Source organism: Ancylobacter terrae, assembly GCF_045108345.1.
GTDB lineage: Bacteria > Pseudomonadota > Alphaproteobacteria > Rhizobiales > Xanthobacteraceae > Ancylobacter.
Window position 1 is genome coordinate 392204 of record NZ_JBJGXH010000002.1, and the last position, 107479, is coordinate 499682.

89 protein-coding genes, 2 tRNA genes and 1 pseudogene (1 of these 92 only partly in view) are annotated in these 107479 nt (G+C 69.1%); 58 read left to right on the forward strand and 34 right to left on the reverse strand.

Going from position 1 to position 107479, the window contains the following annotated elements:
* A protein-coding gene (locus ACEUEL_RS16140; RefSeq protein WP_405707428.1) for an SDR family NAD(P)-dependent oxidoreductase crosses the window boundary here: on the reverse strand, positions 1 to 308 show its 5' portion. It extends 484 nt beyond the left edge of the window; only the first 308 of its 792 coding nucleotides appear in the window; it begins with the start codon at positions 306 to 308; the stop codon falls past the left edge of the window.
* 188 nt (positions 309 to 496) lie between these two features.
* Here ACEUEL_RS16140 and ACEUEL_RS16145 point away from each other — a divergent pair, with 188 nt between their 5' ends.
* Complete coding sequence (locus tag ACEUEL_RS16145; protein WP_405707430.1) at positions 497 to 1453, forward strand: LysR family transcriptional regulator; 957 nt, start codon at positions 497 to 499, stop codon at positions 1451 to 1453.
* On the opposite strand, the gene ACEUEL_RS16150 is transcribed toward ACEUEL_RS16145, so the two are convergent.
* The 3 genes and pseudogenes from ACEUEL_RS16150 to ACEUEL_RS16160 all read right to left on the reverse strand — a co-directional run bounded on the left by ACEUEL_RS16150 (position 1432) and on the right by ACEUEL_RS16160 (position 3107).
* On the reverse strand, positions 1432 to 1797 hold the full coding sequence (locus tag ACEUEL_RS16150) for an oxidoreductase (RefSeq protein WP_405707608.1): 366 nt from the start codon (positions 1795 to 1797) through the stop codon (positions 1432 to 1434). The two genes, ACEUEL_RS16145 and ACEUEL_RS16150, sit on opposite strands and share 22 nt — an antisense overlap.
* A 207-nt stretch (positions 1798 to 2004) precedes the next feature.
* Positions 2005 to 2301 (reverse strand): annotated as a pseudogene (locus tag ACEUEL_RS16155) (SDR family NAD(P)-dependent oxidoreductase); the annotation flags it as partial.
* A gap of 122 nt (positions 2302 to 2423) precedes the next feature.
* Positions 2424 to 3107: a GntR family transcriptional regulator gene (locus ACEUEL_RS16160; protein ID WP_405707432.1), complete on the reverse strand. Its 684-nt coding sequence runs from the start codon at positions 3105 to 3107 to the stop codon at positions 2424 to 2426.
* Between the two features lie 209 nt (positions 3108 to 3316).
* Between ACEUEL_RS16160 and ACEUEL_RS16165 the strand changes: the two genes are divergently transcribed.
* The 13 genes from ACEUEL_RS16165 to ACEUEL_RS16225 all read left to right on the forward strand — a co-directional run bounded on the left by ACEUEL_RS16165 (position 3317) and on the right by ACEUEL_RS16225 (position 16791).
* Positions 3317 to 4099: an SDR family oxidoreductase gene (locus ACEUEL_RS16165; protein WP_405707433.1), complete on the forward strand. Its 783-nt coding sequence runs from the start codon at positions 3317 to 3319 to the stop codon at positions 4097 to 4099.
* 17 nt (positions 4100 to 4116) lie between these two features.
* Entirely contained in the window at positions 4117 to 5250 is a 1134-nt protein-coding gene (locus tag ACEUEL_RS16170; protein ID WP_405707435.1) for a pyridoxal phosphate-dependent aminotransferase, read from the forward strand.
* A gap of 12 nt (positions 5251 to 5262) precedes the next feature.
* Positions 5263 to 6144: an alpha/beta fold hydrolase gene (locus tag ACEUEL_RS16175; RefSeq protein WP_405707437.1), complete on the forward strand. Its 882-nt coding sequence runs from the start codon at positions 5263 to 5265 to the stop codon at positions 6142 to 6144.
* 7 nt (positions 6145 to 6151) lie between these two features.
* Positions 6152 to 7435 carry a Zn-dependent hydrolase gene (locus ACEUEL_RS16180; protein ID WP_405707439.1) on the forward strand — a complete coding sequence of 428 codons (1284 nt, stop codon included), beginning with the start codon at positions 6152 to 6154 and terminating at the stop codon, positions 7433 to 7435.
* Positions 7432 to 8937: an aldehyde dehydrogenase family protein gene (locus ACEUEL_RS16185; protein ID WP_405707441.1), complete on the forward strand. Its 1506-nt coding sequence runs from the start codon at positions 7432 to 7434 to the stop codon at positions 8935 to 8937. Before ACEUEL_RS16180 ends, ACEUEL_RS16185 begins: the two co-directional genes overlap by 4 nt.
* On the forward strand, positions 8934 to 9728 hold the full coding sequence (locus tag ACEUEL_RS16190; protein WP_405707443.1) for an ABC transporter ATP-binding protein: 795 nt from the start codon (positions 8934 to 8936) through the stop codon (positions 9726 to 9728). The genes ACEUEL_RS16185 and ACEUEL_RS16190 overlap by 4 nt, the downstream gene beginning before the upstream one ends.
* Positions 9712 to 10521: an ABC transporter permease gene (locus tag ACEUEL_RS16195; RefSeq protein WP_405707444.1), complete on the forward strand. Its 810-nt coding sequence runs from the start codon at positions 9712 to 9714 to the stop codon at positions 10519 to 10521. Before ACEUEL_RS16190 ends, ACEUEL_RS16195 begins: the two co-directional genes overlap by 17 nt.
* A gap of 23 nt (positions 10522 to 10544) precedes the next feature.
* The gene (locus ACEUEL_RS16200; protein ID WP_405707446.1) at positions 10545 to 11552 is read left to right on the forward strand and encodes an ABC transporter substrate-binding protein; all 1008 of its coding nucleotides are present in this window, start codon (positions 10545 to 10547) and stop codon (positions 11550 to 11552) included.
* 10 nt (positions 11553 to 11562) lie between these two features.
* Positions 11563 to 12501 (forward strand): ABC transporter substrate-binding protein, encoded by a 939-nt coding sequence (locus ACEUEL_RS16205; RefSeq protein WP_405707448.1) that lies wholly within the window; start codon positions 11563 to 11565, stop codon positions 12499 to 12501.
* 17 nt (positions 12502 to 12518) lie between these two features.
* Positions 12519 to 13655 (forward strand): NAD(P)/FAD-dependent oxidoreductase, encoded by a 1137-nt coding sequence (locus ACEUEL_RS16210; protein WP_405707450.1) that lies wholly within the window; start codon positions 12519 to 12521, stop codon positions 13653 to 13655.
* Positions 13652 to 13918 (forward strand): 2Fe-2S iron-sulfur cluster-binding protein, encoded by a 267-nt coding sequence (locus tag ACEUEL_RS16215; RefSeq protein ID WP_405707452.1) that lies wholly within the window; start codon positions 13652 to 13654, stop codon positions 13916 to 13918. The genes ACEUEL_RS16210 and ACEUEL_RS16215 overlap by 4 nt, the downstream gene beginning before the upstream one ends.
* Entirely contained in the window at positions 13915 to 15354 is a 1440-nt protein-coding gene (locus ACEUEL_RS16220; protein WP_405707454.1) for an FAD-dependent oxidoreductase, read from the forward strand. The genes ACEUEL_RS16215 and ACEUEL_RS16220 overlap by 4 nt, the downstream gene beginning before the upstream one ends.
* Before the next feature lie 819 nt (positions 15355 to 16173).
* Positions 16174 to 16791: a hypothetical protein gene (locus ACEUEL_RS16225; protein WP_405707456.1), complete on the forward strand. Its 618-nt coding sequence runs from the start codon at positions 16174 to 16176 to the stop codon at positions 16789 to 16791.
* Positions 16792 to 17777: 986 nt separating this feature from the next.
* Here ACEUEL_RS16225 and ACEUEL_RS16230 read toward each other — a convergent pair.
* The gene (locus ACEUEL_RS16230) at positions 17778 to 18446 is read right to left on the reverse strand and encodes a hypothetical protein (RefSeq protein WP_405707458.1); all 669 of its coding nucleotides are present in this window, start codon (positions 18444 to 18446) and stop codon (positions 17778 to 17780) included.
* A gap of 35 nt (positions 18447 to 18481) precedes the next feature.
* A complete protein-coding gene (locus ACEUEL_RS16235; protein ID WP_405707460.1) occupies positions 18482 to 19027 on the reverse strand; it encodes a hypothetical protein in 546 nt (181 codons plus the stop codon).
* A 498-nt stretch (positions 19028 to 19525) separates the two neighbouring features.
* Between ACEUEL_RS16235 and ACEUEL_RS16240 the strand changes: the two genes are divergently transcribed.
* Positions 19526 to 20200 carry an RraA family protein gene (locus ACEUEL_RS16240; protein WP_405707461.1) on the forward strand — a complete coding sequence of 225 codons (675 nt, stop codon included), beginning with the start codon at positions 19526 to 19528 and terminating at the stop codon, positions 20198 to 20200.
* A gap of 19 nt (positions 20201 to 20219) precedes the next feature.
* On the opposite strand, the gene ACEUEL_RS16245 is transcribed toward ACEUEL_RS16240, so the two are convergent.
* Positions 20220 to 21179: a LysR family transcriptional regulator gene (locus ACEUEL_RS16245; protein ID WP_405707463.1), complete on the reverse strand. Its 960-nt coding sequence runs from the start codon at positions 21177 to 21179 to the stop codon at positions 20220 to 20222.
* A gap of 252 nt (positions 21180 to 21431) precedes the next feature.
* Here ACEUEL_RS16245 and ACEUEL_RS16250 point away from each other — a divergent pair, with 252 nt between their 5' ends.
* From ACEUEL_RS16250 to ACEUEL_RS16290, 9 genes are all read left to right on the forward strand, one after another.
* Entirely contained in the window at positions 21432 to 22571 is a 1140-nt protein-coding gene (locus tag ACEUEL_RS16250; RefSeq protein WP_405707465.1) for an ABC transporter substrate-binding protein, read from the forward strand.
* 20 nt (positions 22572 to 22591) lie between these two features.
* Positions 22592 to 24316, forward strand: coding sequence for an ABC transporter permease (locus ACEUEL_RS16255; RefSeq protein WP_405707467.1), 1725 nt, complete (start codon positions 22592 to 22594; stop codon positions 24314 to 24316).
* Positions 24309 to 25415, forward strand: coding sequence for an ABC transporter ATP-binding protein (locus ACEUEL_RS16260; protein WP_405707469.1), 1107 nt, complete (start codon positions 24309 to 24311; stop codon positions 25413 to 25415). The genes ACEUEL_RS16255 and ACEUEL_RS16260 overlap by 8 nt, the downstream gene beginning before the upstream one ends.
* Complete coding sequence (locus tag ACEUEL_RS16265; protein WP_405707471.1) at positions 25415 to 26341, forward strand: HpcH/HpaI aldolase/citrate lyase family protein; 927 nt, start codon at positions 25415 to 25417, stop codon at positions 26339 to 26341. The genes ACEUEL_RS16260 and ACEUEL_RS16265 overlap by 1 nt, the downstream gene beginning before the upstream one ends.
* A gap of 61 nt (positions 26342 to 26402) precedes the next feature.
* Positions 26403 to 27671, forward strand: coding sequence for a CaiB/BaiF CoA transferase family protein (locus ACEUEL_RS16270; protein ID WP_405707473.1), 1269 nt, complete (start codon positions 26403 to 26405; stop codon positions 27669 to 27671).
* Positions 27672 to 27718: 47 nt separating this feature from the next.
* Complete coding sequence (locus ACEUEL_RS16275) at positions 27719 to 28831, forward strand: ABC transporter substrate-binding protein (RefSeq protein WP_405707474.1); 1113 nt, start codon at positions 27719 to 27721, stop codon at positions 28829 to 28831.
* Positions 28832 to 28849: 18 nt separating this feature from the next.
* Positions 28850 to 30619 (forward strand): ABC transporter permease, encoded by a 1770-nt coding sequence (locus ACEUEL_RS16280; RefSeq protein WP_405707475.1) that lies wholly within the window; start codon positions 28850 to 28852, stop codon positions 30617 to 30619.
* A gap of 41 nt (positions 30620 to 30660) precedes the next feature.
* Entirely contained in the window at positions 30661 to 31626 is a 966-nt protein-coding gene (locus tag ACEUEL_RS16285) for a hydroxymethylglutaryl-CoA lyase (protein ID WP_405707477.1), read from the forward strand.
* A 5-nt stretch (positions 31627 to 31631) separates the two neighbouring features.
* Positions 31632 to 32495, forward strand: a complete 864-nt coding sequence (locus ACEUEL_RS16290) for an alpha/beta fold hydrolase (RefSeq protein ID WP_405707610.1) — start codon at positions 31632 to 31634, stop codon at positions 32493 to 32495.
* A gap of 11 nt (positions 32496 to 32506) precedes the next feature.
* Here the strand turns inward: ACEUEL_RS16290 and ACEUEL_RS16295 are convergent, their stop codons facing one another.
* Positions 32507 to 33136, reverse strand: a complete 630-nt coding sequence (locus ACEUEL_RS16295; RefSeq protein WP_405707479.1) for an RraA family protein — start codon at positions 33134 to 33136, stop codon at positions 32507 to 32509.
* A 116-nt stretch (positions 33137 to 33252) separates the two neighbouring features.
* On the opposite strand from ACEUEL_RS16295, the gene ACEUEL_RS16300 reads away from it, so the two are divergent.
* From ACEUEL_RS16300 to ACEUEL_RS16325, 6 genes are all read left to right on the forward strand, one after another.
* Positions 33253 to 34158 carry a LysR family transcriptional regulator gene (locus ACEUEL_RS16300; protein WP_405707481.1) on the forward strand — a complete coding sequence of 302 codons (906 nt, stop codon included), beginning with the start codon at positions 33253 to 33255 and terminating at the stop codon, positions 34156 to 34158.
* 94 nt (positions 34159 to 34252) lie between these two features.
* Positions 34253 to 35479 carry a CaiB/BaiF CoA transferase family protein gene (locus tag ACEUEL_RS16305; RefSeq protein ID WP_405707483.1) on the forward strand — a complete coding sequence of 409 codons (1227 nt, stop codon included), beginning with the start codon at positions 34253 to 34255 and terminating at the stop codon, positions 35477 to 35479.
* 46 nt (positions 35480 to 35525) lie between these two features.
* A complete protein-coding gene (locus ACEUEL_RS16310) occupies positions 35526 to 36491 on the forward strand; it encodes a Bug family tripartite tricarboxylate transporter substrate binding protein (RefSeq protein ID WP_405707485.1) in 966 nt (321 codons plus the stop codon).
* Complete coding sequence (locus ACEUEL_RS16315; protein ID WP_405707487.1) at positions 36488 to 36991, forward strand: tripartite tricarboxylate transporter TctB family protein; 504 nt, start codon at positions 36488 to 36490, stop codon at positions 36989 to 36991. Before ACEUEL_RS16310 ends, ACEUEL_RS16315 begins: the two co-directional genes overlap by 4 nt.
* Positions 36973 to 38520 (forward strand): tripartite tricarboxylate transporter permease, encoded by a 1548-nt coding sequence (locus tag ACEUEL_RS16320; RefSeq protein WP_405707489.1) that lies wholly within the window; start codon positions 36973 to 36975, stop codon positions 38518 to 38520. Before ACEUEL_RS16315 ends, ACEUEL_RS16320 begins: the two co-directional genes overlap by 19 nt.
* The gene (locus ACEUEL_RS16325) at positions 38517 to 39479 is read left to right on the forward strand and encodes a hydroxymethylglutaryl-CoA lyase (protein ID WP_405707491.1); all 963 of its coding nucleotides are present in this window, start codon (positions 38517 to 38519) and stop codon (positions 39477 to 39479) included. Before ACEUEL_RS16320 ends, ACEUEL_RS16325 begins: the two co-directional genes overlap by 4 nt.
* A 771-nt stretch (positions 39480 to 40250) precedes the next feature.
* Here the strand turns inward: ACEUEL_RS16325 and ACEUEL_RS16330 are convergent.
* The 4 genes from ACEUEL_RS16330 to ACEUEL_RS16345 all read right to left on the reverse strand — a co-directional run bounded on the left by ACEUEL_RS16330 (position 40251) and on the right by ACEUEL_RS16345 (position 43631).
* Positions 40251 to 40490 carry a helix-turn-helix domain-containing protein gene (locus tag ACEUEL_RS16330; protein WP_405707492.1) on the reverse strand — a complete coding sequence of 80 codons (240 nt, stop codon included), beginning with the start codon at positions 40488 to 40490 and terminating at the stop codon, positions 40251 to 40253.
* A gap of 227 nt (positions 40491 to 40717) precedes the next feature.
* Positions 40718 to 41980 carry a tyrosine-type recombinase/integrase gene (locus ACEUEL_RS16335; protein ID WP_405707493.1) on the reverse strand — a complete coding sequence of 421 codons (1263 nt, stop codon included), beginning with the start codon at positions 41978 to 41980 and terminating at the stop codon, positions 40718 to 40720.
* A 137-nt stretch (positions 41981 to 42117) separates the two neighbouring features.
* A tRNA-Ser gene (locus ACEUEL_RS16340) sits at positions 42118 to 42207 on the reverse strand.
* Between the two features lie 437 nt (positions 42208 to 42644).
* Positions 42645 to 43631 (reverse strand): zinc-dependent alcohol dehydrogenase family protein, encoded by a 987-nt coding sequence (locus ACEUEL_RS16345; RefSeq protein WP_405707611.1) that lies wholly within the window; start codon positions 43629 to 43631, stop codon positions 42645 to 42647.
* A 60-nt stretch (positions 43632 to 43691) separates the two neighbouring features.
* Here ACEUEL_RS16345 and ACEUEL_RS16350 point away from each other — a divergent pair, with 60 nt between their 5' ends.
* A complete protein-coding gene (locus ACEUEL_RS16350; RefSeq protein WP_405707495.1) occupies positions 43692 to 44465 on the forward strand; it encodes an alpha/beta fold hydrolase in 774 nt (257 codons plus the stop codon).
* A gap of 43 nt (positions 44466 to 44508) precedes the next feature.
* On the opposite strand, the gene ACEUEL_RS16355 is transcribed toward ACEUEL_RS16350, so the two are convergent.
* The 3 genes from ACEUEL_RS16355 to ACEUEL_RS16365 all read right to left on the reverse strand — a co-directional run bounded on the left by ACEUEL_RS16355 (position 44509) and on the right by ACEUEL_RS16365 (position 50478).
* Positions 44509 to 46869 carry a DNA translocase FtsK gene (locus ACEUEL_RS16355; RefSeq protein ID WP_405707497.1) on the reverse strand — a complete coding sequence of 787 codons (2361 nt, stop codon included), beginning with the start codon at positions 46867 to 46869 and terminating at the stop codon, positions 44509 to 44511.
* 224 nt (positions 46870 to 47093) lie between these two features.
* On the reverse strand, positions 47094 to 49277 hold the full coding sequence (locus ACEUEL_RS16360) for a putative bifunctional diguanylate cyclase/phosphodiesterase (RefSeq protein ID WP_405707498.1): 2184 nt from the start codon (positions 49275 to 49277) through the stop codon (positions 47094 to 47096).
* Positions 49278 to 49542: 265 nt separating this feature from the next.
* On the reverse strand, positions 49543 to 50478 hold the full coding sequence (locus tag ACEUEL_RS16365; protein ID WP_405707500.1) for a transglycosylase SLT domain-containing protein: 936 nt from the start codon (positions 50476 to 50478) through the stop codon (positions 49543 to 49545).
* A 173-nt stretch (positions 50479 to 50651) separates the two neighbouring features.
* Between ACEUEL_RS16365 and ACEUEL_RS16370 the strand changes: the two genes are divergently transcribed.
* Complete coding sequence (locus tag ACEUEL_RS16370; protein WP_405707502.1) at positions 50652 to 50855, forward strand: hypothetical protein; 204 nt, start codon at positions 50652 to 50654, stop codon at positions 50853 to 50855.
* Positions 50856 to 50985: 130 nt separating this feature from the next.
* Here the strand turns inward: ACEUEL_RS16370 and ACEUEL_RS16375 are convergent, their stop codons facing one another.
* Both ACEUEL_RS16375 and ACEUEL_RS16380 read right to left on the reverse strand, forming a co-directional pair.
* Positions 50986 to 55263 carry a translocation/assembly module TamB domain-containing protein gene (locus tag ACEUEL_RS16375; RefSeq protein ID WP_405707504.1) on the reverse strand — a complete coding sequence of 1426 codons (4278 nt, stop codon included), beginning with the start codon at positions 55261 to 55263 and terminating at the stop codon, positions 50986 to 50988.
* A complete protein-coding gene (locus tag ACEUEL_RS16380) occupies positions 55263 to 57176 on the reverse strand; it encodes an autotransporter assembly complex protein TamA (protein ID WP_405707506.1) in 1914 nt (637 codons plus the stop codon). The genes ACEUEL_RS16375 and ACEUEL_RS16380 overlap by 1 nt, the downstream gene beginning before the upstream one ends.
* 375 nt (positions 57177 to 57551) lie before the next feature.
* On the opposite strand from ACEUEL_RS16380, the gene ACEUEL_RS16385 reads away from it, so the two are divergent.
* Positions 57552 to 57995 carry a BA14K family protein gene (locus ACEUEL_RS16385; protein WP_405707613.1) on the forward strand — a complete coding sequence of 148 codons (444 nt, stop codon included), beginning with the start codon at positions 57552 to 57554 and terminating at the stop codon, positions 57993 to 57995.
* A gap of 10 nt (positions 57996 to 58005) precedes the next feature.
* On the opposite strand, the gene ACEUEL_RS16390 is transcribed toward ACEUEL_RS16385, so the two are convergent.
* The gene (locus tag ACEUEL_RS16390) at positions 58006 to 59619 is read right to left on the reverse strand and encodes an acyl-CoA synthetase (RefSeq protein WP_405707508.1); all 1614 of its coding nucleotides are present in this window, start codon (positions 59617 to 59619) and stop codon (positions 58006 to 58008) included.
* Positions 59620 to 59846: 227 nt separating this feature from the next.
* Between ACEUEL_RS16390 and ACEUEL_RS16395 the strand changes: the two genes are divergently transcribed.
* From ACEUEL_RS16395 to ACEUEL_RS16425, 7 genes are all read left to right on the forward strand, one after another.
* The gene (locus tag ACEUEL_RS16395) at positions 59847 to 60155 is read left to right on the forward strand and encodes a DUF485 domain-containing protein (RefSeq protein ID WP_405707510.1); all 309 of its coding nucleotides are present in this window, start codon (positions 59847 to 59849) and stop codon (positions 60153 to 60155) included.
* Positions 60152 to 61879, forward strand: a complete 1728-nt coding sequence (locus ACEUEL_RS16400; protein WP_405707511.1) for a cation acetate symporter — start codon at positions 60152 to 60154, stop codon at positions 61877 to 61879. The genes ACEUEL_RS16395 and ACEUEL_RS16400 overlap by 4 nt, the downstream gene beginning before the upstream one ends.
* 178 nt (positions 61880 to 62057) lie before the next feature.
* Complete coding sequence (locus ACEUEL_RS16405; RefSeq protein WP_405707513.1) at positions 62058 to 63401, forward strand: putative nucleotidyltransferase substrate binding domain-containing protein; 1344 nt, start codon at positions 62058 to 62060, stop codon at positions 63399 to 63401.
* Positions 63398 to 63619 carry a hypothetical protein gene (locus ACEUEL_RS16410; protein ID WP_405707515.1) on the forward strand — a complete coding sequence of 74 codons (222 nt, stop codon included), beginning with the start codon at positions 63398 to 63400 and terminating at the stop codon, positions 63617 to 63619. The genes ACEUEL_RS16405 and ACEUEL_RS16410 overlap by 4 nt, the downstream gene beginning before the upstream one ends.
* Positions 63620 to 63710: 91 nt before the next feature.
* A complete protein-coding gene (locus ACEUEL_RS16415) occupies positions 63711 to 66482 on the forward strand; it encodes an ATP-binding protein (protein WP_405707516.1) in 2772 nt (923 codons plus the stop codon).
* 8 nt (positions 66483 to 66490) lie between these two features.
* A complete protein-coding gene (locus ACEUEL_RS16420) occupies positions 66491 to 66844 on the forward strand; it encodes a response regulator transcription factor (RefSeq protein ID WP_405707518.1) in 354 nt (117 codons plus the stop codon).
* 17 nt (positions 66845 to 66861) lie between these two features.
* Positions 66862 to 68994, forward strand: coding sequence for an exonuclease domain-containing protein (locus ACEUEL_RS16425; protein ID WP_405707520.1), 2133 nt, complete (start codon positions 66862 to 66864; stop codon positions 68992 to 68994).
* 13 nt (positions 68995 to 69007) lie between these two features.
* Here the strand turns inward: ACEUEL_RS16425 and ACEUEL_RS16430 are convergent, their stop codons facing one another.
* Complete coding sequence (locus ACEUEL_RS16430) at positions 69008 to 70009, reverse strand: LysR family transcriptional regulator (protein WP_405707522.1); 1002 nt, start codon at positions 70007 to 70009, stop codon at positions 69008 to 69010.
* Between the two features lie 89 nt (positions 70010 to 70098).
* Here ACEUEL_RS16430 and ACEUEL_RS16435 point away from each other — a divergent pair, with 89 nt between their 5' ends.
* The 5 genes from ACEUEL_RS16435 to ACEUEL_RS16455 are packed head-to-tail and all read left to right on the forward strand — an operon-like array spanning position 70099 to position 76637.
* The gene (locus tag ACEUEL_RS16435) at positions 70099 to 71433 is read left to right on the forward strand and encodes an aromatic ring-hydroxylating oxygenase subunit alpha (protein WP_405707523.1); all 1335 of its coding nucleotides are present in this window, start codon (positions 70099 to 70101) and stop codon (positions 71431 to 71433) included.
* Positions 71430 to 72704, forward strand: a complete 1275-nt coding sequence (locus tag ACEUEL_RS16440; RefSeq protein ID WP_405707525.1) for a cystathionine gamma-synthase family protein — start codon at positions 71430 to 71432, stop codon at positions 72702 to 72704. Before ACEUEL_RS16435 ends, ACEUEL_RS16440 begins: the two co-directional genes overlap by 4 nt.
* Positions 72701 to 74296: an FAD-dependent oxidoreductase gene (locus ACEUEL_RS16445; RefSeq protein ID WP_405707527.1), complete on the forward strand. Its 1596-nt coding sequence runs from the start codon at positions 72701 to 72703 to the stop codon at positions 74294 to 74296. Before ACEUEL_RS16440 ends, ACEUEL_RS16445 begins: the two co-directional genes overlap by 4 nt.
* An 11-nt stretch (positions 74297 to 74307) precedes the next feature.
* Positions 74308 to 75480, forward strand: a complete 1173-nt coding sequence (locus tag ACEUEL_RS16450) for an NAD(P)/FAD-dependent oxidoreductase (protein WP_405707528.1) — start codon at positions 74308 to 74310, stop codon at positions 75478 to 75480.
* A complete protein-coding gene (locus ACEUEL_RS16455) occupies positions 75480 to 76637 on the forward strand; it encodes an NAD(P)/FAD-dependent oxidoreductase (RefSeq protein WP_405707530.1) in 1158 nt (385 codons plus the stop codon). Before ACEUEL_RS16450 ends, ACEUEL_RS16455 begins: the two co-directional genes overlap by 1 nt.
* Before the next feature lie 12 nt (positions 76638 to 76649).
* Here the strand turns inward: ACEUEL_RS16455 and ACEUEL_RS16460 are convergent, their stop codons facing one another.
* Positions 76650 to 77498 carry a helix-turn-helix domain-containing protein gene (locus tag ACEUEL_RS16460; RefSeq protein WP_405707531.1) on the reverse strand — a complete coding sequence of 283 codons (849 nt, stop codon included), beginning with the start codon at positions 77496 to 77498 and terminating at the stop codon, positions 76650 to 76652.
* 198 nt (positions 77499 to 77696) lie between these two features.
* Between ACEUEL_RS16460 and ACEUEL_RS16465 the strand changes: the two genes are divergently transcribed.
* Positions 77697 to 78569 (forward strand): fatty acid desaturase, encoded by an 873-nt coding sequence (locus ACEUEL_RS16465; protein WP_405707533.1) that lies wholly within the window; start codon positions 77697 to 77699, stop codon positions 78567 to 78569.
* The gene (locus tag ACEUEL_RS16470; protein WP_405707535.1) at positions 78566 to 79489 is read left to right on the forward strand and encodes a DMT family transporter; all 924 of its coding nucleotides are present in this window, start codon (positions 78566 to 78568) and stop codon (positions 79487 to 79489) included. The genes ACEUEL_RS16465 and ACEUEL_RS16470 overlap by 4 nt, the downstream gene beginning before the upstream one ends.
* 3 nt (positions 79490 to 79492) lie before the next feature.
* On the opposite strand, the gene ACEUEL_RS16475 is transcribed toward ACEUEL_RS16470, so the two are convergent.
* From ACEUEL_RS16475 to ACEUEL_RS16490, 4 genes are all read right to left on the reverse strand, one after another.
* Positions 79493 to 81514 (reverse strand): ABC transporter ATP-binding protein, encoded by a 2022-nt coding sequence (locus ACEUEL_RS16475; protein WP_405707536.1) that lies wholly within the window; start codon positions 81512 to 81514, stop codon positions 79493 to 79495.
* Between the two features lie 26 nt (positions 81515 to 81540).
* Positions 81541 to 82344 (reverse strand): ABC transporter permease, encoded by an 804-nt coding sequence (locus ACEUEL_RS16480; protein ID WP_405707615.1) that lies wholly within the window; start codon positions 82342 to 82344, stop codon positions 81541 to 81543.
* A gap of 65 nt (positions 82345 to 82409) precedes the next feature.
* Positions 82410 to 83375: an ABC transporter permease gene (locus ACEUEL_RS16485; RefSeq protein WP_405707538.1), complete on the reverse strand. Its 966-nt coding sequence runs from the start codon at positions 83373 to 83375 to the stop codon at positions 82410 to 82412.
* 7 nt (positions 83376 to 83382) lie between these two features.
* Positions 83383 to 85041 (reverse strand): ABC transporter substrate-binding protein, encoded by a 1659-nt coding sequence (locus ACEUEL_RS16490; protein WP_405707540.1) that lies wholly within the window; start codon positions 85039 to 85041, stop codon positions 83383 to 83385.
* 164 nt (positions 85042 to 85205) lie between these two features.
* On the opposite strand from ACEUEL_RS16490, the gene solA reads away from it, so the two are divergent.
* On the forward strand, positions 85206 to 86351 hold the full coding sequence (gene solA, locus ACEUEL_RS16495; RefSeq protein ID WP_405707541.1) for an N-methyl-L-tryptophan oxidase: 1146 nt from the start codon (positions 85206 to 85208) through the stop codon (positions 86349 to 86351).
* A gap of 9 nt (positions 86352 to 86360) precedes the next feature.
* On the opposite strand, the gene pheT is transcribed toward solA, so the two are convergent.
* From pheT to ACEUEL_RS16525, 6 genes are all read right to left on the reverse strand, one after another.
* On the reverse strand, positions 86361 to 88766 hold the full coding sequence (gene pheT, locus ACEUEL_RS16500; protein WP_405707543.1) for a phenylalanine--tRNA ligase subunit beta: 2406 nt from the start codon (positions 88764 to 88766) through the stop codon (positions 86361 to 86363).
* 15 nt (positions 88767 to 88781) lie between these two features.
* Positions 88782 to 89327, reverse strand: coding sequence for a hypothetical protein (locus tag ACEUEL_RS16505; RefSeq protein ID WP_405707544.1), 546 nt, complete (start codon positions 89325 to 89327; stop codon positions 88782 to 88784).
* Positions 89324 to 90424, reverse strand: coding sequence for a phenylalanine--tRNA ligase subunit alpha (pheS, locus tag ACEUEL_RS16510; RefSeq protein ID WP_405707545.1), 1101 nt, complete (start codon positions 90422 to 90424; stop codon positions 89324 to 89326). Before pheS ends, ACEUEL_RS16505 begins: the two co-directional genes overlap by 4 nt.
* A 279-nt stretch (positions 90425 to 90703) precedes the next feature.
* The gene (gene rplT, locus ACEUEL_RS16515) at positions 90704 to 91072 is read right to left on the reverse strand and encodes a 50S ribosomal protein L20 (RefSeq protein WP_405707547.1); all 369 of its coding nucleotides are present in this window, start codon (positions 91070 to 91072) and stop codon (positions 90704 to 90706) included.
* A gap of 31 nt (positions 91073 to 91103) precedes the next feature.
* The gene (rpmI, locus tag ACEUEL_RS16520; protein ID WP_405707548.1) at positions 91104 to 91304 is read right to left on the reverse strand and encodes a 50S ribosomal protein L35; all 201 of its coding nucleotides are present in this window, start codon (positions 91302 to 91304) and stop codon (positions 91104 to 91106) included.
* A 195-nt stretch (positions 91305 to 91499) separates the two neighbouring features.
* Positions 91500 to 92402, reverse strand: coding sequence for an SH3 domain-containing protein (locus ACEUEL_RS16525; protein WP_405707549.1), 903 nt, complete (start codon positions 92400 to 92402; stop codon positions 91500 to 91502).
* 216 nt (positions 92403 to 92618) lie between these two features.
* Between ACEUEL_RS16525 and ACEUEL_RS16530 the strand changes: the two genes are divergently transcribed.
* Positions 92619 to 93425 (forward strand): undecaprenyl-diphosphate phosphatase, encoded by an 807-nt coding sequence (locus ACEUEL_RS16530; RefSeq protein ID WP_405707551.1) that lies wholly within the window; start codon positions 92619 to 92621, stop codon positions 93423 to 93425.
* A 77-nt stretch (positions 93426 to 93502) separates the two neighbouring features.
* Here ACEUEL_RS16530 and ACEUEL_RS16535 read toward each other — a convergent pair whose 3' ends face one another.
* A complete protein-coding gene (locus ACEUEL_RS16535; protein ID WP_405707553.1) occupies positions 93503 to 94510 on the reverse strand; it encodes a complex I NDUFA9 subunit family protein in 1008 nt (335 codons plus the stop codon).
* 443 nt (positions 94511 to 94953) lie between these two features.
* Here ACEUEL_RS16535 and ACEUEL_RS16540 point away from each other — a divergent pair.
* Positions 94954 to 95038, forward strand: a tRNA-Leu gene (locus ACEUEL_RS16540).
* A gap of 163 nt (positions 95039 to 95201) precedes the next feature.
* Here the strand turns inward: ACEUEL_RS16540 and ACEUEL_RS16545 are convergent.
* On the reverse strand, positions 95202 to 96170 hold the full coding sequence (locus ACEUEL_RS16545; protein ID WP_405707555.1) for an SH3 domain-containing protein: 969 nt from the start codon (positions 96168 to 96170) through the stop codon (positions 95202 to 95204).
* A gap of 484 nt (positions 96171 to 96654) precedes the next feature.
* Between ACEUEL_RS16545 and ACEUEL_RS16550 the strand changes: the two genes are divergently transcribed.
* Positions 96655 to 97284, forward strand: a complete 630-nt coding sequence (locus ACEUEL_RS16550) for a cytochrome c oxidase assembly protein (RefSeq protein WP_405707557.1) — start codon at positions 96655 to 96657, stop codon at positions 97282 to 97284.
* Entirely contained in the window at positions 97281 to 97787 is a 507-nt protein-coding gene (locus tag ACEUEL_RS16555) for a CopD family protein (RefSeq protein ID WP_405707558.1), read from the forward strand. The genes ACEUEL_RS16550 and ACEUEL_RS16555 overlap by 4 nt, the downstream gene beginning before the upstream one ends.
* Here ACEUEL_RS16555 and ACEUEL_RS16560 read toward each other — a convergent pair.
* Positions 97748 to 98257 carry a DUF2231 domain-containing protein gene (locus tag ACEUEL_RS16560; protein WP_405707559.1) on the reverse strand — a complete coding sequence of 170 codons (510 nt, stop codon included), beginning with the start codon at positions 98255 to 98257 and terminating at the stop codon, positions 97748 to 97750. The genes ACEUEL_RS16555 and ACEUEL_RS16560 overlap by 40 nt on opposite strands.
* A gap of 33 nt (positions 98258 to 98290) precedes the next feature.
* Here ACEUEL_RS16560 and coxB point away from each other — a divergent pair, with 33 nt between their 5' ends.
* The 5 genes from coxB (at position 98291) to mdoH (ending at position 105659) form a co-directional block, all read left to right on the forward strand.
* On the forward strand, positions 98291 to 98950 hold the full coding sequence (gene coxB / locus ACEUEL_RS16565; protein ID WP_405707561.1) for a cytochrome c oxidase subunit II: 660 nt from the start codon (positions 98291 to 98293) through the stop codon (positions 98948 to 98950).
* Positions 98947 to 101490 (forward strand): cytochrome c oxidase subunit I, encoded by a 2544-nt coding sequence (gene ctaD, locus ACEUEL_RS16570; RefSeq protein ID WP_405707562.1) that lies wholly within the window; start codon positions 98947 to 98949, stop codon positions 101488 to 101490. Before coxB ends, ctaD begins: the two co-directional genes overlap by 4 nt.
* Positions 101487 to 101813, forward strand: a complete 327-nt coding sequence (locus ACEUEL_RS16575) for a hypothetical protein (protein WP_405707563.1) — start codon at positions 101487 to 101489, stop codon at positions 101811 to 101813. The genes ctaD and ACEUEL_RS16575 overlap by 4 nt, the downstream gene beginning before the upstream one ends.
* A 130-nt stretch (positions 101814 to 101943) precedes the next feature.
* The gene (locus tag ACEUEL_RS16580) at positions 101944 to 103467 is read left to right on the forward strand and encodes a glucan biosynthesis protein (RefSeq protein ID WP_405707565.1); all 1524 of its coding nucleotides are present in this window, start codon (positions 101944 to 101946) and stop codon (positions 103465 to 103467) included.
* Positions 103455 to 105659, forward strand: coding sequence for a glucans biosynthesis glucosyltransferase MdoH (gene mdoH / locus ACEUEL_RS16585; protein ID WP_405707567.1), 2205 nt, complete (start codon positions 103455 to 103457; stop codon positions 105657 to 105659). The genes ACEUEL_RS16580 and mdoH overlap by 13 nt, the downstream gene beginning before the upstream one ends.
* Positions 105660 to 105689: 30 nt before the next feature.
* Here the strand turns inward: mdoH and ACEUEL_RS16590 are convergent, their stop codons facing one another.
* Positions 105690 to 105992, reverse strand: a complete 303-nt coding sequence (locus ACEUEL_RS16590; RefSeq protein ID WP_405707568.1) for a hypothetical protein — start codon at positions 105990 to 105992, stop codon at positions 105690 to 105692.
* 691 nt (positions 105993 to 106683) lie between these two features.
* Between ACEUEL_RS16590 and ACEUEL_RS16595 the strand changes: the two genes are divergently transcribed.
* A complete protein-coding gene (locus ACEUEL_RS16595) occupies positions 106684 to 107193 on the forward strand; it encodes a hypothetical protein (protein ID WP_405707570.1) in 510 nt (169 codons plus the stop codon).
* Positions 107194 to 107479 lie beyond the last annotated feature (286 nt).

Below are 107479 nucleotides of genomic sequence, written 5' to 3' on the forward strand. Positions count from 1 at the left end.
TCGGTCTCCTGGAAGGCACCGCCGGCATGGATGCCGGCGTTGTTGACGAGCACGTCGAGCCGGCCGTGGCGCTCCCCGATCCGCCCGGCGAGGCGGGCGGCGGCGTCGTCGTCGGTCATGTCCAGCACCACGGGCTCCGCCGCACGACCTTCGGCACTGAGCGCACCGGCGACGCTCCCGGCAGCGGCGCCGTCGCGATCGGCGAGAATGACGTGACCGCCCTCGGTGGCGAGCCGGCGCGCAATGGCGGCGCCGATCCCGGAGCCCGCCCCGGTGACGAGAACCACCTTACCGACGAAGCGGTCCATCTCAATTCTCCGCAGCCTGCCGCCCTGCCGGCGGGCCGGGCCATCGGCAGACTAGGAAGCCGGGCGCGGCTTCGAGAATGCGTCGTCCGGCACGTCGGGTGTGACGAAAATTCCGGACGGTGCTGATGTAAGCTCCGCCGTCCCAGCCGGCGCAGACCGGCGGGCGGGAGACCTGTCAGGAGGCGAGCATGGTCGATCGCGCGGGCGAGATGGAGGCGTTCGTGCGCTCCGTGGAACTCGGCAGCTTCTCGGCGGCGGCGCGCAGCCTGCAACTGACGCCGTCCGCCATCAGCAAGCTGGTCACGCGGCTGGAGGACCGGCTCGGCGTGCGCCTCGTGCTGCGCTCCGCGCGCGGACTGCAGCTGACGCCGGAGGGCGAGGCCTTCTTCGACCGGGCGTCGCGGATCGTCGGCGACATCGAGGAAGCCGAGCGCACCGTCTCCTCGGGCGCCGACCAGCCGCGCGGCCCCTTGCGCGTCAACGCCAACATCCCCTTCGCCACGCATTGCGTGATTCCGCTGCTGCCGGCCTTCCTCGTGCGCTATCCCGGGGTGACGGTCGACCTGTCGCTCACCGACTTCATGGTCGATCTGGTCGGGGAGCGGGCCGACGTGGCGATCCGCACCGGCGTGCTGCGCGATTCCAGCCTCAAGGCGCGCAAGCTGATCGAGAGCCGGCGGGTGGTCGTCGCCGCGCCCGCCTATCTCGCCCGCCACGGCACGCCGCAGACGCCGGCCGAGCTGGAGCGCCACAACTGCCTGAACTTCAACTTCCGCCGCAGCCTCGACGAGTGGCCCTTCCTCGAGACGCCCGCGGACGGCGGCAAGGCGGTGCTGGGCGGCAAGATGGTCCGGACCCTGCCGGTGACCGGCAACATGAAGGCCAATAACGGCGAGACCATGCGCCTGCTGGCCATCGCCGGCGTCGGCTTCGCCCGGCTGTCGCGCTTCCATGTCGGCCACGACATCGCGGAAGGTCGGCTCGTTCCGGTGCTCGAGGACTACAATCCGGGCGACGTGGAGCCGGTGCACGCGGTCTATATCGGCCACGAGCACCTCTCCAATCGCATCCGGGTGTTCGTCGATTTCCTCGCGGCCCAGCTCGCCCGCCGGTCCGAGCCGGATTACCTCGCGGCGACGCCGTAGACGGGATAGTCGTCATAGCCGGCCGCGCCGCCGCCGAAGAAGGTCTTCGGATCGGGCGTGTTGAGCGGCAGGCCCTCGGCGATGCGCCGCGGCAGGTCGGGATTGGCGAGGAACGGGCGGCCGAAGGTGACGAGATCGGCCAGCCCCTGCTCGATCAGCGCTTCTCCGCGTTCGGGCGTGTAGCGCCCCGCGACGATGATCGTGCCGGGGAAACGCTTGCGCAGCGCCTGCCGGTAGTCGCGCGGGACGAGGGGTGCGTCGTCCCAGTCCGCCTCGGCGAGGTGGAGATAGGCGATGCCGGCGCGGTGGAGCGCCTCGGCCGCCAGCAGACTGGTGGCGACCATATCTCCGGATCCTCCATATCCTGCAGGGTGACGTGCGGCGAGAGGCGGACGCCGAGGCGCTCCGGCCCGGTCTCGCCGGCCACGGCCGCCACCACCTCGTCGAGGAAGCGCAGGCGGTTCGACGGCAGGCACGGAGCGTTGGAGGAAGATGCCCACCGCCTCCTCGCGGCCGGAGCCGTAGCTGGCGGCGAGCGAATCGAGGAACCCGCCCGGCCGATCCCACAGTGCGGTGCGGATATGGGCGGGCGAGACGACGTTCGAACGAACCCCCCTGGGCGTGAACTCGCGCGCGAGGCCTTTCGGCAGCATGCGCACCGCGGCCTTAGAGATCGAATAGTCCGGCAGCAGCGGATGCGGCATGCGCCCGGCTTCCGAGCAGCAATGCAGGACCACCCCGCGCCCGCGCACAAGCATCGACATCTTCGGTCGCCTGCAACTGCGCTTCGGTCGCCGGACCACCCCGCGCCCGCGCGCATGGACGGCGATAAAGGCACCATCAGGCATGCCCGGATAAAAACTTTGTATGCCAAATCCGTCGCCGCGGCCTTCCGAGACGTCCAACCCACCCACGGCGATTTCCGCGCGCCACTGCGGCCTGCACCTATTTTCTGCAGGTCGAGGAAAGATTAGGCGCTCTTCGTCGCTTGGAGAAAGTGCAGGAAGTCCGTCAAGTCCTCGCCGAGCAGGGCGACATGCCCTTGCATGCGCTGGCTCGCGAGCATGGAATCGCCGGCAACAATGGCGTCGAGAATGCCCTGATGTTCGGGGATGGAGGAGGGCATCCGGCCCGGCCGATAGGTCACATAATGGCGGTAGGCCGAGGTTTTCAGCGTTGCCGCGCGCAGAAGCTCCTGCAGCACGCGGTTCTGGCTGGCCTCCGCGATCATGCCGTGAAAATCGTTATTGGCTTCGAAAAAGGCCTGGACATCCGAGCGCCGCGCAGAGTCGACACAGCGCTCGTGAATGGCTTGCAGCTGGCGATGATGCTCGGGACGCGCGCGGCGGGCGGCCTGCGCGGCGGCGAGCGCTTCCAGATTGGCGACGACGGTGAAGCCGTCGAGCAGCTCCGCGACGGAAAGCTCCGCCACGACCGCCCCGCTCCGCCCGCGCACGGTGACCAGACCGCTCGCGACAAGGCGTTGAATGGCTTCGCGAATCGGCGTTCGGGAGACGTCGAATTCTTCCGCCAGCTGACGCTCGTCCAGCCGGTCGCCAGGCCTGCGGGCGCCGCGCAGGATGTCCCCCTCAAGGAGATCGGCAATTTCCGCCGCACGGGAAACGAAGGCAAGGGGTGCCGACGTGCGATCCATGTATGCCAAACTCCGATTTCCTCACAGCGTCGCGCGCCGGGCGCTGCCTGAGTTTTCATCGTTCTAGGTGAAGCGCGGGGGTGTGACCAGCCCGATACTGATTGACGGCGTGAGGATGTTATGAAAGTTTGGCATGCCAAAATCAATTATTGGCATGCCAAACTTCCGATAGAGCATGCCAGACGCAGCCGAGAATGGCGGGGTTGGATATGAAGCTTGGACTGGAGGGTAAGGCCGTCCTCATCACCGGGGCGTCCAAGGGCATCGGGCGCGCCACGGCGCTGTCGTTCGCCGCCGAGGGCTGCTCGCTGCACCTCGCCGCGCGCTCCGCCGCCGAGCTTGAGGCGAACCGCGACCACATCGTGCGCGAGTTCGGCGTGGAGGTTGCCATCCATCCCGGCGACCTTTCCGACACCGCCGTTCTGGACGAACTCGGCCGCCGCTGCGGCGATGTCGACATCCTCGTCAACAATGCCGGCGACATCCCCCCGGGCGACCTGATGACCGTCACCGACGAGCTCTGGCGCCGCAGCTGGGACCTCAAGGTTCATGGCTATATCTACCTCACCCGCTTGCTCTATCCGCGCATGCAGGAACGCGGCCACGGCGTGATCGTCAACGATATCGGCAATTCCGGCGAGAACTGGGACGCCAACTACATCGCCGGCGCCTCGGCCAATGCGAGCCTGATGGCCTTTACCCGCGCTCTCGGCGGCGTGAGCCTCGACCATGGGGTGCGGGTGGTGGGGGTCAATCCCGGGCCGGTCGCGACCGATCGCATGATCAAGCTGATGAAGCGCCGCTCGGTCGACTGGTATGACGACGAAAGCCGTTGGGAAGAGCTGTTTGCCAAATACCCGGGCAAGCGGCCCGCCTCCGCCGAGGAGGTCGCGGATCTGATGGTATTCCTGGCGTCACCCCGCGCCGGGTACATCACCGGCACCATCGTCACCATCGACGGCGGCATCGCGTCCCGCCGGTCCATCATCTGAGCGTCGAGGGGCACGCCATGCACCGGTTCGAGCGGCGCAACCAGCATTTCGACCGGCTCGTCGCCAATGCCGCGCTGCGCTGGATGGGGCAGAACACCAATCATTATCCCGCTCACCCCGAGGTGCGCGCGGCGATGGTGGACTGCATCGACGGCGACCACTTCCATGCCTACGCTCCCCCCCTGGGGCTGGAGGAGCTGCGCCAGGGAGTGATCGAGGATCTCGGCCTGCCCGGCCAGGCCGCGCTCATCACCGACGGCGCCGTCTCCGGGCTCTATCATGTCTGCCGCACCCTGCTCGGCCCCGGCGACACCCTCGTGACCACCGATCCCACCTGGGCCTGGCCGATGGCCTTCGCCCGCGAGGCGGGGGCCGCCGTCGTGCAGATTCCGATCTATGGCGCCGAGCACGGCTATCGTCTGGCACCGGAGCGGCTGCGCGCGGCGATCGATGACACGACACGCGTGATCTACATCGTCGATCCCAACAACCCGCTCGGCACCTGCTGCACGGCCGAGGAAATCGCCGAGATCGCGGAGATCGCCCGTTCCGCAGGGGCGTGGCTCATCCACGACTGCACCTATCGCGACTTCGCCTATGGCCATCATCTGGCCGCCCACCACTACCCCGAGCGCACCATCACCGTGTGGAGCTTTTCGAAGTGGTTGGGCTTTGCGGGTCTGCGTGTCGGCGCGCTGGTGGCCCATCCCGACGTGATGGAGCGGCTCGCCGTCGCGCCGCCGAACAATCTCGGCTCCAGCATACTCGCCCAGCGCGGCGCCATTGCCGGGCTGAAGGTGAAAGGCGAGTGGTTCGGCGAGGTGCTCGCCAAGCAGCGGCACAGCCAGCAGCGCGTGCGCGAAGCAGCCGAGGCCATTGCAGGCTTGCACGTGCCGGTCTTTCCGTCGAACGGCAACTTCCTGATCATCGAATGTGAAGGCGCCGGCATCCGGCCCGAGGCGCTGGTCGCGGCGCTGGACCGGCGCAACATTCAGATCCGGCAGGGCAGCTACCACACCAAGGCCTTCGGCGACCGTTTCGTGAAGGTCAGCGTCACCGTGCCCAACCTCTGGATCGACGAGTTCTGTGCCGCCCTGCCGTGGGCGGTCGAGACCGCGCGCGGGATGAACGCGCCGGCCGAGCTGTTCTGAGCGGAGGGGATCATGGCCAGCATCCGGACCAGCGACGGCGTCGGGCTCCATGTCGAGGAGGCGGGCAGCGGCATCCCGGTGATCTTCGTCCACGAGTTCGGTGGCGATCATCGCAGCTGGGAGCCGCAGATGCGGTTTTTCGCCCGGCGCTACCGCTGCATCACCTTCGGCGCGCGCGGCTACCCGCCCTCCGACGTGCCGGAGAGCGTCGAGGCCTATTCGCAGTCCCGCGCCGCGCGCGACATCGCCGACGTGCTGACCGGGCTCGGGATCGAGAAGGCACATGTGGTCGGCCTGTCGATGGGCGGCTTCGCGGCGCTTCATTTCGGGCTCGATTTCCCCGACCGGGCGCTGTCGCTGGTCGCGGCCGGCACCGGCTACGGCGCGGAGATCGAGCACGAGGCCTATTTCCGCGGTGTCTCCGAGACGGTGGCGGCCAGTTTCCTCGAACAGGGCAGCGCGCAGTTCTCGCTCACCTATGCCGAGGGCGCCTCGCGCGTTCAGTTCCAGAACAAGGATCCGCGCGGCTGGGCGGAGTTCCAGCGCTGGCTCGGCGAGCATTCGGCACTCGGCGCCGCCAACACCATGCGCGGCGTGCAGGTGCGGCGTCCCTCGCTTTATGCGCTGGAAGAGCGGTTCCGAGCGATGGCAGTGCCGACGCTGGTGATCGCGGGCGACGAGGACGATCACTGCCTGCAGCCGGGCATCTTCCTCAAGCGCGTAATCCCCGCCTGCGGCCTGATGGTCATGCCCAAGGCCGGGCACACGCTCAATCTGGAGGAGCCCGCCGCCTTCAACGCGGCGCTCGCCGAATTCTTCGCCATGGTCGAGGCCGGGGCGTGGAAGCCGCGCGATCCGCGCGCCAATCCCGCCCAGATCATGCGGACGAGGTAGCCCGTCAATGCTGAAGACGGCCGGTCGTCTTGCTGCTCGTGTCGATCAGGACCGCCTGTGGGCGCGCCACATGGCGCTCGGCCGCATCGGCGCCTTCGGCCAGACCGGCGTCAACCGGCCGGCGCTGTCGCCGCTCGACGGGAAGGCCCGCCGGCAGGTGGTCGACTGGGGCCGCGCGATCGGCCTCGCCGCCAGCGTCGATCCCATCGCCAACCTGTTCCTGGAACTGCCCGGCACGGATCCCGCCCTGGCGCCGGTGCTGATCGGCTCCCACCTCGACAGCCAGCCGACCGGTGGCCGCTTCGACGGGGTGTTTGGCGTTCTCGCGGCGCTGGAAGTCATGGAAGCACTGGTCGCCGCTGGGGTGGCACCGCGCCGCACGGTGATTCTGGTGGCGTGGACCAATGAGGAGGGCTCGCGCTTCGCACCGGGCATGATGGGCTCGGCCGCCTTTGCCGGTGCGAGGGCTCTGGAGCCGATCCTCGAGCTGCGCGATGCCGAGGGCATTTGCGTGAAAGAGGCGCTCGCCGCCCTCGCCGCGACCGAGACGGACCTGTCCCGCCGCCCCCTCGGTTTTCGCCCCGCCGCCTATGTCGAGCCGCATATCGAACAGGGGCCGGTGCTGGAAGCCGCGGGCAAGACTATCGGCATCGTCTCCGGCATTCAGGGCAAACGCACCTTTCGCGTGACGATCGAGGGTGCCGAGGCCCATGCCGGCACCGAGCCCCATGCCAGCCGGCGGGACGCGCTGCTGGCAGCGGTTGATGTGGTCAGCGCCCTTGCCCGTCATTTCCACGATCCCGAGGATATGACCCGGTTCACCGTCGGGCGCTTCACTGTCACGCCCAACGCGCCGTCGGTGGTGCCGAGCCGGGTCATCTTCTCGATCGATCTGCGCCACCCCGACGCCGGCACGCTGCAGGCACTGGGCGACGCCATTGACGACATCAGCCGCGCAAGCGCGGGCCGCTGCGACGTGGCGGTCGAGCCGCTGCTCCATGACCCGCCGCTGACATTCGCGCCGCGGCTCCGGGAGAAGATGGCCGATTTCGCGGAGAAGCTCGGCCTGCGCTTCCAGCACATGGCCTCCGGCGCCGGGCACGACGCCCGCCATCTCGCGCGGGTCGGCCCGGCGGCGATGATCTTCGTGCCCTGCAAGGACGGGATCAGCCACAACGAAGCCGAAAGTGCCCTGCCGGGCGATCTCCACGCCGGCGCGCAACTGCTCGCCGAGACCGTGGAATGGCTGGCGCAGGCCAGTAACGTGGATATCGAGGAACTGGCGACATGACCCCTGCCGGCACGAGGGATGTACCGGTCTATGGCCTGCACTACGGGGGAGGGTGGCGCGCGGCTCATGGCAGCAAGACGCTTGAGATCCGCAGCCCCGCGAGCCGTGCCCTGCTCGCCGTGGTGCCTGACGCCGATGCCGAGGATGTCGCCGCCGCGGCGCAAGCGGCGCAGGAGGGCCTCGAGCGGTGGAGCCGGCTCGACGTCTTCGAGCGCGCCCGCCACCTGCACGCACTCGCCGCGCTGATCCGTCAGCGTGTGCCCGACCTCGCGGAGCTGGAATCGGCGATAACCGGCCGACCCATCCGGGAGATGCGTGCGCAGATGGGGCGCATCCCCGAATGGATCGAGTATTTCGCCTCGATTGCGCTGGGCCTTGAAGGCGAATCCAACCGGGTAAAGGGCGACATCGTCACCCTCACCCACCGCGAGCCGTTCGGCGTGTGCGCGCTGCTCACGCCGTGGAACCACCCGATCCTGATCCTCGTGAAGAAGTTCGCGGCGGCGCTCGCGGCGGGAAACACCTGCCTCGTGAAGCCCTCGGAGCTCGCTCCGGTCTCGACGCTGATCTTCGCGCAATGGTGCCATGAGGCCGGCCTGCCGGACGGGGTCATCAGCGTGGTGACCGGCGGGGCCGAGGCCGGGGCCCTCGTTTGTGCCCATCCCGCCGTGCAGCGGATCGATCTCACCGGCGGCACAACCACCGGCCGACGTGTCGCCGCGGCGGCGGCCGAGCGGCTGGTGCCCTGCACACTGGAGCTCGGCGGCAAGGCGCCGATCCTCGTCTTCGAGGATGCCGATATCGAGGAGGCAGCCTCCGGCGCGGCGTTCGCGGCCTTCATCGCTTCCGGCCAGACCTGCGTCTCCGCCACGCGCTTCCTTGTGGCCGAGCCGATCTACGAGCGCTTCCTCGCGGCGTTCGGGTCGCGCATCGCGCGGCTGAAGCTGGGCGATCCCGCCGACCCGTCCACCGATGTCGGCCCGGTTATCTCGCAGGCCTCCTGCGCACGCGCCTATGACCACATGGACGCCGCACGGGCCGCCGGCGCCCGGCTCGTCGCGGGCGGCGAGCGGCCGGCCCTGCCGGCTCCGCTCGACCAGGGCTTCTATGTGCCGCCGACTCTGTTTGCGGACGTCACGCCGTCCATGCGCCTCTTCCGCGAGGAGGTGTTCGGACCGATCGTCTGCGCCAGCCCGTTCCGTGACGAGGCCGAGGCGCTCGCGCTCGCCAATGACAGCCCCTATGCGCTGGGCGCTGCCGTATGGACCCGCGACGTCGCCCGTGCGCACCGCGTGGCTTTGCAGGTCCGGGCCGGCGTCGTCTGGGTCAACGACCACCACAAGAACGATCCGCGCTCGATCTGGGGCGGGTATGGCGAAAGCGGCTATGGCAAGGAGAACGGCTGGGATGCGCTGGAGAGCTATATGCGCAAACGCAGCGTGGTGATCCGCACCGCGCCCGCCTTCGACGACTGGTTCGCCGGCGGGAGGCGCTACGGATGAGCGCTGCACCCCTCCTCTCCTTCCGCGGCCTCGACGTCGTCTTCGCCGGCGAGGGCGGCACCGCGCCGGTCACGGCGCTGAAGAACATCGACCTCGACATCGAGGCCGGCCAGTTCGTCTCCCTGATCGGGCCGTCCGGTTGCGGCAAGAGCACGCTGCTGCGCATCGCCGCCGACCTGATCCCGCCGGCGGCGGGCCGCGTCGAGGTGGCGGGCCACCCACCGGCGGAAGCGCGGCTGCGCCGCGAGATCGGCTTCGTGTTCCAGGATTCGGCGCTGCTCGAATGGCGGCGGATCCTGCCCAACGTCGCCCTGCCGCTGGAATTGCAGGGCGTGCCGAAGGACCAGCGGACCGCGAGGGCCCGCGCCCTGCTGGAACTGGTCGGTATCGCGGCCTTCGAAAACGCCTGGCCGCGCCAGCTTTCCGGCGGCATGCGCCAGCGCGCCGCCATCGCCCGCGCCATGTCGACCTCGCCGCGCGTGATGCTGATGGACGAGCCGTTCGGCGCGCTCGACCAGATCACCCGCGACCGCCTCAACCTCGAACTGTCGCAACTCGCCGAGCGGGAGGCGATGACCGTCGTTTTCGTCACCCACTCCATCCAGGAGGCGATCTTCCTGTCCGACAAGGTGGTGGTGATGACGCCGCGCCCGGGCCGCATCACCCGCATCATCGACGTCGACCTGCCGCATCCGCGCCGGCTCGACGTGCGCGAGACCGACCGCTTCGTCGAACTGTGCCGTCTCGGGGAACGTCTGCTGTCGGAGGGGTTCCATGACGATGGGCACTGAGCGCAGGACCCCGACGCGTTCGCGGATCGGCGCGCTGCTTGCCGCCGGCGCGCCCTGCGCCATCACCACCGTGGTGCTCCTCCTCGCGTGGGAAGTCGCGGTCGAGATCACCGGCGTGCCGGCCTACTTCATCCCGGCACCGAGCCGCATCTGGGCGGCCTTCATCTCGGGAAACGCCTCGCTCGGCTACCACACGGCGATCACCGCGTTCGAGGCGGTGGCGGGCTTCGTCATCGGCTCGGCATTCGGCGCGCTGCTCGGCGTCGTCTTCGCCTATTCGCGCATCGTGGCGCGCAGCCTGATGCCCTACGTGATTGCCTCCAACACCATCCCGGTCGTCGCCATCGCCCCGATCATCATGCTGTGGTTCGGCTCGGGCATCACCGCCAAGGTGGCGGTCACCGCCTTCCTGTCCTTCTTCCCCCTCGCCCTCAACATGATGAAGGGGCTGCAATCGTACGACCGCACGGTGATGGAGGTGTTCCACGTCGCCGCGGCGACGCCGGCGCAGCGCTTCTTCAAGATGCGCCTGCCGAGCGCCCTGCCCTACATCTTCGTGGGACTGAAGCTCAACGTCACCTTCAGCGTGATCGGCGCCATCGTCGCCGAGTTCATCCAGTCGGATCGCGGGCTCGGCTTCGTCATCATGACCGCCTACCGCACCCTCAACATGCCCCGATTGTGGGCGGCCATGCTGGCCTCCGCCCTGCTGGGCATTTTCCTCTTCGTGCTGGTCGCGGCCATCGAGCGATGGCTGATCCCGTGGCACAGCTCGATGCGCGAAGCCCCATAAAAACCGGACAGAGGAACGGCAACATGACGAAGTGGAAGCATGCCGTCGCGGCAGCGACAGCCTTGTTCATGGTACCCGCCATCGCGGCGGCGGACGACACGATGCGCCTCGAATGGGTGATGCAGGGCCAGTTCGCCGGCCCGATCGTCGCGCTGGAGAAGGGCTACTACAAAGAGGCCGGCATCGACCTGAAGCTGCTGCCGGCCGGCCCGGACCTGAAGCCGGCGATCACCGTGGCGCAGGGCACCGACACGTTCGGCATCGGCCACCCCAACCAGGTGATCAGCGCCCGCGCCAACGACGTGCCGCTCGTCACCGTGCTCCAGCTCGGCCAGAAGAGCGCGACCACCTACATTGCCCGCAAGGACAGCGGCATCAAGAAGGTCGAGGACATGCCCGGCCATTCGGTCGGCCTGTGGTTCGGCGGCGACGAGCAGGAATTCATGGCGATGCTGCGCGCCGCCAAGGTCGATCCGTCGAAGGTGAACATCATCTCGCAGGGCTTCGACATCGTCGGCTGGCTGAACAAGCAGTATGAGGTGATGCAGGTCACCCGCTACAACGAGCTGCAGCTGGTCTATGCCGAGGGCTACAAGCCGGAAGACCTGGTCTTCCTCAATGCCGAGGATTATGGCGTCGCCTTCGTCAATACCGGCGTCTTCGCCAATGAGGAGACGATCAAGAAGTACCCCGCGAAGGTGCAGGCGATGGTCGATGCCACGCTGCGCGGCTGGCAGGAAGCCCTCGCCGACCCGGAAGCCGCCGCCAAGATCGTCGTGAAGTACAATGGCGAACTGACGGTGCCCTCGCAGGTCGCGCAGATCAAGGCGATGGGTGACATCTTCTGCGCCGGCCCGACCCTGAAGGGCGAGCTCGGCATGACCGATCCCGCCACCTGGGAGCGGATCCAGAAGGTGCTGCTCGAAGCAAAGCTGATCGACGCCCCGATCAAGCTGGAGCAGGGCTATACCAACGCGTTCTGGGAAAAGGCCCCGGCCGCCTACAAGAAGATCAACTGCCCGGTGAAGTGAGGACGGTCCCATGTCGCGCGAGGTCCGCCTGAGGCTGCTCTGGCATCCCCAGGCCCAGTTCATCGGCTATCTCCTGGCCGAGCATAGCGGCATCGCGCGGCGACGCGGCATCGCGCTCACCTGCGAGCCGATCGACTTCCGGCAGGGCGGCATGGCCGCCCTGCTCGAGGGGGCCTGCGATCTGGCGATCGCCAGCCCCGCCCATCTCGTCGAGAGCACGGCCCCCGAGCGGCTCGCCTTCCTGATGGCGGTGCAGCAGGCAAGCCCGCTGGTCTATCCGGTGCGCCGGAGTTCCGGCATCACCTCGCCGGCCGGCCTCGCCGGGCGGACGGCCGCGGTATGGCCGGGCGGCGAGGATCTCGAATTCCGCTGGATGCTGCGCAAGGCTGGCCTCGATCCGGCGCGCGTGCGCCGCCTGCCGACCGCCGACACCGTGGAGGCGCTGGTCTCGGGCGCGGCCGACTGCGCGCAGATGACCATCTATCACGAGCTGCACGAGATGGAGCATCGCGGCCTGCCGCTCGACGCGGTGACGCTGTTCCGGCCCGACGACTACGGCGCGATGCTGCTGAAGGACGGTGTGATTGCCCGCAGCGACTGGATCGGCGTCGAGGACGCGCTGCTGCAGGATCTGGTCGAAGTGTTCCTCGAGGGCTGGCAGCGTGCCTTCAGCGATCCCGACGAGGCGGTCGCGCTCTGTTGCAAATTGCGGCCGGATATGAGCGAGGCCCATCACCGCACCCAGCTCGGCCACATGCGCGACCTCGCCGCCAGCGGCCCGGCGCTCACGCAAGGTTTCGCCGTGCCGGACGCGCTGCATGTGCGCCGCGCGCTCGACGCCATGGAAGAGGTGGACGGGCACGCGCCGGCGGTCGAGCCTGAACACATCGCCGTGGCCCGCTACTGGGCGGCGGCGCCGGCCGCGCTCAAGGCCATGGCATGGGCCTAGAGGCCAGCCATATCGTCGTGGTCGGCGCCGGCATCGTCGGCGCCGCGACGGCGTTGGCGCTCGCGGAGCGGGGCGCGCGCGTCACCCTTCTGGAGCGGGCGTCACCCGGCTCGGCGGTTTCCGGTGCCAGCCTTGCCTGCCTCGGCACCCACATGAATTCCGAGATCGAACTGCCACAGCTCATCTGGGCGACCCGGCGCTGGGCGCTGTGGGATCAACGTTTTCACGGCGCGTTTCATTACCGGCGCTGCGGCCAGATCCGCTTCATCGATCATGAGGCCGATATCCCAACCACCGAGCGCTGGATCGCGCTTGAGCGTTCGGCCGGTCTGTCGGCCTCCCTCCTCACTGCGGAACAGGTGCGCGAGATCGAGCCGGCTCTCACCGGGCCCATCCTCGCGGCGAGTTGGTCGCCCGACGACGCGCTGGTAAACCCGTTCCTGTCGGTACGCACACTGCTCCGGGCGGCGATGGACGCCGGTGCGGAGCTGCGCCACCACCAGAGCGTGCTCGCCCTAGACACGCGGGGCGAGCGCGTGTGCGGCGTTCGCACCGCCGACGAAACCATCTCTGCCGATGCGGTGGTGGTCGCGGGGGGGCCCTGGGCCGCGGATCTCGTGGCACCGCTTGGCGTGTCGCTGCCCATCGTCCCGCGTAAGGCGCAATGCCTTGCCACCGTCGCCCAGCCGCCGACCATTCGCGGCGTGGTCGGCGCCTGCAAGTCGGAACAGGGCGGCGTCCACGGCGGCTATACCCAGATCCAGCAATCGGAAGCCGGCCAGATCCTGTTCAACACGGTGCTGGAAGGCGGCGAATCCGCACCCGGCGCGCAGAACGCCATTCCCCCGGTCGATCTGCGCTTCGTCAGCGATTCCATCGCGACTCTGCTGCGGCTATTCCCCGGTCTGCGCGGCACCGATGTCCTGCGCTCCTGGGTCCGCTTCGAAGCGGTCACGCCGGACGATCGCTTCATCGCCGGGCCGGTAGGGCCGCCGGGGCTGTACATGGCCGCCGGCGACAATGGCACCGGCTTTCTGCGCGCGCCCGTCATCGCCGAGATCATCGCGGCCGCACTGGAGGGGCGGAGCGGCGATGTCGATCCCTCCCCCTATGATCCGCTGCGCTTCTCGACCGGGCGGGAGACATTCGCATGACCGCCTCACCTGATGCCATCGACATCGAAGTCGACGGACAGCGCATGCGCGTTCCCGTGGGCGCCAATCTGGGCGCGATGCTGCACCAGCACTTTGCCGGCCATCTGCGGGACACCGCGAGCGGCGCGCCGCGTGGCCTGTTCTGCGGCATGGGCGTCTGCTTCGACTGCGTCGCGCTGGTCGACTGCGTCCCGACCCGGACCTGCCTCACCACCGTCGCGCCCGGCATGGTCGTCAGGCGGCAGATGAGGGCGACGTCATGACCGGGCGCAGCGCCGAGACCCTCGACTGCGAGATCTGCGTCGTGGGCGGCGGCCCGGCCGGACTTTCGGCAGCTCTGGCGGCACGCGAGGCCGGGGCCCAGGTCGTGCTGCTGGATCTGTTCGACCGGCCGGGCGGACAATATTTCATGCAACCGCCTCATCCGGTGTCGGGGCTGGCCGCCGCCCAGGTGGCGCAGGGGCGGGCACTGATCAACGAGGTGCGCGCGAGCGGCGTCGTGATCCGTTCCGGCGTCGAGGTGTTCGGCGCAGACGGGGTCTCGACGCTGCTCGCGCGGCAGGGAAAGCAGGCTCTGGTGGTGCGCGCAAAGGCCCTGGTGCTGGCCACGGGCGCGCATGAGCGTGCCTCGCCTTTCCCGGGCTGGACCCTGCCGGGGGTGATGAATCCCGGCGCAGCGCAGCGTCTCGTCAAGATGCACGGCATCACGCCGGGAAAGCGCGTGGTTCTCGCCGGCTGCGGCCCCTTCCTTCTGGTGGTGGCCGCCCAGTTGCATCACGCCGGCTGCGAGGTTGTCCGCGTGGTGGAAGCGAGCCCCTCGCCCCTCGGCCTTGCCGCCACGTTGCTGCGCTTTCCCTCCCGCTGGGCCGAGGCGGCCGGACTGCTGCGCGCGGTGGCTCCGCTGTGGTCGCGGTTTCGCTTCGGCCGCGTCGTCGCCGAGGCGATGGGCGAGGGTCATGTCCGCCGCGTCCGCTTCGCCTTTCTGGACAGGGAGGGGGGCCTCGGCGCCGATGATCCGGAGACGATCGACGACATCGACGCGTTGCTGGTGGGGTATGGCTTCCGGCCCTCCGTCGAAATCGCCGCCCTGCTTGGTTGTTCGTTGCGCCATGACTGGAACGCCGGCGGGCACCATGTCGTGATCGACGAGGCGAACGGGGCGACCAGTGTGCCCAGTGTGTTTGCCGCGGGCGAGATCACGGGTGTCGCCGGAGCCCATCCCGCCCTTGCCGGCGGCGCACGCGCGGGTGCGACGGCGGCACGCTTCGTCGGTCGGCCCGCCGGCCATCCGCCACCGTCCGCCGCGGGCCGTGCCGACCGCTTCGCCAAAGCCCTGCGCCACGCCTTCCGCGTGCCTTACGCCGCACTGGGTCAGCTCCCGGACGCGGAAACGCTGCTGTGCCGCTGCGAGGAGGTCCGTGCCACCGATGTGGCCGCTGCCCTGCAGGACGGTGGGTGCGACGCCCATGGCGTGAAAATGTGGACGCGGGCCGGAATGGGTCTGTGCCAGGGACGAATCTGCGGTTTCGGACTGTCTGTCTATGCCGCGCAGCGGGCAGGTCTCGATCCCGCGTCCTTCGGCGCCAACGCCTCTCGCTTCCCGGCGCGGCCGGCCCCGCTGGAAGTCCTCGCCGACGCAACAGCCGCCGCCATCGCCCCCCCGCACGGCGGTCTTACTGACAGCGCCTCGGGGGATTGAGACGCCCGGGCCTTGCAAACCAGCGGCAGGGTTGGCGAGCAGCGAGCGACCGGAAAGCGAACTGTTCGCCGCGGCCTGTGACGCAGGCTGCTCTTAGCGCACGTCAGCAACCGCTCGTGTCCGTAGGTGATGGAGGGGAGCTTGCTAGAGTCCTCGTGCCGCAAATAGTGCCGGCGATTAATTTTGGGCGTCGATTAAGCTGGCGTCGATTTTGTTGCTTCGCTTGCGACCCGATACACCCTTCGGAGGAAGCCTTGCCTGAATTCTCGCCTCGGCCAAATCCGCTTCTCAAACATGCCACGGGGCGGCATGCCCAAGAAATTAGCCGCATCAATTTTCCTCATTTCAGGATTTCTCTCGAGTTCTGATGCAAGCGATGCAATCGCATCGACCCTAGACCTCTCTGTTTTAAGTGATTGCTTTTCCGATTTATTCATAAGCGCCGGGTAAAATAATTTCAAGAATAAATAATATAGAGATTTATCTATCTCAATATCAGACCATGCATTATCGGGCGCTCCGCAATCTATGACGGCAATTGCTTTGGCCATATCCCCATACAGCGAAACGGGTTCGATTCGGTTATCTTCGAGGTCGAAGCCTCTGGTTCCTCGATGCGGTCCAAGACGTGGTCGACGAGGTATGGCGGAGTATAGAAGACGCCTTTGTCCTTCTTGCGCTGCAGCCCCTGAAGCGCGACGAAGCGCTCGTAGAGGGCCGAGATCGTCTCGGTCCGGACCACGCGATACGAGACGTCGAAGAAGCTGAGCTGTCTTGCCCCGCTCCTCAGTTTCTCACCCGCACGCAGGACGCAATGACGTGCTCAGGCTCCGCAGGGAAGTCTGGACGCAGGGCGTAGCGCCCTTCCTCGTCATTGTCATGACTGACAGGGTCCTAGTATGCTCTGGCTTCGAGCCTCCTTCACGCAGGCCACATGTCGTTCGCGACGAGTTTCTTCAGAACGAGAGGCTGGCGCAGCTTTCCGCTGGACGCCTGCTTTCTTCGGTTACCTGGCGGGATTTCAACATTACCGCCTCATCGATGGTGGACAACGAGCTGCTGGCAGCGATCCAGCAGCTCAGCAAGCAGGTCCGGCAGGACAACGCTGCCCTGGCCGACCGGCCCAACCTCGTGAGCGCGCTAATCGGGCGCTTCCTGTACCTCTACGTGTTGATCGATCGCGGCATCGTCTCGCAGCGCTGGCTTGACGCGGCTGCCGCGGGAAGCCGCGGCGTCAGCGACTTTATTTCCGACGCACTGTCTGCCGCGAGGCTGGGGGGAGCTCGGCTCTGGGGACGGGACGATGCGTTTGTCGTGTTCGATGCGCTCGACAGCGCTATCAACGGTTCGGTATTCCCCATCGTAGGCGGATCGGAGGTTGCTGGACGACGGATCCTGCAGGCTGATCCATCCGCGCCAGCAGCGGTCGCGACGTAAACGACCGCCTTGAGTCGACCAGTCGCGGAGCCATCCTCCATGGCGAACACGCCGGAGACGCCGATCGTTTTCAAAGCTTCGCGAATCGCATGTGGCAGCTGTCGGCCGTCCTGGACGTCGGCAGATGTAAGAAAGGTGTTGGAGGCGCTATAGCCCAGCCCCTCACACACCGCATCGAGACGGCGGGCCAAGTCGTCAGTGTTCAAACTTCCATCTTCCACCGCTTCGCGCCATCTATCGAAAAATTATGCTGATGCCGCGGTTAACATAATACTAACATATTGAAAATTAAAGTAAAATTTTGTTTTGAGGAAAGCTCAGCAGGCTCAGCCACTTAGAGGGTGAAGGAGGTCTTTCGTCTGGCGGGCCGTGTCGAAACGGGTACCCGCGAAGCGATCAGGATGAAAGCGTGCTGAAGTCCTGTTCGAAGAGACGCGTTGAGTGACGATCATCGCAAGGCTCCACCTGCGGGTGATCGCTTAGCGGAACACGGCGCTTGCGCCAGTTCTTAATGCCCGCTTCCGGCCAGTGACCCAATGTCCGGTCATGGCGCATCCAAGACCCGTAAAGCGGTAAGCTGCAACGTCTGCTTTCAGGAAATCGCAGGTCAGATCTCTACGGCCGAGATGGGGGCGCAAAGCCGCCATTCGCATCGGCGTGCCAAGATGACCGCTAAGGTTGGAGAGCGGCTTAGGGGCTCGCGCAATCCCCACCTCACACCCACTCTCCGCACCCGTCCTCCGGTCGGACGCCGGGCCACTGTGCGGCGGCGCTGACGACGCGGCCGGCATTGTCGATGGTCGGGCCAGGGAGAGCGCGGCGGCAGATACCGACCGCATCGGGGCGGGCGGCGTCGAAGAATCGGCGGCCTGAGCAGCGGCCGTGAAGCGGCTCGCCGGCCTCGTACTCTCCGCAGCAGTCGGTGGCACGGACCTCAATCCACATGCCCCGTGCCGAGCGGGCGCCGCTGGCGTCGAGGCCGGCCATTAGGGCAGGCTTGCGCAGGTGCCCTTGGTCGCGACCTCTCCTGCCCGGAAGAAGCGGCAGGAGCCGCAGCGCTCGCCGGTAGCCTTCGTAGGCATCGTCTCCGGCAGCACCACAGCCGGGCTCTCCAGCATCGGCAAGGGTTCGCCGCGCAGGAAGCAGCCGAGCCAGGCGGGTAGCTCCGGCACCTCGCCCGTCTCCACCGCGCGGATCAGGTCATGGGCGGTGTCGAGCGGCTGCCACTTCCCCCCGCGCGACGCCGCGCCCGGCGCCGGGGAGCGCTCGGCGCGCAGAGCAATGCCGGCGGGCAGGTGGTCGGGATCGAAGGTAACGTCATCCGAGCGACGGAAGTAGAAGATCGAGGCGCCGCCCGGCGTCACAGTGACCGGGCATACCGCGCCATAGCCGGCCAGCATGTCTATGAACGCCGACGCTGCGCCCGGCTCGACCTCAAGGCCGATCAGCTTGGCGCTGGCGAGTTCGATCGCCGGCAGGGCGCGATGGTCGAGCTTGAGAACCGTGCCCAGCACATCGGAGCGGGCGGAGGCGTCGTAATTGCTTCCGACCGGGCTGCCGTCCGGCAAGACGATGCGGGTTACCAGTCCGGCCTTGGCGCAGCGGAAGGCGGCCTGATGGTTGGCCGCGACGATGCCGATTTCCTCGGGTGTCATGACAATGCTCGCTTTCGGGAGAGGGGGAATGAAACTCAGTTCGCGGAAGCGGCGGGGCGGCGCGTATCGCCCTTGTGCAGCCAAGCCTTGAAGTCGGGCAGGCTCATGCGGGTGACCGCGCCCATGCCCTTCCAGCCGGGGGCGTAGTTGGCCCGGTAGGCGCGCCCGGCCTGCTCCACTGTGGCGTAGCCGAGCATGACCTTGTGCTCGTCGAAGCGGCCGGTGGCGGGGTTGCGCTGATCGATGATGAAGACGGGAGCGGCATCGCCGATGTCGGCTGTGCCCTCCTTCACGAAAACGTCGAGGTGATCCTTGTCCCGGCCGATCGTGCCGCGGATGTAGCCGTAATGGCTCTTCATCTCGACCGACCACGGCTTGCCCTGCGGATCGACGCCGCGGCGCTCGGAGCCCTTGGGATTTTCGATGCTGATATCGAGCTCGCCGAGCCTGAGATGCCCGAGCCGGTAGTTGCCCGCCTCCTTCTGGGCGGGCGTCGGCTCGGGATGGGCGTTGGTCTGTGAGGTCGCCTCGTGGGCGGCAGCATCGCGCGCGGCAACCTGCCGGTCGATGGCGCGTTCCACCTCCCGGCGCTCGCGCTCGATTCTCACGCGCTCGGCGGCGTCTGCCGCCTTGGCCCGCTGCGCTAGAATCGTCAGGCTGCGTCGCAGATCGGAATAGCTGGGGCCGGTGATCTACGCCAGCCGCCCGTTCAATGCCCGCTAGACGCCTCCGGCGCGCCCCGTAGCTGATAAAGGCTAAGGCTTCGTGGCCTCCGGTGTTCTGGTTGGCGCGGCGCGACATGAAGGCGCCGGCCGATCCGCCGCAATGCCATGCCCGAGCGCCCCGATGCCCGGTCTGCGGGAAGGTCGTCGGGCACGAGCCGGCACAGGCAGCGTGGCTCGCTTATGGATTTGCCCTGGATCAAAGGCTCCGCGAGGTTTCCCCGCCAAGCCACGGCGACTGAGCGATCAGATTATAAATCGATTGAGACAATTAATTACTCTTTCGTGCTCATACGTCATATAGAACGTAATTCGTATTGAAAAATTCAAATGCTGACTTATAGGGATCGAAGTTAGATGATAGGCCTGCGAATAAGGAAGAGAAGGCAAGCAGTTTCTTGGGGATTGATCGAGAAATATCGGTGTTTACCGGTGGCTAACGTCAGCGATAACATGTGCCGCCTGTCGGCCGGCGGTGCGCGACTGCGGCCGATGCATGATGGCTCGCCGCTGGCCGGGCCTGCCGTGACGGTCAAGGCCCCGCCGGGCGATAACCTCTTCCTGCACAAGGCGCTTGATCTTGCCGAGCCCGGCGACGTTATCGTGGTCGATGCCGGCGGCGATCTCACCAACTCGCTATTCGGCGAGATGATGGCGGCCCATGCCATCGCGCGGAAGATCGGCGGGTTGGTCATCAATGGCGCGGTGCGCGATGCCGCCGCGCTGCGCGAGAGCTCGCTGCCCGTCTTCGCCGCTGGCGTCACCCATCGCGGTCCCTACAAGAACGGCCCGGGCGAGATCAACGTGCCGATCGCGATCGACGGCATGGTTGTCGAGCCCGGCGATCTCATCCTCGGCGACGAGGATGGCGTGTTGTGCGTGCCCCATGATGCCGCCGAGGAGGTCTACGCCCGGTCTCTGGCCAAGCAGGCCGCCGAGGCGGCGCACATCGAGGATATCCGGCGGGGCCGCAGCGATCGCAGCTGGATCGACGTCACGCTCCAAAAGCTCGGCTGCTTGATCGAACCCTGAGCGTGGCGGACAAGGCGGCTCAGTCTCCTGACGCGTCCTTGTATCGGGCCACGACGCCCGCCCCGGCAGCTTCCGCGCTGTTCAGCAGCGCCGCTATGAGCTGGCGGGACGCCACCGACAGCACCGTCCGCTCCAGCCGGCACAGCAGGATGTCGCGGCGTAATTGCGGCTCGGTGAGCGGGCGGAACACCAGCTCGCCCAGCGACGAACGCGGGATGGAGAGCAGCGGCAGGGCGGCGATGACGTCGTTCTGCCGGATCAGCGCCATCACCGAATGGGTGTTGCGCACCTTGTAGGCGGTGGAGGAGAGCTGAATCGCCACATCCGGCACCACGGCCGCCACCGAGCGGATCTGCGTCTCGTAGCCCATGTTGAAGATCTCCTGACCGGACAGGTCCTCCCACCGCAACGGGCGGTCGAGTCGAGCCAGCGGGTGGTCGGCGCGGCAGAACAGGCCGATCGGATCGCTGAAGAGCAGTTCGGTGACGATCTCGGGCACCTCGAAGGTCGAGGCGCCTGAGAGGCCGAATTCCGCCTCTCCCTCCAGCACTTTGCGGCGCACGCCTTCCGAGTGGTCCTCGCCGACGTCGACGCCGACATTCGGGTAGCGCGCCTTGAACGCCGCGAGGGCTTCCGGCAGCACGGAACTCGCGATCGAGGCGATGGACGCCATAGTGACGCGCCCGCCTTGTCCGGCGTGGATCGCCCGCAGCGACGACATCGCCCCGTCCAGCTCGCGCACGATCCGCTCCGCCGCCGGCAGGAAATCGGACCCGCAGGCGGTCAGTTCGACGCGGCGCGTGGTGCGCTCGAACAGGGCGACGCCGAGTTGCTCCTCGAGATGGCGGATGCATGTCGTGAGCGCGGGTTGCGACAGACCTATGGCCTCCGCCGCCCGCGTGAAGGCGCCGAAGCGCGCCACGGAAATGAAGGCGCGTATCTGGCGCAGGGTCACGCCATTGGCCGATCCCACCGACATCGATTTCCTCCAAGGCTCGGCGCTATTCCGCGCCGTTCTGGGCCCGGTGGCGCGCCCCGCGGGAGGGAAGGGCACCTATCCGGCTTCGAGATAAATCGATTGAATAAATCGAATTGTAAAGCCGACCCCATGCCAACAAATATAGACCTAAGAAATCAGCTTGAGAGCCGCTGCTGCGGCGCGCGTCTCTTTTAGTAGATCGCTGCCAGCGATCAACAAATAAAGCAATAAAACAACATTAGGGAAGAAATCATGAAAAAGCTCTCGCGGCGCGCCTTCATCGCGCGCGCCGGTGCCTCCGCTGCCGGCCTGTTCGCCCTCGGCATGCCGCTGCGCGCTGTCTCCGCTGCGGCCGAGGCGGTACCGGCCGGCTATGCCCCCGACTACGCCGACATCATCGCCGGCGCCAAGGCCGAAGGGCGCCTGCTCGTCTATTCGAACATGTCGCTGCATAACTGGAAGGCCGTGATCGAGGGCTTCAGTGCCCGGTTTCCCGGCATCAAGGTCGACATGCTCGATGTCGGCTCGCGCGAATCCGTTGAACGCTACCTCGCCGAGGCGGCCACCGGCGTCGCGACGGCCGACCTGATCGCCACCGCCTCCCAGCCCGGCTGGATCGATATGCATCAGCGCAAGGAAATGCTGGACTACGTCTCGCCGGAAGCCGGCGCCTGGCCGGCATGGTCGCGTCCCTTTCCCGGTCTCTACACCATCTCCACCGATCCGCTTGTCTTTGCATGGAACGCGCTGCAGGTGCCCGCCGCCGAGCGCAGCAAGACCTTTGCCGACTTCGCGCAGGCGGCGACGCGCAACAAGACGCGCTGGGCCAACCGGGTGACGACCTATTCCCCGCTCACTTCTCCCTTTGGCTACGTCACCCACTGGTATTTCATCAAGCATCACGGCGAGCGCGGCTGGGATTACCTGCGGGCGATCGGCGCGCTGCCGCCGCGGCTCGAGAACACCGGCGGTCCGCAGATGGAGAAGGTCACCTCGGGCGAATACGTGGCGTCCTACTTCATGTCGGGCATCACCGCCTGGCCGCGCATGGAGGACCCGGCCCGCGCCAAGTTCCTCGACTGGAACTACATCGGCGACGGCCAGCCGCTGATGATGCGCGGCATCGCCATCCCGCGCGTCTCGAAGAACCCCAATGCCGCCAAGCTGATGCTCGACCATATCCTCTCCGCCGAGGGTCAACTCGCCTTCGGACGTGGCGGCCTCACCCCGGCCCGGCCCGGCCTGAAGCCCGGCAACGGCGTGCGCGCCACCTATAGCTCCGTCGTCGAGGCGGTGGGCGAGAAGAACGCCATCCTGCTCGGCTACGACCTCGCCCTGATGCAGGAATACGACGCCTTCCAGGCCAAACTGCGCGACGTCTATCAGCGCTGAACCGCGACGGGACCGCCGCTATGAATGCCCTCGCCCAGGCCGCTGCCACGGATCGGCTGGAGGAACCACGCATCGGCGAAGTGCCGATCCAGTTCGGCCTCGCCGCGCTCACTGTGGCGCTGGTCGCCGCGCCGGTGCTGCCGATCGTCTACCAGGCCTTCATCGACCGGGCACTCTACGATGCCGGGCAGCAGCTCACCCTCGGCAACTTCACCCGGCTGTTCGGCTCCGACGGCTTCTGGCGGATGGCCGGGGAAACCCTTCTGTTCGGCGTTCTGGCAACCGCCATCGCGCAGCTGGTCGGCACCGGGGCGGCGATCCTTGTCGGGCGGACGGACATCCCCGCCGGCCGGTTTCTCGGCGAGGTGTTCCTCTGGCCGCTCTACGTTTCCTCGCTCATCCTCGCCTTTGCCTGGGCGACGGTCTACGGGCCTTCCGGCTATGTCAGCCAGTGGATCGAAGCTACATTCGGCACGCTGCCGTGGAATCTCTATAGCCGGCTCGGCATGAGCCTCGTCGCTGGCGTCGCGCTGGCGCCAGTCTCCTTCATCTACGGCCAGTCCTCGGCCGGGGCGACCGACCCGTCGCTGGAAGAGGCCGCCCGCATCGCCGGCGCGGGCAAGCTCGCGACGCTGCTCAACGTCATCCTGCCCTTGATGCGGCCCTCGCTGTTCTTCTCCACCATCCTCATCTTCACCAGTTCGATCGAGATCCTGTCGATCCCTCTGGTGTTCGGCACGCCCGCCGGGCTCGAGGTGTTCTCCACCTTCCTCTACCAGAAGGTCGGCAATGCCGCGGTGCCGGATTACGCCATTGCCGCGGCGGCGGCGCTGATCCTCATCGCCATTATCTGCGGATTGATCGCGCTGCAGAACCGCGTGCTCGGCTCGACCCGCAAGTATGTGACGATCGGCGGCAAGGCGACACGCCCCCGCCCGTTCCAGCTCGGCGGCATGCGCTGGCCCTGTTTCGCCCTGCTCGGCTTCTACGTGCTGGCGGCGGTGCTGGTGCCGCTCGGCATCCTGGTGCTGCGCGCCTTCGTCAGCTTCCTGCACCCACTGGCGCCGCTGGCAGAGGTGGCGACGCTCGATAATTTCCGCGCGCTGTGGGAATTCCCGGTCTACGGCCGCTCAATCGTCAACTCGCTGGTTATCGCCCTGTTCGGCGGCGCCATGGCGACCGCGCTGGTGCTGATGATCGCCATCGTCGTGCACCGCTCCGAATTCCCGCTGCGGCGCCCGCTGCTCTATGTCGCGCTGATGCCGCGAGCGATCCCCGGCCTCATCGCCGGCATCGGCTTCTTCTACGCCGTGGCGCTCATCCCCGGCTTCGCGGCGCTGCGCAGCACGGTCGTCATCCTGATGATCGCCTTCACCATGGCCACCATCCCGCTCGGCTACGGCGCCATCGCCCCGATGCTGCACAAGATCGGCCCGGAGCTCGACCGCGCGGCGCGGGTGCAGGGCGCGAGCTGGTTGACCACAATGACGCGCATCGTCATCCCGCTGATGCGCCCGGCGTACATCGCCTGCTTCGCGATCCTCTTCATCTCCTTCTTCAAGGAATACTCGACGGCGGTGTTTCTCTACGCGCCGGGCAGCGAAGTCATCGGCACCACGCTGCTGCAGTTCTGGACGCAGGGCCATATCGGCTACGTCGCGTCGCTCTCCACCATCCAGATCGTGATCATCGCGGCCTGCGTCGCCGCGGCACGCAGCCTGTTCGGAGTGAAGGTCCATGGCTGAACTCGTCATCAGCAATCTCGAAAAGCGCTTCGGCACCTTTGTCGCGGTGGAGGATTTCTCGCTTCACGTGCGGGATGGCGAGTTCGTCAGCCTGCTCGGCCCCTCCGGCTGCGGCAAGTCGACCACGCTCGCGGCCATTGCCGGGCTCGACCGGCCGACCGGGGGCAGCATCCGCATCGGCGCCAAGGTCTGTTACGACGGCGACCGCAAGCTGTTCCTGCCGCCGGAGGATCGCGGCTGCGGGCTAGTGTTCCAGAGCTATGCGCTCTGGCCGCACATGACGGTAGCGCAGAACGTCGCCTTCCCCTTGAAGTTGCGCAAGGTGCGCGGCGCCGAGCAGGCCCGCCGCATCGCCGAGGTGCTCGCCCTGGTCGAGATGGAGAGCTATGCCGGCCGCTACCCCCATGAGCTCTCCGGCGGCCAGCAGCAGCGCGCCGCGCTGGCGCGCACGCTGGTCTACAATCCCGACATCCTGCTGCTCGACGAGCCGCTGTCGAACCTGGACGCCAAGCTGCGCGACCGCGCCCGCATCTGGCTCGGCGAGCTGCGCACCAAGCTGCGCATGACCACGATCTACGTCACCCACGACCAGGTCGAGGCGCTGGCGCTGTCCGATCGCATCGTAGTGCTGAACAAGGGCCGCATCGCCCAGCTCGGCACACCGCAGGAGATCTACGAGAACCCGGCCGATCCGTTCGTCGCGGACTTCATCGGCACGACCAACTTCATCCGCGGAGAGACGCTGGCCTGCGCCATGGGCGGCGGCCGCGCGATCCGGCTCGACGACGGGCAGGTGCTGGAGTTCCAGGCCGACGGCAGCGCCGCTTTGGGCGAGCGCGTCACCTTCGCCCTGCGCCCCACCCAGATGGTTCTGCTCGCCGGGGGCGAGCCGCCGGTCGGCGGCAGCGTCCTGAAGGCGGCAGTGGTCAGCCAGTCCTACATCGGCGGGCGCTGGCAGCTCGCCCTCGACATCGCCGGCAATCCCGTGCGCATCGACCGCGACGACCGCCACGACGGCGGCATCGCCCATATTTGGGTGCCGCGGGATGGCGGCGTGGTGTTCACGGGCGGCGCCGATGCCGGGCGGGCGCTGCACTGATGGGCCCGCACAGCCGTTTCCCGACCCTGCGCCGTTCCAGCCTCACCGTGCCGCTGAGCTCCGAGCGCTTCATCGCCAAGGCCCATCTGCGCGGGGCCGACGCCATCACGCTCGACCTCGAGGACGGCGTCGCCCCCGCGGCCAAGCCGGCCGCGCGCGAGCGGCTGCCGAGCGCGGTGGCGGAGGTCGGGCGCGGCGGCGCGGATGTCGGGGTGCGCATCAACCGTCCGCTGGCGCTCGCCGCGCGCGACATCGAGGCCGCAGTGATCCCCGGCGTCAGCTATCTCGCCCTCGCCAAGGTGCAGAGCCCCGACCACATCGCCCTGCTCGCCGAGCTGGTCGCGGAGCTCGAAGCCGAGCGCGGGCTGCCGAGCGGTGGCATCGGCTTCACCGCCGCGATCGAGACGCCTCAGGCGCTGGCGCGGGTGAACGAGATCGCGCACGCGCATCCGCGGCTGTTTGGTATCGGGCTCGGCAGCGAGGATTTCGCCGCCGCCTGCGGCATGGAGCCCACCGCCGAGACGCTGTTCGTCCCCAAGCAGATGGTGGTGATGGCCGCCCGCGCGGCTGGCATCGTCCCTCTCGGCTTCATCGGCACGGTGGCCGATTACACCGACCTCGAGGGCCTGCGCGAGGTGGTGCGGCGCTCGCGGCTGCTCGGGTTCCGCGGTGCCAGCGCCATCCATCCCGACCAAATTCCGGTGCTGAATGCCGGCTTCGGCCCGGCGCCCGGCGAGGTCGAGCGGGCGCAGGCCATCCTCGCGCTGGACGATGGGGCCGCGCGCGAGGGCCGGGGCGCCTTCGCGTTCGAGGGGCGCATGGTCGACAAGCCCGTGGTCGACCGCGCCCGCGAGACCGTCGCGCTCGCCATAGCCATCGAGCAGCGCGAGGCGCGCGCGGCGTGCCGCACCCAGCCCCATCCCTAGAACCTCCCGGCGTGCCGACCGCGTGTGGCACATCCCGACCCTGCACCAGAGGCGACGACCGATGCCCGTTCACCAGCGCTCCTTCAACCCCGCCGCCAAGGGCCCGCTCGACGGGGTCCGCGTCGTCGATCTCAGCCGCCTCGTCTCCGGCAACACGGCCACCATGGTGCTGGCCGATCTCGGCGCGGAGGTCATCAAGATCGAGGGACCGGCCGGGGATTCGCTGCGCGCCTGGCGGCGCAAGGGCATCTCCACCCACTGGAAGATGCTCGGCCGTAACAAGAAGAGCCTCGGCCTCGACCTGCGCCGGCCCGGCGCGCTGGAGGTGCTGAAGGCGCTGCTGGCGGAGGCCTCGCTGCTGGTCGAGAACTTCCGGCCGGGCACTCTGGAGAAGATCGGGCTCGCGCCGGAGGTGCTCTGGCAGATCAACCCCGCACTGGTCGTCCTGCGCATCTCCGGCTGGGGCCAGAGCGGGCCCTACCGCAACCGCCCCGGCTTCGGCACGCTGATCGAGGGCATGTGCGGCTTCGCGGCGGCGAACGGCTTTCCTGATCGCGAGCCGGTGCTGCCGCCGGGCCCGGTGGCCGACACCATGTCCGGCTTCACGGCGGCGGCGGCGGCGCTGGCGGCACTGCGGCACGTCGAAGTCTCGGGCGGCAGTGGGCAGGTCATCGATCAGTCGCTGTTCAATCCGCTCTACATCAGCCAGGGGCCGCAGGCGGCCAATTACAGGCTCACCGGCACGGTCCGCGAGCGCAACAGCAACAGTGCGCAGTACACCGTGCCCCGCGGGCTGTTCAAGACCGCCGACGACAAGTGGGTCTCGCTCTCCGCCTCGATGGAACCGATGCCGCGCCGCGTCTTCGAGGCCATCGGCAAGGGCCATCTCAACGCCGATCCGAACTACAACACCGCCGAAGCCCGCGCCGCCCGCAAGGACGAGATTCTTGGCTGGGTCGCCGACTTCATCCGGACGATGCCGCAGGCCGAGGCGGTCGCCTTCTTCGAGGCGCGCGAGGTGACCGTAGCGCCAATCTACGACATTTCGCAGATCCTCGAGGACCCGCATTTCCAGCACACGGAGTCGGTGGTCGACCTGCCCGACGACGAGATGGGCCTCATCACCATGTTCGGCTTCGTCAACCAGCTGAGCGGCACGCCGGCGGAGTTCTACCGCCCGGCGCCCCGCATCGGCGAGCACAATGACGCGATACTCAACGAACTTGGCTTTCCCGCTGCCCAGCTTGTGGCACTGCAGGAATCCGGCGCGCTCCACACCGGCGCGCCGGCCGGCCGGGAAAGCGCGGAGGCACTGCCCGCACCGGCCTGAGAACGCCGGGTGGTCCACGAAATAACAACGAACACCGGGAGGACATGATGAAATACCAGATACGGGCGCTCGCGCTGGCCGCTGGCCTGTGGACGACGGGCACGGCAGCGGGACTGGCCGCCTGGCAGCCGCCGGCCGGCTACCCCGCCGACTACGGCACCCTCCTCAAGGCGGCCGAGGCCGAAAAGTCGCTGCTGATCTACACGAACATGGAGGCGACCCAGTGGGAGGGCGCCATCCAGCTGCTCAAGGAGCGGGTGCCGGGGATCGATGTCCGCCTGCTAGAACTCAACAGTGGCGAGATCGGCGCGCGCTACGCTGCGGAAACCGCGGCCGGCATGCCGACCGCCGACCTGCTGGTGACGACGGACGTCGCCACCTGGGTCGAGCTGATGCAGAAGGACCGCATCGAGCCCTACGTCTCGTCGGAAGCCGACATCTACCCGGCTTGGAGCAAGCCGGCACCGGGGCTCTACACCATCGCCGCCGATCCGATGATGTTCATGTGGAACAAGGCCCTGCTGCCGGAGAATCTGGTTCCGTCGAGCTTCGCCGACCTCGCCGCCAAGGTGGCGGCCAACCCGGCGGTGTTCAAGAACAAGCTCACCTCCTACAACCCCACCACGCCCTACGGCTACAATGCCGCCTACGCTTTCGTCGATCGGCACGGCGAGAAGGGCTGGGAATGGCTCAAGGTGGTGGCGCCGATGACACGCCCCGACGGCACTGGCCCGATGATCGAGAAGGTCACGGCCGGCGAATATGTCCTCGCCTACTTCATGGGGGCGGGCGCCGCACGCCTCGCGCTGAAGAATCCCCAGCGGGCCGCCCTGCTCGGCCTGAAGCCGATCGCCGACGGCAGCCCGCTGGTGCTGCGCGGCGCCGGCATCCCGAAGAACGCGGCGCGCAAGAACGCGGCGAAGGCGATGCTCGACGTGCTGCTCTCCAAGCCCGGCCAGATCAGCCTGGGCCTGCGCGCCCGCACGCCGGTGCGGCCCGACGTCACCTCGGCGGACGTTGACGGCGAGCTCACCTATGCCGACGTGGTGAAGACGCTCGGCGAGGCCAACGTCATCCCCGTCGCCTTCGATCCGAAGATGGCGTCGAACACCGCATTCGATGCCTTCCAGGCCGCCTACAAGAAGGCCGCCGGCAAGTAGCGGCCGAGCGGAACAGGCATGGCCGAGGGAGATACCGAGGTGAGCATGGATACCGGCGCCATCGCGCGCGCCCTGCCGGTCGAGCCCGGGGGCCGACCGAGGCTCCCGGCGGGGCTTGGCGCCGCCGCGATCCAGTACGCGCTGGCGCTCGTCACCCTCCTGGTCGTGGTCGGGCCGATCGTGCCCATCCTGTACCAGGCGGTCATCGACCGGCCGATCTACGATGCCGGCGGCCTGCTGACGCTCGGCAATTTCGGCCGCCTGTTCGGCCACGAGGCGTTCGCCGGCGTCGTCTACAACTCGCTCGTCTTCTCTTTCTTCTCCACCCTGATTTCGCAGGGCCTCGGCGCGGTGCTGGCGATCCTGATCGGGCGAACCAACGTTCCTGGCGCGCGGGTGTTCGGCAGCCTGGTGCTCTGGCCGATCTTCATTTCCGGGCTCGTCTTCACCTTTGGCTGGTTCGTCGCCTATGGCCCTACTGGCTACCTCACCATGTATGTGAAGCTCGCCGTCGGCATCGAGCCGTGGAACCTCTACAGCCTCACCGGCATGGCGATCATCTCGGGCATCTCGTCGGTGCCGATCACGGTGCTGTTCTGCCTCAGCTCGTCGGCGCTGGCAGACACGTCGCTGGAGGACGCCGCGCGCGTGTGCGGTGCCCGGCCGCTGCGGATCCTGCGGACGGTGACGCTGCCCATGCTGGCACCCGCCATCGCCTACAGCGGCATACTGAACTTCCTCAACGCGCTGGAGACGCTGTCCATCCCGCTGCTGCTGGGCGAGCCGGCCGGCATCCGCATGTTCATGTCCTTCATCTATGCCGAAGGCATCGAGCGCCCCAAGCCGGATTACGGCCTGGTCGGCGCGGCCACCGTGGTGCTGCTGGTCATCGTCGGCCTGCTGATCCTCCTGCAGGAGCGCCTGCTCGGCAACACGCGCCGCTTCGTCACGGTGGGCGGCAAGGCCGGCCTGCGGCGGCAATTCGATCTCGGCACCTCGCGCTGGCCCGCCTTCGCCCTGCTCGCGCTCTATGCCGGCTTCGGCATCGTGATGCCGATGATGTTCGTCTTCCTGCGCGGCTTCGTCAGCTTCATCTCGCCGCTGGTGCCGTTCTGGCAGGTTCTCACGCTGGAGAACTTCGCCCAGGCGCTGACCCTGCCGGGCAATATCCGCGCCCTGTGGAACACGCTGCTGCTCTCGGTAGTGGGCGGCGCGGTGGCCACCCTCGGCTACGCCTTGGTAACCATCGTGGTGCACCGCTCCCAGTTCCGCTTCCGCGGCATCCTTAAGCTGGTCGCGCTGCTGCCGCGCGGGGTGCCCGGCATGATCGCCGGCCTCGGCGTGTTCTACGCCCTGCTGGCCATCCCGGCGATCCAGCACCTCGCCGGCACGATCTGGATCATCGGGCTCGCCTATCTCGCGCGCTATATCCCCACCGGCTACGGCGCCATGTCGCCAGCGCTGCTGCAGATCGGCCCGGACCTCGACCGCTCCGCCCGCGTCATGGGCGCCTCATGGTGGCAGTCCTGCCGGGCGGTGATCCTGCCGCTGCTGCGCCCGGCCATGCTGGCCTCCTACTGCCTGCTGTTCATCGCCTTCCTGAAGGAATACGCCACCGCCGTGTTCCTCTTCGCACCGGGCACGGAAGTGCTCGGCACGGCGATGCTGCGCTACTGGGCCAATGGCGATATCGGCCCTATGGCGGCGCTGTCAGCCATCCAGATCGCGATCACCCTCGTCTTCCTCGCGCTTGCCCACCGTATTCCCGGCGTCAGCCTCGTGCGCTGAGGCGCCCCCGGCCCCCGCCCCTTCCTCCCCGGAGAGTTTCCATGTCCCACCTGCCGTCCACCGTCGTCATCAACGAGGACGGACCACGTGAGGGCTTCCAGATGGAAAGCGCCGCGATTCCGACCGCCAACAAGATCGCGCTGATCGACGCCCTCGCCGCCACGGGCATCAGGGAAATCCAGATCGCCTCCTTCGTCAGCCCCCGCAAGGTGCCCTCGATGGCCGACGCCGAGGCGGTGGTGGCCGGCGTGAGGCCACGCGAGGGCGTCGCCTTCACCGGGCTCTATCTCAATGAGCAGGGGCTGAGGCGCGCGCTCGCCACCGGGCGGCTGCACATCGAGGGCGGCATCAGCCTGTGCGCCTCCGCCGCCTTCCTGCGCCGCAACCAGAACGCGACGCCCGCGAGCCAGCGCGAGGCGCGGCGCGCCATGATCGGCGTGTTCCAGGAGGCGGGGGTGCAAATCCTGCGCGGCAGCGTCAGTGCCGCCTTCGGCTGCAACTTCGAGGGCGACATCCCGCTGGAGCGCCTGCTGGCGACGGTGCGCGCGGTGTTCGCCATCGCCGAGGAGTTCGACATCGAACTGGAGGAACTCGGGCTCTCCGACACCATGGCCTGGGCCAATCCGCAGCAGATCCGGCGCACCATCGGCGCGCTGCGCGATGCCTATCCCGAGATCCGGCTCTGCCTGCATCTCCACGACACCCGCGGGCTGGCGCTGGCCAACGCGCTGGCCGGGCTGGAGATGGGCGTGCGCCATTTCGACAGTTCGGTCGGCGGGCTTGGCGGCTGCCCCTTCGCGGCGCACAAGGGGGCGGCGGGCAATCTGTGCACCGAGGATTTCGTGCTGATGTGCGAGGAAATGGGCGTGCGCACCGGGATCGACCTCGACCGCCTCGTCGAGGCCGCCCTGCTGGCCGAGCGCATCGTCGGCCATCCCCTGCCCGGCTCGGTGATGCGTGGGGGTTCGCTCTCGGCCCTGCGCCGGCGGGCGGCGGGAGCCGCGTGACCGCTATGCCGGCGGATGGCACAGCCGCCCACACCTCGCCCGCCGAGACCGTCGCCGCGATCGCCTGCCGCGCCCGCCGGTTCGAGACGCGCCTGGCCGACCACCCGCTGGTGTGGCGCGGCTGGGGCCGGGGCCGGCCGCTGGTGCTGCTGCACGGCGGCTACGGTTCCTGGACGCACTGGATCGCGAATGTCGAAGCCCTCGCGACCCGCCATTTCGTGCTGGCGCCCGACCTTCCGGGCTTTGGCGAATCCGGCGACCCGGACGATCCCGCGACGGCGGAGGGCGTGGCTACGCCGGTGCTCGCGGGACTTGATCGGATCATCGGCGGGCAGACCGCGTTCGACATCGCGGCCTTCTCCTTCGGCGGCTCGGTGGCGGGCGTGATCGCGGCCAGGCTCGGTTCGCGGGTGGGCCGGCTTGCGCTGGTCGGCAGCGGCGGCCTGCGGCTCGGCCGGGCCGAGCCCGTGGCGCTGACCAGCACGCGCGGGGTGGAGGATGCGGCGGCGATCGACACCATCCATCGCGCCAATCTGGCGGCGTTCATGCTCCACCGTGCCGAGAGCGTGGACGACCTCGCGGCGTATGTGCAGGCGCAGAATGTTGCGCGCGCCCGGGTGAAGAGCCGGCGCATCTCGCGCATGGGCGTCCTGCACGACCTGCTGCCGCGGATTCCCGCCCGGCTAATCGGCATCTGGGGCGAGGAAGACGCCATCGCGCGCGGGCACCTCGACGCGCGCGAGTCGCTGCTGAAAGCGTGCGATCCCCGTGCCGCCTTCCACCGCGTTCCCGAGGCCGGGCACTGGGTCCAGTATGAACGGGCACCGGCGGTCAACGCCATCCTGGCGCAGGAACTCGGCGGCACCTGATCTCGGCGATGTCAGCCGCGGGCGTAGGCGCCGTCATAGAGCCCGGCACGGATGCTGGCGATCGCCGCCTCCTCGCGCCGGATCTGGGCATGGGCGCGGGCGAGGAGGGCCGGTGCCTCCTCCAGGCTGAACGACACTACGCCATCGGCATCGCCCACCACGATGTCGCCGGGCGAGACCACCCAGCCGCCGAGCGCGACGGGAACGTTGATCTGGCCGGGGCCGTTCTTGTAAGGCCCGCGATGGATTACCGAGCGGGCAAAGCACGGGAAATCCGAATCGCGGAATGCCTCGACATCGCGAATGGCGCCATCGATGACGAAGCCGGCCGCGCCGCGCGACAGCGCGATCTCCTTCATGATCTCGCCAATCAGCGCTCGCCCGACATCGCCCGCGCCATCCACCACGATGACTTCTCCCGGCCGCACGATCTCCAGCGCCTTGTGGATGAACAGATTGTCGCCGCCGCGCGTGCGCACCGTCAGTGCCCGCCCGCACATGCGCGCGCCGCTGTAATAGGGCCCTATGCCGACCGGGCCGGACAGCCGGTCCAGATTGTCGCTGAGGATTGAGGTCGGGATCGCGCGGAACGCATCCACGAGATTCGCCGGCTCAGACGGAAGGGGAGCGGTAGCGGGCATGGCGTATCCTCCAGCTGCGCGCGGCCTTCACGCGGCCGGACGGTGGCAATTGAGCTAACACCGCTGCGCAATCGACAAAAACGATTTAAAGTCATGGTGAATCATCGCCAAAGGAGATGGCATTGATCACCCTCAAGCAGCTTGAAGCGTTCTACTGGATCGTCCAGCTGCGCACCTTCGATCGGGCCGCCGCGCGGCTGAACACCACCCAGTCGGCGATCTCCAAGCGTATCCAGGAGCTGGAGGCCGCCGCCGGGGTCGCCGTGTTCGACCGCCGCCAGCGCGGGGTCCGGCTGACCCTGCAGGGGGAACGGCTCCTGATGATCGCGGAGGAGATGCTGGAACTCGGCCGCCGGGCGGCGGCGCTGAGCCAGTCCCCGGGCTTTCCTGCCCGCAGCCTGAATGTGGGCGTCACCGAGCTCACCGCCCTCACCTGGCTGCCGCGCCTCGTCACCGAGTTCCGCCACCGCCACGGTCCGGCGGAAATCCGCCCGGAGGTCGGCAAGAGCCGCAACCTGATCGACCGGCTCCAGGAGGGCACCATCGACCTGATCATCGTGCCGGAGGTACTGGTGCCCTCCGACATCGTGGCGGTGCCGCTTCAGGAGGTCGCCAATGCCTGGCTGGCCAAGCCGGAATTGATGCGTCATTCCGGCGTGCTGTCGGTGACGACGCTGGCCGACTACCCGATCCTGATGCAGGAGCGCTCGTCGGTTTACTCGATGACGCTCACCCGCTGGCTCAAGGGCCAGGGCGTGGTCCTTCCCAACGTGATGACCTGCAACAGCCTGGTGGCGCTCATCGGCATGACCGTGGCCGGGCTCGGCATCAGCTACTTGCCGCGCCGCTGCTTCCAGGATCTGGTCGACGCCGGCAAGCTGATCGAGCTCGACACCGAGCCGGGGCCGCCCCGCATCCCCTATGTCGCCATGTACCGCGACGAAAGCGCCTCCTCCTTCACCGCCTCGGTCACCGAACTCGCAAGGGAGGCGTGCGATTTCAGCCGCCCATTCCAGAACTAATTTATCACCTGTGAGAATGTATGGATATGAAATTTAATCGCTTGTGGAGATGATGCGCGCGCCTATCGTCCCCGGAGACAGAGGGAACACATCCTTGAGCCAAGCACCGCCGCGCCCATCAACCTCGACCGGAGCCACCCGGCTGCTCGCCGGCTACCGTGTCATCGACCTCTCGAGCATGCTGGCCGGACCCTATTGCGGCTACCAGCTTGCCCTGCTCGGCGCCGAGGTGATCAAAGTTGAGGCGCCCGGCGATGGCGATCTCGCCCGCCTGTTCGGCGCCGACGCCGAGCTCGGCCAGCAGCGCATGGGCGCCTCCTACCTCGCCCAGAATGCCGGCAAGGCCTCCATCGTGCTCGACCTGAAGGCGAGCGAGGATCGGGCCACCTTTCTTGACCTCGTCCGCGAGGCCGACGTGGTGCTGGAGAACTACCGTCCGGGCGTGATGGATCGCCTCGGCCTCGGCTACGCGGCGTTGAAGGCAATCAAGCCCGACCTCGTTTTCTGTGCCATCTCCGGGTTCGGCGCGACCGGGCCGATGCGACATCGCGCCGCCTACGACCAGATCATCCAGGGCTATGCCGGCGTGATGGACGCCACCGGCACACCCGACTCCGGCCCGGTGCGGGTCGGTTTCCCGATCTGCGACATTCTCGGCGGGCTCAATGCCGCCTTCGCCATTGCCGCCGCACTGGCCCACCGCGCGACCTCGGGCGAGGGCGCGTACATCGATGTCTCGCTGATGGAATCGACCATGAGCGCGCTCGCCTGGGCCGCCTCCAACTACCTCATCGCCGGACGGGAGCCCTCGCGGCTCGGCAACGACAACGTCGCGGCGAGCCCCTCGGGCCTGTTCCGCACCGGGCGGGGCGGGCTCAACATCTCCGCCAACAAGCAGAAGCAGTTCGAGGCGCTGTGCACCGCCATCGGCCGGGCCGAACTGATCGACGATCCCCGCTTCGTGCTCCGGCCCGACCGCCTGAAGAACCGCGCCGCGCTGACGGCCGAGATCGAGGCCACGCTGCTGCATCGCCCCGCCGCCGAGTGGGAGGAGATTCTGGCCGCCGCCGGCGTGCCGGTCGGCCGGGTGCTCACCGTCGCCGAGGCGCTGAACCATCCGCACATCGCCGAGCGTGAGTTCCTGCACGAATTCGCCAACATGCCGATGCCGAGCGGCCGGCCGCTGACCATCCTGCGCGGCGGCTTCCGGGTGAACGGCGCCTCGCCCACAGTCGACCTGCCGCCGCCCGCGCTTGATGCACAGCGCGAGCCCATTCTTCGCAAGGCGCGCGAGACCCGCCACCTTGCCGCCAGCACCTGATCCCCGCAAAGGGGACGCCCGGGAGGACATCATGGGGAGGAAACACATGGAACGTCGCAGCTTCCTGAAGATGGCGGCCGCGCTCGCCGCCCTGCCGGCGACCGGCACGCTCGCCCGCGCGCAGGACTTCGCCCAGCTCAAGATCCTGATCCCCAGCGGGCCGGGCGGCGGCTGGGACATTACCGGCCGCACTGTCGACAAGGTGCTGCGCGGCGCCGGCCTGGTCGGCTCCTCCCGCATCACCAACGTCGCCGGCGCCGGCGGCACGGTGGGCCTTGCCACCTTCGTCAACCAGTACCGGCGCGATCCCGCCGCGCTGATGGTCGGCGGGCTGGTGATGGTCACCAACATCCTGTCGAACAAATCGCCGGTGAACCTCACCAATGTCACGCCCATCGCGCGCCTCACCGGCGAGTTCCAGGCGGTCGCTGTGCCGGCGAATTCGCCCTTCAAGACGCTCGGCGACCTCGTCGCCGCGTTCAAGGCCGACCCGCAGAAGGTCTCCTGGGTCGGCGGCTCGGCCGGTGGCACCGATCACATCGTCGCGGCCCTCATCGCCGCGCAGCTCGGTATCCCGGCAACCGCCCTCACCTATGTCGGTTATCCCTCCGGCGGCGAGATCCAGGCGGCGGTCCTCGGCGGACAGGCCAGCGTCGGCGTGTCCGGCCTCAGCGAGTTCTCCGAGCATGTCGCCGCCGGCGGCATGCGCCTGCTCGGCATCACCGCGCCCGAACGCATCGCTGGCATCGATGCTCCGACCCTGCGCGAGCAGGGCATCGACGTGGAAATTTCCAACTGGCGCGGCCTGTTCGCCGCTCCCGACATTTCGGCGAAGGATCGCGAGGCGCTGCTGGCGCTGATCGGAGCGATGGTGAAGACCGATCTGTGGGCGCAGGAACTGAAGGCCCGCAACTGGACCAGCGTCTACCTGCCCGGCGAGGAATTTGCCGCCTTCATCGCCGCCGAGAACCGCCGCATCGGGGCGACGCTGAAGGAGCTCGGCCTCGTATGATCCCCGATGCGCGGCGCCGGCGCTCGCTCGTGGCCGCCTCGGTCGTGACTGCCATGGGCGCGGTGGCCACCCTGCAGGCCGCCGCCATCCCGCATTCGCCGATCGGAGGCCAGGTCGATTCGGCGGCCTTTCCCTATGCCATCGGCGTCGGGATGATCCTTTGTGGCCTGCTGCTGGCCGGGCAGGCCCGGCGGGGCGGGTGGGAATGCCTCGTCCACGATCCCGAAGCCGGGGCGCTGCACCGGCCCGCGCTGGTCTGGATCCTTCTGGCCTATGCCCTCACCCTTGCCGCGCTGGCCTTGAGCGGCAGCTTCATCCTGGCGGCGACGCTGCTGTTCTGCTTCGCCGTGCGCGCCTTCCGGCGCGGCCTCTGGGTGCCGTCGGTGTTCATGGGCCTTGCCGCGGCGACCGCGACCTATGTGCTCTTCTCGATCGGGCTCGGGCTGCAGATCGGCGAGGGGCTTCCTGAAAGGACGCTTGAGTGGGCCATTCGTTTCTAGAGCTGCTGCACGGTTTTTCCGTAGCGCTCACGCCCGAGAACCTCGCTTGGTCGGCCATCGGCGTCACCCTCGGCACGCTCATCGGCGTGCTGCCGGGGCTCGGCCCGGGGCTGACCATCGCCCTGCTGCTGCCGCTGACCTACCATGTCGGGGTCGAGAGCATCTTCATCCTGTTTGGCGGCATTGTCTTCGGCGCCATGTATGGCGGCTCCACCACCTCGGTGCTGCTCAACACGCCGGGCGAGGCCGGATCGATCGTCACCGCGATCGAAGGGCACCAGATGGCCCGCAAGGGCCGCGGCGGCCCGGCGTTGGCCACCGCCGCCATAGGCTCCTTCGTTGCCGGCACGGTCGGGCTGCTCGGCATCACCCTGCTGGCGCCGCTGCTCGTCCAGGTGGCGCTGAAGATCGGACCAGCCGATTATTTCGCGCTGATGTTGCTGACCTTCGTTGCCATCACCGCCGTGCTCGGCAATTCGGTGGTGCGCGGGCTGGTCTCGCTGTTCGCCGGCTTCTGGCTCGGTCTTGTCGGCATCGACAGCCAGACCGGGCAGATGCGCCTTACCTTCGGTTCCACCGAGCTTCTCGACGGCATCGACGTGATCCTTGTCACGGTCGGCCTGTTCGCGGTGGGCGAGACGCTGTTCATCGCCTGCCGCCACCATGCCGGCGCCAGCATCATCACCCCGATCCGTGGCTCGCTCTGGATGAGCCGGGAGGATTGGTCGCGCTCGTGGAAGCCGTGGCTGCGCGGCTCGCTGATCGGCTTTCCCATGGGCGCGCTGCCGGCCGGCGGATCGGAGGTGCCGACCTTCCTGTCCTATGCGCTAGAGCGCCGCCTCAGCGCCCGGCCGGAAGAATTCGGCGAGGGCGCGATCGAAGGCGTCGCCGGCCCGGAGGCCGCCAACAACGCAGCTGCGGCGGGCATGCTGGTGCCCATGCTCACGCTTGGCATCCCGACCACGGTGACCATGGCGATCATGCTGAGCGCCTTCCAGAGCTACGGGCTCAATCCTGGGCCGCTGCTGTTCAAGTCCAATCCCGACCTGGTGTGGGGCCTCATTGCCAGCCTCTACATCGGCAATGTGATGCTGCTGGTGTTGAACCTGCCGCTGATCGGGCTGTGGGTGCGGGTGCTGAAGGTGCCGGCGCACTACCTCTACCCCGCCATCCTGGTCTTCGCCATGGTCGGCACCTACGGCATCAGCCAGTCGCTGCTCGATCTCGTGCTGCTGGTGGTCCTCGGCCTCGTCGGGCTGGCCATGCGGCTGTTCGACTTCCCCACCGCTCCGGTGGTGATCGGCATGATCCTCGGGCCGATGGCGGAGCAGTCGTTCCGCCGGGCGCTGATCCTCTCGCACGGCGACTATTCCACCTTCCTCACTCATCCCTTCTCCGCCGTGCTGCTGGCGCTTGCCGCGCTGCTTCTCGCGCTGCCTTTGCTGGCGCGGCTTCGGACACGCCCGGCGAGGCGCGCCGCCGTCGCGCCCGGCATGGCCGCCGCGACCGAACCGAGGGCCCCGCAATGACCGATCTGCCCGCCCGCGTCAGGATCAACGAGGACGGTCCGCGCGAGGGCATCCAGATCGAACCAACGGTGATTCCGACGGCGGACAAGATCGCCTTGATCGACGCGCTCTCCCTGACCGGGCTGCCGGAGATTCAGACGGTGTCGTTCGTCAGCCCGAAGCGGGTGCCGCAATGGGCCGATGCCGAGGCGGTGGTAGCGGGCATCCGGCTCGCCGAGGGGGTGACCTACACCGGCCTGTGTCTCAACGAGCAGGGCGTGGCGCGCGCCCTCGCCACCGGGCGCCTGCATGTCGAGGGCACGATCGGCCTGTGCGCCTCCGCCGCCTTCCTCGCCCGCAACCAGAACGCGACGCCGGCCCGGCAGCGCGAGCGGGCGCACGGCATGGCGCTGATGATGCAGGGCGCCGGCATCGCGGTGAACAAGGCCAATGTGAGCGCGGCCTTCGGCTGCAATTTCGAGGGCGACATCCCGGTGGCACAGGTGCTCGCGACGCTGGACGACGCGCTCGCCATCGCTGCACACATCGGTCTGACACTCACTGCGATCGGCCTGTCCGACACCATGGGTTGGGCGACGCCGCAGACGGTGACGAAGGTGGTGGGAGCGATTCGCGAGCGGCACCCCGAGATGGCCATCTCGCTCCACCTCCATGACACGCGCGGCCTCGCCATCGCCAATGCCTATGCGGGTTTGCAGCTGGGCGTGGCCGAGTTCGACACCTCCATCGGCGGCATCGGCGGCTGCCCTTTCGCCGCCCATAAGGGCGCGGCCGGCAATCTGTGCACCGAGGATTTCGCCTTCCTGTGCGAGGAAATGGGCATCCAGACCGGCCTCGACCTCGCCGCGCTGATCGAAGCTTCCGATGTGGCCGAGCGTGCCGTCCGCCATCCGCTGCCGGGGGCAGTGCGCAAGGGAGGCGTGCTTACCGACATCCGCTCGCACCTTCGGTGTGCGTAGGTCGACGGGCGCGTTTGGGACCTCGGGCGCAAGGACTGCGCCTCGCCTCAGAAGTCGCCGGACAAGCTGACGAACAGTTTTCGGTGCGATCTCCGCAGTCCTTTCTGGCGTCTCGGCTCGACCCCGCGACGTCATTCGCGCGTTCTGATGCGTGTCGTCCACCCCGCGCCCGGGCAGAATGCGTGCCCCCAAGGTTCTGGACGCGTCCTGAACGCGCTGATTGTCCATGGCCTGTCGGAAGGCCGTCGCCCGTTCGACCTTGCCTTGCTTCACCAGCGTGTCGATCATCTTCGGCGGGCGGGGAGGCAGTTTCACGCGTGGGGGGCTGGCGGCTTCCGGCGGCGTCACGCCCCGACGGACCGGCGCGGACGAAGGTTCACCCCGATAGCATCGCGAAGCTCGTCCTGATTGGCGAGGGCATCCAACTCGGACTTCCGCTCACCCGCTCGCAGGGGTGCATCCGCCTCGCGCTGCGGGCGGTGGAATCCTGGTTCTCCGGTTGATCGCCATCGACTGTTCCGTGAGGCGATTGGAGCGATCGGCGGCATCCTTGTGGAGTTGATAGTCGCGATCCGTATCGTCGCGTCGCGAGCATCCGCGCCCTCGGCCAGCTTCGGCCGGCGCTCGGCAAGGGCATCCTCGCGTTAATGCCGATCCCCCAGCTTGCGCGTGTTGGCGCCGTCCACGACTCCGCTCAGGAACGAGCCAATTTCCGAGTGCCGTATTGACCATGGTTTACGCCTCGCCGGTGGGGTTGGTGCCGAAAGCGCGCTAACAGGCATCCCACCAAATGAGGGATCCGTCGACGTGCGCACGGGCCTCGTCCGCCGACAGATCGCGGTCGCCAAGGACGCGACGGAGCGGATCGGCGGATCCATGCAGCATGGCGTTCAGATCTTCGATCAGGATGAGCCGTCGGCGGCCGATCTTGATGCTCGGCAAGCGGCCGTCCGCGATCATGCCCGCGATGCCGCGGGGTGAGAGGCCGCAATAGATCGCGGCATGCTTCACGCTCAGAGCGTGGGGGCTCGGTGCGGGGTGTCGGTCAGAATGTCCGGTGGGGTTCATGTCGCTGCCCGGTGCAGATACCCGCAATTCCGTGCAGCATTGCCAGAGCAACGATGGCTGTAAATACGCTGAAGCCGTGGTCGCGCATCGCCATTACACGCGAAAAACGATCACGATCGACTATAAACTGATACGGGAAGAGAAAATAATTTTCGCCCGTAGCCCGATGTCTATTCCAGCGCGCCGTCGACCTCGGCGGCAGCGGCCTCCGGTGCCGCTTCAGGCGAATCGGTTTTCGGCTTGCCCGCCAGGAACGCTTCCCACGCGACCATCAGCTTGCGGCGCTTCTCCAGCGCGTCGCCGCGGCGGTAGGCGCGCTCCACCGCATTGCCGACCGTATGGGCCAGCGCCGCCTCCGCCACCTCGCGCGGGAAGTGGGTTTCCTCCCCTGCCCAGTCCCGGAAGGACGAGCGGAAGCCGTGCACCGTGAAGTCGCATTCCATCCGGCGCATCTGCATCTCGAACGCCATGACCGAGAGCGGCTTGCCGCTCCTGGCGCCGGGGAAGACGAAGGCGCCGTCGTCATCCGTCATTCGCAGGGTGCGCATGCCCTCGACGATCACGACGGCACGAGCGCACAGCGGCACGCGATGCTCGCGCCCGGCCTTCATCCGCGCAGCAGGCACCGTCCACACGGCGGCCTTCAGGTCGAATTCACCCCACGTCGCACCCATCACCTCGCCCGAGCGAGCCGCCGTCAGGATCAGGAGTTCCAGTGCGCGTGACGACACGCCATCACCCGCCGCGAGCCGCTTCACGAGGGCCGGCACGTCCTGATAGGGCATGGCGGCATGATGGCGGCGCTGGTGCTTCTGGCGCTTGGGCAACAGGCTGTCGAGGTGACCGCGCCAGAGGGCGGGGTTCTCGCCGGTGCGCAGGCCTCTCACCCTGGCGGCGTCCAGCACCCGCTCGATCCGGCCACGGATGCGCGAGGCCGTCTCCGCCTTCTCGTTCCAGACCGGCTCCAGCACGGCGAGAATGTCATCGGTGGTGATCTCGTCCACCGGCTTGGAGCGGATCGCTTCGCAATAGGTCGGGCCAAGCGTCATGCGCCATTGGGCGATGTGCTTCTCATTGCGCAGGCCGGGCGCGATACGGTCGACCAGATCGTCGGCGACCTCCCCGAAGGTCGGCTTGCCGCGACGCGCCTTCTCTGCCGCGCTCGCCGAGCGGCGCTCTTCCAGCGGGTCTTTGCCGGCGTCGAGAAGCTTGCGCGCATCCGCGGCCTTCTGCCGAGCCTCGGCGAGCGAGACATCGCGCACCGATCCAAGTCCCGCCTCCCGGCGCTTGCCGTCCCGCTTGAACATGAACAGCCAGGACTTCGCCCCGCTTGGGCTGACCTGAAGATAAAGCCCGGCGCCGTCCGAATAGCGGCCCGGCTCGGCGAGGGTCGCCACCGTCCGTGCCGACAGCTTGTTGACCGCCTTCGCCACCTCTACCCCACCCCATGCCCCACCGATTGACGGTGATTGTAGCAAACGGCGAGGGACGGCTACAACACATCAGCCGTTGACTTTGAAGGGATTTGGTGGGGTTGAAAGTCAGCCAAGGACGGCTGAGGGAAGGGACTTGGCGGAGGGAGCGGGATTCGAACCCGCGATACGGTTTCCCGTATACACACTTTCCAGGCGTGCGCCTTCAACCACTCGGCCACCCCTCCGACACGGGCGACGAGCGCCCGCACATTTCCCGGGCCACACACCAATAGGGGGCAGCGTCGGGAGCGGCGGATATATAGCGCAGGCGCTGCATCTGGCAAGCCGAAGCGTTCGATCGGATGCCGTTCGCCGGCGCCCCGCAAACAGGCTCCCCGCAGCGGCAAGAGTATTTCCTTGCCGGAACGGCAAACGCGTGGAGACCGGGCGGGCCAGAATGCCGGCAATCGCGTCGGGATGGCTGGCCGATCCGCCGGGCCCGAAGACCCTCAGACCCTCGCTGTTGCGCACGCCCCCGACGGCACCGCTTCGCAGGAGAATGCAGCCGGCAGCCTCTCTCGGCAGCACCCGACGAGTGCTCGCACCGGGGAAGCTCAGCCGCTTCTTCCCGGCCCGGCTGCTCGCGGGGTGGCGCGTGCCACCCCCCATCGGGCGTCGGCGATCAGCCCGGAACCAGCACGGCGGCACCGCTCAGGCGGCCCTGCCGGAGATCGTCCAGAGCCCGGTTGGCGTCGATGAGGCGATAGGTGGCCGTATGCGTGCGGATCCCGGCGCGGGGCGCCAGCGCGAGGAACTCGGTCGCATCCCGCCGGGTGAGATTGGCGATCGAGACGAGGCTCCGCTCTTCCCACAGGATCCGGTAGGGGAAGCTCGGAACGTCGCTCATATGGATTCCCCCGCACACAACCCGGCCGCCCTTGCGCACCGCGCGCAGGGCGGCGGGAACGAGAGCCCCGACCGGCGCGAAGATCAAGGCGGCGTCGAGCGGCTCCGGCGGCATTTCGTCCGAACCACCCGCCCATCTGGCGCCGAGGCTACGCGCGAAATCCTGTGCCGTCCGATCACCGGGCGAGGTGAACGCGAAGAACCGCCGACCCTGAAAGCGGCACACCTGCGCGACGATGTGGGCCGCCGCGCCAAACCCGTAGATACCTATGCTCCGCGCCGATCCGGCCGCGGCCAGCGTGCGCCAGCCGATGAGCCCGGCGCACAGCAGCGGAGCGGTGGCAATGGGATCATCGAATCCGGCCAGCGGGAAAGCGTAGGCGGCATCGGCGATCACATGGGTCGCAAAGCCGCCATCGCGCGTGTAGCCGGTGAAGAGCGGCGCATCGCAGAGGTTCTCCCGCCCCCCTTGGCAATAGGGACAGGCACCGCAGGTGTGCCCCAGCCAGGGAACACCGACACGGTCCCCGATGGCGATGCCCGAGACGCCGTCGCCGACAACCTCGACACGGCCGACAATCTCGTGACCGGGAATGATCGGCAGCGGTACATCTGGCAGATCGCCGTCGACCACGTGCAGATCGGTACGGCAGACGGCACACGCTTCGACCCGCAGCAGCAACTGCCCGGCAGTCGCCATGGGCACCGGCCGTTCCTCCTCGACCAAGGGGCGCCCGATCGCACGCAGCACCATCGCCCGCATCATGGTCGCCTCACCGCGATCGTCCCTTCGGTTGCGCGCCAGGCCCCAGCGCTCCCTCCCGTGGCTGCGTCACTCCGCAACCCGGAGGCCACCGTCGCCGCAAGCAACGGCGACAGCGCCTGTGTGCCGCGTTTCGACGGGGTAGACAGCGCTGACGCTGCATCGCACTATGACGCCCAAGGGGCCCGGCTGTCACCCAGCCACGCGAAGAGTATCGACGTGATCTTTGCCTCCCCCCTGCCCGGCCGAACTTTCTCCCTGCTCGCGGCCCTGTCGATCGTTCTCGCGGTTCTGTCACCCGTGAATGGACAGACGGTCCAGCCGACCGTGCTGTTGCTCGACGGGCTCGGCGTCTACATGGAAAACAACTATGTGGGCGTGTCGACGCTTGCGGCGGCGCTACGACGGCAGGGCTACCGCGCCGTTGTCGACACGCACATGATGCTGAAATCGGAACAGGAGCGGCCGGATATCATCATCGGCCATTCCATGGGCGGCACCTCGGCGTTGCGCCGCGCCCGACAGATGGTCCGCGCCGGCGAGCAGGAGCCGCTGGTCATCACCATCGACGCCGCGCCGGGCTCGCCGTCCTGCCCGGTCTCGCGCTGCATCAACATCCACGGGCCGGGCTTTCCGGATATCGCCGGCGCGCAGAACATCGATGCATGGGACGTCAGCGGCCGGATGGTGCCGCATGCACTGCTCGCCACCAATGACGCGATCCAACGGCTGATCCTGGAACAGACCGCCACGCAGATGGCATCCTTGGCGGCACGCAACGCGCCCCCGCCCATCACCGGCGCGGTACCGTTGCCCCGACCCCGGCCCGACTGAGCCGCCGGGCGGCGCGTACCGGCACCGGCGCGGTCGCGGGCGGCTATCGGCCCGCCCGCTCGTCCTTCAGGATCTCACGCTTGCCGGCGTGGTTGGCCGGGCCGACCAGCCCCTCGTTTTCCATCCGCTCCATCAGCGAGGCGGCGCGGTTGTAGCCGATCTGCAGGCGACGCTGGATATAGGAGGTCGAGGCCTTGCGGTCGCGCATGACCACGGCGACCGCCTGGTCGTAGAGGTCGCCGCCCTCCTCGCCGAAGGAACCCTTGTCGAACACCGCGCCGTCCTCGGCGGCCGGCGCCTCCTCCTCGGCATCCTCGTCGGAAGTCACCGCGTCGAGATATTCGGGGCGGCCCTGCCGCTTCAGATGGGCGACGACCTTCTCCACCTCGCCATCCGAAACGAACGGCCCGTGGACGCGGGTGATGCGGCCGCCGCCGGCCATGTAGAGCATGTCGCCCTGGCCGAGCAGTTGCTCGGCGCCCATCTCGCCGAGAATCGTGCGCGAGTCGATCTTGCTCGTTACCTGGAAGGAGATGCGGGTCGGGAAATTGGCCTTGATGGTGCCGGTGATGACGTCGACCGAGGGGCGCTGCGTCGCCATGATCAGGTGGATGCCGGCGGCGCGGGCCATCTGGGCGAGGCGCTGGATGGCGCCCTCGATCTCCTTGCCCGCCACCATCATCAGATCGGCCATCTCGTCGACGATGACGACGATATAGGGAAGAGGCGTCAGGTCCATCGCCTGCTCTTCCTCAACCGGCTTGCCCGTCTCCTTGTCGAACCCGGTCTGGACGATGCGGGTAATGGTCTCGCCGCTCGCGCGTGCGTCGGCGACGCGGGCGTTGAAGCCGTCGATGTTGCGCACGCCGAGGCGCGACATCTTCTTGTAGCGCTCCTCCATCTCGCGCACCGCCCATTTGAGCGCGATGACCGCCTTCTTCGGGTCGGTGACGACCGGCGTGAGCAGATGCGGGATGCCGTCATAGACGGAGAGTTCCAGCATTTTCGGGTCGACCATGATGAGGCGGCACTGCTCCGGCGTCATCCGGTAGAGCAGCGAGAGGATCATGGTGTTGATGGCGACCGACTTGCCCGAACCAGTGGTGCCGGCAACGAGGAGATGCGGCATGCGGGCGAGATCGACGATCACCGGCTCGCCGCCGATGGTCTTGCCGAGGCCGATGCCGAGCTTGGACTTCGCTGCCTCGAACTCATGACTCGCCAGCATCTCGCGCAGCCACACCGTCTCGCGCCGCTGGTTCGGCAGCTCGATGCCGATGACGTTGCGACCCTCCACCACGGCGACGCGGGCGGAGACCGCACTCATCGAGCGGGCGATGTCGCCGGACAGCGAGATGACGCGGCTCGACTTTGTGCCGGGCGCCGGCTCCAGCTCATACAACGTGACCACCGGGCCGGGGTTGGCGTCGATGATCTCGCCGCGCACACCGAAGTCGTGCAGGGTCTGCTGCAGGGCGACGGAATTGCGCTCGAGATATTCCTCGGACAGTTCGAAGCAGGGCTCGGTGACGGGAGGTTCGGCGAGCAGTTCGAGCGGTGGCAGCTCGTAGGTAGCAACCGCTCCGAGAGGCGCCGACGCCTCCGCACGACTGATCACCGGCGCCGGCAGGGGAGCCGCCGTAACGGCAGGCGGCACCGCCGCCGCCAGAGGCTCCGGACGGGGCGCGATCGGCGCGGCCGTTTCGATCGCGGGAATGGCGGGCACGGTGGCCGGCCAACCGAACGACACGCGCACGGTCATCGCCGCCGACATCGGGGCGATGGAATCGACCACCGGCGCGGGCTCGGCCGGGATGGGCGGCAGCGCGGCGGGTGCAGCGGCCAGCAACTGATCATCGACCGAAACATCCTCGGGCCAGTCTTCCCAGCCCACCTGAATGACCCGCGCCAGATTGCGCAGTCCGCGGGAGGGCGCCGGCGGGCGCTGGCTGGTCGACAGCGCTTGGTCCCCTGTCACCGCCGCGGCGGCGGTCGCGCGTGGCTCGGCCGCTTCCGGCGCGGCGGCTGCGTCGACGCTCAAGGCCACATCGGGCGCCGCGCCCGCCAGATCGCCGGGCTCAGGCAGATCGACGGCGGGACGCGCCCCGCTTTTCTGCGCCGCGCGAATCGGCTCGGCTAGCAGCGGCTTGCGCGGAGGAATATCGAACCGCGGCGCCGGCAGGGGAGCATCCTGCGCGCTCGTCGGGAGGACGGGGAGCGACGCCGGCAGCGGACGCAGCAGATAGTCGGGCGTACGGGTGAAGCGGGTATTCGGCCCCTGCGTGAACGGCTGAAGCCAACTCGGCACATGAAAATCGCGGTTCACCGCCTGTGCCGCCGGCTTCGCCTCGGCGCCGGGGGCGCCTCCGGCCGGAACGGGGCGGGAGAGATTGCGCCGCTGCAAGCGGCCCGAGCCACCCTCCGGCGGAACGGGGGTTTCCCGAGAGTTGCCATCCGTCGATTCGGGAGGTCGTGCCGAAGACCGCATGGTTGTCGATCGCCCCTGGAAGTCATCGGACCACCGTCGATCCGAACCTCTCTGGGATACGGAGCGCAGGGTTAAGGAACGGTATCGGCGGTCCCGCCGGAACCCTGAAACATTTTCGACGCAGGGGCTTGACGGCGATGTCAGCTCGAACGCTGCGCCAGCAGAGCCACCAGCTGTTCCGCCGGCATGGGCCGTGCCAGCAGAAAGCCCTGCACTTCGTCGCAGCCGTCCGCCTGCAGCATCACGAGTTGCTCGGGGGTCTCCACCCCTTCTGCGGTGACGGACATGCCCAGCGCATGGGCGAGATCGATGATTGCCTGGATGATGGCTCGCGCCTGCCCGCTCGGCGACAGGTCGACGATGAACGACCGATCGATCTTGATGCGTTCGAACGGAAAGCAGCGCAGATATCCGAGCGACGAATAACCGGTACCGAAATCGTCGATCGCCAGCCGGATGCCATGCGCGCGCAGCTGCTGCAGTTGTGCCAGCGACAGCTCGGTGTTCTCCAGCAGCGTGCTTTCGGTGAGCTCCAGCTCGAGGCGATGCGACTCGAGGCCGGTCTGCGCGAGCACCTGCTGAACCTTCGCGACGAGATCCGACCGTCGGAACTGCACAGGGGAAAGATTGACCGACACGGCAAGGTCCGGCCAACCCGCGGCGAACTGGCAGGCTTCCCGCAGAACCCACTCGCCGATCGCGACAATCAGGCCGGTTTCTTCCGCGAGTGGAATGAACTCGGCCGGGTTGACCACACCGAGGCGCTTGTGCGGCCACCTGACCAGCGCTTCCACGCCGACGAGTCGCTGCGACGAGGTCAGGTAGCGCGGCTGGAAGGCCAACTGAAACTCCTGCCGGGCAACGGCCTCGCGGAGCTCCGTTTCGAGCAGCTGGCGCTCCTCAATGCGCCGTTCCATCGACGGACGAAAGAAGATCACGTCGTCGCTGCCGTCGCGAATGGCCTCACCCATGGCGAGCCGCGCACGGCGAAGCAGTTCCTCCGCGGAGTCCGCATCGGCCGGCGCCAGGGCGATACCGATCGCCGCGGAGGTGCGCAGCTCCCCCAGCGTGGTATGGACCGGAGCCGCGATGACGTCGATGAAGCGTCGGCTGATCTGCTCGATTTCCGCCCTCTCCAGAGTGCCCGTGAACCCCACGACGAAATCGCCGCCCACGACACGGCCGATGATGTCGTAGTCGCGCGCCTTGCCTTTCAGCCGGTGCGCCATTTCGGCGACCACCTGGTTGCTCACCTCGCTGCCGAGCACGTCGTGGATCGCCGTCAACCGCGTCAGGTGAATATGCAGCAGGGCGACGGTGGCTCGCTGGGGGACGGCCTCGACCAGGCTGCGCTCCAGCATCTGCTGAAGGAGCCTGTCATTAGGCAAGCCGGTGCCGACATCATGCAGCAGGAGATATTGCGAGCGGCTTCGGGCATCCGACAGCCGTGTGCTGCTCTCCCGCAGACGCCGGGCGGTCCGGGCTCCATGCACGAGGATGATCGTTGCGAGAAGCACGAGCGCCGCAAGCAGCGTACCGATCCACGGCAGCAGGCGGCGTATCAGCCGGTCGCCGGGCTGATCGGGATCCCACATGAGGTAAGCGAGAGCCGGCTCAGTAGGCAAACCTATCGGCAGCGCATTCGCCGTGCTGCCGCCGGGTGCCGTCACCGCGCGGAGGTTGGCGAAGATGCTGGTGCGACTCTCCTCCAGCCCTTCCGCGGTGAGTACGTCGCCGAAAATGAGCACCGACGGCGGCCCCGGTACGGTCGCGACGCTCACGTCCTGTCCGCGGTTCAGCGCCGCCGCGGCCAGGAGAACCGGCGTGCCCGAGGACACCATGACATCGGCGATCGGGGGGGTCGCTTCCGTTCCGCCTTCCCGCAGGCGCGCTACGAGACGCGCCAGGCGGGGTCCGAACAGATCGATGGCGGAGACTGTCGAAAGGTTGCCGGCGACCACGCCATAGGTGGTGGCGTCGGTCGGCCCGACAACGAACACGAAGTCGATGCCAAGATCGCGAAACAGCGTCGGGCCCAGGTTCTGCAGCCCGTACGCCCATTCTACATTGGTGGCGGCATGCAGGTTGCGGTAGGCCTCGCCCCAGCTCGCGTAGTCCCTCACCTGACGTGCGAGGTCCACCTCCTTCTGATGGAACCCCTGCTCGACAAGCGATCGCGCCATGTCTGCGCTGCGCCGGTTCTCCTGGCGCGCGGTGTCCATCAGCAGAACGAGAAGAATGAAGATCCCGATCGCCATCAGGCCGGCAATAGCAAGCGCGACATGCCTGCCGAACCATTCCGAGATCGTCGCGGGAAGGCGCATGCGCCCCAACTCTTTCCTCGGTTTCGATGGATCGGAGCCTAATAGGCTGAGTATCGATGGTCATCCTTCTTTGGAGACAAATACGTTTCATATCGATGAATAACGGCGCGGCTCGTCAAATAGCGTTAACTGGCTGTTAAGGTATGAGATCACTTCAGGAAATGCTACGGCAGGACGCAAGGCCGCTGCGATAATCTGTGTGAGCCTTTCAGAAGCCCCCCATACTTCGCCGGCCGAGGCGGCCTCGACCCGCAGGTCTGCCTGGTCAACTCGGCAACACGATACAGGCCCCGCCAGCGGCCCGCAGCCGCTCGCACAGGGCCGACGCGGCGCGGCGACTCGGCTGGGCGACGCGGACACGGTAGAAGGTCCGGCTGCCGCGCGAGCGCAACCGCGTACCAATGATCATCGGCTGCGTGCCTTCGAGGACCCTCACATAGCGTTTCAGGGCGCGCTCATAGGAGGCCAGCGCAAGCGTCTTGGAGAAGTTTCCGGAGAGTTGGACCCCCCACGGTGCCACGACCGTCGCGAGTTCCGGTCCCGCGGGAACCGTGCCGCGACGGAGCGATGCGGTGAGGACAAGACAGGTCGGCGGCGAGCCGGACGTGGGCGGTGCGGGCGGCGGCGGTTGGGCGGCAGCGACGGGATCGCCCCCCGGCGCAGCCGCATCGGCCGGGAGCGCGACGGCCGCCGACGAGGACTGGGCCGCGCGTTCCGCCGCCCAGTCCTCGGCCTCGCGGCCCGTAACGAAAACAAGGTAGGCACGGGTTTCGAGCGGCAGGCCGGCGTCGCCCGCGAGCCATCTCTCCACCCGCGCAGGGCCCGCATTGTAGGCGGCGGCGGCAAGGCCGAGATTGCCGAAACGCTCCCTGAGGTCCGCCAGCAATGCAGCCGACGCCGGCAGCGCGACCTCCGGATCGAACGGATCCGCCAGTCCCCGGTCCGCCGCCGTGCCGGGCATGAACTGGGCGATGCCCTGTGCCCCCTTGGGACTGACCGCATCGGCACGGAAGCGGCTCTCGCGCCAGATCAGGCGGGTGAAGAAATCGGTCGGCAGATCGTGCGCTGCGGCGGCGCTATCGATAAGGCGACAGACCGCCTCCTCGACGCTTTCGGCAGCGGGAGCGCCGGGCTCGGCCCTGAGCACACCGCCCGCCGCGAGCAATCCCAGCAGAGCCAGCGTAACGATGGCCAGATGCATCGCGATCGTCCCGGACCGCCGACTGGATCGGCGGGGGATTATCGCCGCTGGCGGGCGGGCGGCGCAAGACGATCACTCGGTGGAGCGTGACCATCTCCAGGTCTTCGGTCGGCATTAACCTTTTGCACCGCAGTTTGGCGCCTGTCGCGCAGTGATTCTTCGAGAGTGAAGCGATGGGTGATGTGATTGCGTTCCCGTTCCGCAGCCGGGACGGCGAGGCCGACCTTGATATCGATCTCGTCACGGCCGTGGATGTCGCCATTCGCGACCTGCGGGACATCGCCGCGCAGTTGCGAGGCGACGACCAGATCCGCCAGCAGGCCGACGAGTGCCTCGCCATGCTCAAGCGCGCCCTTGCCGCCAGCCAGACGGGCTGACCGGGAGGCGGCGGCTGCCAAAGCCGCTCCAATCCCTCAGAAATTCAGGTCATATCCCGCGGGATCCGTGCCCGTCGGAGGTCGTGCGTGAGCGGCCACTCCCAGCTAGAGCCGGCCGGCGCAGCGCCGATCAATAGTCCCACTGCGCGCCGATACCCACCGATGTCGACCCGTCCGCCCCGGTGGCGCCCTGCAGCCGGATGTTCTTGGTGATGTCGAGGTCGATCGTGACACGGCTCGAATTCGGCGTCGTGCCCTGCTGGACGCCGAGATAGATCTTGTCGTTCAGCCGTTTGCCAAGGCCCACCTGCCCGCCCGTCCCGGCCGCGTTGGTGCCGACGTCAAGGCTGTCGACGCCGAGCGAGCGGCGCACCCGATCGAGCGCACCGGCGCCGCCGCCGGAGAACTGGGCGATGGTCTGCGCCACCTGCACCGCCTGCCCGGCGGTCAGCGATCCGGCCGAACGGCCGAACATCAGCCGCGCCAGCACCTCGTCCTGAGGCAGCGTCGGGGTCGAGGCGAAGGTGATTTCCGGCTGCGAGGCCGGCCCCGTCACGAGCACCCGCGCCGTGACGTCGTTGCTGGTGGTCTCGGCGACGAAATCGAGGTCTGGATCGGTCGTCCCGACAAAGGTGATCTTGCCGCGGGTGAAGTCGAAGCGCCGACCAAGGATATCGAAACGGCCACGCCTCATCTCGAAGCCGCCATTGGTGATGGGGGACTGGCTGGTTCCCCCGACCTTGAGCTCGCCTCCGAGTTCCGCCTCCATCCCCATGCCCCGGACGAACACGTTGTTGGGCGCCGACACGACGAGGTCGAGCGGAAGACCTCCGCCGCTGGAGGGAGCCGGCTTGGCGGCCACGGCACGGGCACTCGAGGCCGTCGGTACCCGCCCCTTCGGCTCATTGACATGACGTACATTCAGCGAGGTCGCGGCGGCGCCGAGATTATCGGGAATGTTGATATCGAGGCTCTTGATCAGAACCCGCCCGGCGATTCGCGGCGCGCGCGCAAACGCACCCTCCACCGCGACGGTACCTTCCGCCACGAGGCGCATCAGTTCGCTGGAGACGAGACCCGCGTTCTGAAGCGTGACGTCGACCTTTCCGGGAAACCCTGCCCCGGGATCGAGGCCAACCGTACCCCGCGCCTGCACGGATCCCCCGTTCGGCGTGCGCGCGGTCAGCGTGGTGACCGTCACGGTCCGCTCTGTGCCGGTGATGACGCCGGCGATCTGGTCGAGAGTCACGCCGTTGACGCTGTCGTCAAATCGTCCGCCGCTGATGCGGACCGTTCCGCCCGCGCGCGGCGCCGCCGGCGTCCCCTTGATCGTCGCATCGACGGCGGCATCGCCGGTCAGCCGCATCCCCGAGGTCGACAGGATGGGGTTGACGATGGCGAGCGCCACCGTACCCCGCGCGGCGATGTCGAGTTCGCCCGCACCGATCGGCGCCGAGCCGCTGATCGTTACGCCCGACAGCGAGGGCCCGGAAACCGACGCATTCACGCCCACCCGGCCGCCATTCAGCTGGCCCCGCGCCGAGATATCCAGCGGGCCGGCGCCGGATGCGGCGAGATCCGGCGTGCTGACCCTCTGGAGCGTCAGCTCATAGCTGCCGGTCGGCGCCTTGGCCGTGCCGGCAATCCTGGCATTGCCCGCCAGCGTACCGGAAAGGCCGAGGCCCGGCGCGGCGAGTTCGGCGAGCGCCAGCGGCAGGGCGCGTATGTCGACGGTGAGATCCAGCGTCTGGCCCGCCCGACCCGCGACCGTCACGCTGCCCCCGCGGGCCGCGAGATTCAGCCGGTCGATGGTCACGGCGCCATCCTTCAGCGTGAAGTTCGACGGTGCGGTCGTGGCGACCGTGTTGGCGCCCTTGGCGATCTTCAGCGTGTCGAGCCGGAACGCCAACGTGTCGCCCGGCAGCGAGAGGCGCCCGGTCGCATCGATGGTCGCTCCCTCGACCACCGCGTCGAGATCGAGTTGCGTAGCCTCCCGGGCGGATCGCGCGACGAGGCTTGCCTTGGCGACCGCCAGCCCGCCCGCCGAGACACCGCTCGCATCGACGCGGCCGTCGATCACCGGAATGCCGGCCGGGTCGACCACGGTGGCATCGATACGGGCACTGTCGATGGATTGGCCTGCGGCGCGCAGCTTGTTGGCGCTGGCCTTCACGGCAACGCGCTGCCGTCCGCCGGCGGCGTCGAATGTCACGTCGGCGTCGAGCCGCCCGGCGAGTTCGGTCAGCGCGATCGCCGAGAGGTCGGCGAGATTCCCGGCCGCCACCGCCAGCTTGCCGGTGACCAGCCCGTTGGCGGCGAGGTTGACGCCCCCCTTCGCGGTTACCGAGCCAATGCCGACATCCAGCCCGTCCAGGCGACGCGACCCGTCGTCGAGCGTGGCGAAACGGCCCGCGCCGTCGGCCGGCTTGCCGGCGATGCGCCCGTCGAGCGTGAACGAGCCCCCCGGGCGGCCGGTGAGGTCGCTCGCGTCGACGTTCAGTGCCAGCTTCTCGATCGGTTGGCCCATGGCGCGGCCCGACGGCACGGAGATCGTCGCCTTCAGTCCGAGCCGGTCGAGCGTGCCGGTGAAACCGGCATTCGCCGTCATCGCTCCGGAGACGCGCGGATCGATCACCGCGAGATCAGCCAGAGCGACCAGCGCCTTGAGATCGGCCGTCGACCGGTCGATGCGGCCGTCCACGGTGAGGTCGAGGCCCTTGGCGGCGAGCTTCAGGCCGTTCACCGCGATGGCGCCATCCTGACCGCGCGCCAGGGCACCCGAGAGGGCCGTGTCGCCACCGAACAGGCCGTCGACGGCGGCAATGCCGGTATGGATCGCCTGCGCCCCGCCCTTGACGACGAGGTCGACCCGGCTCAGGTCGGCATTGGCATCGATCGTCGCATCAAGCCGGGCGGTGCCGGCCAACGGGCGACCGGCGAGGGACGACAGGGCCGCAAGGTCGAGGCGCTGGAGATGCAGTTGGCCGTCGATATCCTTCGCTGTCGCCGTTCCGGCAAAGCGCAGGTCGAGCGGCGTCAGCGCCACGGTTATTCCCGATATGACCGGATCGGCCGCGACAGGGCGGCTACCGGTGAGCGTGAAGCGCGCGCTGCGCCCGAGCGCGGCCGCCACCTTCGGGTCCGCCGCCCGCAGGGCGTCGGCGTCGCCCTCCACCGACAGCGCGAGGGCGCCGTTCGCGTCGGGAACCGTGCGGGCGGTGAGGTTGACGACACCCGCGCCATATCCCGATGCTGCCAAATCCTCGGCCTTGACCGAAGCGACGACCGACGGCGCCGCAAACGCGCCGCGCAGCGTGCCGTCGACCCGCACGGTTCGCCAGGTGACATCGGGCACCAGAGCCGCGAAGCGGCCGGCATCGCCGAGATTCGCGACATATTCCAGATTCGCGCTCTGGGCCGACGGATCGATCGTGCCGGTCACCTGTGCGCCGAAGCCGGCCGCGCGGAGCGTCGCCGCGCTGATCGTGGTGCGCAGCGATTCCTCGACCACGGCCGTCGCCGCGATCTCGGTGCGCTGCTCGAACAAGGGCGCAAGGTTCGGCGGCAGCAGCCGCGCGATATCGGCATCGATCGCCAGCGTGACGCGCCGCCCCTCGGCGACGCTCCTTATGCCGGCAGCGCCGGCGATCCGCGCGACGTCGCCGGCGCTCAACGACAGATGGCCATCCCACGCGTCGAGCGGCCCCTTGCCCTTCAGGGTCGCCTCGACATCCGGCAGGTCCGGCATCCCCGCGGCCCGCGCCACCAGACCGCCGGCGGGCTCGCTCGCCTCGATGTCGAGGTCCAGCACCCCACCCTCGGGTTGGTAGCGCAGCGTACCGCGCGCCGCACCCGGTGCATCCTGCCGCTGCAGGGCGAAGGTCAGCGACAGGCCCTGCGCGAGGTCGACGAGATCGGCCGAGGCATCGAGCGACAGGCGCGCCGGATAGCCCGCCACCGGCTCGGCAATGTCGATGTCCGGCACTGCCAGCCGGGCGATACGGATCGGCAGCAGCGTCGTACTGCCGGAGGATGCCGGTGCTTCCGGGGTCGGGGGGAGTTCGGGCCCCCGCAGCAGGGCCACGCGCGCCGCCTCGACCGCCTCGACCGAGACCGTCCCGCGCGCGAGTGCCAGGGGATCCCAGACAAGTCGCAGATTGTCGACTTCGGCAAAGGCGCCCTTGTCATCGGCGAGAGAAATGCGCCGGACGGTCATGTCCGAGGGCACGAAGCCACCAATACCCTCGATCGACACCCGGAGCCCACCGCTGGAGGCCAGCGAGCCGGCGATGCTGGCGAGAACCTCCTTGCCCGGACCGGTCTGTATGGCGCCGAACAGCAGGGAGATGATGATGACCAGGCCGAGAAGGGTACGGCCGATCCAGCGGAACAGGCGCCCGATACCCATCAGAACGACTGCCCCAGGCTGACATAGATGCCATAGGTACCATCGCCCGGGCTCGGGTTGAGCGGGAAGGCGAGGTCGAGCCGCAGCGGGCCGATGGCCGTATAATAGCGCAGCCCGATGCCGGCCGCGTATTTGAGGCCGTCGAAATCGGGCGTCTCCGAGGCGAAGGCCGCGCCCATGTCGAAGAAGGGCACGACGCCGATCGTGTCGGTGAGGCGGATGCGCAATTCGGCGGAACCCTCGAAATAGGACAGACCGCCGATGATGTTGCCTTCCGCGTCGCGCGGGCTGGCCGACTGGTAGTCGTAACCGCGCAGCGACCCGCCGCCGCCGACATAGAAACGCCGCTGCGGCGGCACGTCGTAAAGGCTCGCCCCGACGATGCTTCCGGCCCCGACACGCCCGGCCAGAATGTAACGCTTGTCGTCATCCAGCGCCCGGTAGGCGGCGATCGACCCGCGCATCATCACCGGACCGGCCCCGGCATCGCCGAGATAGGCGAAGGGCTCCACCGTCGCACTGGCGCGGATGCCGCGGGACGGGTCGAGCGTGTTGTCCGTGGTGTCGTAGGCGACGTCGATGGGAATCCCGACGACGGTGTAGTCGCCCGTGCCCTGGGCGTCCTCGACATGCGACTGTTCGAGGTCGATACCGACCTGCAGCGAGAGGTCGTCCGAATAGCGGTGCCGTATGCCGCCGAGGAAGGTGGCGCCCTCCCGCACATAGGCGTTCGTCACCTCGCGCAGCACCGCCGCCGTGGCGACGAGATCGTCATTGGCGGTGATGATGCCGGGCTTGGTAAAGGATGCCGCGACCCGATAGCCGAAGGGATCGGCGTCGGGCACCGCTTCCGGCTGCTGGCCGAACCAGGAAACCTGCGCGTCGAGACGCAGCGTCTCCCCCCCGCCGAACAGGTTGCGATGGCCCCAGTAGCCGCCGATCGAGGAGCCGTCGGTGCTGGAATAATTCGCGGAGAAGCCGACATAGCGCGGCTCACGCTCGGTGATCTCGACGTTGATGGGCAACTGGCCGTTGGCGTCGAGCTTGTCGCCCTCGCGGAACCGGACGCCGCCGATGATGGGATAGGTCAAGAGGCGCTTGCGCAGCTTCGCAAGGCGATCCGGCGAAAAAGGCTCGCCGGGCGCGATATCGATGCGCTCCTCGACGAAACCGGGCTGGAGCCCCTTGGTGCCGGACACGATGAAGCGGCCGAAGCTGGCATGCGGGCCCGGATCGACCAGCAGGGTCACGTCCAGCCGATGACGGGCGTGATCGGCGACGATGTCCTTGTCCGCCACCTTGGCGAAGGGGTGGCCCTTGTCGCGCCAGAAGGTCACCAGCGTATTCTCGGCGGCGACGATGAGGCTGGCGAGCGCGGGCTGGCCGGGCTCCAGCTTCAGCGTCCGGTAGCTGGGCGCATCGGCAAAGGGGCGCCGGTTGCGGGCGTCGAGGATGCGAACCGTGCCGAAGGTGAAGGCCGGGCCCGGATCGACATCCAGCACGACCGGCACGGGACCGGAGCGTCGCGCCGCCTCGATCGCATCGAACACGCGCGGATCGTCCGGCGACAGGCCGGCGACGCGGATCTGGATGACGCCGGAGTAATGGGCGATGTCATAGAGCGCGGCGGTAATGCGCTCCGCATCCGACAGGGCGCGCCGCACCAGGCCCGCCGCCCCCGAGGGCGCACTCGCCTTGAGGGTCACGAGGTTGGAAGCCTCCTCGACGGCCTCGCGCACCTCCTTGTCGCCGCCCTTGACGTTGAGGGTCAGCGCGTAGGGAGTGGCGTCGATGGCCGGCGTTTTCGCCGCCGCGGCCCGCTCCGGATTGAAGAGCGAGGTGATGCTTTCGAGAAAGCCGGCATCCTGGGCGCGCGCCGTCCCTGCCGCCAGGAACAGGACGCAGGTTCCCATTCCCAAGGACAACGGTAGGCCTCGTCGACTACGCCCCGAAAACACGAACATCATCACCCGACGCTGTGGAAACCGCCTCCATCCTACGGCGGAATGAGGTTGAACGCGACGGAAAGCTGATCCACCCCCGTTGCGACCCACCCGTTATTCCATATTTTGGAACGATTAACGAACTTATAATGGTACCAGCCGCACGATTTTCGCGAAAATCCGTGAAAGTGACCATACCGTCTATGTATATTTCCCTGCGCATCTACGCCTTACGCAAAAAGCGTTGCGTCAACGGGAACCCGGCGGCCCGGTGGGCGTTATCCATGACCACCCATGTTCCGCAACGACAGGGGCGCCCCGACGCGTTGCGTCGAAGGAGGAAAAATGACAGCTAAATCAAATGGATTTGTGCTTTCTGCCGTCGCCGCCACGGCGATGGTCGCCGGCGCGACGGCCGCCACCGCAGCACCCCTGCCGCCGCTTCAGGCGCAGTTCCGCACCGAAACCGCGCAGCCGGTCCAATACCGGCGCGGATATTACCGGCATGGGGGCTATCATTATTACAACGGGCATCGAGGATATAACTATTATCGACCCGGATATACTTACTATAACGGATGGTGGTTCCCCGGCGCGGCCTTTGCGGCTGGCGCCGTGATCGGCGGGGCGCTCGCCGCGCCCCCCGCCGTTCGCTACGGGCCGCCGCCGGGGGCGTATGGCGCGGGCCATGTTCAATGGTGCGCCAGCCAGTATCGGTCCTACCGGCCGGCCGACAACACCTTCCAGCCGTACAACGGACCTCGCCAGCAGTGCATTTCGCCCTACTGACACCCGCGCTCTATCGCGATTTCGGACCGTCGATCCCGCCTGGTGCTGAAGCGCCGGGCGGGTCTTTCTCAGCCTGACGAAGCGCGTCACCGAGGCGCCGGCGTTGCAGCTTTCCGTTCGCCGATCGCGGCAGCGCCGGCAGGAAACGAAACATCTTCGGGCGCTTGTAGGCGGCAAGCCGCTCCGCGCATACCTGCATCAGGGCGGCTTCGTCCGGCTCGAACCCCGGCCGCGGCACGACGAAGGCGGTGATCACCGACAGGTCCTCACGCACCGGGTACTCCGCAACGCCGACCTCCGCCACGGATGGATGCTCTGCGATCACAGTCTCGATCTCGAGCGGCGAGACCCGATATCCCAGCGCGTTCATCACATCGTCATTGCGACCGTGGTGCCAGACATAGCCGTCCGCATCGATCGAGGCGAGGTCGCCGCTGACGAACCAGCCGTCGCGATAGATATCGGCATCCTCCTCCGGCCGGTTCCAGTAGCCCAGCATCAGCCCGGGATCGTCCCGCCGCACGGCGAGCAGCCCCACGGCTCCTGGGGGAAGCGGCTCGCAGCCGCTTTCGATCGGCAGAACAGCGACGACGCGCCCCGGCTGCGGACGACCGGGCGAACCCGGGCGGATCGCCACGTCCGGCGCCGATGATATGAAGGTTGAGATTTCGCTCATTCCGAACGCTTCATAGATCGGGGTCCCGATGCGCTCCTGCCATTCGGTGAGTAGCGCAGGCGCCAGCGCCTCTCCCGCCGCGACACCGTGCCGGAGCGAGGGCAGCCTCGCGCGGCCTTCGAGTCCACGCCGCAGGATCTGGCGATAGACGCCCGGCACCGCGGCGAAGATCGTCACGCCGTAGCGTCTCACGAGTTGCAGCCATACGGACGGATCGGCCACGTTCCGGGCCAGTACGGCGGTCGCCCCGACGGTCCAGGGATCGAGGATGCCGACCCCGAGCGTATAGGTCCAGTTGAAGGCGCCGGCGTGCAGCAGCACGTCGCCCGCTCCGATCCCGAGCCAGTGGTCGAGCATCGGACGTCGTCCGAGGACGGCGCGGTGGGCGTGCCGCACGCCCTTCGCACGGCCCGTGGTGCCCGATGTGTAGACGAGATAGGCGGCATCGTCGGCCGCCGTATCGGCGTAGCCGGCCAGCGGAGCGGTCCGTTTCAGCGCCTCGAACTCCGGCGGCCCGATGACGCGCGCCGTGCCGAAATCCAGGTCCGCCTCCTCGGCCGTCACCACGACGACGGCGGCACCACAATCCTCCGCCTGGAAGCGTGCCTCGCCATGGGTCAGCTGGACGGACGACGGCAGCGCGATGTACCCCGCCGCGATGGCGGCGAAGAAAAGAAAGACGGTATCGGGCTGGTTGCCCAGCCGCACCATCACCGGCGATCCGGCCGGCAGGGCAAGGCCCCGTAGCCCGGCGGCGAGGCGCATGACCGACTGCTCGATCTCGCGGAAGGTGAACCGCTCCTCCGCCCCGGTGCTGCCGTCGACGATGATCAGTCCGGTCCGCCCGCCGGCGTCCAGGGCCGCGCGCCCCAGGCAATGGCCGGCGAGATTGAACGGCAACGGGTGAGGCCGGCGCTCGGCGGGGCCATCCTTTTCATGTCGGTCCATGCGTGAAGCTTAGGCGACGTCCTGCGCCGCGCAAGCGAGCGGGCGCGCGGCCGCCACCGTCTAGTGCATTTGGCTATCAACCCAAAGAACAATGGATCGACCGCTGGCGTTTCCTCCGCAGCTGAGCCAAATTGCACGCCAAAATAGAGAGGTGTGATCGATGTTGATCACACCCAAAAGAACAAGAATGGCTGGTTGATTTCGATCAACGCCCCTGGGAGATGACGATGGATACCTCGCTTGCCGCACGTATAGCGGCCAATCCTTCCTACCAACGTCTAAGATCGACGCGATCACGCTACGGATGGCGGCTGACATGGGCCATGTTGGTTGTCTATTACGGCTTCATTCTGCTGATCGCCTTCCGTAAGGATTGGCTCGCGGCGCGTATCGGGGAAGGGGTGATGACTTGGGGTATCCCGATCGGCTTCGGGGTCATCATCTTCACCATTCTGATCACGGCGCTCTATGTGCGCCGCGCCAACAGCGAGTTCGACGCTCTCGCCGAGCAGCTCAAGCGAGAGGTGATGCAATGATCGCGCGCCGCGCCCCTCTCGCCGGCCTGCTCGCGGCGGCGAGCTTCGCCCTGCTGCCCTCGCTCGCCCTCGCCGCCGAGGCCATCGGTCCGTCCGAGAAGCAGGCCACCAACTGGACCGCGATCGTCATGTTCGCGGTCTTCGTCGTCGGCACGCTCTACATCACCAAATGGGCGGCGGCGAAGACCAAGTCGGCGGCCGACTTCTACACCGCGGGCGGCGGCATCACCGGCTTCCAGAACGGCCTCGCCATCGCCGGCGACTACATGTCGGCCGCCTCGTTCCTCGGCATCTCCGCGGCGGTCATGGCGTCCGGCTATGACGGGCTGATCTACTCGATCGGCTTCCTCGTCGGCTGGCCGATCCTCACTTTCCTGATGGCGGAACGCCTGCGCAACCTCGGCAAGTTCACCTTCGCCGATGTTGCCGCCTTCCGCTTCGCCCAGACGCCGGTGCGTGTGTTCGCCGCCTCCGGCACGCTGGTCGTGGTCGCCTTCTACCTCATCGCCCAGATGGTCGGCGCCGGCCAGCTCATCAAGCTGCTGTTCGGCCTCGACTACTGGATCGCGGTGGTGATCGTCGGCGCTCTGATGATGATCTACGTGCTGTTCGGCGGCATGACCGCTACCACCTGGGTGCAGATCATCAAGGCCTGCCTGCTGCTGGGCGGCGCCACCTTCATGGCCTTCATGGTGATGTGGCGCTACGGCTTCAGCCCCGAGAAGCTGTTCGCCGCCGCCGTCGACGTGAAGGCGGGCATCGCCGCGGCCAAGCCGGGCACGACGCCGGAAGCGGCCGCAGCCGCCGGACAGGCCATCATGGGACCCGGCAGCTTCATCAAGGATCCGATCTCCGCCATCTCCTTCGGCATGGCGCTCATGTTCGGCACCGCCGGACTGCCGCACATCCTGATGCGCTTCTTCACCGTGCCGAGCGCCAAGGAGGCCCGCAAATCGGTAATGTGGGCGACCGGCTGGATCGGCTACTTCTATCTGCTGACCTTCATCATCGGCTTCGGCGCCATCACCTTCGTGCTGACCAATCCCGAGTTCCTCGACGCGAAGGGGGCTCTCATCGGCGGCAACAACATGGCGGCGGTGCACCTCGCCCATGCGGTCGGCGGCAACGTCTTCCTCGGCTTCATCTCGGCGGTGGCGTTCGCGACCATCCTCGCGGTGGTGGCCGGCCTGACGCTCTCGGGCGCCTCGGCGGTCTCGCACGACCTCTATTCGACCGTGTTCAAGGGCGGCAAGGCCGACAGCGCCAAGGAACTCAAGGTCTCGCGCATCACCACGCTCTGCCTCGGCGTGCTGGCGGTGGCGCTCGGCATCGCCTTCGAGAAGCAGAACATCGCCTTCATGGTGTCGCTGGCCTTCGCCGTCGCCGCCTCGGCCAACTTCCCGGTGCTGTTCATGTCCGTGCTGTGGAAAAACTGCACGACCCGCGGCGCGGTGATCGGCGGCTTCCTTGGCCTCATCTCGTCGGTGGCGCTGACCGTGCTGTCGCCCTCGGTCTGGGAAGCGACGCTCGGCAACCCGGCCGGCTCGGCGCCGTTCCCCTACACCTCGCCGGCGCTGTTCTCGATGTCGCTCGGCTTCCTCGGCATCTGGCTGTTCTCGATCCTCGACAACAGCGCCCGTGCCCGTATCGATCGAGCCGGCTTCGCCGCCCAGGAGGTGCGCTCCGAGACCGGGATCGGAGCCGCCGAAGCCTCGGCGCACTAGCGGGGCCGTGATGGCGCGGGAGCCGACGATCCCGCCCGCCGGCGCGCCGGGGACCGCGCCGGCCTCACTCGACCCGCCCGACAACGGGCGGGTCGCTTCTTCGCGTCACGATCGCCGGGAGTTCGTGACGCTGATGCGTTCGCGGGTCGGCGACGTATATGTTCGCCGGCCTTTCGTCGTGGACGGAGCGACCGATCTCGTCAGCCTGTGCCGTGAGCTGGCCCGACGCCAGCTCACCGACGCCCTTATCCAGGACGGCGATCGCCTCGGCATCTTCACCACCACCAATCTGCGGGATGCGCTGCTGCGGGATACTCCTCCCGCCGCCCTCCCCGTGCGCGAGGTGGCGACGTTCGACCCGAAATCCGTCTCGGTCGATGACGAACTCTATGACGCCCTGCTGCTGATGCTGCGCCACCGCATTCACCGTGTCCTCGTGCGCGAGGGCGACCGGCTGGTCGGGGTGCTCGGGCAGATCGACCTGATGGCGTTCGTGGCCAGCCATTCCCACCTGATCGCGCTCGAGGCACAGGAGGCGCAGACCCTCGCCGAACTCAAGGCCGCCGCGCGGCAGATCGACCAGCTCGTCACCGTCCTGCACGAGGATGGCGTGCGCGTCGACGTGATCGCCGGCCTCGTCGGCGAACTGAACCGGCAGGTCTTTGCCCGCCTGTGGGAGCTGCTCGCGCCCGCGGATGTGCGTGCCAACAGCTGCCTGATCGTCATGGGCAGCGAGGGGCGCGGCGAGCAGATCATCAAGACCGATCAGGACAATGCACTGCTGCTGCGCGACGGCTTCACCGTCACGGGGCTGGACGACATCACGCGCGCCTTCACCGAGGCGCTGATCGATTTCGGCTATCCTCCCTGCCCCGGCGGGATCATGCTCAGTCGCCCGACCTGGTGCCAGCCGCTCGCCGCCTTTCGCGAGACGTTGCGCCGCTGGATCCAGGGCGGAGAGCCGGAGGGGCCGATGAATCTCGCCATCTTCCTCGATGCCGCCCCGGTCGCCGGCGATGCCGGCTTGCTCAACGGCGCGCGGGCGCATGTCGATCGGCTGCTGTCCGACGACGCGGCCTATTTCGCCCGTTTCGCACAGGCGGTGGAGCAGTTCGGCGTCGGTGGCGGCTGGTGGTCGCGCCTGCCGGGCCTGACAGGTCGGGCCGCGGCCGAGATCGACCTCAAGAAGCTCGGCATCTTCCCGATCGTGCACGGTACGCGCGCCCTGGCGCTCGAATATCGCGTCGGCACCCTCGGCACCGCCGAACGCCTCGCCGCGCTCGCCGCCGCGGGGCATATCGATACGGCTACCGCCCGCGACCTCACCGATGCGCTGCATCTCCTGATGCGCCTGAAGCTCGACAGTAACCTGCGCCAGATCGCCGAGGGGCGGACGCCGGGCAACACCGTCCGGCTCACCGAACTCGGCACGCTCGACAGGCAGGCGCTCAAGGATTCGCTGGCCATCGTGCGGAGCTTCAAGCAGTTCCTTGCCCGCCACTACCGGTTCGACGCGCTATGAGCGGGCCTCGCGACGAGAACGGCGAGCGCCGCGGACCCGATCCGCAAGTGCTGCTGGCGCTGTTCGCCGCCGGTGTCGTCGCCTTGAATTTCCCGATGCTGATCGTCTGGGACAGCGACTGGCGCCCCTTCGGACTGCCCTTGCTGCCACTCGCCCTGTTCGGCATCTGGGCGGCGTTGATCGCGGCTGTGGCGATCGTGAGCGAGCGCCGGCGATGAGGCTCCTGCCCCCGGCGGTCCCCGGCGCCAAGGGAAAGACCGGGCAGGCCTGCCGCGCCGCGAACCGCCCGACCTGACCGGCAGGCGCGTGATGATGAGCCCGGACTTCCCGACACTTCCCGCCCCGACAGTGATCGCCGTCAGCCTCGGCTATCTGCTGGCGCTGTTCGCCATCGCCGCATTCGCCGACCGCCGCGCGGCGCAAGGACGCTCCGTCATCGACAGCGCCTTCGTCTATACGCTCTCGCTGGCGGTCTACTGCACGGCCTGGACCTATTTCGGCAGCGTCGGGCGGGCGGCGACGACCGGGATCTGGTTCCTGCCGATCTATCTCGGCCCGACACTGGCCATGGTGCTGGCCTGGATCGTGGTGCGCAAGATGATCCGTATCGCGCGCACCTACCGCATCACCTCGATCGCCGACTTCGTCGCCAGCCGTTACGGCAAGAGCCCGGGCCTCGCCGCACTGGTCACGCTGATCACCGTCGTGGGGATCGTCCCCTACATCGCGCTGCAGCTCAAGGCGATATCGGCGGGCTACCATCTCCTGACGGCGGGGCCCCCGCTGGCTGGCGCAGAACCGACGCCCTGGTGGCGTGACGGCGCGCTGCTGGTCGCTCTCGCGCTCGCGGCGTTCACCATCCTGTTTGGCACGCGGCATCTCGACAGCGCCGAGCGGCATGAGGGCATGGTTGCCGCCATCGCCGCCGAGTCGCTGGTGAAGCTCACCGCCTTTCTTGCGGTCGGCGCCTTCGTCACCTGGGGCATTTTCGACGGCATTGGCGACATCGCCGCGCGGGCCGAGGCGCTGCCCGAGCTGCGCGATCTCCTGCGTCTGGGCGGAACCGGCGGCGCATCGGCGTTCGGCTACGCCCAGTGGTTCACCCTGATCCTGCTGTCGATGCTGTCCGCGCTGCTCCTCCCGCGCCAGTTCCAGATGATGGTCGTCGAGTGCGTCGACGAGCGGCATCTGCAGCGCGCCGCCTGGGCCTTCCCCGCCTATCTGCTGGCGATCAACCTGTTCGTGCTGCCCATCGCGCTCGGCGGGCTGCTGCTGTTCGGGCCCGGCCGGGCCGACCCGGAGACCTTCGTCCTGTCACTGCCGCTGACCATGGGCGCGCCGCTGCTCGCCCTGTTCGCCTATGTCGGAGGCCTCTCCGCCGCCACCGGCATGCTGATCGTCGAGACTGTCGCCATCTCGACCATGGTATGCAACGACCTGGTGATGCCGGCGCTCTTGCGCTCGGAGCGCTTTCGGGCGCGCGCGGGTGGCACGCTCGTCACCCTGCTGCTCAACATCCGCCGCGCCGCCATCCTGCTCATCCTGCTGCTCGGCTATCTCTATTTCCATGTCGCCGGCGAGGCCTATGCGCTGGTGTCGATCGGCCTGATCAGCTTTGCCGCGGTGGCGCAGTTCGCGCCGGCGCTGCTCGGCGGCATGTACTGGCGCGGCGGCACGGCGTTGGGCGCCAGAGCCGGGCTCGCCGGCGGCTTCCTGGTCTGGGCGTACACGCTCATGCTGCCGTCCATGGCGCGATCCGGATGGATTGCCGACGACTTCGTTCGGCAGGGCCCGTTCGGCATCGACGCGCTGGCACCGGAGCGGCTGTTCGGTCTTGCCGGGCTCGACAATCTCTCGCATGCGCTGTTCTGGAGCCTCGCCGTCAACATCGCGCTCTATGTCGGTCTCTCGCTGTGGCGGGCGCCGTCGGGGCGGGAGGCGATCCAGGCCCTGCTCTTCACCGACGTGTTCGCCCGAACCGATCAGGCCCGCGCCCCCGCGCCGGTGTTCTGGCGCGGCCGGGCACGCTCGGAAGACCTGTTCGGCCTGGCCGCCCGACTGCTCGGCGACGACGCCGCCCGCCAGATCCGCGCCGACCATGCCCGCTCGTCCGGCACAAGCGCGAGGACCACCGGCGACGCCCGGCTCGTCGAACGGGTCGAGCGCCACCTCGCCGGCGCAGTGGGCAGCGCTTCGGCCCGGGCCATGGTGGCATCCGTGACCCAGGAGGAGCCGCTCGGGCTCGAGGATGTGATCCGGATCGTCGAGGAAGCCTCGCAGCTTCGCGTCTACGCCGATGCGCTGGAGGAAAAATCCCGCTCGTTGGAGATCGCTTCCGCCGAACTGCGGGCCGCCAACGAGCAATTGCGCAGCCTCGACCAGCTCAAGGATGACTTCATATCCTCGGTCACCCACGAATTGCGCACCCCGCTCACGTCGATCCGGGCGCTTTCCGAGCTGATGCTCGATACGCCGGACATGGACGCCGGCCAGCGCGCGGAGTTCCTGCGCATCATCGTGGCCGAGAGCGAGCGGCTCAGCCGGCTGGTCAACCAGGTGCTCGATCTGGCGAAGATCGAATCCGGCCACGCCGAATGGCACGTCGCCGAGATCGACATGAAAGCCCTCGCCGCCGACGCCGTAAGGGCGATGGCCGAGATTTTCCATGCCCGCGACGCCGACCTCGTCCTCGTCGCTCCCGACGCCGCGCCGCAGCTGCGCGCCGACCCGGACCGGATCACGCAGGTCCTGCTAAACCTCATCGCCAACGCGGCGAAATTCATGCGCCGGCCGGGAGGACGGTGCGAGGTCAGGCTGCGGGCGACACCGGATCGTCTGCGGGTCGAGATCTGCGACAACGGGCCCGGCGTTCCCGCCGCCGACCGCACCGCGATCTTCGAGCGTTTCCGGCAGGGCGGCGCGGCGCCCGATGGCCCGCAGGGAACGGGATTGGGCCTTCCGATCAGCCGCCGGATCGTCGAGCATTTCGGCGGCCGCATGTGGGTGGAAGACAATCCGGGCGGCGGCGCATGCTTCGCGTTCGAACTGCCGTGCCGACCGGGAGGGACTGCCGCGCCATGAATCCAACCGTGCTCATCGCCGACGACGAGCCGAACATCGTCATCTCGCTGGAGTTCCTGTTGAAGCGCGAAGGCTACGAGGTGCTGATCGCACGCGATGGCGTTGCGGCGCTGGAGACGATCCGCCGCGAACGCCCGCGGCTGGTCCTGCTCGATGCCGCCATGCCGGGCCTCAGCGGTTTCGAGGTGTGCGAGGCGGTACGCGCGGATGAGGGCCTGCGCGACATCCGCATACTCATGCTGACGGCCAAGGGGCGGGAGACCGACATTGCCCGTGGCATCGGCGCCGGCGCGGATGCCTACACCACCAAGCCGTTCTCGACCCGGGACCTGGCGCAGCAGGTGCGGGATCTGCTCGGATGAGGCCGGATCTTCGGCGCATGGTCGGACGGGCTGCGCCGGGCCTCGCGCTCACGCTGTGGCTGGCCGCTGGCGTCGCCCTCGCCTGGCTGCTGGCGTCGCCCGCCGAGCGCGGGACGATGACGATGCTGGCGGGCGGCTTTGCCGATCGCACCGCCGTCTTCGTCGCGTGGTGGCTGGGTGGCCTGACGCTGGCGGCGATCGCCGGCCGGCGGTTTCACGAACTCTGCGCCGCCGCCCCGCGCCGGCTCGCCGACGCGACGCGCGTCCTCGCCGAATCGGCGGAAGCTCCCGACCTCGCGCCCGAAGGGCCCCCGCCGCTGCGTGCCCTCGCGGAGGCCATAAACGCCCTGGCCCATCGTCGCCGCACGCTGCAGCGGGACGTGGCGCACGAGATCGCGCGGGCGAGCCGAGCCACGGCCCAGCAGCGCGACCAGCTGGCGACGCTGATGGCCGAGCTTCAGCAGAGTGTCGTGGTGTGCAATCCCGACGGCCGCATCATGCTCTACAACGAGCGCGCCCGTGCGCTGTGCCGGCGCCTCTCCCGCGCTCCCGGCGTCACCGGGGGTGCCGAACTGGTCGGGCTCGGCCGGTCGATCCATGCCCTGATCGACCCGGCCCTGATCAACCATGCCCGCGAGAGCGTCGAGCGCAGCGCCGTACGCGGCACGCGCAGCGCCTCGGCCCGCTTCGTCACCACGACGCCCGCGGGCCACCTGCTGCGGGTCGGCCTCGCGCCGGTGCGGCCGGAGGGCAGTCCCACGGCGGGCGCGAGCGGCTTCGTGCTGATGCTCGACGACATCACCGAGGAGCAGGAGACGCACGCCCGCTTCGACCGTCGTCTGAGGGAACTCGTCGAGGCTGGCCGCGCCTCCCTCGCGGCGCTGCAGGCGGCGCTCGACCTGCTCGACTACCCCGATCTCGCGCCTCCCGACCGCGACCGCTTCCGGGGAATCGTGCGCGAGGAGGCCGGCGCCCTGGGTGAGCGCCTTGCCGCCATGGCCGACGCGGCGGCGCAGGGTACCGAGCAGCGCTGGCCCTTGCAGGACATGCTCGGTCAGGACCTCGTCGCCGCCATCGTCCGGCGCATCGCCGACCGGACCGGCCTGCAGATCGCAGCCGCAGGCGTCGATACCGGACTCTGGCTCAGCGTCGACAGCTACGCCCTGGTGGAGGCTCTAGCCTTCCTGGCGCAATGTCTCGGAAATGCCGGCGTCACCGACGCTCTGTCCCTGCGCCTCGCGCCGACGGGCCGGCGGGCTCATCTCGATCTCGCCTGGCGCAGCCCGGCGGATTCGGGCGTCCTCGCTGCGGCAACGTCCCGACCGATGCAGTCGGACACGACGCGATCGGCGCTGACGGTCCGCGACATCGCCGAGCGCCACAGTGGCGAAGTCTGGCTCGAGCACGACCGGGCCGGTGGATCTTCCTTCTTCCGTTTCCTGCTGCCTCTCGCCGCCGACGCGGAGCAGGAGCTTCTGAACACGTCCAGTCGGCCGGAATTCTATGATTTCGACCTGTTCTCCACCGGCGAAGGCATGGTCGGGCTGAGTGAGCGCCCGCTCGGCGACATCGCCTACACCGTGTTCGACACCGAGACGACCGGCCTCGATCCCACAGGCGGCGACGAGATCATCCAGATCGGCGCGGTACGGATCGTCAACGGGCGACTGCTCAGGGGTGAGTGCTTCGACCAGCTCGTCGATCCACGCCGCCCGATCCCGGAAGCCTCGACCGCCGTCCACGGCATCCGCGCCGAGATGGTGCGCGGCCAGCCGCTGATGTTGGACGTCCTGCCGGCCTTCCATGCCTTCGCGGACGATACCGTGCTCGTCGGCCACAACGTCGCGTTCGACATGCGCTTCCTGACGCTCAAGGCCGATGCGACCGGCATCCGTTTCGATCAACCGATCCTGGATACGCTGCTGCTGGCGAGCCTGGTGCATCCGCATGAAGCGAACCATGGCCTGGAGGCCACCGCGGCGCGGCTCGGCATCGAGGTGGCGGGCCGGCACAGCGCGCTGGGAGACGCACTGGTAACGGCCGAACTGTTCCTCAGGCTCCTGCCGTTGCTGCAGCAACGCGGCATCCGCACCCTCGGTGAGGCGCGGGCCGCGGCGGAGCAATCCTACTACGCCCGCCTGCGCTACTGATCCGGCGGCGCCGTCAGACCGGATCGGACGACGTCGGCCGGTAGCGCTCGATCACCCAGGAGCGGAACAGCGCCACCGCCGGATCGGCCATGTCATCGGGATGGACGGTGAGATAATAGCCGAAACCGCTCGCGCACTGCGCCCGCGGGAACGGCGTCACCAGCCGGCCGTCGGCGATCTCGTCGGCGAACATGTCGGGGTCGACCAGGGTAACGCCGCCGCCGGCGATGGCGCATTGCACCGCCAGCGCCTCCGACTCGAAGGCGAGGCCGCGCGAGACGTCGACCGCGACGCCGACCTCCCGCGCATAGCCGGCCCACAGCGTGCCAAAAGGCTCGCCCTCCAGCTTCACGTGCAGCAATTCGCTGGAGCGCAGGAAGGCGGCAAGGTCGGTGCCCTGAGCGCGCGCGGCGACCGCCGGCGCGCAGGCCGGCACCTGCCCGACCATCCAGAGCGGGTCGCGGATGACGTCGCCGAGGCGCGGACGGTCGAATACCACCGCGAGATCGACGCTGCGCCCGGCCGGCAGGCCGATGCCGTTGCTGCTGGAGACGTCGATCGGCACATTCGGAAAGGCGCGGCGGAACTCCGCCAGCAGCACCAGCCCCACGACATGGAGGAAGGTCGGCGGCATGTGCACCCGCAGCACCCGCCCGCTCGGGCCGGGCTGGCGCCGCAGTGCCTTGAGCGTCTCCTCGATGCGGTCGAAGGATTCGGCCACGGCCGGCAGCAGCGCCGCGCCCGCCGCGGTCAGCGACATGCCATGGGCGCGCCGCTCGAACAGACGGCAGCCGAGATACTCCTCCAGCCGGGCCACATGGCGGCTGAGCGCGCTCTGCGAGACATGCAGCGCACCCGCCGCCCCGGTGAAGCTGAGATGTTCCCCCACCGCCTCGAAGGCGCGAAGGGCATTCAGCGGCAGCCAGAGCCGGCCGCCCTCCGGCAGGTCGTCGTCGGCAGCGCGCCCGCCCCCGGCCTCGTCGCGGCGGGAACGCGCCGAATCCTTGCCGCCCAAGCCGTTGACTCCCTGCGATGGGCCTATCGAGAAACGTAATTTGAACGGTTCCAGCCGCTCTGCCAAGATCGCGCAAAAGGGGAACAGCCATGCTTGATCTGGAGAGAATCCGGGCGCTCGTCGCCGGGCGCCGGCCGGGTTACTCGCTGCCGCAGGCGCTCTACAACAGCCCGGACGTGCTGGAGTTCGACCTCGACGCCATCTTCGGCCAGTCGTGGATCCTCGCCGGCTTCACCTGCGAGATCCCCCAGCCGCGCGGCTATCTGGCGGTGACGGTGGGACGCTCGCCGGTGGTCATCACCCGCGACCGCGAGGGCACCTATCGCGCCTTCCACAATTCCTGCCGCCATCGCGGCGCGCAGATCTGCGCCGAGGGCGCCGGCGCCCGCGGGCGGCTCACCTGCCCCTATCACCAGTGGGTCTATGATCTCGACGGCTCGCTGGTCCACGCCCGCCACATGCCGGAGAGCTTCGATCCGGCCGAGCACGGGCTGCGCCCCGTTCATGTCGAGAATGTCGCCGGCGCCCTGTTCGTCTGCCTCGCCGAGACCCCGCCCGCCTTCGCCCGTTTCCGGGCCGAGCTCGAGCCGCTGCTCGCCGCGCACCGGCTGGAGGAGGCCAAGCTCGCCTTCCAGAACACGCTGGTGGAGAAGGGCAACTGGAAGCTGGTGATGGAGAACGCCCGAGAGTGCTATCACTGCGGCGTCGGCCATCCCGAGCTCTGCCTGACCTTCCCGATCGAGGAGGCCACCGGCGGCCAGTTCGCCATCGAGGGCGATGCCCGCCATGACGCGTTCGCGGCCCGGCTCGAGGCCGCCGGTCTCGGGCGCGGCCCGTTCATCGGCCCGTGGTGGCAGGTCGAGCGCTTCCCGCTCAACGAGGGCCACCTCTCGCTCACCATGGACGGCGCGCTGGCCTGCACGAAGCTGATGATCGAGGGCGAGGAGGCCGATGTCGGCTCGCTGCGCTGGGCGATCGAGCCGCACAGCTTCTGCCACTCCACCGCCGACACCACCGTCTATTTCAGCGCCATGCCGACCGCCACCGGCGAGACGCTGGTGACCTGCAAATGGCTGGTTCACAAGGATGCGGTCGAAGGCGTCGACTACGATGTCGAGCGCCTGACCTCGCTGTGGAACGTGACCAACATCCAGGATCGCGACCTCGTCGAGAACAACCAGCGCGGCGTCAACTCGGTCGGCTATCTGCCGGGCCCCTACAGCGAGAGCGACGAATCCTACGTGCTGCGCTTCATCGACTGGTACTGCGACAAGGCGCTCGACTACATCGCCGCAAGGACCGGCGTCGACGCGCGCCCGATCAACCTGCGCGGCATTGTCTCCGGCGCCGCGGAGGGCGATGCTTCAGCCTTCGTGCCGGCGATCGGCGCCGGGACAGGTGAGCACGAGGCGGGCCGGGCGTGAACATCGAGCCGGGCGGTGATCCGCGGGACCCGCTCCATCCCGATACGCTGGCGGTCGGCTTCGGCCACGACCCCGCCCGCGTGTACGGGGCGGTGAAGCCGCCGATCGTCCTCACCTCCACCTTCGCCTACCCTTCCGCCGCCGCGGCGAAGCAGGCGCACGAGGATTATTTCGACGGCGCCGGCCCCGATCGCGACGCCGCCTTCATCTATGCCCGGCTCGACCATCCCAATCTCGCGCTGCTGGAAAAGCGCTTCGCCGCGCTGGACGGGGCTGAGGACACCGCCGCCTTCGCCTCCGGCATGGCGGCGATCGCGGCGGTGATGCTCGCCCATCTCAGGCCCGGCGACAGCGTGCTGCACACGCGCCCCCTCTATGGCGGCACGCACGGCCTGCTGCACGGCCCGCTGGCCGGGATCGGCGTCACCCCGGTCGCCATCGCCGATGCGGTCGATGCGACGAGCGTCGAAGCCGCCGCGCAGACCGCCCGGCAGCATGGCCCGGTCGGGCTCATCTTCGTCGAGACCCCCGCCAACCCGACCAACGGCATCGCCGACATCGCGCTGATCGCCCGCATGGCCGGTGATCTTGCAGGACAACAGGGTGGCCGGCGGCCGGTGGTGGTGGTCGACAACACCTTCCTCGGCTCGCTGCTGCAGGCCCCTCTGGCGCACGGCGCCGACCTCGCCATGACCTCGCTCACCAAATATGCCGGCGGCCACAGCGACCTGATCGGCGGCGCGGTCTCGGGCGGCAAGGCGCTGATCGGCCCGCTGCGCAAGCTGCGCACCCTGCTCGGCACCCATCTCGATCCGTTCACCTCATGGCTCGCCCTGCGTTCGCTGGAAACCTTCCCGCTGCGCAACGCCCGTGCCAACGCCAATGCCGCAATCGTCGCCGCCTTCCTGCGCGAGCATCCAAAGGTGGCGCAGGTGAGCTATCTTGGCTTCCTCGAAGCGGGCTCGCCGGCCCGCGCCGTCTATGACCGCCAGTGCCGCGGGGCGGGCTCCACCTTCTCCTTCCGCATCCGCGGCGGCGAGGCCGAGGCCTTCGCCATGCTCGACCGTCTCCGGGTGTTCCGCATGGCGGTGAGCTTGGGCGGCACCGAGAGCCTGATCTGCCACTCCGCCTCGACCACGCATTATTCGGTGCCGCCGGCGATCCGCGCCGAAGTGGGCGTCGACGATGCCACGCTGCGCATCTCGATCGGCATCGAACATCCCGACGACCTCGTCGCCGACCTCGCCTCAGCACTGGACGCCATTCCATGAGCCGCCTCGTCCTGCCCGCCCCCGACCGCCACTCGATTGCCGGCAAGGTCGCCGAACCCGACGAGCGCACGCAGATCGCCGTGGTCGGCGCCGGCCCGGCCGGCTGCGCGGCGGCGATCACGGCCGCGAAGGCGGGCGCGCAGGTCGTGCTGATCGACGAGAACCCGGTTTCGCCCGGCCTCATCGGCATGGACGTGCCGCTCCACTATGGCGGGCGCGCCGGCACGGCCGTACAGACGCCGGAGCGGCTGGTGGAGCGCGTGCTGGAGGCCAGTCCGGCGCTGGCCGAGGCGTTCGAGGCCGGCGTCGACGTGCGGCTGTCGACCGGCGTGTTCGGCGCCTGGGTCAATGCCCCCGGGTTTCGCGCCATCGCCGGCGGCGTCCTCGGCCTCGCCGACGAGACGCGCAGCTGGACGCTCGGCTTCGAGCGGCTGATCCTCGCCACCGGCGCGCGCGATCTCAATTTCACCTTCGACGGCTCCGACCAGCCGGGCGTGATGGGGGCGCAGGCGCTGCACACGCTGCTCGCGGATTACGATGCCTTCGCCGGCCGACGCCTCGTCATCCTCGGCTCCGGCGCGCTCGCGGTCGCGACCGCCGAGCTGGCGCTGGCGCGCGGGCTGGAGGTGGCAGCGCTGGTCGAGGCACGCGCGGCGCCGCAGGCCGACGCCGACGCCATCTCCGCACTGGAGGCGAGGGGCGTCGCCATCATCGCCGGCTATGTCCCGCTCGCCGCGGAGGGCGGACCGGACGGCGTCACCGGGCTCACGCTGGTCGAGACGGCCGCCGCCGGCAAGCGACGTCATCTCGCCTGCGACACGGTCTGCCTCGCCATCGGCGCGGTGCCGGTGATCGAATTGTTCGACGTGCTCGGGGCCAAGCGGACGATGGCGCCGGAGCGCGGCGGCCATGTGCCGGTCCTCGGTGTCGACGGCGCGACCTCGCTGGCACATGTTTTCGCCGCCGGCGACTGCACCGGTCTCGGCGGCGACGCGGCCGCGCAGGGACGCGCCGCGGCACGGGCGGCGCTGGCCTCGCTCGACCTTCCCGTCGAGGCGGCAGGCGGGGACACTCTCGTCGTACCGGCCGGCCCGGATGCCCTCGCCTATCAGCTCGACTGGGCGCGGGCGCTGCTGGCCACCGGCGGGCCGGACGTGCTCGCCTGCATCTGCGAGGATGTCACCCGCGGCGACCTGCTCGCGGTGAGCCCGCCGCGCTATCTCGGCTGGCCCTCCAACTACATGGCCGCGCGGAACATCGCGACGCTGGCCGAGGACGGCCCCCTCGACCAGGACCAGATCAAGCGCCTCACCCGCGCCTGCATGGGCGCCTGCCAGGCGCGGCGCTGCCGCGAGCAGGTGGCGCTGATCATGGCGCTGGGCGGGGGCGTGCCGGCGACCTCGATCCCGCTCGCCGGCTACCGCGCGCCGGTGCGTCCGCTGCCGCTGTCGGTACTCGCCGACGGCAACGAGACGCCCGGCATGGCGCAGGACTGGAACGTCTGGTTCGGCATCGTCACCCAGTGGATTTCCTACGACGACATCGGCACCGAGCGCGAAGACGAGCAGCTCCGCGCCGGCATGCCCTATTGAGGAGCGGCGCGATGGCAACCAAGGGATCTTCCGTGGTGATCGTCGGCGGCGGCGTCACCGGCCTGTCGGCGGCGTGGTGGCTGGCCCGCTCCGGCGTCGAGGTCACGCTGCTCGAAAAGGGCATCGTCGGCTTCGAGGCGTCCGGCCGCAACGGCGGCGGCTGCACCCACTATCAGAGCCCGCTGTTCCACGAGGAGCAGCGCCTGTGGCCGCAGATGGACGAATTGCTCGGCTACCCCACCGAGCATCGCCCCGGCCGCATCGTGTTCCAGGTCGACGAGGCCAAGCGCAACTTTGCCGACGGCCTCGCCATGCGTATCCCCGCCGGCTATCCGTGGGAGGTGCTCGACGGCCAGCAGGTGCGCGAGCTGGTGCCGCTCGCCGGCGACAACGCCCTCTGCGGCGTCTACCTGCATTTCGGCGGCCACGCCAATCCCCAGCGCACCTCGCAGGCCTATGCCTGGGCGGCGCAGGACCATGGCGCGCGCATCCGCCAGCATGTCGCGGTGCACGGCTTCGTCCAGGCGGGCGGGCGGGTGACGGCGGTCGAGACCTCGGAGGGCACGTTCGGCTGCGACGCGCTGGTGATCGCCGCCGGGCCGCAGACCGGCCGGCTGGCCGCCATGCTCGGCTGCGACATCCCCATGGCGCCGGCGCGGGCCGAGATGATCGTCACCGAGCCGCTGCCGCTGATGCCGGTCGGCGGCGTCGACGGCAACGGCCTCTACGGCCGCCAGACCCTGCGCGGGAACCTCGCCTATGGCGGCGGGCCGCACGAATGGTTCGACGACGTGCCGCTCGATGGCCCGCCGCCGCGCGCCTCCGGCAGCGTGCTGCGGGGCCTCGCCCGCCGCGTCGCCGAGCTGCTGCCGCGCGCCGCCCACGCCCGCGTCATCCGCTCGTGGGCGGGCGTGATCGAGAACACGCCGGACGGGCGCCCGGTGATCGAGCGGCTCGCCGCGCCCGGCAACGTCGTCGTCGCCACCATGTCGAGCGTCGGCTTCGGCCTGTCGCCGGCGAGCGGGCACGCCATCCGTGACCTGGTGGTCGACGGCGCCTGCTCCTTCGCCGACCTGTCGAAGCTGTCCTCGGCGCGCTTCGCCGGGCTCTCGCCCGACTGGCGGCGCGACCTCAACTGGCTGCCGCCCACAGCGGCCGCCGTGACGGCGGGAGCGGATCTCTGATGGCCCGGTCGCGTGGAAGCGTCATCGTCGTCGGCGCCGGCATTGCGGGGCTCTCCGCCGCCTGGGCGTTGAACCGCCGCGGCTTCGACGTCGCGGTGTTCGAGCAGGGGCCGATTCCCAATCCGCGCGGCACCTCCCATGACGAACACCGTATCACCCGCTACGCCTATGGCGCCCATGAGGGCTACGGCTACCTGATGCCGGAAGCCTTCGCCATGTATGAGCGGATGTTCGCCGACACCGGCACCGACCATTTCGACCGTTCGAAGGTGGTCTATTTTCTGCGCGAGGAGGTCGGCTGGTACGAGCCGACCGCGCGGGCGCTAACGCGGATGGACTCCGGCTTCCGCGACATCCCGCTCGGCGAGGTGCGGGAACGCTTTCCGATGGTCGATACCGACGGGCTGGCCCGCGCCGTGGAGACCGACGCGGGCGGCATGCTGTTCCCCATCCGCATCCTCACCGATCTCGTGGTCACGCTGGGCGCGAAGGGCGTCCGCTTCCATGCCGACAGCCGCGTCACCGAGGTCGATCCCGAGGCCGGACGGATCGTCGCCAACGGCCGCGAGCACCGCGCCGACCAGGTGGTGATCGCCGCCGGCGCCTGGGTGAACAAGCTCACCGGCCTGCTCGCCAACGTCGTCGTGCCCTCGCGGCAGGCGGTGATGTATGTCGCCCCGCCGCCCGAACTGGCACAGGCTTGGGCACAGGCGCCGGTGCTGGTGGACATGGGGATCGACAGCGGCACCTACACGCTGCCGCCGCGCCGGGGCACCCGGCTGAAGATCGGCGACCATGTCTTCACCCGCGCCGGCGACGCCGACGGCGACCGCATCGCCACGCCAGCCGACGTGGCGCGGCTGGAGAGCGCGGCGCGGCTGTCCTATCGCGATTTCGAGCGCTATCAGGTGCTGGAGAAGAAGATCTGCTTCTACACCGTGACCCGCGACGCATCCGAGCGTTTCGCCGTGCGCCCCTGGGGCGCGCGCGCCTGGGTCGTCAGCGCCTGCTCCGGCCACGGTTTCAAGCTCGCCCCGCTGATCGGCGACATGGTGGCCGGCGCCATCGCCGGCGAGCGTTCGGCGGAAGTCACGATGCGCAAGGCCGCCGGCCTCATGGACCTCGCCGAACTCGAGGGCAGCGCCGTCCCCGCCTGACGTCGGCGGCGCTCAGGCGACCTCGCGCAGCAACCCGGCGATCACTTCCGGCACGCCGGCCGGATGGACTTCGGCGGCGCGGATGAGGTCGTCGAAGCGCTGGTTCAGCAGGCGCACATGCGCGCTGGCGGTGAACACGAAGAACAGCCCGCCGGTGTAGAGGATGGCCCGCTGCGGGCCGAACACCGTGAACGGCGCCGAATAGGTGTGCCGGAGATCGAACAGGTGCACCCGCAGGCTGGGATAGAGCGCGCGGCAGGTTTCGCCCATCACCTGCAGCTGTTCGCGCCGCAGCGCCGCCGGCAATCCGTCCCATTGCGCCTCGCCACGCGCGAACGCCCTCAGACCCTGCAGGGACAGGCAGGCCTCCTGCGCGAGATCGGAACGACGCATGCTGGCGAGCCGTTCCTGCGCCCACCGCACGCTGGCGTCGGTGTCGATCTCGGGCCAGCCGGCATATTCATAGGCGATGACGTCGGCCAGCTTCAGGAAGTCCGGGAAGCTGCGCGGCACGGTGCGGATCGGGTAGCCGGCATTCTCCGCCTCGGCGTACCAGCGCATGAACCGGTCGTCGCTCGGTGACCCCGCCTGCCCCTCCACATGCACCTGCTCGACGATGTCGGCGCCCGGCCGTTCCTGGCTGGTCAGGCCGAGCAGCCAGTCCACCGACACGCCATGACGCGCGGACAAGGCGGCCAGCGTCTCCGCCCGCAGCAGCCGGTCATGGTTCGGCGAGAGTACCTGGGTCAGCGTCGAGCGATCGATCCCCAGCGAACGGGCGAAGGCGCTGGGCGAGAGCCGCGAGCGCTCGATCACCACGGCGAGGCGCTCGCGGAAGATACGCACCAGCTGGCGCCGCATTGGCATCGTTTCCCTTTATCCCAGATGCTGCATTTTATCATCAAATGCACATATTATGCGACAATTCCCACCACGCGGTTCGTTATCCCGCGTTGCGAGCCCCCAGCGCCGGCGGGATGATTCCCCATGCCGAATCCCGCGCGACCTCTCTCAAATCCTTATGGTCCCGAAAGCCGGCCGGCCGTCGAATGGCCCACCATGCTGCTCGCCATCGTGATCTATGGCGGCTGGATGGGCGTGACATTCTTCCACGCCGATCTGCCGCCCTGGTTTCTCGTGCCCGTCGGGGCGTGGCTCATCGCCTGGCAGGGCTCGCTGCAGCACGAGATCATCCACGGTCATCCGACGCGCTGGCGGCGGTTCAACCGCTTCCTCGGTGCTATCCCGCTGTCGCTCTGGCTGCCTTATGAGCGGTACCGCGTGCTGCACCTGTGCCATCACCGCGACGAGCGCCTGACCGATCCCCTCGACGACCCCGAATCCTATTACTGGACCGGAGAGGGCTGGGCCCGGCTCGGGCGCATCGGGCAGATGCTCGTCAAGGCGCAAACCACGCTGATGGGGCGGCTCCTGATCGGCCCCTTCTGGTCGGTCGGCCGCTATCTGGCCAGCGAGGCCCGCGCCGTGCTCGGGGGCAACCGCCAACTGGCCCGCATCTGGGCCGTTCATCTCGGCGGCTGCGCGCTCGTTCTTGTCTGGCTGGCTTTCGTCTGCGATTTCAATCCGCTGGCTTACGCCGCGCTGATTATCTACCCTGGCACATCGCTGCAGATGATCCGCTCCTTCGCCGAACATAAGGCGGAACGGGAGGTGTTCGAGCGCAGCGCCATCGTCGAGGGCGCATCGGTGCTTGGACTTCTCTTTCTGAACAACAACCTGCATGCCGTGCACCACGCGCAGCCGACCCTGCCCTGGTATCGGCTGCCCGCCGTCTACCGTGCCAATCGCGATGCGATCCTGGAGGAGAATGGCGGCCTCCTGTACCGGGGTTATGCCGAGGTGTTCCGACGCTTCCTCCTGCGCCCGCACGACGGTCCCCAGCATCCGCTCGGCCGCGCGCCGGCGGAATGAGCGTCTCGCGCATTCCGCGGAGCACGCTGGTCGGCGCCGCTTTCATGCTTGCCTCCGGGCTCGCCGTCGCCGTCATGGAGGCGGCGGTGCGCGGCGTCAGCCAGACCCTGCATCCCTTCGTGCTGGTGTTCTGGCGCGAGCTCTTCAGCGTGGCTCTGCTGCTGCCGCTCTGGGCGCTGGCCGGACGGCCGAAGGTCCAGCCCCGGCGGCTGCCGCTGCATGGCCTGCGCGCGCTGCTCAATGGCGCGGCGATCCTCACCTGGTATCTCGCGCTGCGCAGCCTGCCGCTGGCGGAGGCGACTGCGCTCGGCTTCACCGCCATCCTGTTCGCCGCGCTCGGCAGCCGCGCCGTGCTGGGCGAACCGGTCTACCCGCTGCAATGGCTCGCCATTGCGGTCGGCCTCGGGGGCTCGTTCCTGATCGTGGTGCCGCGGATGGGCTGGGGAGCAACCCATGCCGCGGGCGCTTTCGGCGCGGCGGCCGCGCTGGGCTCGGCGGCGCTGTTCGCCGCGTCGATGCTGGTGGCCAAGCTGCAGACCCGGGGCGACGGCAGCGCGGTCAGCGCCCTGCTGCTCGCCATCGGCATGGGCGCCCTCGCCGGGCTGGTCGCCGTGCCGTTCTGGGCCTGGCCGAGCGCGGCGGAGTTCCGCTGGCTGGCCTTCTTCGCGGTCTGCAACGTGCTGGGGCAGGTCTTCTTCCTCGAGGCGATGCGGCGCACCAGCGCGAGCGTCGTCATCCCGCTCGACGTGTTCCGGCTGGTCTGGGCGCTGATCCTCGGCGCGATCTTCTATGCCGAATGGCCGGCGCCGCCCGGCCTTATCGGCGCCGCCCTGATCGCCGGATCGGCGGTGATGGTGGTGTGGGGTGCCCGGCCGGGCGCCCGCGGCTTGCCGGAAACCGCACCCGGCGCCAGCGCCTGAACGTCAGGCCGGCGCCGTCTCGCCAGCCGGGCTGCGGCCGAGCGCCTCGCGCGGCAGGTGGCAGCGGATCGCGTGCCCGTCCGCGTCGGCGACGAACGGCGGCTCCTCGGTATCGCAGATCGGGCCGATCCGGCGCGGGCAGCGGGTGTGGAACAGGCACCCCGACGGCGGGTTCACCCCGCTCGGAATGGCGCCGGTGAGGCGGATGCGGCCGGTCCGCTCGCCGGTGACCGAGGGCGCGGCCGAGAGCAGCGCCTCGGTATAGGGATGGTGCGGCCCTTCCAGCACCCGCGCCGCCGGGCCGACTTCCAGCAGCCGGCCGAGATAGAGCACGGCGATCCAGTCGGACAGATAGCGCACCACGCCGAGGTCGTGCGAGATCAGCAGATACGCCACCTGCCGCTCCACCTGCAGCTCGGCGAGCAGGTTCAGGATCGCCGCCTGCACCGAGACGTCGAGCGCCGAGGTCGGTTCGTCGCAGACCACGAGGCGCGGATTGCCGGCGAAAGCGCGAGCCACCGCGACGCGCTGCTTCATGCCGCCGGAAAGCTGGCGCGGGCGGGCGCCGAGCTGGCGGTCGGTGAGGCGCACCGCCTCCAGCAGGCGCGAGATCTCGGCATCCCGCCGGGCGCCGGCAAGGCCGCCGAGCCGCGTGATCGCCCGGCCGAGCAGCCGCTTCACCGTATGCGAGCGGTTCAGCGCGGAATCCGGGTTCTGGAACACGATCTGCAGGGTCTTGATCTGCTCCGGCGCCCGCCGGCGCACCTCGGGGGCGAGCGCCGCGCCGTCGAGCGCCATGCGGCTGCCGGCGTCGGGGGCGATCAGGCCGAGCAGAGCGTGGGCGAGCGTGCTCTTGCCGCTGCCGGATTCGCCGACGAGGCCGAGGGTCTCGCCCGGCATCAGCCTGAGCGACACGTCGCGCAGCGCGTGCACCGCGTGCGGCGCGATGCCGTAGGTCTTCGAGAGCGAACCGAGCTCCAGCACCGGCGTGTCCGCACCTGCCCGGCCGGGCGCCGACGCCGGATGCGGGGCCGCGGCGGCGCGGGGCAGCTCTCCGACCCGCTGGTGATGGTGGCAGCGGCTGAACCGCTCCGGCCCCGTCGGCACCAGCGGCGGATCGAGCGTGCGGCAGGTCGCGTCGGCCAGCGCGCAGCGCGGGGCGAACACACAGCCCGCCGTGATCGAGCCCGGGGCGGGCGGGAAGCCGGGGATAGTGTCGAGCGGGGCGAGATCCTTGCGCAGACCCGGGCGCGGCAGGCAGCGCAGCAGCCCGGCGGTGTAAGGGTGGCGCGGATCGTCGAACAGCGCCCGCACCGGCCCCTCTTCCACCAGCCGCCCGGCGTAGAGCACGCCGACCCGGTCGCACAGGCCCGCTATGGCGCCGAGATTGTGGCTGATGAACAGGATGGATGCGCCGAACTCGCGCCTGAGCGTATCGACGAGATCGAGGATCTCCGCCTCGATGGTGGCGTCGAGCCCGGTGGTCGGCTCGTCGAGGATGAGCAGCGAGGGGTCCTTGGCGAGCGCCATGGCGATCACCACGCGCTGCTGCATGCCGCCCGAGAGCTGGTGCGGATAGCGCTCCATCACCCGCGCCGGCGCGGAGATGCGCACGCGCGCCAGCATCTCCTCCGCCCGCCGCGCGGCCTCGGCTCCGCTGACGCCGAGGATCTCGAACACTTCGGCCACCTGCCGGCCGATCGGGATGGAGGGATTGAGCGCGCGGCCGGGATCCTGGAACACCATGGCGACGTCGTGGGCGCGCATCCGGCGCAGCGCGGTGCGGTCGAGCGCGCCGACATCGCGCCCGTTGACCAGCGCCCGTCCGCCGGCGATGCGCCCGTTGGCGGGCAGCACCCGCTGCACGGCGAGCGCCACGGTCGACTTGCCCGAGCCCGATTCCCCGACGAGGCCGTAGACCTCGCCCTGGCCGATCGACAGGTTGACCCCGCTCAGCACCGGCAGCGAGCGCCCGCGCACGCGATAGGTGACGCTGAGATCCTCGAGCGCGAGAACCGGCGCCATGATCCGCGACTCGGCGACGGCGTCCATCATTCGGCGACGGCCCTCTGCAGCGATTCGGCGACGAGGTTGACCCCGACGATGAGCGAGGCGGTGGCAATGGTGTCGAACATCACGGTCCACCAGTAGCCGCCGACCAGCACGCCGTAATTCTCGGCGATTGACAGGCCCCAGTCGGGGGTCGGCGGCTGCACGCCGAAGCCGAGGAAGCTCAGCGAGGCGATGGTGAAGATGGCATAGCCGAGCCGGACCGTGCCCTCGACGATGATCGGCGGCAGGATGTTGGGCAGGATCTCGGCGGCCATGATGTAGGGCGCCCCCTCGCCGCGCACCTGCGCCGCCGCGACATAGTCGAGATGGCGCTCGGTCAGCACCGCCGCCCGCACCGTGCGCGCCACCAGCGGCGCGAAGACGAGGCCGACCACCACCACGACGGTCGGGGTCGAGGGGCCGAGCGCGACCAGCACCAGCAGCGCCACGATGATCAGCGGCAGCGACAGCATGACCTCCAGCAGCCGGCCGATGATGGCGTCGACCCAGCCGCCGAAATAGCCGGTGATCAGCCCGATCGCGGTTCCCGCCACCGTGCCGACCAGCGTCGCCAGCGGCGCGATGGTCAGGATGCCGCGCGCGCCGACCAGCACGCGCGAGAACACGTCGCGCCCGATCTGGTCGGTGCCGAACCAGTGCTCGGCGGAGGGCGGCGCCAGCGTGTTAAGGAGGTCGTCGGCATAGGGGTCGTAGGGGACGAAGGCCGGCGCGAACAGCGCGCAGACCGTCCAGAACAGCAGGATGGCGAAGCCGATCAGGAAGCTTGGCGAGCGCAGCAGCATGCCGAGCGTGCCGCGCGCGGGCCCCTGCGCCGGCGCGGCCGGTCCGCTCAACGGCGCGGCCCCGCTCATCGCCGTCCCCCGGTGCGCAGGCGCGGGTCGAGCAGCGTGGTGATGACATCGGCGATCAGCGTGGTGGCGACGAAGAAGGCGCCCACGGTGAGGATGCCGGCCTGCAGCATGGCGAAGTCCTTGGCCCGCGCGGCGCCCAGCACGAGGCTGCCGATGCCCTGGTAGCGGAACAGCGATTCCACCACCACCAGCCCGCCGAGCGCATAGCCCATCTGCGCGGCGATGACGGTGATGGTCGGCAGCAGCGCGTTGCGCAGCACGTGGCGCGACAGCACCGTGTGCCAGGGCAGGCCCTTCAGCACGGCGGTGCGGGTGTAGTCGGCGGAGAGCGCCTCGACCATGCCGGCCCGCGTCATCCGGGCGATGTAGCCGAACAGCACGATCACCAGCGGCAGCGCCGGCAGGATGAGGTGCTGCATCTGCACCAGCGGGCCACTGCCCGCCGGCCAGCTCGCCGAGAGCGGCAGCCAGCGCAGCAGCACGGCGAAAACGAGGATCAGCGCGATCGAGGAGACGAATTCGGGGATCACGGTGAGCGACAGCCCGGCGACGCTGATGACGCGGTCGACCGGGCGCCCGGCCCGGAGCGCCGCCAGCACGCCCGCGCCGATGCCGATCGGCACGACGATGGCGAACACCATCGCCGCCAGCTTCAGCGAATTGACCAGCGCGCTGCCGATGAAGGGCGCCACCGGCGAGCGATAGGCATAGGACTGGCCCATGTCGCCGGTGAGGAGGCCGCCCATCCACGACAGGTAGATCTCGAGCGGCGGCCGGTCGGCGCCGAGTTGCAGGTTCAGCGCCGCCACCGCGCGCGGATCGGCGAGCGGGCCGAGGATCGCCCGGGCGGGATCGCCCGGGAGAACCTGGCAGCCGAAGAACACGACGATGCTGAGCAGCCACAGCGTGAGCAGGCTCAGCGCCAGCCGCTTCAGCAGGAACGGGCCCAGCGAACCGGCCATCGCGGCGTCAGACGAAGCCGGCCTTGTGGAGGAACATCTGCCCCATCGCCGTCCCCATCACGCCGTCCAGCTTGGCCGAGGTCGGGATCAGGTAGTCGTAGAAATAGGGGAAGATGATCGGCGTCTCGTCGAGCAGCAGGCGCTGGATGGCGCCCGCCTGCGCCTTCTGCGCGGCCGGGTCGAGCGCGGCGATGTAGCTCGCGACCAGCTTGTCGTATTCCGGGTTCTTGAACTCGGCCGAGTTCCAGGTGCCGGTCGACAGCAGCGGCGCGGCGAGGAACACGTTCGGCGTACCGCGATGGCCGTAATCGGTGATGCCGAACTGCGAATCGAGCCAGTCCGACTTGCCGGGCACGGCGTCGCCGTAATAGGCGCCGGGATCCTCGATCTTCAGGTTGACCTTGATGCCGATCTCGGCGGCAGTGTTGCGGATGAGGCTCGCCAGCGTCGGCAGCTCCTGCATCTGCATGGTGGTCAGCGTCACCTCGAAGCCGCCCGACTTGCCGGCCGCCGCCATCAGCTCCTTGGCCTTGGCGATGTCCTTCACGCGCTGGGGCACGCTGGCATCGGTGGAGGGGAAGACCGGGGCGAACGGGCTGTCATTGCCGACATCGGCCATGCCGGCGAACAGGCCCTTGACGATGGCCGGGCGATCGAGCGTCAGCGCCATCGCCTGGCGCACCCGCTTGTCGGCGAAATTGCCGGTGTTCTTCAGATGGACCTGGCGATGGGCATTGGACTTGAGCCGCAGGATCTTGATCGCCGGGTTGTTCATCAGGCTCTGCGAGCCCTGCGCCACGATCTGCTGCAGCATGTCGACCTGGCCGCCGAGCAGGGCGAGCACCTGCGGCTGCTGCTCGGCGTAGAAGCTGATCTCGACCTTGTCGGCCAGCGCCGGGCCGCCCCAGTAGTCCGGGTTGCGGGCGAAGCTGGCGCCGACCTTCGGCGTGTAGCTGGTCATCTTGAACGGGCCGGTGCCGTTGAAGGTCTTCTCGAAGTCGCCCTTGTAGTCGGCCGGCAGGATGATCGCGTTGTAGTTGTCGGACGATACGTAATACGGGAAGTTGCCGTTGGGCGCGTCGAGGGTGAACTTCACCGTGAGATCGTCGACCTTGGTGGTGCCGCCCTTGGACAGCACGCCCTTGAAGGCGGAGAGGGCGTTGGAACCGTTGGCCGGGTCGGCGAGGCGGTCGATCGAGGCGACCACGTCATCGGCGGTCATGGTGCGCCCGTCATGGAACTTGACGCCCGGGCGCAGCGTGAAGGTCCACTCGCTGCCGTCAGTATTGGGTTTCCACGCGGTCGCCAGCATCGGGCGCAGCACGAGGTCGGGACCGTCGAGGACGAGGAAGTCGCCCACCTGCTGCAGCGGCAGCAGGCCGCCCTGGTCGGCGACCGAGACCGGCTCGATCGCCCCCGCCGGGGTGATCTGGCCGACGCGGATGGTGCCGCCCGGCTTGCCCTGCGCCGCGGCCCGGCCGATCGGCGCGAGGCCGACCATATCCAGCACGCCGGACATCACCGCCAGCGAAAGCCCGACCCGGCTGCCATGCCGCAGGAAGGCACGCCGATCGAGGCGCCCCTGCAGGAACTGGTCGACGACTTCGTTTTCGAGCGGGCTCGCGCCGCGCCGCCACTGGTTCACCATTCCGACGAGCTTCGACATGGCACAATCCCTGTTCCGACCCTGGAGGTTTACGTGTTTATATCTATACAAAACCGATGCCATGCGGGCATGGTGGAGCATCTTGATCAGCGCGGGAACGCGCCGCAAGCTCGAAAAAGCCAATACCTCACTTAACGCTGCGTCTCGCGGAGAGCTTAGGCACGATGAGCTACGACGTCGCCGTCATCGGTCTCGGCGCCATGGGCAGCGCGGCGCTGGCGCATCTTTCGGCACGCGGGCGGCGGGTGATCGGACTGGAGGCATATGCGCCAGCCCATGCGCTCGGTTCCTCCCATGGCGACAGCCGGATCATCCGGCTTGGCTATTTCGAGGACCCGAGCTACGTGCCGCTGCTGCGCCGCGCCTACGCGAACTGGCGGGCGCTGGAACGCGACACCGGCGCCGACATCCTCACCATCACCGGGGTGCTCCAGATCGGCCGGCCGGACAGCCCGATCGTGTCCGGCACGCTGGCCTCCTGCCGCGCCTATGATCTCGACCATCGCGTGCTCGATCCCGCCGCCATGGCGCGCGACTATCCCGCCTTCGTGCTCGATTCCGACGAGATCGCCGTGTTCGAGACGCAGGGCGGCTTCATCCGCCCGGAAGCGGCGGTGAGCGCCTGTCTCGACCTCGCGCGACGCCACGGCGCCGAGATCCGCATGCCGGCGCGCATCACCGCGATCGAGCCGGGCGATGGCGGCGTCACCCTCGTGCTCGGCGCGGAGCGCATCCGCGCGCGCGCCGTGGTGGTGGCGACCGGGCCGTGGATCGGCCAACTGGTTCCGGCCCTCGCGCCGCTCGCGACGCCGATCCGCCAGGTCGTCGCCTGGTACCGGCCGACGGACGCCGCCACCACCGCGCTCGGCACCCTGCCGGTGTTCCTGCGCGATGCCGGGCCGGTCGGCTCGTTCTTCGGCTTCCCCGATCTGGGCGAGGGCGTGAAGGTGGGCAAGCACGCCCATTTCCGCGAGCCGATCACCGATCCGGACGCGCCGAACCCGCCGGTGAACGCGGCCGATACCGACCTGCTCGACGATTTCATCGCCCGCCGCCTGCCGCCCGGCGCGGGCGAGCGCCTCGCCACTGCGACCTGCCGCTATACCATGCTGCCGGGCGAGGATTTCCTGCTCGACACGCTGCCGGGCGAGCCGAACGTGATCGTCGCCTCGCCCTGTTCCGGGCACGGCTACAAATTCGCCAGCGTGATCGGCGAAATCCTCGCCGATCTGGCCGAAGGGCAGCGGCCGGCGCTGCCGATCGAGGCCTTCAGCTTCGCGGCGCTGGCGGCGAAAGCCTCGCGCCGCTAGAGCGCGCGCTCAGCCGCGCAGGCTCGCGCCGGTCTTCTTGCCGACATCCGCGACGATGCGCGCCGCGACCGCCTCGATCTCCGCATCGGTCAGCGTCTTCTCGCGCGGCTGCAGCGTCACCGACAGCGCCACCGACTTCTTGTCCGGGTCGATGCCGGCGCCCTCATAGACGTCGAACACGTTGACCGCCGTGATCAGCTTGCGGTCGACACCGGCCGCCGCCTTGACCAGATCGCCGGCGGCGACGTTCCGCCCCACCACGAAGGCGAAGTCCCGCTCCACCGGCTGGAAGGCGGACAGCTCCAGCAGCGGTTTGACCCGCGTCGGCTTGGCCTTGGGCTCGGGCACCCGGTCGAGCATCAGCTCGAAGCCGACCAGCGGCCCCTCGGCGTCGAGCGCCTCCAGCACCGCCGGGTGCAGCTCGCCGAAATGGCCGATGGCGTTGGGGCCGAGCCGGAACGTGCCCGAGCGGCCCGGATGGAACCAGGCCGGCGCGTCGGCGGAAATCTGCAGATTCGCGACCGGCGCCCCGGCCGCGGCCAGCACGGCGAGCGCATCGGCCTTCGCGTCGAACGCATCCACCGCCGCGGCCTTGCCGCTCCAGTGGCGCCCCGCGCCGCCCGGGCGGGCCGAGGCCCGGCGCACGCCCGTCGCCGCCATGAACTGGTCCTGCGGGCGGTCGCCCTTGAACACCTGCCCGACCTCGAACAGCGCACTGTCGGGCAGGCCCCGATCGGCGTTCACCTGCGCGGCGCGGATCAGCCCCGGCAGCAGGCTCGGGCGCATGTCGGAGAGCTCCGCGGCGATCGGGTTGGCGAGCGCCAGCGCGGGCGCGCCGCCGCCGAACAGCTCGGCGAACGCCTTCGGCACGAACGACCAGGTGACGGCCTCGACGAGACCGCGGGCGGCGAGCGCGCGCTTCGCCTTGCGGGTGCGCAGCTGCAGCGTGGTCAGCACCGGCTTGCGGGCGGTCTCGTCGCGCGGGAACGGCGTCGCCGGCACGCGGTCGAGCCCGATGATGCGCACCACCTCCTCGACGAGGTCGGCCTTGCCTTCGATGTCGCCGCGCCAGGAGGGCGGCACCACCTCGACGGTCGAGCCGAAACCGGCGACGCCGAAGCCGAGCGCTTCCAGCACCGCCACCTGCTCCTCGTCGGAGGCGTCGAGCCCCGCCAGCTTGGCGGTGAGCGTCAGCGGGAACTCGATGGAACGGGTCGTGTCCGGGATCGCGCCCGCCAGCGTCACCTCCGACGGCTCGCCGCCGCAGATGTCGAGGATCAGCCGGGTCGCGAGTTCCAGCCCCGGCACGGTGAAGGCCGGGTCGACGCCGCGCTCGAAGCGGAAGCGGGCATCGGAATTGATGCCGAGCTTGCGCCCGGTCTGGGCGATGTTGATCGGCTCCCACAGCGCCGATTCAACCAGCACGTCGGTGGTCGCCTCGTCGCAGCCCGATTCCTCGCCGCCCATGATGCCGGCGAGCGATTCGACGCCGCGATCGTCGGCGATCACGCACATGCTCTCGTCGAGCGTGTAGGTCTTGCCGTCCAGCGCCAGCAGGCTCTCGCCCGGCCGCGCGCGGCGCACGACGAGGTCGCCGGCAACCTTCGTCGCGTCGAACACATGCAGCGGCCGGTTGCGATCGAAGGTGAGAAGGTTGGTGACGTCGACCAGCGCGTTGATGGGGCGCAGGCCGATGGCCCGCAGCTTCGCCTGCAGCCAGTCCGGCGAGGGACCGTTCTTAACGCCGCGGATCAGCCGCAGCGCGAAGGCCGGGCACGGCGCGCCCGCCTCGATCGTCACCTTCACCGGCGAAAAGAAGCTCCCGGCGACCGGGAGCGGATCCGCGGTCTCCAGTGTGCCGACCCCGGCGGCGGCGAGGTCGCGGGCGATGCCGGAAATGCCGAGGCAGTCGGCCCGGTTCGGCGTCACCGCGATCTCGACGACGGGATCGTTCAGCCCGGCCCAGTCGACATAGGTGGCCCCGACGGGGGCGTCGGCCGGCAGGTCGATGATGCCGTCATGATCCTCGGAGAGCTGCAGCTCGGCGGCCGAGCACAGCATGCCCCGGCTCTCGACGCCGCGGATGGTGCCGATGCCGAGCGTGATGTCCTTGCCGGGGATGTAGGTGCCGGGCGGGGAGAACACGCTCTTCATGCCGGTGCGCGCGTTCGGCGCGCCGCACACCACCTGCACCGGCTCGCCCTGCCCGGTATCGACCATGCAGACGCGCAGCTTGTCGGCGTTCGGATGCTGCACGGCGGAGACGACATAGGCGATGGAGAAGCCCTTGAGCTTCGCCGCCTTGTCCTCGACGCCCTCGACCTCGAGCCCGATGCGGTTCAGCGCGTCGAGCACGTCATCGAGCGTATAGTCGCCGGCAAGGTGCTCGCGCAGCCAGGAGAGGGTGAATTTCATCGCTAAGCCCTACCGTTACGCCTGTTTGCGGCTCTGAGCGTCGCTGGCCCATTTGTAGCCCTTTTCGCCCGTGCCATCTCCCGACCAAGCCAGGACAACATCGTCGGCTGCGACCAGGAACTCGATGCCCACATTTCGTTTCTTGACCATATCGCGAACAGTCTTGCGGTAATCGAGGATCTTGCCTTGCCGGTAGGAGGGGGCAGATCGTGAGCTGTGCAGGGCAAGTTTCCCGCCGTGCTCAATGCTCTTGATCACTTCCTCTTCCGACACGATCCACGATCCGGTCCAGAAGAAACCCTCGCCGTCGGAGGTGACACCGCGATCGCCCTCGCACACGAAATGAAATTCCGCGACGAAATCGCGGGCCGGACGCGACCGCGTCACCGCCACCGTCACCGTCACCGACCGCTTGGGTGCGCTGCGTTCAGCGAGAACCTCTTCACACATCGCCGCGAGCTCCGATGCACCGCGCTTCTGGGCATTGGTCAGAAGCTGCCGCAACGGCGGCGTCTCCATCGCTCGAAGTCGGTCGGCCGACCAGTCCGGAGCCTTGGTCACGCGCTCAACCCTCCCGCCAGCGTCGGGAAGTCGAGCGGGCGGAAGCCGTAATGAGAGAGCCAGCGCACATCGGCCTCGAAGAAGGCGCGCAGATCCGGCATGCCGTATTTCAGCATGGCGATGCGGTCGATCCCCATGCCCCAGGCGAAGCCCTGGTAGATCTCGGGATCGATGCCGCAATTGCGCAGCACGTTCGGGTGCACCATGCCGCAGCCGAGGATCTCCAGCCAGTCCGAGCCCTCGCCGAAGCGGATCTCGCCCGGGCGGGAGCGGTCGCACTGGATGTCGACCTCCATCGAGGGCTCGGTGAAGGGGAAGAAGGACGGGCGGAAGCGCATCTTCACGTCGTCCACCTCGAAGAACGCCTTGCAGAATTCCTGCAGGATCCATTTCAGGTGGCCGAGATGCGAGCCCTTGTCGATCACCAGTCCCTCGACCTGGTGGAACATCGGCGTGTGGGTCTGGTCGCTGTCGCAGCGATAGGTGCGCCCCGGGCAGATGACGCGGATGGGCGGCGTCTTGGTCTGCATGGTGCGCACCTGCACCGGCGAGGTGTGGGTGCGCAGCACGAGGCGCGAGCCGTCTTCCCGCGTCGGCAGGAAGAAGGTGTCGTGCATCTCGCGCGCCGGATGGCCGGGCGGGAAGTTGAGCGCGGTGAAATTGTGGAAGTCGTCCTCGATGTCGGGCCCTTCCGCCACCGAGAAGCCCATGTCGGCGAAGATGGCGGTGAGCTCGTCGATCACCTGGCTGATCGGGTGGAGACGGCCGGTCTCGGCCGGCGTCTCGCGCACGGGAAGGCTGACGTCGACACGCTCGGTCTCGAGGCGCTTGGCCAGCGCCTGCGCCTTCAGCTCCGTCCGGCGCGCGGCGAGCGCGGCACCCACCCGGTCGCGCAGGCCGTTGATGGCCGGGCCGGCGCTCCTGCGTTCCTCCGGGCTCATGCCGCCGAGCGACTTGAGTAGCTCGGAGACCGAGCCCTTCTTGCCCAGCGCCGCCACGCGGATGGCCTCCAGCGCGGCTTCGTCGGAGGCGGCGGCGATGCCGGCGTTCAGCTCGCGCTCCAGCGCGTCGAGATCGGGAAGGGCGGCGACGGACATGATCGTTTCTTCTCGGCTGGAGGCAGCGGGCAATGTCGAATTCGTCGTCATCCCCGGGCCTGACCGGAGATCCACGACGGGCGGTCGCGGAAGGCCAAGGCGGGGATGGCCGGCACAAGTCCGGCCATGACGGCGTAGGCAGGCGCGTGGAGCGGCTTATAGCCGGGCGTGCCGGACGCGCAAAGCCGTGACGGCCGCCGGAAAGTCCGCGCCAACGCGAAAAGCCCCAACGCTTGCGCGCGGGGCTCTTCCGTTTCGGTCCCGGCGTAAGCGGGTGGGTCAGGCGGCCTGCTTTTCCAGTGCGGCCTTGGCCTGCTCGACCAGGGCCTTGAAGGCCTCGGGCTCGTGGATGGCGATATCCGAGAGCACCTTGCGGTCGACCTCGATCCCGGCCTTGCCGAGACCGTCGATAAATCGGCCATAGGTGAAGCCGAGCTCGCGGGTCGCCGCGTTGATGCGCTGGATCCACAGGGCGCGGAAATTGCGCTTGCGGTTCTTGCGGTCGCGATAGGCGTACTGCTGCGCCTTCTCGACGGCCTGCTTCGCGACGCGGATGGTATTCTTGCGGCGGCCGAAATAGCCCTTCGCCGCCTTGAGCACTTTCTTGTGCTTGGCGTGGGAAGTGACGCCGCGCTTGACACGTGCCATGGGGGTTTCTCCTGGAACTGGCTAGGGGGCGTCAGCCGTTGGGCAGATAGAACTTGCGGACGTTCTGCGCATCACGCTCGGACATCACCGTCGTGCCGCGCTGGTTCCGGATCTGCTTGGTGGTGCGCTTGATCATGCCGTGGCGCTTGCCCGCCTGGGCCATGATCACCTTGCCGGTGCCGGAGAGCTTGAAGCGCTTCTTCGCTCCGGACTTGGTCTTCATCTTGGGCATTTGGCTCGGTCTCCACGGCCGGCAGCGTTCCCCGAAAGGAAGCATCCGGCCCAATCTAGTGTGAGCGTTGGAACCGCCACGGCAGCCCTTTTAGCCGGGCGGTTCTCGAAGGTCGCACGCCATACAGGACGCGGACGTGAAGCGCAAGGGTCGAGCCCCTCGGTACGGAAACGGCGCCCAGGGGGCGCCGCTCCGTCAATAGCGCGGCGGGCCGCAATTGCCGCCCGGCGGGCAGGGCGGCGGACCGCCGCGCCCACCGCCACCACCGGCCTGCTGCGGCGGCGGGCCGCCCTGGGGCGGACGCCCGCCTCCCGGAGGCCCATAGCCCGGACCACCGGGACCACCCGGAGGCGGCTTGCCCGGACCACCCCAGCCGGGACCGCCGGGACCACCCGGAGGCGGCTTGCCGGGGCCACCCCAGCCGGGACCGCCGGGACCACCCGGAGGCGGCTTGCCCGGTCCACCCCAGCCCGGACCACCGGGACCGCCCGGAGGCGGCTTGCCGGGACCACCCCAGCCGGGACCACCGGGACCGCCCGGAGGGGGCTTGCCGGGACCACCCCAGCCGGGGCCGCCCGGAGGATAGCCACCCGGCGGCCGGCCCGGACCACCCCATCCCGGCCCACCCGGCGGGGGCGGAGGCGGGCGTCCCGGCCCGTAATAGGGCGGACGATTGCCGTAATAGGGAGGGCGATAGCCGGGCGGGCCCCAGCGGTCATAAGGGGCGTACCAGGGCTGCCCGCGGTAATAGCGTCCCCAATAGTCGCCGAAGCTGAAGGCGACGATCGGCACGCCGACATAAGGCGCGTAGTCCGCGAAGGGCACGCGCCGGCCCTGATAGAAATACTCGAGATAGCGGCCGGCGATCCAGCCGCGATAGCCGCGCCAGTCGACGTCGCACCAGCCCCAGCCGTCGAGGCACCCCTCGATCTCCAGCGGCGTGCCGGCCGGCAGCACCGTCACCGCCGGGTAGCCGGTGCCCGGCCCCGCGCGCAGGTTGACATTGGTAGTGACGTAGCCGCCCGCGGCCGCCGCCGTCGCGACCCCGCCGGCAAGCATGGCGAGGGAGGTACAAAATCCCAGGAGGATTTTCTTCATAAAGGTCTCCAAGGCGCCGATGGCGGCGCGACCCGATGCCAACGGCTCCAATGACGGCCCGCTGTTCGGCAAATTCATGACGTAGCGGCGCCCATGGCGGGGCGCGAGCCGAATTCGACGCGCCGCTGCGTCACGTTGCGCACGGACGGCGAAGCGGACAGGATGCGCCGCACCATAAGCCGCCCTTCCTCCCCGCGATTCCCCGGATTCCGTTTCATGACGTTCGGCACCCTGCTCGAAGCCTGCCTGCTCGGCCTCCTCGAGGGGCTGACGGAGTTTCTCCCCGTCTCCTCGACCGGCCATATCCTGCTCGCCGGGCATTTCCTCGGCTTCGAAAGCGAGGGCAAGTCTTTCGAGGTGCTGATCCAGCTCGGCGCCATCCTTGCCATCGTCACGGTCTATTTCCAGCGCTTCCTGCATGTGCTCGTCACGCTGCCGACCGATCCGCGCTCGCGCCGTTTCGCGCTCGGCATCATCATCGCGTTCCTGCCGGCGGCGGTCATCGGCGCCGCGGCGCACGGCTTCATCAAGAGCATCCTGTTCGAATCGCCCGGGCTCATCTGCATCATGCTCATCGCCGGCGGCGTGGTGCTGCTTTGGATCGACACGGTGAAGCTGAAGCCGGTCCACAAGGACGCGATGGAGTTCCCGCCCTCGCTGGCGCTCAAGATCGGCTTCTTCCAGTGCCTCGCCATGATCCCGGGCGTGTCGCGCTCCGGCTCCACCATCGTCGGCGGCATGCTGATGGGCGCCAGCAAGCGGGCGGCGGCGGAGTTCTCCTTCTTCCTCGCATTGCCGACCATGGCCGGCGCCTTCACCTACGACCTCTACAAGAACCGCGACGCCCTCAATTTCGACGACGGCGTCCTCATCGTCGTCGGCTTCGTCTCCGCCTTCATCGCCGCCGTGCTGGTGGTGCGCACGCTGCTCGACTTCGTCTCGCGGCACGGCCTCACGCCGTTCGGCTGGTGGCGCATCGCCGTCGGCGGCATCGGCCTCGTCGCCCTCGCTTTGGTCGGCTGATACGAAAAACCCGGGCAGCGCGCTGCCCGGGCTTCCGGCGGATCGTGATGTTCCCGGGCGCCGCCCGGGGCCCGGCGCTAGACTTCCGCCCGGGTGAACTGACCGGCCTTGCGGTAGCGCCACATATAGCCCGGCAGGACCGCCGCGAGCGCGGTCGGCTGGATGCCCAGCCCTTCGAGCGTGCGCCCCGCGGCGATCGCCGCTTCCGAGACCACATTGTCGTGCGCCAGCAGCTTCACCTGGTCGCGGGTCAGCAGCGGCTTCGGCAGCAGTTCGAGGAACCGCGCCTTGAAATCGGCGAGCGCGAACGGCACCGGCAGCAGCAGCCGCTTGCGCCCGATCTCCTTCAGCAGCAGTTCCATCAGCTCGCGGAAGGTGAACACCTCCGGTCCGCCGAGCTCATAGGTCGCGCCCGGCGTCGCGTGGCCGGCGACGGCATGCGCGACGGCCGCCGCGACGTCGCCGACGAAGACCGGCTGGAACCGCGTCGCGCCGCCGCCGATCAGCGGCAGGAAGGGGGAGAGCCGCGACATGGCCGCGAAACGGTTGAAGAAATCATCCTCCGGCCCCACCACGATGGACGGGCGCATCACCACCGCGCCCGGCACCGCCTCGAACGCGGCGGCCTCGCCCGCCGCCTTGGTGCGGGCATAGGCCGATGCGGACTGAGCATCTGCGCCGATGGCCGAGACGTGAACGAGGCGGGCGCCGACCTCCCTGGCCGCCGCCGCCACCTGGCGGGCGCCGAAATCCTGCACCGCCGCAAAGCTCTGCCGGCCGCTCTCGTGCAGGATGCCGACGAGGTTGATGACCACCTCGGCGCCTTCCGCCGCGCGCAGCACCGACACCGGGTAACGCAGATTGGCCTGCACCATGTTGATCTGGCCGACGCCGCCGAGCGGCTGGAGATGGCCGGCGAGATCGGGACGGCGCACCGCCACACGGATGCGCCAGCCCTGCCGGGCGAGCGCGCGCACGACATGCCGCCCGACGAAGCCCGAACCGCCATAGATGGTCACGAGCCGGTCCATCGGCGCGGCGTGCGGCGACAGCGGGGCTTCGTCCGTCAGCGCAGCATCGACCATTGCAACCCTCCCATGCATCCCGGCGCGATCCGCGAGCCTTACCGCGCCGCACGCGCAGCGTCCAGAGACGGCGCGGCCTCGCCGGTCGCCTGCGACAACCGGGCGCCGCACCTTTGGCAGCACGCGATGTGGCGAGGCGGCTATGCGGCGCGGCGCGGGCGAAGCGCGCAACGCCCTCATGGGCGCCGGCGCGGGGATCGCGGTTCCGCACACGCCCGCAGCCGGCGGGTGGGCCGCCGTGGCCGAGTTTCGGAACATCGCCATATCGAGGTTACGCAGATGCCCGCACCCGGCGAGGTACCCGAAGGGCCGCCCGGACCGGCGGACAGGACCCATCGCGCGCGAGCGGCGCGCTCGAGGCGAGCCACCTGTGCAATAAGCGTCGTTCGGTGCGATTGCCACGTTGACAAGCGATCCACCGCCCGACTATGTGTCGCCCCCGTGCCCAGGTGGCGGAATTGGTAGACGCGCTGGTTTCAGGTACCAGTGGGTAACACCGTGGAGGTTCGAGTCCTCTCCTGGGCACCATCTGGCCTTTTCGTAAGGCCCGCGGTGCGCCGCACATCGTCGGCAATGCCGATCTTATCGACGCTTTCCCGTCTTCTGCTCTCTCCCGGCAACGCGCCGGCGGCCATCGGGCGGATCGCCTTTCAACCGCACGGCGCCTTTCCATCTGGCGTGCGCGTGCCTGTCATCCCCCGATCAGCGCATCCGGGATGACGAAGCTCTCCGAGCCGTCGACCGACACCACGCTGCCATCCCCGTCCCGGCGCACCCGCACCAGCGCGCCGCCACCGGTCGTGACCAGTCCCTGGCTGAAGCGGAGCGTGCGCGTGGCGCCGTCCGGGAAGGTGATGTCGATGCGCGCACGGCCCGGGCCGGCGCGGACGACGCCGAAACGGCAGCTCTGGACATCGGGCTTGCCCGCCACGGTGCAGCGGATGGTGCCCGTGGCGTTGACCGGCGTGCCGCCCGCCGTCGCAGCGGCGGCCGGCGGCGGGTCGGCCTCGCGCAGATAGCGCCCGCTGACCCACCCGATCGAATCGCCGTCGCCGGTCAGCTGGACCCGGCACCAGCGGCCGCCCTCGATCGCGCGGCAGCCGAGGTCGCGCAGCACGGCGCCTTCCGCGAGGGTGAGCTGAATGGCCGCCTGCGGTCCCGGTTCCGCGCGCAGATTGAGTGTGTCGCCGACCGGAAGGCCGGTGATGCGCCAGAAGCCCGACCCGACCCGCGCGCCGCCCTCCGCGCCGGCGGCGGGTGACGCGGGCGCCGCCGCCTCGATCCGGATATCGATGGTGAACGGGGCGCGCTCGTTGCGCCGGGCAGCGGCCCGCACGAGAAAGACGTCGACGCGATAGGTGCCGGCCACCGGCAGCACGCCGGTGAAGTCGGAACCCGACACCGCCCCCCGGAACAGCGCCGCGTCGGCACCAGGCGCCGTGACGTTGAAGGCGGCGCCGGCATGGGCGGAACTCAGCCGCACCGACATCACCTGGCCCGCCCGCGCGCCGAGGCGGTACTGCACCGCGCCGTCGCCCGCGAGCACCCCGCTGTAGGAGGCCGAGGAGGCGCCGGCGGCGAAGCGGACATCGATCGTCTGCGGCACCTGCGCCGGGGCCGGAACGGCCACGACCGTCGCGAACAGGAGGGTGAGGGCCATTCTCGCCAGCCAGTGCCGCATCTGCCACCTCCCCTGAAACCTCGAACCGGCCGGACCCGCGGCCGCGCACGTGCCGGAGCGATCGTAGCGGGCGCATCTCATCTTATCGAATCTCGTGCCGTCGCGGGATTGGGCGGACGTTCCGGGGCCGCCGCCCGCCCGGCCGCCGAGCCGGCCGGGAGCGGCCCGGACCGGCGAGGCGCGATGACGCAACGTCAATTTCGGTGGGAACCCGATCCGGTGCGGGTGGTTACGAAACAGGACGGGTTTCCCGGCACCGGCATCGCGGAGGCGCAATGACCATGCATGTACCAGCCCCGCCCCGGGTACAGGCGGATGGTCCGCCGGGCGCCGCTCGCGCGGGCGCGCCACGCGGGCGGCACGGGAGGGCGGGATAGAACCGATCATCCCCTATTGCGGGCCGGCCCCCGGCCCTCTCACCCTGCTCACGGCGTGGAACCTCGCGCCGCTGCCACTGGCGCTGGTGGCCGCGCCGCTGCTGGCCGCCGGCCTCGTCCGGGGTGTACCGCGCGGGCCGGCCGCCCTCGCCGCCGCGGCGCTGTTCGTCGCCTTCGTCTCCCCGCTCTGCGCCCTGACCGTCGCCCTGTTCGCGGCACGGGGGCTGCATCATCTCGTCCTCGTCCTTGTCGCGGCGCCGGCCCTCGCCCTCGCCTGGCGCTGTTCTGCCCCCGCTGCGGCGACGGGCGGCCTCCTCGGCCTCTCGGTCTTCCTCTGGCTCTGGCATGTGCCGGCGGCCTATGAACTCGCCTGGCGCAGCCCGTCCGCCTACTGGCTGATGCAGGCGGGGCTGCTCGGCTCGGCCTGGGCGTTCTGGTCGGGCGTGTTGGCCGACGGGCGGGACGACGCCCCGATCGCCGCCGCCGGGCTCGTGCTGGCGCTCGCCGGGCAGATGGGCCTGATCGGCGCGATCCTCACCTTCGCCCCGCGCATCCTCTATCCGCAGCATCTCGCGACGACGGAAGCCTTCGGGTTCGGCGCGCTGGCCGACCAGCAGCTGGCCGGCCTCGTCATGTGGGTGCCCGGCATGGTGCCGCTGGCGGTGATCGGCGCGCTGCTGCTGCGGCGCGGCTGGCAGCGGCTGTCGCTGCCATGATCGCGCTGCTCAAGGGGCTCCATATCGGCGCGGTGAGCGTGTGGTGCGCCGGCCTGATGGCACTGCCGGTCATCCTGCAGGTCTATGGCCGCCGGGCCGAAGTCCGCACCCAGGCGGGCTTTTCCGAGTTCCGGCTGCTCGTCCACGGCGCCTATACCCGCATCGTCACCCCCGCCGCGGTCCTCGCCATCGCCGCGGGAACCGGGCTGATCTTCGCCGCCGGCCTCACCGACGACTGGCTGATGGCCAAGCTCGGGCTGGTCGCGGCCATGGTGCTGGCGCATGCCTGGCTCGGCCATCTCACCGTGCAGGCCTCGGAAGGGCGCGGCTCCTACCAGATGCCCTCGCCGCTGCTGGCGCTTCCCGTCGCGCTGCTCTGCATGGGCGGGGTGCTCTATCTCGTTCTCGCCAAGCCGGAACTGCGCCCGCTGATCGAGGCGCTGCCGCTGGAACTGCGCGTCCCTCACGGCCGGGCGCTGCCCTCCGACCTGGTGCCGATTTGATAGTCGAAGACGAGCTTCCCCCCGTGCCAGCCGGTCACCGCGGTCATGCCCGCCACCAGCAGCGACAGGGCGAGCCCGACCGGCAGCACCGCCCCGTCGGGATCGCCGATGCGGATGATCCAGTTCGCGCCGAGGAGGGAGAGCAGCATCACGGCGAGGATGAAATGCGTCCAGCTCGCCGAGCGGTTGCGGATGCCGCGCACCAGGAGAAGCTCGGCCGTGCCGGTGATCCCGGCCAGCACGCCCATGGCGAAGGCGCCGAACACGGCGTAGCCCGCGGCCTGCGACCAGAACGGGCTGCCGGTCCACAGATAGAGCAGGTCGGCGCCCAGCGTGCAGAACGCCAGCGCGATCGGGAAGGCGACCAGCATGGCGTGCAGCGGATGGCCGGCGATGGCCACCTTCGATTCGGTGTCCTCCAGCGCGCGCCGTTCCTCCAGCGGGTCGAACAGATCGGGTCGGGTCGCCATGGTCGTCGCCTTTCCGCCGGGCCGGGCACAGGGGTGAAATGCGCCGCGCTGCTCGCGGTTCCCCTGCTGCTGGCGGGATGCCGGGGGCCGCTCTCGGCGCTCGCCCCGGCGGGGCCGGTGGCGCAGGACGTCGCGATGCTCTGGTGGGCGCTGCTCGCCGGCGCGACGCTGCTGACGCTGCTCGTGCTGACGCTGGTCGCCCTCGGCTTCCGCCGCCCGCGCGCGATTTCCGAGCGGCGCTGGGTCGTCGGGCTGGGTGTCTGGTTCTCGCTCGCCATCCTCACGGCGACGCTGGCCGGCGCGCTCTGGGTGGGGGAGCGGATCCTGCCGTACGGCGCGGCGACGGAGGTGCGCGCCCATGCCCGGCAATGGTCGTGGACCTTCACCCATCCGGGCGCGGACGGTCCCGTCGAGACGCGGGAGGTACTGCACATCCCCGCCGGCCGGCCGGTGGACGTGCTGATCACCTCGACCGACGTGATCCATTCCTTCTGGGTGCCCCGGCTCGGCGGCAAGCTCGACGCCATTCCCGGCCGGGAGAACCGCCTGCGCCTCGAAGCCTCCCGCCCGGGCACCTATGAGGGGCTCTGCGCCGAATTCTGCGGGCTCGAGCACGCCGCCATGCGCTTCGTCGTGATCGCGCACGAGGCCGCCGACTGGCCGCCCGCAGCCGCGCAGGAGGCGCCCCGATGAACCCGGACAGCACCGCGCCCGCCGCCGTCGAGCCCGCCCGCAACCCGCCGCGGCGCGCGCTCGCGCTGCACGAGGAGCTGGAGCCGGTCTGGGCCAACGGCCCGGGGCTGTGGGGCCAGGTCACCAGCCTGAGCCATTCCACGCTCGGCCTGCGCTTCATGGCCACGGCCTTCGTCTTCTTCGGCATCGGCGGGCTGCTCGCCATGCTGATCCGCGCCCAGCTCGCGACGCCGAAGGGTGCCTTCCTCGATACCGAGCGCTACAACCAGATCTTCACGATGCACGGCAGCATCATGATGTTCCTGTTCGCCATCCCCATGCTCGAGGGGCTGGCGATGTACCTGCTGCCGAAGATGCTCGGCACCCGCGACCTCGCCTTTCCCCGCCTCTCCGCGCTCGGCTACTGGTGCTACCTGCTGGGCGGCACCATCCTCGTCATGGCGCTGCTGGCCGGCGTCGCGCCGGGCGAGGGGTGGTTCATGTACACCCCGCTCTCCGGGCGCGCCTATTCGCCGGGCGTGAACGCCGATGTCTGGCTGCTCGGCGTCACCTTCGTCGAGATATCCGCGCTGTCGGCGGCGATCGAGCTGATGGTATCGATCCTGCGCCTGCGCGCCCCGGGCATGAAGCTCACGCAGATGCCGCTCTTCGCCTGGTACATGCTGGGCACGGCGGCGATGATGCTGGCGGGCTTTCCCCCGCTGATCCTCGGCTCCGTGCTGCTGGAGATCGAGCGCGCCTTCGGCTGGCCGTTCTTCGATCCCGAGCGCGGCGGCGACCCGCTGCTGTGGCAGCACCTGTTCTGGCTGTTCGGCCACCCGGAGGTCTACATCATCTTCCTGCCGGCGGCGGGCGTGCTGTCGACCGTGATTCCGGTGCTGTCACGCACCCCCATCGTCGGCTACGGCGCCATCGTCGCCGCCATCCTCGGCATGGTGTTCCTCAGCTTCGGGCTGTGGGTGCACCACATGTTCGCCGTCGGCATTCCCCATCTGGCGCTGGCGTTCTTCTCGGCCGCCTCGATGCTGGTGGCGGTGCCGACCGCGGTGCAGATCTTCGCCTGGATCGGCACGCTCTGGCGCGGGCGCCCCGAGCTGAAGCTGCCCATGCTCTACATCCTCGGCTTCTTCCTCACCTTCGTGATGGGCGGGCTCACCGGCGTGATGCTGGCGGTGGTGCCGTTCAACTGGCAGGCGCACGACACCGCCTTCGTCACCGCGCATCTGCACTACGTGCTGATCGGCGGCTTCGTCTTCCCCATGCTGGCGGGAATCGTCTGGTGGATGCCGATGATGAGCGGGCGGCACCGCATCCGCGGGCTGGGCGAGATCGCGTTCGGAACCATCCTGGTCGGCTTCCACGGCACCTTCTTCCTCATGCACCTCACCGGCCTGATGGGCATGCCGCGCCGCATCCCGACCTATCCCGACAACCCGGAATGGGTGTGGCTGAACCTCTCCTCCTCCTTCTTCGGCTTCGTGATGACGATCGGCATCGCCCTGTTCCTGATCGACATCCTGCTGCAGGCGGGCCTCGGCAAGCGCAGCCCGCGCAACCCGTGGGACGCGCCGACGCTCGACTGGGCGATGGCGCTGCCGCCGCCCAACTACAATTTCGCCTCGCTGCCCGGGCCGGACCTTCAGGCCGCGGGCGCCGTACAGGCCATGCTGCCGCTGGCGCGCGGCGAGGGCTTCCTGCCCGGCGCCCCGCGCGGCCGCCGCGAGATACTCGTGACCTCGGTCGGCGAGGCGCGCCCCGAGCACGTGGCGATCCTGCCGTTCAATACGGCGCTGCCCTTCGTGCTGGCGCTGGCCATCGGCGCCTTCGTGCTGCTGATGCTGGCGGGGCTGTACCGGGTGGCGCCGCTGGGGCTGGTGCCCGTCATCGCCATTGTCTGGATCTGGGCGCGCCGCACCCTCCCGACCGGCGACGCCGCCCCGATCGAGATCGCGCCCGGGACCGGCCTTCCGGTGCACCATCGCTGCGCGGAGACGCTGACGCGCAACGGCATGCGCTGCCTGCTTTTTGCCGACGGCACCTTCTTCGCCGCGCTGCTGTTCGGGCTGGCGTTCCTGTCCCTCGTCTCGCCCGGCCCGCCAATGCCGGCGTGGAATCCGGACGCCACGGCGGTACTGGCGGGAACCGCCGCGCTGCTCCTGCTCCTCGCGGCGGCGTCCGTGGCGGGCGGGCAGGCGCTCGCGCGGATCGAGGCGGGCGCGGAAGGCAGCGGCCGTCTCGGCCTGGCGCTGGGCGCCAATCTCGGCGCTCTCCTCGCCCTGTCGTGGCTCGCCTTGACCCAGCTTCCCGATCCGACCCGCCACGCCGGCGACGCGGTCCGCGCCGCCATCCTCGCCTATGCCGGGCTGCACATCGCCCTCGCCGCGCTGTTCGCCGCCTTCGCGCTCGATCAGGCGCGGCGGGGGGAACTGGCGCCAGGGCAGACCGGCGCGCTGCGCAACGCCCGGCTGTGGCAGACCTATACCCTCGCCGTGACGGCACTGGGCGCGGCCGCGCTGTGGGCGCAGGAGGCGGGCGGATGAACGGCGATCGCGGCCTCCGTTGGCTCGGCTGGCTCATCGCCGGCCCCACCGTCTGGGCGCTGGCCTTCGCGGCGGCCTATGGCCTGCACGGTCTCGGCTGCGAGCTCGGCTGGCCCTCCCGCATGCTGGGGCCGGTGAGCCTGCAGCGGGCCGCGATCGCGCTGGTCGGGCTCGCCGGCGTGCTCACCTGCCTCGCCCTGCTCGCGGGCCTCCGAAGCCGTCCCGGTGCCGGTGCGCAGCTGCCGCGGCTCGGCCTCTGGATCGGCCTCATCGCGACGCTGTTCACGCTGGCACCGGCGCTGGTCGCCACCACCTGTGGTTGAACGCGCACCCGCACCCGGGCGGCGAGGCGATACGCCACACTGTGCGGCGCACAAGGAACGGAACCCCCGGCCCCTCCGGCACTTGTCCCGAGGGCGGGGTGCGCCGCCCCGAACAGGCGGGATCGGATAGATGCATCGACGACAGCTGCTGCTGGGGCTCGGGCTGCTGGCGGTCGCTCAGATCCCCTTGCAGGGACTTGGCGAACGCGAAGCCGAGGCGCAGGAGCCCGCGGAAGCTTTCGACGCCCAGAGCGTGCGGCAGATGGCGCGCGAGCTCGCCGCGCGTCCCTACAAGGCGGCGGATCGCGGCCTGCCGTCCGAGATCGACAAGCTGAGCTATGACGACTACCGCAACATCCGCTTCAACGCCGAGCACGCGCTCTGGCGGCGCGACGGCAGCAGCTTCCAGGCGCAGCTGCTGCACCGCGGCTTCCTGTTCCGCGAGCAGGTCGACATCCACCTCGTCACCGAGGGCCGGGCGCGCAAGCTCGCCTATGACCCCGCCGCCTTCCGCTTCGACCACGGCCTCGCGCGCCCGCACAACGCCGCCGATCTCGGCTTCTCCGGCTTCCGCCTGCACGGCCCGATCAACCGCCCCGACTATTTCGATGAGATCGCCGTGTTCCAGGGCGCGAGCTATTTCCGGGCGGTCGGCCGCGGGCAGGGCTACGGCTCCTCGGCGCGCGGCCTGTCGATCAAGACCGGCGACCCAGGCGGCGAGGAGTTCCCCGCCTTTCGTGCCTTCTGGCTGGAAGAGCCGCGCGCGGGGGTCGACGCGGTGGTGGTCCACGCCCTGCTCGACAGCCCCAGCGCGACCGCCGCGCACCGCTTCACCATCCGGCCGGGCGACGAGACGCTGATGTCGGTGGAGATGACGGTCTATCCGCGCGTCGACATCGACCAGGTCGGCATCGGCTCGCTCACCAGCATGTTCCTGTTCGGGCCCAACGACCGCGACGGCATCGACGATTTCCGGCCCATGGTCGCCGACGCCAACGGCCTGTCCATCGTCACCGGCGCCGGCGCACGGCTGTGGCGCCCGCTCGCCAATCCCCGGCGGCTGCAGATCTCGGCCTTCGCCGTCTCCGACCTGCGCGGCTTCGGGCTGATGCAGCGCCAGCGCTCCTTCTTCGACTACCAGGATCTCGAGGCGCGCTACGAGCGCCGGCCGAGCGTCTGGGTCGAGCCGATCGGCGACTGGGGCGACGGCTCGGTCGTGCTGGTGGAAATTCCGACCCGCGAGGAGGTGCACGACAACATCGTCGCCTTCTGGCGCCCGCGCGAACCGCTGCGCAAGGGGCGCGAATACAGCACCACCTACCGCCTGCACTGGGGCTGGAACGGGCCGGACACGGCGCGCCTCGCCCGCTTCGGCGCCACGCGCGTCGGCGGCACGCCCGAGCGGCGCATGTTCGTGCTCGATGTCGCCGGCGACAGCGTGAAGGACCTCCCGCCGGACGGGCTCGCCGCGCGGGTCAGCGCCGCGCCCGGGGCCGTGCGCGACATCGTCCTGCAGCCCAATCCCGAGATCGGCGGCTGGCGCATCGCCTTCACGCTGGAACCGGGGGGAGCCGAGAGCGTCGAGCTCCGGGCCGACCTCATGCGCGGCGAGGAGCGCCTCGCCGAGACCTGGGTCTACCGATGGACGGCGTGAGGCGCGGCGATGCCGCGACCCCGCCCCCGCCGATCGGGTGCGCGCTGCCGCCGGAAGCCCCGCTCGCCATGCCGGTCCAGCCTTTCGCGCAAGCGCCGCGGCGCGCGCATCCCCCGCGCCGCTCCTGGTCGCTCGGCCTGCGCCGGACATGCGTGATCGGCGGCACGCTGCTGCTGACCGCCCTCGCCGCCCGCGAGATGTACCGCGTGCTCGATGTCGGCGGCCTGACCCTGCTCGAATATGCCGTGCTCGGGCTGTTCGTCCTGCTGTTCGCCTGGATCGGCTTTTCCTTCACCAGCGCGGTGAGCGGCCTGCCCACGCTGCTGCGCCCCCCGCACGGGAGGCTCGGCATCGAGCCGGACGGCCCGCTGCCCGCGCTCGCCCGGCGGGCGGCCATCCTGCTGCCGGTCTACAACGAGGACCCCGCGCGCGTCCTCGCCGGGCTCGAGGCCACCTGCGAATCGCTGGGGCGGACCGGCGCGCTGGCCAGCTTCGACGTCTTCGTGCTGAGCGACACCACCGATCCGGGTATCTGGATCGCGGAAGAGGCCGGTTTCCTCGACCTGCGCGCGCGCATCGGCGGCGAGGCGCATCTGTTCTACCGGCGGCGCCCGCGCAACACCGGCCGCAAGGCCGGCAACATCGCCGACTGGGTCATCCGTTTCGGCGGTGCCTATGAGAGCTTCCTCATCCTCGACGCCGACAGCGTCATGACCGGGGCGTGCATCCTGCGCCTCGCCGCCGCGGTCGAGGCCGATCCGCGCATCGGGCTCGTTCAGACCCTGCCGGTCATCGTCGGCGGGCGCACCCTGTTCGCACGGCTGCAGCAATTCGCCGGCCGGCTCTACGGCCCCCTTATCGCCCATGGCCTCGCCAGCTGGCACGGGCCGGAGAGCAATTACTGGGGCCACAACGCGATGATCCGCACCCGCGCCTTCGCCGAGGCCGCCGGACTGCCGGAGCTGCCCGGTCCGCGCCCCTTCGGCGGCCATATCCTCAGCCATGACTTCGTCGAGGCGGCGCTGCTGCGCCGGCGGGGCTGGGAGGTTCATCTCGTGCCGTGGCTGGAGGGCTCCTACGAGGAGGGCCCGCCCACCCTCACCGATCTCGCCATCCGCGACCGGCGCTGGTGCCAGGGCAATCTCCAGCACATCGCCGTGCTGCCGGCCCGCGGGCTGCACCCGATCAGCCGGCTGCACCTGCTCACCGGCATCGGCTCCTACATCACCGCGCCGCTGTGGCTGGCCATGCTGCTCGGCGGCCTTGCCACCGCGCTTCAGGCCCGCTTCGTGCCGCCCGACTATTTTCCCTCCGGCCTCGCGCTGTTCCCCACCTGGCCGGCGCAGGACCCGGTCCGCGCCACCTGGGTGTTCGCCGCCACCATGGCCGTGCTGCTCGCGCCCAAGCTCCTCGCTCTGCTCGCGCTCATGGCCTCGAAGCGGGGGCGGCGCGGCTTCGGCGGTGCCGCCCGCGCCACGCTCGGCGTGGTGGCGGAGACGCTCCTCACCGGCCTGCTGGCGCCGGTGACCATGCTGACCCAGTCGGCGGCGGTGGTCGGCATCCTCGCCGGACGCGACGGCGGCTGGCAGCCCCAGCGCCGCGACGACGGCCGCCTCGGCCGCGGCGCCATCCTGCGCTATTTCCTGCCGCACACGCTGGCCGGGCTGGCGCTGGGCGCCGCGGCGCTGAGCATCTCCCTGCCGCTGTTCCTGTGGATGACCCCGGTGGTGCTCGGCCTCACGCTCGCCGTGCCGCTGGTGATGTGGACCGGCGCGGCACGGCCGCGGACCGGCTGGCTGTTCCGCACCCCGGAGGAGCAGGCCCCGCCCCGCGTCCTCGAGCGGGCACGGGAACGGCGGCGGACGGCGGCGCAGAGGCCGGCAGTTCCAGCGGAAGCGGTGAGGCGCCTCGCCGGCTGCCCCGAATTGCTCGCCTTCCATCGGGCGCAGCTGCCGCGGGGCGGCGAGCGCGCGCGCGGGGATCACGCCCCCGAGCGGCTGGTCGCCCGCGCCAAGATCGAAGACGCGCCGGATCTGGCGACCGCCCTCGGCCTGCTGTCCCAGCGCGAAAAGGCCGCCGCGCTCGGGGATCGTCAGGCGCTCGACGCCCTCCTGGCGCTTGCCACGCAGGCCGCCCCGTCCGCCGCGCCGGATGCCGCGCACCCGGTTACGCGGGTCGCGGCATCGACCTGAGCTGAGCGGGGAACGGCTTCCCGTGGCGGTCTATCGGGCGGAGGCGGCGCCGCTGCCGGCGTGCCGCTCCCGGCTGCGGAAGCCCGGCAGCACCCGCAGCGCGAAGGCCGTGAGTTCGTCATGGCTGCGGTAGCCCAGCATCGCGCCTTCCAGAACGGCGGTGGCCAGCAGCGACCGCAGGCCGTCATTGAGCGGCATCTGCTCGCCGGCGCGGCGGCACGCTTCGTCCAGCACCTGTTCCAGAAGCGTCACCTCTTCCGGCGAATAGGCCGCATCGGCGAGGGGACTGTCGAGGATGGGCAGTTCGATGGCGTGGGGGCGTTGAAGGGTCATGGCGCCTGCTCCCGGTTCGGGTTAGCGAAAGCGCGCCGGAGGATCTCTCGGCTATCTCCCAGTCACCGGCATGCGATGTTCGTCTCCGATGATGGGGGGAGGATAACCCGGCGGCCCGGGGATGTCCTTATCATTTGACGTAGTGGTATTCGGACCGCCCCGCGCCGATCGGCGCGACTTTAGAGGTCGAGAGCCGGCAAAGGAGCTCTCGCTTTACAAGCCGACTCCCTTCCATGACTCCCATAAACCATTGCCATAGCGCCATATTTTTTGCGTCATCGTCGACACGCGGCGACTGCGGCGGCGCGCGGTTCCGGGCGGGCGAGCCGCGCGTCGGGACCATGACCGGTCGCGGGAACGTGAGGGAAGCGGGTCCGTGCCGCGCCGGTGCATCGCCCGCCCCAGCGCCCGCGGTGCTTCTCCAGCCGGCGGCGGCACTGACCGAGTACCTCGCTCTTCCGGCGCGGGTTCCGGGCGCTGGGTGTGGCCGAGCTGAGCGGCGGCAAGCGCCCCGCCCGGCGTCGCGCCGGACGCGAGCAGGCGGCTGGTCGGGCAAGCCCCCCTGCCCCGCCGATCTTGCCTCCGTCTCGCCATGTCGGCCCACACCGGTCAGCCTGTCTGGACGGCGTCCGGATCGAATGGGATGATCGGCGGGGTGGCGTCTGCCCTCCCACGACAAGGCACAGCCCCAATGACAGCGTCGACGAGCGTTACCGCCCGAAAGAAGAAGCGCCATAAATTCGTGCGGGGCGACCTGTTCGCGATCCCCATCAACCCCGACACCTGCCGCCACACGCAGGGTAGCGCCACCCTGATAGGGCAGGTGCTCGACGATCGTATTTACACCTTCGGCAGCATGCTGTGCGCCTTCTTCGACATCGACAGCGACAACTATGAGGCCCTGCTGCCGGACCTCAAATCGCGCCTGATCGCGATACAATATGTCACGTGCGGTTCATTGAAATCGAACGACTGGGGATTTCTCGTTCATTGCGAGCCGATCTACGTCAGCGACGACGATGTCCGCAATCTCGAGGCCGATCAGGAGAAGGGATTCAGCGCCATCGGAGATGGCGTCGTTCTGATGTTGCTCGGCGCCTGGCGCGGCCACGTTCCGTGGAATCTGCCCAAGGATCCGACCTTCTTCGACCGGATGCTGGCCACGGGTAAAACACGCCCGGCTGCGGCGTATTTCAACTAGCGGCCGGCATCGGCCCGGATCGGGAGCGCCGGCGTGCGCCATTGTCAGCCATGCGTCGGCAACGCCGTCGGTTCGCGATGCTTCCCATCCTCACGCAGATTATTTGCCGGCTATTCGACACGATGAGCACGCTGCCGCTGGCGACGGAGCGGCCCCGCGACACCGGCTCGCCCGCGCGTGCAGAAACGCCGCCCGGAGCGGTTGGCTCGGGGCGGCGTTTCGGGTTGGCGTTGTGAAGAGGCGTTTGTTCGATGTCCTTGGCAGGCCTGGCAGCGACCTACTCTCC

Excerpts from the sequence above, each read along its gene's own strand:
- ACEUEL_RS16465 (WP_405707533.1), top strand. The coding sequence starts at position 77,697 with ATGCTGCTCGCCATCGTGATCTATGGCGGCTGGATGGGCGTGACATTC.
- ACEUEL_RS16460 (WP_405707531.1), bottom strand. The coding sequence starts at position 77,498 with ATGCGGCGCCAGCTGGTGCGTATCTTCCGCGAGCGCCTCGCCGTGGTG.
- ACEUEL_RS16180 (WP_405707439.1), top strand. The coding sequence starts at position 6,152 with ATGCTGAAGACGGCCGGTCGTCTTGCTGCTCGTGTCGATCAGGACCGC.
- ACEUEL_RS16485 (WP_405707538.1), bottom strand. The coding sequence starts at position 83,375 with ATGGCCGGTTCGCTGGGCCCGTTCCTGCTGAAGCGGCTGGCGCTGAGC.
- ACEUEL_RS16480 (WP_405707615.1), bottom strand. The coding sequence starts at position 82,344 with ATGCTGCTGCGCTCGCCAAGCTTCCTGATCGGCTTCGCCATCCTGCTG.
- ACEUEL_RS16195 (WP_405707444.1), top strand. The coding sequence starts at position 9,712 with ATGACGATGGGCACTGAGCGCAGGACCCCGACGCGTTCGCGGATCGGC.
- ACEUEL_RS16375 (WP_405707504.1), bottom strand. The coding sequence starts at position 55,263 with ATGGGTATCGGGCGCCTGTTCCGCTGGATCGGCCGTACCCTTCTCGGC.
- ACEUEL_RS16280 (WP_405707475.1), top strand. The coding sequence starts at position 28,850 with ATGGCCGAGGGAGATACCGAGGTGAGCATGGATACCGGCGCCATCGCG.
- ACEUEL_RS16260 (WP_405707469.1), top strand. The coding sequence starts at position 24,309 with ATGGCTGAACTCGTCATCAGCAATCTCGAAAAGCGCTTCGGCACCTTT.
- ACEUEL_RS16590 (WP_405707568.1), bottom strand. The coding sequence starts at position 105,992 with ATGACCCTTCAACGCCCCCACGCCATCGAACTGCCCATCCTCGACAGT.
- ACEUEL_RS16415 (WP_405707516.1), top strand. The coding sequence starts at position 63,711 with ATGATGAGCCCGGACTTCCCGACACTTCCCGCCCCGACAGTGATCGCC.
- ACEUEL_RS16325 (WP_405707491.1), top strand. The coding sequence starts at position 38,517 with ATGACCGATCTGCCCGCCCGCGTCAGGATCAACGAGGACGGTCCGCGC.
- ACEUEL_RS16385 (WP_405707613.1), top strand. The coding sequence starts at position 57,552 with ATGACAGCTAAATCAAATGGATTTGTGCTTTCTGCCGTCGCCGCCACG.
- ACEUEL_RS16395 (WP_405707510.1), top strand. The coding sequence starts at position 59,847 with ATGGATACCTCGCTTGCCGCACGTATAGCGGCCAATCCTTCCTACCAA.
- ACEUEL_RS16410 (WP_405707515.1), top strand. The coding sequence starts at position 63,398 with ATGAGCGGGCCTCGCGACGAGAACGGCGAGCGCCGCGGACCCGATCCG.
- ACEUEL_RS16205 (WP_405707448.1), top strand. The coding sequence starts at position 11,563 with ATGTCGCGCGAGGTCCGCCTGAGGCTGCTCTGGCATCCCCAGGCCCAG.
- ACEUEL_RS16170 (WP_405707435.1), top strand. The coding sequence starts at position 4,117 with ATGCACCGGTTCGAGCGGCGCAACCAGCATTTCGACCGGCTCGTCGCC.
- ACEUEL_RS16270 (WP_405707473.1), top strand. The coding sequence starts at position 26,403 with ATGCCCGTTCACCAGCGCTCCTTCAACCCCGCCGCCAAGGGCCCGCTC.
- ACEUEL_RS16245 (WP_405707463.1), bottom strand. The coding sequence starts at position 21,179 with ATGTCGGTGGGATCGGCCAATGGCGTGACCCTGCGCCAGATACGCGCC.
- ACEUEL_RS16230 (WP_405707458.1), bottom strand. The coding sequence starts at position 18,446 with ATGACACCCGAGGAAATCGGCATCGTCGCGGCCAACCATCAGGCCGCC.
- ACEUEL_RS16315 (WP_405707487.1), top strand. The coding sequence starts at position 36,488 with ATGATCCCCGATGCGCGGCGCCGGCGCTCGCTCGTGGCCGCCTCGGTC.
- ACEUEL_RS16190 (WP_405707443.1), top strand. The coding sequence starts at position 8,934 with ATGAGCGCTGCACCCCTCCTCTCCTTCCGCGGCCTCGACGTCGTCTTC.
- ACEUEL_RS16175 (WP_405707437.1), top strand. The coding sequence starts at position 5,263 with ATGGCCAGCATCCGGACCAGCGACGGCGTCGGGCTCCATGTCGAGGAG.
- ACEUEL_RS16255 (WP_405707467.1), top strand. The coding sequence starts at position 22,592 with ATGAATGCCCTCGCCCAGGCCGCTGCCACGGATCGGCTGGAGGAACCA.
- ACEUEL_RS16390 (WP_405707508.1), bottom strand. The coding sequence starts at position 59,619 with ATGGACCGACATGAAAAGGATGGCCCCGCCGAGCGCCGGCCTCACCCG.
- ACEUEL_RS16425 (WP_405707520.1), top strand. The coding sequence starts at position 66,862 with ATGGTCGGACGGGCTGCGCCGGGCCTCGCGCTCACGCTGTGGCTGGCC.
- ACEUEL_RS16220 (WP_405707454.1), top strand. The coding sequence starts at position 13,915 with ATGACCGGGCGCAGCGCCGAGACCCTCGACTGCGAGATCTGCGTCGTG.
- mdoH (WP_405707567.1), top strand. The coding sequence starts at position 103,455 with ATGGACGGCGTGAGGCGCGGCGATGCCGCGACCCCGCCCCCGCCGATC.
- ACEUEL_RS16165 (WP_405707433.1), top strand. The coding sequence starts at position 3,317 with ATGAAGCTTGGACTGGAGGGTAAGGCCGTCCTCATCACCGGGGCGTCC.
- ACEUEL_RS16445 (WP_405707527.1), top strand. The coding sequence starts at position 72,701 with ATGAGCCGCCTCGTCCTGCCCGCCCCCGACCGCCACTCGATTGCCGGC.
- ACEUEL_RS16575 (WP_405707563.1), top strand. The coding sequence starts at position 101,487 with ATGAACGGCGATCGCGGCCTCCGTTGGCTCGGCTGGCTCATCGCCGGC.
- ACEUEL_RS16595 (WP_405707570.1), top strand. The coding sequence starts at position 106,684 with ATGACAGCGTCGACGAGCGTTACCGCCCGAAAGAAGAAGCGCCATAAA.
- ACEUEL_RS16150 (WP_405707608.1), bottom strand. The coding sequence starts at position 1,797 with ATGGTCGCCACCAGTCTGCTGGCGGCCGAGGCGCTCCACCGCGCCGGC.
- rpmI (WP_405707548.1), bottom strand. The coding sequence starts at position 91,304 with ATGCCCAAGATGAAGACCAAGTCCGGAGCGAAGAAGCGCTTCAAGCTC.
- ACEUEL_RS16360 (WP_405707498.1), bottom strand. The coding sequence starts at position 49,277 with ATGCGCCTTCCCGCGACGATCTCGGAATGGTTCGGCAGGCATGTCGCG.
- ACEUEL_RS16370 (WP_405707502.1), top strand. The coding sequence starts at position 50,652 with ATGGGTGATGTGATTGCGTTCCCGTTCCGCAGCCGGGACGGCGAGGCC.
- pheS (WP_405707545.1), bottom strand. The coding sequence starts at position 90,424 with ATGTCCGTCGCCGCCCTTCCCGATCTCGACGCGCTGGAGCGCGAGCTG.
- ACEUEL_RS16285 (WP_405707477.1), top strand. The coding sequence starts at position 30,661 with ATGTCCCACCTGCCGTCCACCGTCGTCATCAACGAGGACGGACCACGT.
- ACEUEL_RS16525 (WP_405707549.1), bottom strand. The coding sequence starts at position 92,402 with ATGAAGAAAATCCTCCTGGGATTTTGTACCTCCCTCGCCATGCTTGCC.
- ACEUEL_RS16490 (WP_405707540.1), bottom strand. The coding sequence starts at position 85,041 with ATGTCGAAGCTCGTCGGAATGGTGAACCAGTGGCGGCGCGGCGCGAGC.
- ACEUEL_RS16290 (WP_405707610.1), top strand. The coding sequence starts at position 31,632 with ATGCCGGCGGATGGCACAGCCGCCCACACCTCGCCCGCCGAGACCGTC.
- ACEUEL_RS16250 (WP_405707465.1), top strand. The coding sequence starts at position 21,432 with ATGAAAAAGCTCTCGCGGCGCGCCTTCATCGCGCGCGCCGGTGCCTCC.
- rplT (WP_405707547.1), bottom strand. The coding sequence starts at position 91,072 with ATGGCACGTGTCAAGCGCGGCGTCACTTCCCACGCCAAGCACAAGAAA.
- ACEUEL_RS16275 (WP_405707474.1), top strand. The coding sequence starts at position 27,719 with ATGAAATACCAGATACGGGCGCTCGCGCTGGCCGCTGGCCTGTGGACG.
- solA (WP_405707541.1), top strand. The coding sequence starts at position 85,206 with ATGAGCTACGACGTCGCCGTCATCGGTCTCGGCGCCATGGGCAGCGCG.
- ctaD (WP_405707562.1), top strand. The coding sequence starts at position 98,947 with ATGAACCCGGACAGCACCGCGCCCGCCGCCGTCGAGCCCGCCCGCAAC.
- ACEUEL_RS16475 (WP_405707536.1), bottom strand. The coding sequence starts at position 81,514 with ATGGCGCCGGTTCTCGCGCTCGAGGATCTCAGCGTCACCTATCGCGTG.
- ACEUEL_RS16400 (WP_405707511.1), top strand. The coding sequence starts at position 60,152 with ATGATCGCGCGCCGCGCCCCTCTCGCCGGCCTGCTCGCGGCGGCGAGC.
- ACEUEL_RS16470 (WP_405707535.1), top strand. The coding sequence starts at position 78,566 with ATGAGCGTCTCGCGCATTCCGCGGAGCACGCTGGTCGGCGCCGCTTTC.
- ACEUEL_RS16435 (WP_405707523.1), top strand. The coding sequence starts at position 70,099 with ATGCTTGATCTGGAGAGAATCCGGGCGCTCGTCGCCGGGCGCCGGCCG.
- ACEUEL_RS16455 (WP_405707530.1), top strand. The coding sequence starts at position 75,480 with ATGGCCCGGTCGCGTGGAAGCGTCATCGTCGTCGGCGCCGGCATTGCG.
- ACEUEL_RS16240 (WP_405707461.1), top strand. The coding sequence starts at position 19,526 with ATGATAGGCCTGCGAATAAGGAAGAGAAGGCAAGCAGTTTCTTGGGGA.
- ACEUEL_RS16450 (WP_405707528.1), top strand. The coding sequence starts at position 74,308 with ATGGCAACCAAGGGATCTTCCGTGGTGATCGTCGGCGGCGGCGTCACC.
- ACEUEL_RS16300 (WP_405707481.1), top strand. The coding sequence starts at position 33,253 with ATGGCATTGATCACCCTCAAGCAGCTTGAAGCGTTCTACTGGATCGTC.
- ACEUEL_RS16365 (WP_405707500.1), bottom strand. The coding sequence starts at position 50,478 with ATGCATCTGGCCATCGTTACGCTGGCTCTGCTGGGATTGCTCGCGGCG.
- ACEUEL_RS16545 (WP_405707555.1), bottom strand. The coding sequence starts at position 96,170 with ATGGCCCTCACCCTCCTGTTCGCGACGGTCGTGGCCGTTCCGGCCCCG.
- pheT (WP_405707543.1), bottom strand. The coding sequence starts at position 88,766 with ATGAAATTCACCCTCTCCTGGCTGCGCGAGCACCTTGCCGGCGACTAT.
- ACEUEL_RS16265 (WP_405707471.1), top strand. The coding sequence starts at position 25,415 with ATGGGCCCGCACAGCCGTTTCCCGACCCTGCGCCGTTCCAGCCTCACC.
- ACEUEL_RS16200 (WP_405707446.1), top strand. The coding sequence starts at position 10,545 with ATGACGAAGTGGAAGCATGCCGTCGCGGCAGCGACAGCCTTGTTCATG.
- ACEUEL_RS16185 (WP_405707441.1), top strand. The coding sequence starts at position 7,432 with ATGACCCCTGCCGGCACGAGGGATGTACCGGTCTATGGCCTGCACTAC.
- ACEUEL_RS16535 (WP_405707553.1), bottom strand. The coding sequence starts at position 94,510 with ATGGTCGATGCTGCGCTGACGGACGAAGCCCCGCTGTCGCCGCACGCC.
- ACEUEL_RS16560 (WP_405707559.1), bottom strand. The coding sequence starts at position 98,257 with ATGGCGACCCGACCCGATCTGTTCGACCCGCTGGAGGAACGGCGCGCG.
- ACEUEL_RS16555 (WP_405707558.1), top strand. The coding sequence starts at position 97,281 with ATGATCGCGCTGCTCAAGGGGCTCCATATCGGCGCGGTGAGCGTGTGG.
- ACEUEL_RS16310 (WP_405707485.1), top strand. The coding sequence starts at position 35,526 with ATGGAACGTCGCAGCTTCCTGAAGATGGCGGCCGCGCTCGCCGCCCTG.
- ACEUEL_RS16530 (WP_405707551.1), top strand. The coding sequence starts at position 92,619 with ATGACGTTCGGCACCCTGCTCGAAGCCTGCCTGCTCGGCCTCCTCGAG.
- ACEUEL_RS16380 (WP_405707506.1), bottom strand. The coding sequence starts at position 57,176 with ATGGGAACCTGCGTCCTGTTCCTGGCGGCAGGGACGGCGCGCGCCCAG.
- ACEUEL_RS16160 (WP_405707432.1), bottom strand. The coding sequence starts at position 3,107 with ATGGATCGCACGTCGGCACCCCTTGCCTTCGTTTCCCGTGCGGCGGAA.
- ACEUEL_RS16145 (WP_405707430.1), top strand. The coding sequence starts at position 497 with ATGGTCGATCGCGCGGGCGAGATGGAGGCGTTCGTGCGCTCCGTGGAA.
- ACEUEL_RS16215 (WP_405707452.1), top strand. The coding sequence starts at position 13,652 with ATGACCGCCTCACCTGATGCCATCGACATCGAAGTCGACGGACAGCGC.
- ACEUEL_RS16580 (WP_405707565.1), top strand. The coding sequence starts at position 101,944 with ATGCATCGACGACAGCTGCTGCTGGGGCTCGGGCTGCTGGCGGTCGCT.
- ACEUEL_RS16345 (WP_405707611.1), bottom strand. The coding sequence starts at position 43,631 with ATGCGGGCGATGGTGCTGCGTGCGATCGGGCGCCCCTTGGTCGAGGAG.
- ACEUEL_RS16295 (WP_405707479.1), bottom strand. The coding sequence starts at position 33,136 with ATGCCCGCTACCGCTCCCCTTCCGTCTGAGCCGGCGAATCTCGTGGAT.